This window comes from Nitrosospira sp. Nsp14, from assembly GCF_900113575.1.
Taxonomy (GTDB): Bacteria; Pseudomonadota; Gammaproteobacteria; order Burkholderiales; family Nitrosomonadaceae; genus Nitrosospira.
On sequence record NZ_FOPV01000015.1, the window covers coordinates 1 to 101,757 of the forward strand.

The 101,757-nt window shown below is 54.8% G+C and carries 93 protein-coding genes, 2 tRNA genes and 2 pseudogenes; 51 read left to right on the top strand and 46 right to left on the bottom strand.

The window, feature by feature from the left end:
• The first annotated feature begins 795 nt into the window (after window positions 1-795).
• From ttcA to lpdA, 7 genes are all read left to right on the top strand, one after another.
• Window positions 796-1,686, top strand: a complete 891-nt coding sequence (ttcA, locus tag BM022_RS10555; RefSeq protein ID WP_091139263.1) for a tRNA 2-thiocytidine(32) synthetase TtcA — start codon at window positions 796-798, stop codon at window positions 1,684-1,686.
• A 79-nt stretch (window positions 1,687-1,765) separates the two neighbouring features.
• The gene (locus BM022_RS10560) at window positions 1,766-3,133 is read left to right on the top strand and encodes a DegQ family serine endoprotease (RefSeq protein WP_177191695.1); all 1,368 of its coding nucleotides are present in this window, start codon (window positions 1,766-1,768) and stop codon (window positions 3,131-3,133) included.
• 250 nt (window positions 3,134-3,383) lie between these two features.
• Window positions 3,384-5,984, top strand: coding sequence for a leucine--tRNA ligase (gene leuS / locus BM022_RS10565; RefSeq protein WP_091139145.1), 2,601 nt, complete (start codon window positions 3,384-3,386; stop codon window positions 5,982-5,984).
• A gap of 45 nt (window positions 5,985-6,029) precedes the next feature.
• A complete protein-coding gene (gene lptE, locus BM022_RS10570) occupies window positions 6,030-6,518 on the top strand; it encodes an LPS-assembly lipoprotein LptE (protein ID WP_091139266.1) in 489 nt (162 codons plus the stop codon).
• Between the two features lie 43 nt (window positions 6,519-6,561).
• Window positions 6,562-7,572, top strand: coding sequence for a DNA polymerase III subunit delta (gene holA, locus BM022_RS10575; RefSeq protein ID WP_091139146.1), 1,011 nt, complete (start codon window positions 6,562-6,564; stop codon window positions 7,570-7,572).
• 220 nt (window positions 7,573-7,792) lie between these two features.
• Window positions 7,793-9,058 carry a glutamate-5-semialdehyde dehydrogenase gene (locus tag BM022_RS10580; RefSeq protein ID WP_091139148.1) on the top strand — a complete coding sequence of 422 codons (1,266 nt, stop codon included), beginning with the start codon at window positions 7,793-7,795 and terminating at the stop codon, window positions 9,056-9,058.
• Window positions 9,059-9,120: 62 nt separating this feature from the next.
• The gene (gene lpdA, locus BM022_RS10585) at window positions 9,121-10,884 is read left to right on the top strand and encodes a dihydrolipoyl dehydrogenase (RefSeq protein ID WP_091139149.1); all 1,764 of its coding nucleotides are present in this window, start codon (window positions 9,121-9,123) and stop codon (window positions 10,882-10,884) included.
• Window positions 10,885-10,968: 84 nt separating this feature from the next.
• Here lpdA and BM022_RS10590 read toward each other — a convergent pair whose 3' ends face one another.
• The 5 genes from BM022_RS10590 to BM022_RS10610 all read right to left on the bottom strand — a co-directional run bounded on the left by BM022_RS10590 (window position 10,969) and on the right by BM022_RS10610 (window position 17,954).
• Window positions 10,969-11,577, bottom strand: a complete 609-nt coding sequence (locus BM022_RS10590) for a lytic transglycosylase domain-containing protein (RefSeq protein WP_177191699.1) — start codon at window positions 11,575-11,577, stop codon at window positions 10,969-10,971.
• A 393-nt stretch (window positions 11,578-11,970) separates the two neighbouring features.
• Window positions 11,971-12,744 carry a 16S rRNA (adenine(1518)-N(6)/adenine(1519)-N(6))-dimethyltransferase RsmA gene (rsmA, locus tag BM022_RS10595; RefSeq protein WP_091139153.1) on the bottom strand — a complete coding sequence of 258 codons (774 nt, stop codon included), beginning with the start codon at window positions 12,742-12,744 and terminating at the stop codon, window positions 11,971-11,973.
• Between the two features lie 50 nt (window positions 12,745-12,794).
• A complete protein-coding gene (pdxA, locus tag BM022_RS10600; RefSeq protein WP_091139154.1) occupies window positions 12,795-13,814 on the bottom strand; it encodes a 4-hydroxythreonine-4-phosphate dehydrogenase PdxA in 1,020 nt (339 codons plus the stop codon).
• 22 nt (window positions 13,815-13,836) lie between these two features.
• Complete coding sequence (locus BM022_RS10605; protein ID WP_091139156.1) at window positions 13,837-15,156, bottom strand: peptidylprolyl isomerase; 1,320 nt, start codon at window positions 15,154-15,156, stop codon at window positions 13,837-13,839.
• A 44-nt stretch (window positions 15,157-15,200) separates the two neighbouring features.
• Window positions 15,201-17,954, bottom strand: a complete 2,754-nt coding sequence (locus tag BM022_RS10610) for an LPS-assembly protein LptD (protein ID WP_091139157.1) — start codon at window positions 17,952-17,954, stop codon at window positions 15,201-15,203.
• 302 nt (window positions 17,955-18,256) lie between these two features.
• On the opposite strand from BM022_RS10610, the gene mpl reads away from it, so the two are divergent.
• Window positions 18,257-19,633, top strand: a complete 1,377-nt coding sequence (mpl, locus tag BM022_RS10615; RefSeq protein ID WP_091139159.1) for a UDP-N-acetylmuramate:L-alanyl-gamma-D-glutamyl-meso-diaminopimelate ligase — start codon at window positions 18,257-18,259, stop codon at window positions 19,631-19,633.
• Window positions 19,634-19,760: 127 nt separating this feature from the next.
• Here mpl and BM022_RS10620 read toward each other — a convergent pair whose 3' ends face one another.
• On the bottom strand, window positions 19,761-20,285 hold the full coding sequence (locus tag BM022_RS10620; protein WP_091139161.1) for a DUF3617 domain-containing protein: 525 nt from the start codon (window positions 20,283-20,285) through the stop codon (window positions 19,761-19,763).
• A gap of 325 nt (window positions 20,286-20,610) precedes the next feature.
• Between BM022_RS10620 and BM022_RS10625 the strand changes: the two genes are divergently transcribed.
• Window positions 20,611-21,270, top strand: coding sequence for an ankyrin repeat domain-containing protein (locus tag BM022_RS10625; protein WP_091139162.1), 660 nt, complete (start codon window positions 20,611-20,613; stop codon window positions 21,268-21,270).
• An 82-nt stretch (window positions 21,271-21,352) separates the two neighbouring features.
• Here BM022_RS10625 and BM022_RS10630 read toward each other — a convergent pair whose 3' ends face one another.
• On the bottom strand, window positions 21,353-22,630 hold the full coding sequence (locus BM022_RS10630) for a cytochrome P450 (protein WP_091139164.1): 1,278 nt from the start codon (window positions 22,628-22,630) through the stop codon (window positions 21,353-21,355).
• A gap of 57 nt (window positions 22,631-22,687) precedes the next feature.
• Window positions 22,688-24,910, bottom strand: coding sequence for a di-heme-cytochrome C peroxidase (locus tag BM022_RS10635; RefSeq protein WP_256209123.1), 2,223 nt, complete (start codon window positions 24,908-24,910; stop codon window positions 22,688-22,690).
• A gap of 666 nt (window positions 24,911-25,576) precedes the next feature.
• On the opposite strand from BM022_RS10635, the gene BM022_RS10640 reads away from it, so the two are divergent.
• The 5 genes from BM022_RS10640 (at window position 25,577) to mgtE (ending at window position 31,941) form a co-directional block, all read left to right on the top strand.
• The gene (locus BM022_RS10640) at window positions 25,577-27,430 is read left to right on the top strand and encodes a ribonuclease catalytic domain-containing protein (RefSeq protein ID WP_091139166.1); all 1,854 of its coding nucleotides are present in this window, start codon (window positions 25,577-25,579) and stop codon (window positions 27,428-27,430) included.
• A 138-nt stretch (window positions 27,431-27,568) separates the two neighbouring features.
• Window positions 27,569-28,426: an energy transducer TonB gene (locus tag BM022_RS10645; RefSeq protein WP_091139167.1), complete on the top strand. Its 858-nt coding sequence runs from the start codon at window positions 27,569-27,571 to the stop codon at window positions 28,424-28,426.
• Between the two features lie 140 nt (window positions 28,427-28,566).
• Entirely contained in the window at window positions 28,567-29,394 is an 828-nt protein-coding gene (gene aroE / locus BM022_RS10650; RefSeq protein ID WP_256209124.1) for a shikimate dehydrogenase, read from the top strand.
• Between the two features lie 8 nt (window positions 29,395-29,402).
• A complete protein-coding gene (gene mtgA / locus BM022_RS10655; protein ID WP_091139171.1) occupies window positions 29,403-30,098 on the top strand; it encodes a monofunctional biosynthetic peptidoglycan transglycosylase in 696 nt (231 codons plus the stop codon).
• Window positions 30,099-30,498: 400 nt separating this feature from the next.
• Entirely contained in the window at window positions 30,499-31,941 is a 1,443-nt protein-coding gene (mgtE, locus tag BM022_RS10660; RefSeq protein WP_091139172.1) for a magnesium transporter, read from the top strand.
• Window positions 31,942-32,067: 126 nt separating this feature from the next.
• Here the strand turns inward: mgtE and lysA are convergent, their stop codons facing one another.
• From lysA to BM022_RS10700, 9 genes are all read right to left on the bottom strand, one after another.
• Window positions 32,068-33,339 (bottom strand): diaminopimelate decarboxylase, encoded by a 1,272-nt coding sequence (lysA, locus tag BM022_RS10665; RefSeq protein WP_091139174.1) that lies wholly within the window; start codon window positions 33,337-33,339, stop codon window positions 32,068-32,070.
• Window positions 33,336-33,470: an LPS translocon maturation chaperone LptM gene (locus BM022_RS16455; RefSeq protein ID WP_371264325.1), complete on the bottom strand. Its 135-nt coding sequence runs from the start codon at window positions 33,468-33,470 to the stop codon at window positions 33,336-33,338. The genes lysA and BM022_RS16455 overlap by 4 nt, the downstream gene beginning before the upstream one ends.
• A 340-nt stretch (window positions 33,471-33,810) precedes the next feature.
• Window positions 33,811-34,566: a M48 family metallopeptidase gene (locus BM022_RS10670; protein ID WP_177191696.1), complete on the bottom strand. Its 756-nt coding sequence runs from the start codon at window positions 34,564-34,566 to the stop codon at window positions 33,811-33,813.
• A gap of 35 nt (window positions 34,567-34,601) precedes the next feature.
• Window positions 34,602-35,327: a lysophospholipid acyltransferase family protein gene (locus BM022_RS10675; RefSeq protein ID WP_177191697.1), complete on the bottom strand. Its 726-nt coding sequence runs from the start codon at window positions 35,325-35,327 to the stop codon at window positions 34,602-34,604.
• Complete coding sequence (gene gmhB / locus BM022_RS10680) at window positions 35,324-35,857, bottom strand: D-glycero-beta-D-manno-heptose 1,7-bisphosphate 7-phosphatase (RefSeq protein WP_091139176.1); 534 nt, start codon at window positions 35,855-35,857, stop codon at window positions 35,324-35,326. Before gmhB ends, BM022_RS10675 begins: the two co-directional genes overlap by 4 nt.
• The gene (gene glyS / locus BM022_RS10685; protein ID WP_091139178.1) at window positions 35,854-38,031 is read right to left on the bottom strand and encodes a glycine--tRNA ligase subunit beta; all 2,178 of its coding nucleotides are present in this window, start codon (window positions 38,029-38,031) and stop codon (window positions 35,854-35,856) included. The genes gmhB and glyS overlap by 4 nt, the downstream gene beginning before the upstream one ends.
• A complete protein-coding gene (gene glyQ, locus BM022_RS10690) occupies window positions 38,028-38,933 on the bottom strand; it encodes a glycine--tRNA ligase subunit alpha (protein ID WP_091139179.1) in 906 nt (301 codons plus the stop codon). Before glyQ ends, glyS begins: the two co-directional genes overlap by 4 nt.
• A gap of 149 nt (window positions 38,934-39,082) precedes the next feature.
• Window positions 39,083-40,582, bottom strand: coding sequence for an apolipoprotein N-acyltransferase (lnt, locus tag BM022_RS10695; protein ID WP_091139181.1), 1,500 nt, complete (start codon window positions 40,580-40,582; stop codon window positions 39,083-39,085).
• 203 nt (window positions 40,583-40,785) lie between these two features.
• Window positions 40,786-41,958, bottom strand: a complete 1,173-nt coding sequence (locus BM022_RS10700) for a sensor histidine kinase (protein ID WP_091139183.1) — start codon at window positions 41,956-41,958, stop codon at window positions 40,786-40,788.
• Window positions 41,959-42,362: 404 nt separating this feature from the next.
• Here BM022_RS10700 and BM022_RS10705 point away from each other — a divergent pair, with 404 nt between their 5' ends.
• Together BM022_RS10705 and BM022_RS10710 are read left to right on the top strand one after the other, a co-directional pair.
• Window positions 42,363-43,679 carry a M23 family metallopeptidase gene (locus tag BM022_RS10705; protein ID WP_256209125.1) on the top strand — a complete coding sequence of 439 codons (1,317 nt, stop codon included), beginning with the start codon at window positions 42,363-42,365 and terminating at the stop codon, window positions 43,677-43,679.
• A gap of 37 nt (window positions 43,680-43,716) precedes the next feature.
• On the top strand, window positions 43,717-44,817 hold the full coding sequence (locus BM022_RS10710; protein WP_091139186.1) for an anhydro-N-acetylmuramic acid kinase: 1,101 nt from the start codon (window positions 43,717-43,719) through the stop codon (window positions 44,815-44,817).
• Between the two features lie 76 nt (window positions 44,818-44,893).
• Here BM022_RS10710 and erpA read toward each other — a convergent pair whose 3' ends face one another.
• The 6 genes from erpA to rplM form a co-directional block, all read right to left on the bottom strand.
• Window positions 44,894-45,262: an iron-sulfur cluster insertion protein ErpA gene (erpA, locus tag BM022_RS10715; protein WP_091139187.1), complete on the bottom strand. Its 369-nt coding sequence runs from the start codon at window positions 45,260-45,262 to the stop codon at window positions 44,894-44,896.
• 55 nt (window positions 45,263-45,317) lie between these two features.
• A complete protein-coding gene (locus tag BM022_RS10720; RefSeq protein WP_091139189.1) occupies window positions 45,318-45,728 on the bottom strand; it encodes a bactofilin family protein in 411 nt (136 codons plus the stop codon).
• A gap of 10 nt (window positions 45,729-45,738) precedes the next feature.
• The gene (locus BM022_RS10725; protein WP_256209126.1) at window positions 45,739-46,479 is read right to left on the bottom strand and encodes a DUF6776 family protein; all 741 of its coding nucleotides are present in this window, start codon (window positions 46,477-46,479) and stop codon (window positions 45,739-45,741) included.
• 243 nt (window positions 46,480-46,722) lie between these two features.
• Entirely contained in the window at window positions 46,723-47,751 is a 1,029-nt protein-coding gene (argC, locus tag BM022_RS10730) for an N-acetyl-gamma-glutamyl-phosphate reductase (RefSeq protein ID WP_091139190.1), read from the bottom strand.
• Window positions 47,752-47,839: 88 nt separating this feature from the next.
• Complete coding sequence (rpsI, locus tag BM022_RS10735; RefSeq protein ID WP_091139192.1) at window positions 47,840-48,232, bottom strand: 30S ribosomal protein S9; 393 nt, start codon at window positions 48,230-48,232, stop codon at window positions 47,840-47,842.
• Between the two features lie 5 nt (window positions 48,233-48,237).
• Window positions 48,238-48,672 carry a 50S ribosomal protein L13 gene (gene rplM / locus BM022_RS10740; protein ID WP_091139274.1) on the bottom strand — a complete coding sequence of 145 codons (435 nt, stop codon included), beginning with the start codon at window positions 48,670-48,672 and terminating at the stop codon, window positions 48,238-48,240.
• 364 nt (window positions 48,673-49,036) lie between these two features.
• Here rplM and BM022_RS10745 point away from each other — a divergent pair, with 364 nt between their 5' ends.
• Together BM022_RS10745 and BM022_RS10750 are read left to right on the top strand one after the other, a co-directional pair.
• Window positions 49,037-49,909, top strand: coding sequence for a phosphoribulokinase (locus BM022_RS10745; protein WP_091139193.1), 873 nt, complete (start codon window positions 49,037-49,039; stop codon window positions 49,907-49,909).
• A 245-nt stretch (window positions 49,910-50,154) separates the two neighbouring features.
• The gene (locus BM022_RS10750) at window positions 50,155-52,395 is read left to right on the top strand and encodes a UvrD-helicase domain-containing protein (RefSeq protein WP_091139195.1); all 2,241 of its coding nucleotides are present in this window, start codon (window positions 50,155-50,157) and stop codon (window positions 52,393-52,395) included.
• Between the two features lie 38 nt (window positions 52,396-52,433).
• Here the strand turns inward: BM022_RS10750 and BM022_RS10755 are convergent, their stop codons facing one another.
• The 4 genes from BM022_RS10755 to BM022_RS10770 form a co-directional block, all read right to left on the bottom strand.
• Window positions 52,434-53,156 (bottom strand): BPSS1780 family membrane protein, encoded by a 723-nt coding sequence (locus tag BM022_RS10755; RefSeq protein ID WP_091139197.1) that lies wholly within the window; start codon window positions 53,154-53,156, stop codon window positions 52,434-52,436.
• Window positions 53,157-53,213: 57 nt separating this feature from the next.
• Window positions 53,214-54,164 (bottom strand): homoserine kinase, encoded by a 951-nt coding sequence (locus tag BM022_RS10760; RefSeq protein WP_091139198.1) that lies wholly within the window; start codon window positions 54,162-54,164, stop codon window positions 53,214-53,216.
• 66 nt (window positions 54,165-54,230) lie between these two features.
• Entirely contained in the window at window positions 54,231-54,599 is a 369-nt protein-coding gene (locus BM022_RS10765) for a DUF2782 domain-containing protein (RefSeq protein ID WP_091139275.1), read from the bottom strand.
• Between the two features lie 60 nt (window positions 54,600-54,659).
• Entirely contained in the window at window positions 54,660-55,388 is a 729-nt protein-coding gene (locus BM022_RS10770) for an LOG family protein (protein WP_091139200.1), read from the bottom strand.
• A gap of 22 nt (window positions 55,389-55,410) precedes the next feature.
• Here BM022_RS10770 and polA point away from each other — a divergent pair, with 22 nt between their 5' ends.
• The 5 genes from polA to rplS all read left to right on the top strand — a co-directional run bounded on the left by polA (window position 55,411) and on the right by rplS (window position 60,361).
• Window positions 55,411-58,146: a DNA polymerase I gene (gene polA / locus BM022_RS10775; RefSeq protein WP_091139201.1), complete on the top strand. Its 2,736-nt coding sequence runs from the start codon at window positions 55,411-55,413 to the stop codon at window positions 58,144-58,146.
• A gap of 168 nt (window positions 58,147-58,314) precedes the next feature.
• Window positions 58,315-58,578 carry a 30S ribosomal protein S16 gene (gene rpsP, locus BM022_RS10780; protein WP_091139203.1) on the top strand — a complete coding sequence of 88 codons (264 nt, stop codon included), beginning with the start codon at window positions 58,315-58,317 and terminating at the stop codon, window positions 58,576-58,578.
• 31 nt (window positions 58,579-58,609) lie between these two features.
• A complete protein-coding gene (rimM, locus tag BM022_RS10785; RefSeq protein ID WP_091139277.1) occupies window positions 58,610-59,122 on the top strand; it encodes a ribosome maturation factor RimM in 513 nt (170 codons plus the stop codon).
• A gap of 2 nt (window positions 59,123-59,124) precedes the next feature.
• Window positions 59,125-59,904, top strand: coding sequence for a tRNA (guanosine(37)-N1)-methyltransferase TrmD (gene trmD / locus BM022_RS10790; protein WP_091139206.1), 780 nt, complete (start codon window positions 59,125-59,127; stop codon window positions 59,902-59,904).
• A gap of 49 nt (window positions 59,905-59,953) precedes the next feature.
• A complete protein-coding gene (gene rplS, locus BM022_RS10795; RefSeq protein WP_091139208.1) occupies window positions 59,954-60,361 on the top strand; it encodes a 50S ribosomal protein L19 in 408 nt (135 codons plus the stop codon).
• 79 nt (window positions 60,362-60,440) lie between these two features.
• Here the strand turns inward: rplS and BM022_RS10800 are convergent, their stop codons facing one another.
• The 3 genes from BM022_RS10800 to BM022_RS10810 all read right to left on the bottom strand — a co-directional run bounded on the left by BM022_RS10800 (window position 60,441) and on the right by BM022_RS10810 (window position 62,092).
• Window positions 60,441-61,031 (bottom strand): c-type cytochrome, encoded by a 591-nt coding sequence (locus BM022_RS10800; protein WP_091139209.1) that lies wholly within the window; start codon window positions 61,029-61,031, stop codon window positions 60,441-60,443.
• 108 nt (window positions 61,032-61,139) lie between these two features.
• Window positions 61,140-61,619 (bottom strand): DUF411 domain-containing protein, encoded by a 480-nt coding sequence (locus tag BM022_RS10805; protein ID WP_091139211.1) that lies wholly within the window; start codon window positions 61,617-61,619, stop codon window positions 61,140-61,142.
• Window positions 61,616-62,092, bottom strand: a complete 477-nt coding sequence (locus BM022_RS10810; RefSeq protein ID WP_091139212.1) for a cupredoxin domain-containing protein — start codon at window positions 62,090-62,092, stop codon at window positions 61,616-61,618. The genes BM022_RS10805 and BM022_RS10810 overlap by 4 nt, the downstream gene beginning before the upstream one ends.
• 451 nt (window positions 62,093-62,543) lie before the next feature.
• Here BM022_RS10810 and BM022_RS10815 point away from each other — a divergent pair, with 451 nt between their 5' ends.
• A complete protein-coding gene (locus BM022_RS10815) occupies window positions 62,544-63,731 on the top strand; it encodes an aldose epimerase family protein (protein ID WP_091139213.1) in 1,188 nt (395 codons plus the stop codon).
• Window positions 63,732-63,793: 62 nt separating this feature from the next.
• On the opposite strand, the gene BM022_RS10820 is transcribed toward BM022_RS10815, so the two are convergent.
• From BM022_RS10820 to BM022_RS10850, 7 genes are all read right to left on the bottom strand, one after another.
• Window positions 63,794-64,129, bottom strand: coding sequence for a DUF167 domain-containing protein (locus tag BM022_RS10820; protein WP_091139279.1), 336 nt, complete (start codon window positions 64,127-64,129; stop codon window positions 63,794-63,796).
• A 118-nt stretch (window positions 64,130-64,247) separates the two neighbouring features.
• Window positions 64,248-64,820: a YggT family protein gene (locus BM022_RS10825; protein WP_091139215.1), complete on the bottom strand. Its 573-nt coding sequence runs from the start codon at window positions 64,818-64,820 to the stop codon at window positions 64,248-64,250.
• Between the two features lie 33 nt (window positions 64,821-64,853).
• A complete protein-coding gene (proC, locus tag BM022_RS10830) occupies window positions 64,854-65,666 on the bottom strand; it encodes a pyrroline-5-carboxylate reductase (protein ID WP_091139216.1) in 813 nt (270 codons plus the stop codon).
• Between the two features lie 205 nt (window positions 65,667-65,871).
• Entirely contained in the window at window positions 65,872-66,693 is an 822-nt protein-coding gene (gene mutM / locus BM022_RS10835) for a bifunctional DNA-formamidopyrimidine glycosylase/DNA-(apurinic or apyrimidinic site) lyase (protein ID WP_091139280.1), read from the bottom strand.
• A 138-nt stretch (window positions 66,694-66,831) separates the two neighbouring features.
• Window positions 66,832-68,187, bottom strand: a complete 1,356-nt coding sequence (locus tag BM022_RS10840; RefSeq protein WP_091139218.1) for a GldG family protein — start codon at window positions 68,185-68,187, stop codon at window positions 66,832-66,834.
• Between the two features lie 15 nt (window positions 68,188-68,202).
• Window positions 68,203-68,946, bottom strand: a complete 744-nt coding sequence (locus BM022_RS10845; protein ID WP_091139220.1) for an ABC transporter permease — start codon at window positions 68,944-68,946, stop codon at window positions 68,203-68,205.
• A 3-nt stretch (window positions 68,947-68,949) separates the two neighbouring features.
• Complete coding sequence (locus BM022_RS10850) at window positions 68,950-69,699, bottom strand: ABC transporter ATP-binding protein (protein WP_091139221.1); 750 nt, start codon at window positions 69,697-69,699, stop codon at window positions 68,950-68,952.
• A gap of 246 nt (window positions 69,700-69,945) precedes the next feature.
• Between BM022_RS10850 and BM022_RS10855 the strand changes: the two genes are divergently transcribed.
• From BM022_RS10855 to ychF, 8 genes are all read left to right on the top strand, one after another.
• Window positions 69,946-71,664, top strand: a complete 1,719-nt coding sequence (locus BM022_RS10855) for a tetratricopeptide repeat protein (RefSeq protein WP_091139223.1) — start codon at window positions 69,946-69,948, stop codon at window positions 71,662-71,664.
• Between the two features lie 14 nt (window positions 71,665-71,678).
• A complete protein-coding gene (gene lolB / locus BM022_RS10860; RefSeq protein WP_091139225.1) occupies window positions 71,679-72,389 on the top strand; it encodes a lipoprotein insertase outer membrane protein LolB in 711 nt (236 codons plus the stop codon).
• Window positions 72,382-73,245: a 4-(cytidine 5'-diphospho)-2-C-methyl-D-erythritol kinase gene (gene ispE, locus BM022_RS10865; RefSeq protein WP_091139226.1), complete on the top strand. Its 864-nt coding sequence runs from the start codon at window positions 72,382-72,384 to the stop codon at window positions 73,243-73,245. The genes lolB and ispE overlap by 8 nt, the downstream gene beginning before the upstream one ends.
• 3 nt (window positions 73,246-73,248) lie before the next feature.
• Window positions 73,249-73,323 (top strand) — tRNA-Gln (locus BM022_RS10870).
• Between the two features lie 112 nt (window positions 73,324-73,435).
• Entirely contained in the window at window positions 73,436-74,386 is a 951-nt protein-coding gene (locus tag BM022_RS10875; protein ID WP_091139228.1) for a ribose-phosphate pyrophosphokinase, read from the top strand.
• A gap of 97 nt (window positions 74,387-74,483) precedes the next feature.
• Window positions 74,484-75,185, top strand: a complete 702-nt coding sequence (locus BM022_RS10880) for a 50S ribosomal protein L25/general stress protein Ctc (RefSeq protein ID WP_091139230.1) — start codon at window positions 74,484-74,486, stop codon at window positions 75,183-75,185.
• Between the two features lie 105 nt (window positions 75,186-75,290).
• Entirely contained in the window at window positions 75,291-75,872 is a 582-nt protein-coding gene (gene pth / locus BM022_RS10885; protein ID WP_091139232.1) for an aminoacyl-tRNA hydrolase, read from the top strand.
• 101 nt (window positions 75,873-75,973) lie between these two features.
• On the top strand, window positions 75,974-77,065 hold the full coding sequence (ychF, locus tag BM022_RS10890; protein WP_091139233.1) for a redox-regulated ATPase YchF: 1,092 nt from the start codon (window positions 75,974-75,976) through the stop codon (window positions 77,063-77,065).
• 350 nt (window positions 77,066-77,415) lie between these two features.
• On the opposite strand, the gene BM022_RS10895 is transcribed toward ychF, so the two are convergent.
• From BM022_RS10895 to BM022_RS10920, 5 genes are all read right to left on the bottom strand, one after another.
• Window positions 77,416-78,894, bottom strand: a complete 1,479-nt coding sequence (locus BM022_RS10895) for an ATPase domain-containing protein (protein WP_091139235.1) — start codon at window positions 78,892-78,894, stop codon at window positions 77,416-77,418.
• Window positions 78,891-79,310, bottom strand: a complete 420-nt coding sequence (locus BM022_RS10900) for a hypothetical protein (protein WP_091139236.1) — start codon at window positions 79,308-79,310, stop codon at window positions 78,891-78,893. The genes BM022_RS10895 and BM022_RS10900 overlap by 4 nt, the downstream gene beginning before the upstream one ends.
• Window positions 79,311-79,531: 221 nt before the next feature.
• Window positions 79,532-80,185 carry a response regulator transcription factor gene (locus BM022_RS10905; protein ID WP_256209127.1) on the bottom strand — a complete coding sequence of 218 codons (654 nt, stop codon included), beginning with the start codon at window positions 80,183-80,185 and terminating at the stop codon, window positions 79,532-79,534.
• A 2-nt stretch (window positions 80,186-80,187) separates the two neighbouring features.
• The gene (locus BM022_RS10910; RefSeq protein ID WP_256209128.1) at window positions 80,188-81,960 is read right to left on the bottom strand and encodes a sensor histidine kinase; all 1,773 of its coding nucleotides are present in this window, start codon (window positions 81,958-81,960) and stop codon (window positions 80,188-80,190) included.
• Between the two features lie 935 nt (window positions 81,961-82,895).
• Window positions 82,896-83,216, bottom strand: a complete 321-nt coding sequence (locus tag BM022_RS10920; RefSeq protein WP_091139241.1) for a hypothetical protein — start codon at window positions 83,214-83,216, stop codon at window positions 82,896-82,898.
• Between BM022_RS10920 and BM022_RS10925 the strand changes: the two are divergent.
• The 16 genes and pseudogenes from BM022_RS10925 to BM022_RS11000 all read left to right on the top strand — a co-directional run.
• A pseudogene (locus BM022_RS10925) lies at window positions 83,206-83,577 on the top strand (integrase core domain-containing protein); the annotation flags it as partial. The gene BM022_RS10920 and the pseudogene BM022_RS10925 sit on opposite strands and share 11 nt — an antisense overlap.
• Before the next feature lie 210 nt (window positions 83,578-83,787).
• The gene (locus BM022_RS10930) at window positions 83,788-84,078 is read left to right on the top strand and encodes a hypothetical protein (RefSeq protein ID WP_091139243.1); all 291 of its coding nucleotides are present in this window, start codon (window positions 83,788-83,790) and stop codon (window positions 84,076-84,078) included.
• A gap of 168 nt (window positions 84,079-84,246) precedes the next feature.
• A complete protein-coding gene (locus BM022_RS10935) occupies window positions 84,247-84,747 on the top strand; it encodes a response regulator (RefSeq protein ID WP_256209129.1) in 501 nt (166 codons plus the stop codon).
• A gap of 565 nt (window positions 84,748-85,312) precedes the next feature.
• Window positions 85,313-85,507, top strand: a complete 195-nt coding sequence (locus BM022_RS10940) for a hypothetical protein (protein ID WP_091139244.1) — start codon at window positions 85,313-85,315, stop codon at window positions 85,505-85,507.
• Window positions 85,508-85,756: 249 nt separating this feature from the next.
• On the top strand, window positions 85,757-86,065 hold the full coding sequence (locus BM022_RS10945; protein WP_091139246.1) for an FmdB family zinc ribbon protein: 309 nt from the start codon (window positions 85,757-85,759) through the stop codon (window positions 86,063-86,065).
• A 15-nt stretch (window positions 86,066-86,080) separates the two neighbouring features.
• A complete protein-coding gene (locus BM022_RS10950) occupies window positions 86,081-86,752 on the top strand; it encodes a DUF502 domain-containing protein (RefSeq protein ID WP_091139248.1) in 672 nt (223 codons plus the stop codon).
• Window positions 86,753-86,781: 29 nt separating this feature from the next.
• A complete protein-coding gene (gene aspS, locus BM022_RS10955; RefSeq protein WP_091139249.1) occupies window positions 86,782-88,551 on the top strand; it encodes an aspartate--tRNA ligase in 1,770 nt (589 codons plus the stop codon).
• Window positions 88,552-88,631: 80 nt separating this feature from the next.
• Window positions 88,632-89,084 (top strand): dihydroneopterin triphosphate diphosphatase, encoded by a 453-nt coding sequence (nudB, locus tag BM022_RS10960; RefSeq protein WP_091139284.1) that lies wholly within the window; start codon window positions 88,632-88,634, stop codon window positions 89,082-89,084.
• A 136-nt stretch (window positions 89,085-89,220) separates the two neighbouring features.
• Window positions 89,221-90,321, top strand: a complete 1,101-nt coding sequence (gene nadA / locus BM022_RS10965) for a quinolinate synthase NadA (protein ID WP_091139251.1) — start codon at window positions 89,221-89,223, stop codon at window positions 90,319-90,321.
• Between the two features lie 104 nt (window positions 90,322-90,425).
• Window positions 90,426-91,178 carry an endonuclease/exonuclease/phosphatase family protein gene (locus BM022_RS10970; protein ID WP_091139252.1) on the top strand — a complete coding sequence of 251 codons (753 nt, stop codon included), beginning with the start codon at window positions 90,426-90,428 and terminating at the stop codon, window positions 91,176-91,178.
• Window positions 91,175-92,236 carry an L-threonylcarbamoyladenylate synthase gene (locus BM022_RS10975; RefSeq protein ID WP_091139254.1) on the top strand — a complete coding sequence of 354 codons (1,062 nt, stop codon included), beginning with the start codon at window positions 91,175-91,177 and terminating at the stop codon, window positions 92,234-92,236. The genes BM022_RS10970 and BM022_RS10975 overlap by 4 nt, the downstream gene beginning before the upstream one ends.
• The gene (locus BM022_RS10980; protein ID WP_091139255.1) at window positions 92,233-93,018 is read left to right on the top strand and encodes an HAD family hydrolase; all 786 of its coding nucleotides are present in this window, start codon (window positions 92,233-92,235) and stop codon (window positions 93,016-93,018) included. Before BM022_RS10975 ends, BM022_RS10980 begins: the two co-directional genes overlap by 4 nt.
• A 221-nt stretch (window positions 93,019-93,239) precedes the next feature.
• A complete protein-coding gene (locus BM022_RS10985) occupies window positions 93,240-93,677 on the top strand; it encodes a phosphate-starvation-inducible protein PsiE (protein ID WP_091139286.1) in 438 nt (145 codons plus the stop codon).
• 25 nt (window positions 93,678-93,702) lie between these two features.
• Window positions 93,703-94,194, top strand: coding sequence for a 5-(carboxyamino)imidazole ribonucleotide mutase (purE, locus tag BM022_RS10990; RefSeq protein WP_091139257.1), 492 nt, complete (start codon window positions 93,703-93,705; stop codon window positions 94,192-94,194).
• The gene (locus tag BM022_RS10995) at window positions 94,191-95,387 is read left to right on the top strand and encodes a 5-(carboxyamino)imidazole ribonucleotide synthase (protein WP_091139258.1); all 1,197 of its coding nucleotides are present in this window, start codon (window positions 94,191-94,193) and stop codon (window positions 95,385-95,387) included. The genes purE and BM022_RS10995 overlap by 4 nt, the downstream gene beginning before the upstream one ends.
• Window positions 95,388-95,392: 5 nt before the next feature.
• Window positions 95,393-96,283, top strand: a complete 891-nt coding sequence (locus BM022_RS11000) for a phosphoribosylaminoimidazolesuccinocarboxamide synthase (protein ID WP_091139259.1) — start codon at window positions 95,393-95,395, stop codon at window positions 96,281-96,283.
• A gap of 57 nt (window positions 96,284-96,340) precedes the next feature.
• Here the strand turns inward: BM022_RS11000 and BM022_RS11005 are convergent, their stop codons facing one another.
• Both BM022_RS11005 and mltF read right to left on the bottom strand, forming a co-directional pair.
• Window positions 96,341-96,979: a peroxiredoxin gene (locus BM022_RS11005; RefSeq protein ID WP_091139261.1), complete on the bottom strand. Its 639-nt coding sequence runs from the start codon at window positions 96,977-96,979 to the stop codon at window positions 96,341-96,343.
• Window positions 96,980-97,116: 137 nt separating this feature from the next.
• On the bottom strand, window positions 97,117-98,607 hold the full coding sequence (gene mltF, locus BM022_RS11010; RefSeq protein WP_091139262.1) for a membrane-bound lytic murein transglycosylase MltF: 1,491 nt from the start codon (window positions 98,605-98,607) through the stop codon (window positions 97,117-97,119).
• Window positions 98,608-98,679: 72 nt separating this feature from the next.
• Here mltF and BM022_RS11015 point away from each other — a divergent pair.
• Together BM022_RS11015 and BM022_RS16460 are read left to right on the top strand one after the other, a co-directional pair.
• Window positions 98,680-98,772: transfer RNA gene (locus BM022_RS11015), tRNA-Ser, on the top strand.
• A 58-nt stretch (window positions 98,773-98,830) separates the two neighbouring features.
• Window positions 98,831-99,004, top strand: a pseudogene (locus BM022_RS16460) (DUF6538 domain-containing protein); the annotation flags it as partial.
• An 18-nt stretch (window positions 99,005-99,022) separates the two neighbouring features.
• On the opposite strand, the gene BM022_RS15555 reads toward BM022_RS16460, so the two are convergent.
• The gene (locus BM022_RS15555; RefSeq protein WP_177191698.1) at window positions 99,023-99,187 is read right to left on the bottom strand and encodes a hypothetical protein; all 165 of its coding nucleotides are present in this window, start codon (window positions 99,185-99,187) and stop codon (window positions 99,023-99,025) included.
• 27 nt (window positions 99,188-99,214) lie between these two features.
• Between BM022_RS15555 and BM022_RS15230 the strand changes: the two genes are divergently transcribed.
• Window positions 99,215-99,523: a hypothetical protein gene (locus BM022_RS15230; protein ID WP_143079571.1), complete on the top strand. Its 309-nt coding sequence runs from the start codon at window positions 99,215-99,217 to the stop codon at window positions 99,521-99,523.
• Between the two features lie 353 nt (window positions 99,524-99,876).
• Here BM022_RS15230 and BM022_RS11020 read toward each other — a convergent pair whose 3' ends face one another.
• Entirely contained in the window at window positions 99,877-101,502 is a 1,626-nt protein-coding gene (locus BM022_RS11020) for a c-type cytochrome (RefSeq protein WP_218146875.1), read from the bottom strand.
• Between the last annotated feature and the right edge of the window lie 255 nt (window positions 101,503-101,757).

The window sequence follows — 101,757 nt, forward strand, 5'->3', positions numbered from 1 at the left end:
CTACGCTCAATCCCTGGTCTTTCACCATGCGCACCACTTCCAATTTGAAGCCGGCGTCAAACTCCCTCCGTGCTCTGCGTGCAACCATCATAAACCCCTCCATAAGTGAATAATCCACTTATCAAGGTGTCCGTGCAAATTGAACCACTACAGGATTCTCGTTTTGGCACTCAAACTGAACCTTGCAGTTTTCGCACTAAGTCGGGTGGCCTGCTCAGGGGGTCCAGTGAGTTCTCCGCAGCTTGCCCCGCATTGCGCATTTTCAATGGCAAGCTGGTTCGCGCACAGCGCGAAACGATTGCCCGGTCTCGACGGTGTTACAGGGCTGAGTGGACCATTCGGGTTGGGCTTCGCGCCGCCAGACGGAGTTGCCCCGGGCGGGTTGCCATTACCGACGCGGTAGTTTGCGCGTAGATAAAGCGCCAGTCCGTATATTTTTTCAAAGGATAAACGCGAAGAAGGGAAGGGAAAAAGGACAAAAAATGGTAACGTATTGACTTTTGGTCATTACCATTTCTGGCGAACGCGGTGCTCCCGCAGAAGCAAAGGCGAAAGGACCTGCGGTTCAGCGGAATGCAGCTGTCTTAATAGTTTCCCGCGCAGTTTCCCACAGGGGGCGATGCCATCCCAAACGGGGTGGCGGCCTGCGGAGGCAGTCCTGGAACAAATGGTTGCTATCGGGGAGATTTTCCTTAAAATTTAGCCCCAAGCTGAACGGGTTATGGAGTGCTGGGCCTCGGGAGGTATGAGACCTGCCTTGCTCGGACAAACATGGCTCAGACAATAAGGCCAAATATGGAAAGTGTGTCGAGAAAAGAACAGCATAGCGCCAGGAAATTGCACAAGCGGCTGAGGCGGCTGGTAGGTACGGCTATTGCCGATTTCAAAATGATCGAGGATGGCGACCGGGTAATGGTGTGTCTCTCGGGCGGCAAGGATAGCTACGCCTTGCTTGATATTTTGCGTAACCTGCAAGCGCATGCGCAAACGCGGTTCGACCTCGTCGCGGTAAATCTGGATCAGAAGCAACCGGGTTTCCCGGAAGAGGTGCTGCCTCGATACCTCTCGGCAATCGACATGCCATTTCGCATCGTCGAGCAAGATACCTATAGTGTGGTGAAGCGTATCATCGCGGAAGGTAAAACGACCTGCAGTCTCTGCTCGCGCTTGCGCCGCGGCGTCCTCTACCGCGTTGCCGGAGAGCTGGGCGCGACGAAGATCGCACTCGGGCACCACCGCGACGATATCCTGGAGACGCTGTTTCTCAACCTGTTTTATGGTGGCAAGCTTAAGACCATGCCGCCCAAGCTCGTGAGCGACGACGGACGCAACATCGTCATCCGCCCATTGGCTTACTGCAAGGAAAAAGATTTGGCGGAGTATGCCGAGATAGAAAATTTCCCCATCATTCCTTGCAATCTGTGCGGATCGCAAAAAAATATGCAGCGCCAGGCGGTCAAGGAAATGCTGCAACAATGGGATAAAAAATTTCCCGGCCGACTGGAGACAATGTTTACCGCACTGCAAAATATCCAGCCTTCCCATCTGGCCGATCCGCGGCTTTACAATTTCGCGGGGCTCAAGGCGGGAAACAAACCTTTTCCGGATGGGGATCGGGCTTTCGACCCCGAGACGTTCGAGCCCGGAATGGAAGAAATGCTGAGCCTGGGGAAGGGGCTGGTCTGAATGCCGGATCTCTAACCGTCTTGCTTCATTTTGTTGTCGTCGTACGGCCGAGTTCGAGCGAGTTTCGCGGAGTAAATCCATGAGGAAATCTTTCCAGCTTGTTTTGCTATCCGCCAGCCTGGTTATTTTGCTGGGCGTGGTCTTTCCCGCGCACTCGGGCTTACCTTTCGCCGACAGCAAAAACGGCGTACCGACCCTCGCTCCGCTGCTGCAAGGGGTGACGCCTGCAGTGGTGAATATTTCGGTCCAGTCGCGTTCTGCCATTGAGGATAACCCTCTATTTCGCGATCCGTTTTTCCGCCGGTTTTTCAATATCCCTGATCAGGCTGTGCAGCAGGAGCGGAGTGCGGGGTCGGGGGTGATCGTGGACGCGGCCAGCGGCTATGTCGTAACCAACTATCATGTCATCAAGGATGCGCAGCAGGTAACAGTCACGCTCAAGGATATGCGCCAGTTTGTGGCAAAGCTGGTGGGGAGTGATCCCGGCACCGACATCGCACTGCTGAAAATCGAGGCAAAAAATTTGCAGGCGCTACGTCTCGGCGATTCGGACCTTCTTAACGTGGGCGACTTCGTGGTTGCTATCGGCAATCCGTTTGGACTCGGGCAGACAGTTACGTCGGGCATCGTCAGTGCACTGGGCAGGAGCGGGCTGGATCTTGAAGGTTATGAGGACTTCATACAAACCGATGCGTCCATCAACCCCGGCAACTCAGGCGGTGCGCTTATTAATCTCAAGGGTGAGCTGGTCGGTATTAACACGGCTATTATCGGTCCTTCAGGCGCCAACGTTGGTATTGGATTCGCGGTGCCCAGCGCCATGGTCAAGGCAGTGCTGGATCAGATCGAGCGTTTTGGTGAAGTGCGACGAGGGAGGTTGGGCGCGAGCAGCGAAGATATTACCCATGATTTGGCCCGCTCCCTGGGACTCCCTTCCACCGAAGGGGCGATCATCAGCACGGTCGAGTCCAAATCGCCAGCGGAACAGGCGGGTCTCAAGCCCGGCGACGTGATAACGGCAGTGAATGGGCGCCCGGTTAGACGTTCGATTGATTTGCGCAACAAGATCGGGATGATGCCGATCGGAGAAACGGTTAATCTCACCATCTTGCGGGATGGCAAGACCCGCACTACCAAGATCAAAATCGCGAAGCCGCTTGAGGTGCCGGGGACCGAGGCGGAGACGGTGCCCCAGCTTGCGGGCGCCACCGTGGCAAACCTCAAGGCCGGGGCGCGCGGGAAAATTGAAGGTGTGATCGTTACCCAGGTGGATGCGAACAGCCCAGCCTGGCTGCACGGCCTCAGGCCGGGTGACGTCATCTTCGGTGTCAATCGCAAAAAAGTACGCTCCGTACAGGAGTTTCTGGCGGCCCTACAGTCCAGCGAAGACCGTATCATCCTCAATCTGCTGCGCGGCGATTTCAGGCTAGCCCTTGTCATCCGGTAGGCGGATCGCCCGGAATACCCAAAACCGTACATCCAAACCGAGTTTCCCGGCCGTATTTACAGACTGAGTTCCGGCCGGGTTTCGTGGGCGTTCAGCCGATAAAGGCTGCAAGGCCAATCTCTGGTCGACCAATCACGCAGATCGATGATGTGTACCGCCCCCGGCGACTAATCATTAAACAAACGGACGGCGTCGGCTGTTTTCGTTCGCGGTATAATTCTCAGCTTTATGGCGGAAAAGCCGGGAATTTATGCGGGAAAAATATCATCCAGGGGAAATCGAATCAGAAGCGCAGCGGCATTGGCACACTACTGCCGCGTTTAAGGCCGACGAGGTTCCCGCCAAGCAGAAATATTATTGCCTGTCCATGTTTCCCTACCCCTCCGGCAAGCTGCACATGGGTCATGTGCGCAACTACACAATAGGCGATGTGCTATCGCGCTACTACCGCATGCAGGGTTACAACGTGTTGCAGCCGATGGGCTGGGATGCGTTCGGATTGCCTGCGGAGAATGCGGCGATGCAAAACGGCGTGCCACCCGCCCGCTGGACATACGACAACATCGCGTACATGCGCAAACAATTGCAGAGCCTGGGTCTCGCCATCGATTGGAGCTGCGAGCTGGCTACGTGCAGCCCGGATTACTACCGCTGGAATCAGTGGCTATTTTTGCGGATGCTGGAAACAGGATTGGCCTACCGGACCACGGGCACCGTCAATTGGGATCCGATAGACCAGACGGTACTGGCTAACGAGCAGGTAATAGACGGACGTGGCTGGCGCACGGGAGCGCTCATCGAGAAGCGCGAGATCCCCATGTATTACTTGCGAATAACTGCCTATGCGGACGAACTGCTGGCGTCATTGAACACGCTGCCGGGTTGGCCCGAGCGGGTAAAAACAATGCAAGCGAACTGGATCGGCAAGAGCTTGGGGGTGGATGTGATCTTCCCGGCCGACGCTGCATCCGGTATGCCGCAGGCATTGAAGGTTTTTACCACTCGCGCGGATACGCTGCTCGGGGTTACCTACGTCGCGGTGGCGGCGGAGCACCCGGTTGCGCTGCATGCGGCAAAAAACAATCCTGACCTGGCCGAGTTCATCAGTGCATGCCATCTTGGCGGCACCATGGAGGCGGAACTTGCGACACAGGAAAAAAGGGGCATGCAAACAGGACTGTTTGTCCTCCATCCCCTGACTGGGGAAAAACTTCCCGTCTGGGTGGCAAATTATGTGCTAATGGGATACGGCGAGGGTGCGGTAATGGCGGTGCCCGCGCACGATGAACGCGATTTCGAGTTTGCAGAAAAATACGGGCTGCCGGTCAAGCCCGTGATCAAGCCGACCGATTCCGATTTAAGCGTCCCGCTCACGCAGGCCTATGTTGAGCATGGCTTGACGTTTAATTCCGGCGAATTTTCGGACTTGGCATTTCAGCCCGCCGTCGACGCAATCGCCGCGGCGCTGGAAAAGAAAGGATTGGGTGAAAAGCGGATTCACTACCGCCTGCGCGACTGGGGCATTTCGCGTCAACGCTACTGGGGCTGCCCGATTCCCCTTATTTATTGCGACGCGTGCGGAATCGTGCCGGTGCCGGACGACCAGCTTCCTGTAGTGCTGCCTGAAGATCTTGTTCCTGACGGTTCGGGAAACCCGCTGGCGAAAACGCGATCGTTCTATGCTTGTTCGTGCCCCCGTTGCGGCCAGTCGGCACGGCGGGAGACGGATACGATGGATACTTTCTTGGATTCGTCGTGGTACTACATACGCTATGCCTGTGCCGATCAGAAGGAGCGAATGACCGATGCGCGCGTAGACTACTGGCTGCCGGTCGACCAGTATGTTGGTGGCATCGAACACGCGATCTTGCACCTTCTTTATTCCCGCTTCTGGAGCAAGGTGATGCGCGATCTTGGGCTGGTTAAGTTTGATGAGCCGTTTGCTAATCTCCTTACCCAGGGTATGGTGCTCAACGAGATCATGTTCCGCAAAACTGAAACCGGCCGCCTCATCTATTTCAATCCGGCGGACGTGGACGTTCAAACCGACGAGCAAGGCAGGGCCATCGGCGCGATGCTGCGCGAGGATGGCCAGCCAGTCGAATCGGGCGGGATTGGCACCATGTCCAAATCCAAGAACAACGGCGTCGATCCGCAGATGCTGGTTGAACAATATGGGGCGGATACCGCGAGATTATTCATGATGTTCGCCAGCCCGCCGGAACAAACGCTGGAGTGGGCGGATGCGGGAGTGGAGGGTTCGTTCCGCTTCCTCAAGCGCTTGTGGAAGCAGGTTTACGAACATGTGCAGGCTGGCGTGCCGCCCGCGGTGCCGGCAGCGGCTACGGAACTGGGTACCGAGTTCAAGTCTCTGCGTTTTCAGTTGCACCAGACGATTGCCAAGGTGGGCGATGATCTCGGCAGGCGTCACACGTTCAATACCGCCATTGCAGCAGTCATGGAACTCATGAATGCGCTCGGCAAATTGCAGGATTCCAGTCCAGCTGCGCGCGGCCTGATGCAGGAAGCGATGGAAAGTATCGTATTGCTTTTGTCGCCTGTCGTGCCTCACATCTGTCATGCGCTATGGCGCGAACTTAAGCCGGGAACGGAACTTCTCGACCAGCCATGGCCGCAAGCAGATAACGCTGCTCTGGTGCAGGATGAAATTGAATTGATCGTTCAGGTCAACGGTAAACTGCGCGGCAAGATCAGCGTCGCGAGAGATACGCGACCCGAAGTTATCGAGCGGCTCGCGCTGGAGAACGATCAGGCGCAAAAGTTCGTCGGGAACCAGCAGGTAAAAAAGGTTGTAATAGTTCCAGGCAGATTGGTAAATATCGTTGTCTAAAGGTATTAAACCCTGATGGTATTAAACCCTGATGAGGACTTTTTTATGAAAAGAACCATACCGGTCGTGTTCTGTTTATTCCTTGCTGCCTGTGGTTTTCAGTTACGCGGTACGGCCTCCCTGCCATTTGAAACGCTCTATATCTCATCCCCGGCGGGCAATCCAATTGGGACGGATCTGCGTCGCTTCATCAAGGCGGGCACCAACACCCGTATTGTGGATAACCCGAAAGATGCCGCAGCCACACTGGAGGTTATCAGTGCAGTAAACGAGAGGCAAATCATGTCGGTGTCCGGCGGCGGCCGGGTGCGGGAATTCGATTTGCGCTATCGGGTTTCCTTTCGTCTTATAGACGCTAAAGGGGTGGAGCTCATACCCGCTAATGAGATTGCCCTCCGCCGTATTCTTCCTTTTACCGACGCGCAAGTGGTGGCGAAGGAGGGGGAGGAGGCGATGCTCGTTAGAGAAATGCAGAGCGATGCCGCCGCTCAGATTCTTCGTCGGCTTGAGTCGGTTCATACAGCCGAAGGCTGAGAACCGACTTCTCAACTTCCAAGTTATATCGCGAGCCAATATCATGCGTATCACCCCGGAGCATCTTCGGCGGCACCTGCAGAAACCGCTTGCGCCTCTCTATATCGTGTCCGGAGACGAGTTGCTGCTCTGTATCGACGCCGCTGATGCAATCCGAACCAGAGCGCGCCGGGAAGGTTATAGTGAACGCGAGATTTTTCCGGTAGACCATCATTTCAACTGGTCTGAGCTGCGACAGCGCAGCAGCAGCCTGTCGCTGTTTGGCGAACGGCGTGTCATGGACATCCGCATTCCGTCAGGCAAGCCCGGCATCCAAGGAAGTGCTGTAATCGAGGAATATTGCCAGGCGCTCCCGCCCGATACGCTCACGCTCGTCACGTTGCCAAAGATCGACAGACAGGGCGCGGCGACAAAATGGTTCAAGGCCCTTGAGAGTGCGGGCATCACGATCCAGGTCGATGCGGTGGAGCGTCCCCGCTTGCCCGCCTGGATCGGCCAGCGCCTGGAGATGCAACAGCAAAGCGCCGACCAGGACACCCTGCAGTTCCTGGCCGACAAGGTAGAGGGCAACCTGGTTGCAGCCTATCAGGAACTGAAGAAACTCGCCCTGCTGTACCCCGCGGGCCCGATGTCGTTCGAACAGGTAAAAGATGCGGTGCTCGATGTGGCGCGTTATGATGTGTATAAACTACCCGCTGCCATGATTCGAGGCGAGACCGCGCGTTATAACCGGGTGCTGGAAGGATTGCGGGGCGAGGGCACCGCGTTGCCGCTGATTGTGTTCACGCTTGCGACCCAGATTCGAGCGTTGATCACGATTCGCAAGGGACTGGATGCGGGGAGGCCCGTAATGCAGTTGATGAACCAGATCAGAGCTCGGGTCGATCAGCATGAATTTCTGCAAAGCGCGGCCCGACGTCTCCGACTGGAACAGTTGATGCAGGCTTTGGTACATGTGTCGAAAATTGACCGCATCAGTAAGGGTGTGGCGAAGGGCGATGCCTGGGATGAATTGCTGCAGCTGGGGCTGCGTTTCGCGGTTACCGCTCGCTAAGTGCCGATAGTTCATCCGGTGGTTCAGGCCTGCTTGCTCGCAATGATGAGTTTTAGCCTGCTTGCGCTATCTTGAGCACTGTATGCCTAAGCGATCATGGGCCTCGCATCTGTCCCTGTACAGTTTGTGTCGCTGGTGCAGCTAATAACGCCGGATTTATTAGCTGCATCTGTGCTACCGGCAACATTGATTGATTCATCGTTTTAAATGGAACCGTGACATGGATATTATCGACGTCAAGACTTACATGCAGTCAATCGGGCGCGAAGCTCGGGCCGCGTCGCGTCTTGTTGCAAAGGCGGAGACCGCCGCAAAAAACCGGGCACTCACGCAAATGGCCGCCGCTATCCAGCGCGATGAGCAGATATTGCTGGCTGCAAATGCGATGGATGTCGAAAGTGCCAGGAAACGGGGTCTTGACCCGGCCGTGATCGACCGGCTGACGCTTTCATCCAAGAGCATCGCAGGCATGACCGAAGGTTTGCTGCAAATCGCGGCGCTGGCCGATCCCGTCGGGGAAATCAGTGACTTGAAATATCGCCCTTCTGGCATCCAGGTTGGCAGGATGCGCGTGCCACTCGGTGTTGTTGGCATCATTTATGAAGCGCGGCCCAACGTTACCGCCGATGCCGCCGGGCTGTGCCTCAAGGCGGGTAATGCCGCGATACTGCGCGGCGGATCCGAGGCCATCAATAGCAACCGGGCGATTGCTGCGTGCGTAAAGGAGGGGCTGAGAGCGGCAGGGCTGCCCGAAACTGCGATACAGGTGGTTGAAACGACTGACCGGCAAGCCGTTGGTGAACTCATCACAATGAACGAATTCGTCGATGTCATTGTGCCCCGGGGCGGCAAGGGGCTGATCGAACGCATCGCTGGTGAAGCACGGATTCCGGTCATCAAGCATCTCGACGGTGTATGCCATGTGTACATTGATGAACAGGCGGATCTGGACAAGGCGCTGCGCGTCGCCGACAACGCCAAGACCCAGCGCTATGGAACCTGCAACACCATGGAGACACTGCTCGTGCACACGGCCATTGCTGAGAAAGTGCTGCCTCCGCTATGCAAAATCTATCTCGACAAAGGGGTGGAGCTGCGTGGCGATGCCGCGTCTCGATCCATCATTCCGCAAATGAAGGAAGCCACGGAAGAGGATTGGCACACCGAATATCTGGCGCCGGTCCTCAGCGTGCGGGTGGTCACGGGCCTGGATCAGGCGATCGAGCATGTGACGTTGTATGGATCGCAACATACCGACTCGATCATTACCGAGGACTATGGCCGAGCCCGGCGTTTCCTCCGAGAAGTGGATTCCAGCTCGGTGATGGTGAACGCCTCGACGCGATTTGCCGACGGTTTCGAGTATGGGCTGGGCGCTGAAATCGGTATCTCGACCGACAAGCTTCACGCCCGTGGCCCGGTGGGATTGGAAGGATTGACCAGTCAGAAGTTTATCGTGCTGGGCGACGGACACATCAGGCAATAAATGTAACCGGGACCATAAGCATTTCAAAAAGGTCGGTTTTATCTTTTTCCATTTAGGTTGTCATGACTCAGGTTATCGAAATAAAAGTTCCCGATATCGGCGATTTCAAAGATGTGGCTGTGATCGAGCTATTGGTGAAGCCCGGCGATGCGGTAGAGAAGGAAACGTCGCTCGTCACGCTTGAAACCGACAAGGCGGCGATGGAGGTTCCCTCGCCGCAGGCGGGTGTGGTGAAGGATATTCGTGTCAAGGTCGGTGACACAGTCTCGGAAGGGTCGCTCCTGCTGACGCTCGAACTGGCAGCCGTACCGGGCGAAACAGATAAACGCGCTGGATCGTCTAAGGCCGAACCAAGTCCGCCTAAGCCAGAACCAGGTCCGCCTCCTCCCGCCCCGTCGGTTCCGCGAGGTGACATTCATGTGGACGTGGTCGTGTTGGGTGCCGGGCCGGGCGGTTACACGGCGGCGTTCCGGGCAGCGGATCTGGGCAAGACAACCGCATTGGTTGAGCGCTACCCGGCGCTTGGTGGGGTTTGCCTCAATGTGGGCTGTATTCCCTCCAAGGCGCTTTTGCACGTGGCCAAAGTCATGACGGATGCGGAAGAAACGGCGCAGCAGGGCGTCGTTTTCGGCAAGCCGAGCATCGAAATAGACAAGCTTCGTGCCTGGAAGGAGTCTGTCATCGGCAAGCTGACCAAGGGACTCGGCCAACTGGCGAAGCAGCGCAAGGTGGAGCGCGTGCATGGGACTGGCAAGTTTATCTCGCCGAACATGATCGAGGTTGAGACACCCGATGGTTTGAAATCCGTGTCGTTCGATCATTGCATTATTGCCGCCGGCTCGAGCGTGGCGCGCATACCTGGCTTTCCGTATGAAGATCCACGCATGATGGATTCGACCGGTGCATTGAAGCTGGAAGATATTCCCAAGCGCATGCTCATCATTGGAGGCGGCATCATCGGCCTGGAAATGGCAACCGTGTACGATGCCCTGGGCAGCAGGATCACAGTCGTGGAGCTAATGGATCAATTGATCCCGGGGGCCGATGCGGACTTAGTCAGACCACTGCACCGCCGCATACAAAGGCGCTACGAGGCGATTTATCTTAAAACCAAGGTGACCGCGATCGAGGCACTTCAAGAGGGACTCAAAGTCACCTTCGAAGGCGGACAAAACGGCAAGACGCCCGAACCGCAAATCTATGACCGTATCCTGATGGCGGTAGGACGTCGCCCCAATGGGCGCGATGTTGGAGCGGAACAAGCGGGTGTCAACGTGGATGAGCGCGGGTACATACCGGTGGATAGGCAATTGCGCACCAACGTGCCGCATATTTTCGCCATCGGCGATGTTGCGGGCGAGCCCATGCTGGCGCACAAAGCCTCGCACGAAGGCAAGCTGGCCGCCGAGATCATTGCCGGCCATAAAGCGGCGTTTGATGCGCGCACCATTCCCTCCGTGGCATATACGGATCCAGAGATCGCCTGGATGGGCTTGACTGAAACCGATGCGGCCAAACAGGGAATCGAGTTCGAAAAAGCAGTGTTTCCCTGGGCCGCGAGCGGCCGGGCAATAGCCATGGCGCGTGAGGAAGGCATGACCAAGCTGCTGCTGGACAAAAAGACGCGTCGCATTCTTGGCGCGGGCATCGTTGGCGTGAATGCTGGGGAACTGATCGCCGAGACCGTGCTGGGTCTGGAAATGGGCGCGGACATGAAAGACCTCGGCCTCACTATTCATCCACACCCGACATTATCGGAAACCACCTTTTTTGCCGCTGAAATCGCAGAAGGGTCGATTACGGACCTTTATATACCGAAGAAGTAATTGCGAAGCGATTTCGGCTCCATTTATAGCAATGGGCGCAGTTTAAAGGCAATTCAAGCAGACAGGGGTTGATCTGAAAGCTTTTCAGGTTCCGCGCCGCGGTGAGGCAACCTTGAGAGTTCCCTGATACTTGCGATAGAGCTCCAGAACCTTCGGCACGTAAGCCCGAGTTTCCTGGAATGGCGGAATTTGGTTTCCGTACTTGATGACGTTATTTTCGCCGGCGTTGTAGGCGGCCAGCGTAAGCCTCACATCACCGTTAAACATCTTCAACAAGTCGCTCAGGTATCTGGCGCCCCCATGAAGGTTCTGTACCGGGTCAAACCGGTCGGTCACGCCGTATCGCTGGGCAGTTTCAGGCATGAGTTGCATCAGGCCGCCTGCGCCTTTCCTGGAAACCGCCGTCACCCTGTAAGCTGATTCGACAGAGACGACGGCATGTATCAGTGCGCTTTCCAGCCCGTAAGTGCGAGCGACCTCTTCTATGACTCCAACATACTGAGCCTTGGTTAGCGATGCGGCTTGATTGTTACTCGAGCGCCCTACCGTTCTCTTTGCAACGGCATTCGGCGCCGAAAGTGGCACGTAGCGCTCATCCGTAGGCACATTGCTGAAATGCAGGACGCCATTCTCATCGGTGAACGAGTAAATTTCCGCGCTGGCCGGCAGTGGGGCGATACCGCATGCCAGCATAGCAGCCAATAGGCACGCACCTCGCGCAGACGCAGACGTATTCATTGCCAAACGTGGCGGACTACCTGTCTTCATCCTTTTGTTTTTTCGTATGTTTAAGTCGGGTTTAATGCAAACCCCGGACAGTGACTGAATGACGATCTGCGCATTTGTTTACTCAACGGAAAGACGGGTCGCAACTCGAGTGAACGCCGCTCGAGGCGAGTCGCGCGCGGACATATGTTCTCCCTCGATTTCGAGTCTAAAGCATAGCACGGTCTTACGGGCAAGCTATCCCATTTCCTGTGGCTGTTACCGCAAATTCTGATCGTTACATGGTTGCAACGCCAACACGCAGTTTTTTCTTTTTGAGTAATTCATGCGTCGTCCGGGCACGAGGTAATATCCGTACTCCTATTCTTTACTTAAATAGTCAGCGATTGCCGCGTACTGCAGGACAGTAAGATTTTCCGCGCGCAGGCTCGCATCGATTTCTAGCAGGGCATAATCTTCAGGTTTCAGATATTCAAGCAGGGTATTGCGCAGGGTCTTGCGGCGTTGCGAGAAAGCGGCGGCGACAATATCTGCGAATAGTTCTTCCCTGCAGCGATCGATCAGCGGCTGTTGCCGAGGGATCATGCGTACAACTGCCGATTCAACCTTGGGTACCGGGCGGAAAGAGGTCGGTGGAACGATGAAAAGTTGCTCCATTTCAAAACGATACTGCAGCATGACCGACAGTCGCCCGTAGGCGGGCGTCGAGGGCATCGCAACCATGCGCTCCACCACTTCCTTTTGCAGCATGAAGTGCATATCGAGGATGCCACCCGCATATCCGCTTAAATGAAACAGGAGCGGTGTGGAAATATTATAGGGTAGATTTCCTATCACCCTCAGATCTTCGCCAATGGCGGAGAAGTCGAATTTCAGCGCATCACCTGCGTGTATATCAAGTTGCTTCCCCGAGAATTCGCCGCGCAGATGGTCGATGATATCCCGGTCAATTTCCACCACATGCAGGTGACATACCACCTGCAACAGGGGCCGCGTTAGAGCGCCCATGCCCGGACCTATTTCGACCAGAAGGTCATCCTTGCTCGGATGGATGGCACTGACGATATCCGCGACAACCTGACGGTCGATCAGGAAATTTTGGCCAAAGCGTTTGCGGGGAATATGTTGCGTCACTTTCGTGGGAAGTAGGCAAGCGGGATGCGGCGAGTCCGCTGTAGGCGCAGTCAGTGCGCGATTTTTCGATTGCCGGCCAGCGTCGTCGCCATTTCGATCGCGGCGAGGAGACTGCCTGGATCGGCACGACCCGTTCCCGCCAGGTCGAGGGCAGTTCCATGATCTACAGAAGTACGAATGATCGGCAAGCCCAACGTCACGTTGACTGCATTGCCAAAACTCGCATGTTTCAATACCGGTAGCCCCTGGTCGTGGTACATGGCAAATACGCAGTCGAAGTTCTTCAGCTTTGGCGGATGGAACAGGGTATCGGCTGGAAGCGGGCCGACCAAATCCATCCCCTGCGCGCGCAAGCCTTCGAGCGCCGGAATGATGGTTTCGATTTCTTCCCTGCCGAGATGTCCCGATTCGCCGGCATGAGGGTTCAGCCCTGCCACGGCGATACGAGGCCGGGCAATGGCAAAACGATTGATCAAGTCGGTGTGGATGATGCGAAGTTTCCGCTCCAGCGTGTCTCGTGTGATCGCTGCGGGCACATCTTTTAATGGCAGGTGCGTGGTCGCGAGCGCTACCCGCATACCGCCGCCCACAAGCAACATGACTGCCTCGCTGTTCGTCAGTTGAGCCAGGTATTCGGTATGCCCGGTGAAGGCGATCCGGGCGTCGTTAATGACTCCTTTATGCACCGGCGCAGTCACCATTGCGCTGAACTCGCCTCTGCGGCATCCCTCAACGGCGCGCTCCAGCATGGTCAGCACATAGCGGGCATTGACCGGATCAAGCCGGCCGGCGATCGAGGATTCGACCAGGGGAACGTGCAGCACTTGCAACGAGCCTGCTTTATGCCCGGACTCATGCCCGCGTCCTGCGGCGGGGGCGTAAGCGGATATTTCCAGCGGGAGGTGCAGTAAGCGCGCGCGAGCGCGCAACAGTTCGCGGTCGCCAAGCACGACCGGGTTAAAAGGCAAATCAAGTTGCGCGATTTGTACGCACAGATCCACACCAATTCCAGCCGGCTCGCCCGTAGTGAGAGCGAACCTTTGGTCTTTGGCCGACTGGCTCCCCGACATGCTATTCAAGAGTCGCTCAATCCTAACCTTCCTCAAGCCGGTATTCGACATAGGCGCGGTCGCGTAGCCTTTGCAGCCATTCCTGAAAAGCTGCATCAGCTTTACGCGCGCGGATAGCCTGACGCGCCGCTTGCCGCTGCCGCTCCTGGCTTACATCCTGGGTTCGGCGCTCCACAACCTGTATCAAGTGCCAGCCGAATGGCGACTGGACAGGCTTACTGATTTCACCGGGTTGAAGCGCGCGCATGGCGTGATCAAATTCGGGCACTGTGTCGCCGGGAGAGAGCCAGCCCAGGTCGCCTCCGGTGGGCGCGCTCGCATCTTCGGAATGGGCCTTGGCCAATTCCTCGAACTTCGCGCCATTGTCCAGCCTTTCCTTCAACTCTGTTACACGGCGCTGGGCGTCTGTTTCCGAGGTAAGTTCGCTGATCTTGACAAGTATATGGCGCGCGTGGGTCTGATCCACCATCGTTACGGCTTCGTTCTGGCTGCGGCGGTCCACAAGCTTGAGAATATGGAAACCGCTCGCACTTTGAATGATTGGAGTCACTTCCCCCGCCTTCATTGGTGTCAGCACGTCGGCAAAAATCTTCGTCAACTGTGCCGCGGGCCGCCACTCAAGCAGGCCTCCCGCCATCGCATCCGGCGCGTCCGAGAATTCGGCCGCTACTTGCGCAAACTCGACCCCGTTATTCAGGCGCGCCAGTGCAGCTTCTGCCCGCTCCCGCCTCGTCTGCAATTGGGAAGAACTTGCCTGGTCTGGCACCATGACCAGAATGTGGGCGATGCGATATTCCTCATTCTGCGTGGGAGACGATTCCTGGGTGTGCAGAAAATTATCCACCTCTCCCTCCGTCACGCTAACCCGGTTGGTGACCTCCCGTTCCTTAAGCCGAACCAAAATTATCTCATCGCGTATTTCGCTCCGGAACTTGTTGAAACTGACCCCGTCATGCTCCAGTGCGTTGTGAAACTCATGCAGCGTCATCTTGTTTTCCTGAGCGATGCGGCGCAGGGTCTGGTCGAGCTCATCGTCGGCCACGGTCAATCCGGTTTCCTTGGCCAGCTGTAACTGGACCTGGTTCAAAATGATGCGCTCGAGCATCTGCTTCTCGAGTACTGCGGGCGGGGGCGGCTGGACCCCCTGTTTCTGCAACTGCTTTACCATGGCCCTGAGCATTTCGTCCAGCTCGTGGCGCGTGATCACACTCTCATTCACGACTGCTACGATATGGTCTATCGTCCTGACGCTGCCCGAATGAGCGGGCTGTTGCGCAAGCGCCATCCCCCAGGTCAGTATGACCAGCAGGACAGGAGGACTTAACCAGAATTTTTTGCCCATGTGAATAAGCGTTGAGCAGAGGAACGAGGAGATGGGATAAGTTTCTATGGACCTTCGAGCAGAGTGCTTCCCTGACTGCCGGTTCTGACATAGCCGGGAATACTGCGTTGCAACACATGCAGCGGGTTGGAGCCGATTTGCATCAAGCCGTTTAACTCGAGTTGCAAGAAAGCCGCGGTGGTCGTTCTCTGTGTGGCGGTCGTGAGATGCTGGAGCACAAACCGCAGCGACCAGCAACAGGCATTATACTCAAGTCCCGCCAGTCCTTCCAGAATTCTCTGATCCTGTAAGGAGTAATTGATGCGCGCGACTGTCTGCCATCTTTCCGACCATCGCCATTGGCTCGAGGCATCTACCTGATGCAGCACGTCACGGGTAAACCGGTAACCCACGTTGATGACCCGGCCAGGCTCCGGACGATAGCTCAAGCCAGAACGTACCACGTCAGCCATAAACCTGGTCTGATCGAATTGGACGCTTGCGTCGGTGCTGATTGTGGGCGTGAGAAACCCGGTCACTGCAGCAACGAAATCCGGTCTGCGGTTGATCGTTTCAGGTGCGTCCAGTGTTACGCGCCGATCAATAAAGCTTATTTGCTGGCCGACGGCAAGCCGCAGGCGTTCCCTGCCTGTGCCCGATTCGATCAGGCGCGAGGTAAGCGCGAAGGTGAGCTGATTCGCATCGTTGATACGGTCGTGGCCGCTGAATCGGTTTTCGTTCAGCATCTGCGCGAAGCTGAAGTCCGTTTTGGCCGAGTCAAAGTTAGGCAGATTAGTCTGGTCGTGGAATGGCACATATACGTAGAAAAGCCGCGGCTCAATTGTTTGCGTGAACCGTTCGCCGCCAAGGCCCATCTGGCGGTCAAACACGATACCACTGTCCAGGCTGACGATGGGCAAGGTACGATTGAGGTTCGAATCGGGCGCGCTGTCGTCCAGGATATATCGGGTATGGTGTATTCCCACCTTCGGCGTTACATAGCCAAATGCAGTGCGCATCGGGTAGCTGACGCTGGGATAGAGAACCACCCGTTGACCGCCTACCATAGTGGGATGGGAAAAATTTGACCAGTTGCCGATGAAATTCAGATCCATGCCTAAAACGTCGGATTTATTCGCGATCATCGCCACTTGCGGCAAGCGCTTGTAGGGAGGCACGATGGGGGCTAGCGGATCCTGGATAGTCTGGAAGCTTTGCACAAGGGAAGTAACGTTCAGCGTCCCATCTTCGCCGAGAGCGCGGTTATACGTAACCACACCCTGTTGCAACAGGTTGGTCCGTGAGGTGAGATTCAGGTTGTTGCCGAGATCGCGGAAATAGGCATCGTCGGAAACCCGGTTGTAGTCGAAGCGGCCGGCAAAGCCGGCACCAAAATTGTGATCATGTGCAACCGAGGTGCGCCAGCGGGTCGTTTGCGTCTCCCAGTCATTGGGCAGTATGTCGCCAAGAACCGCGCCGCTCCATTTTTCCCCCAGATAGCGGAATTCGTTATTGATCGAGATGCCGCGCTTCGACATCATGCGCGCAGAAATGGTGGCGTCATAGTTGGGTGCAATGTTCCAGTAGAACGGCACTGTCGCTTCGAGCCCGGTTCTCACGTTGGTGCCGTATACAGGGGCAAGCAAACCGGATTTACGCTCACCGCTGTACGAGAAATTCATCCAAGGTGTATATAAAATAGGCACGTCCTTGAACGTGAGTTTAACGTTTCGCGCAGTTCCCACTTTCTTATTATGGTCGAGTTGCAGGTCTGCGACGTTCAGGAGCCAGTCGTCGTCGCCTGCGGGGCACGTGGTGTAGGTGGTTTGCCGGAAACGGTAATGATTATCCCCTTCGAACATGAGCATATCGGCGTAGCCCCTGCTGCTCGCGTCCTTCAGTTGGTATCTTGGCTGGCTGAGTTCCCCGGTTTTGCTGGCCAGATTGAACTTGAGCCGGGAGCCCTCCAGTATGTCTCCACGCTGCTCCACACGGACCCCGCCTTCAGCTTCCGCATCTTCCGTGTCCTGACGGTATTTCAAGCGGTCAGCAGTGATGAACTGTTCGCCGTTGTTCAACTCAGCCCTGCCGATCGCCTCCACTTCCCTGTCGGAGTGGCCTTGCAGACGGTCGGCAGCCACGAACACGGGCCTGCTTTTCGGACTTACCTTTTCTGGGGCGGGCGCGGCCACTTTCAGGTCGGTACCCGGCTCGACTTCTCCCCCCAGGCGCAGCTTCATTTCGCCTGGCTGTTCAAGATGCCCGCGGATGTGCTCGGCTTCGGCAAATCCTGGTTTACCGCCGCCCTCAACCGCCATCTTGCTTCCATCCTTGACCGTGGGCAATGCAATACCCCCGGGTGAAGTCGCGCCCGGACGTAGCTGAGGTTCAAGTTCCTGCACGGCGTGTGGCCCTGCTATACCCTCGGTCCCGGTGAGCCCGGGCTGGTTTTCCTTGTTCCCGGATTCAACTTTAGAAGCTGCGGCAGGTCCACCCGTTTTTGCCGCCCCCGATGGTGTATAGTTCCGCCTGGGTTGGGAGTGCCCACCTCCATCCGGGGGGTGACCGGCTGAGTTAACCGGCGCGCCGCGTAATTCGGCTCCGCTCGGGACCTGGGCCTCATATTCATGATGGCCGCGAATGCGCTCGGTGTCGACGACGACCGGTTTATTCTCGTTACCCTGGGCCTGGGTCGGCGGGGTCGTCGCACGCTCCGATTTTTGCCGCGATGCGGATGATGTGTTGTCGGCGCGCGCATTGCATGCAAGGCAAAAAAGAAAAACAAACCAGCAAATCGGGCGGGAGAAACGCGATTTCATGTGAGGAGAGGTATCCGGAAAAGGGCGCCATCTCGGCCCGGGCGCATCGCCGTTTTCAGATTGGTAGGTCTCGCGTCACCGGTATGTAGGCATGGCGGCACGTAGCGCATCGGCTCCGGTTTTGCAGAAATCGAGGGTGCCTTTCATGGGGGCTTGTTGCCCAGCTTGGCCAAATGGTAGGCTGAGGCCGAACAAAGCCGTAAGTGTAACAAAAAACGGAAGCCAAACTATACGCACGGTTGTGTGCAGTTAAACTTAATTTTAACCGTAGAATGTTGCTAGCGCCCAGTAGGAGTTGAGGTTTGCATATTCATATACTTGGAATTTGCGGCACCTTCATGGGCGGTATCGCCGCCATCGCGCGTGAGGCCGGCCATAAAGTAACCGGCTGCGACACCGGGGTCTATCCGCCGATGAGTACCCAGCTGAGGTCTCAGGGGATTCAGTTGACGGAAGGGTTTTCGCCTGACCAAACCAAGCTCAACCCGGATCTGTTCGTGGTGGGCAATGTCGTGACCCGTGGCAATCCGCTCATGGAGCAGATCCTTAACCTTAACCTTCCCTATGTTTCAGGCCCACAGTGGCTTGCGGAGAACGTGCTACGCGACAAATGGGTGTTAGCGGTCGCCGGCACCCATGGAAAGACAACCACCACGTCCATGCTTGCGTGGATACTCGAATACGCACGGATGGCTCCGGGATTCCTGATCGGCGGCATTCCTGAGAACTTTGGGCTATCAGCCAGACTGGGCAGTTCCAGCTTTTTCGTCATTGAAGCCGACGAATACGACACTGCTTTCTTCGACAAACGCTCCAAGTTTGTACATTTCCGGCCCAGAACCGCGATTCTTAATAACCTGGAATTTGATCACGCCGACATCTTCGACAGTCTTGCAGCGATTGAACAGCAGTTCCACTATTTCGTGCGCATCATTCCCGGGGGCGGCCTGATCGTCGCCAATGGGCGCGAGGAAAGCTTACAGCGGGTATTGGCTCGGGGGTGCTGGACCCCGGTCGAACCGGTAGGGGTTGCAAACGGCTGGGAAGGAAAGGTTTTGCCCGATGCCGGGATCTCCATCCATTTCAAGGGCAATCCTCAGGGATTATTACGCTGGGATCTACTCGGGGAACACAATCTCATGAATGGGCTGGCGGCGCTGGCGGCTGCGCGTCACGCTGGCGTGCCGGTCAACGTCGGTATCGAGGCGCTGAGAGAGTTCAAGAACGTCAAGCGGCGCATGGAAGTCCGCGGCATCAGGAACGGCGTCACGGTATATGACGATTTTGCCCATCACCCGACAGCAATTCGAACCACTCTTGATGGCTTGCGAAGCAAAGTGAAGGGTGCGCGCATCATTGCCGTGCTGGAACCTCGCTCGAACACGATGAAAATGGGCGTTTGGAAAGACAGTCTGGCGGATAGCCTCGTGGCAGCGGACCAAGTGTTTTGCTATAACGCACATCTTGGTTGGGATGCGGGGGGAGCGCTAGGTCCCTTAGGCAAGAGAGCTCAAGTCTATGACAACCTGGATCAACTGACCGCAGCCATTACCACTACTGCCCAGCCCGGCGATCACGTGCTTGTCATGAGTAACGGCGCATTTGGAGGCCTCCATGACCGGTTGCTTGTGGCCATGGACAGGGTGGCGGCGGACGAGCATGACCCGGTGGGGCGGTGAGGCATCGGATGCGAATGAGTTCGCTGGGGTAGTGGTAAAGTATCGGCGAAGACTCGGGGCTTTCTCCTCAGTGGTGTTAAAAAGGCGCGGTGGATGAACAGCCCGTTATTTAGTAAGTTCGAATGCCTCAGTACGCGGCTTTGACGGGGCTACAGCTTGCGCTAACCCATCGGCCAGTTACGTCTGCGTGCTCGTCGAACGGGTTTCCCTGGAAGACACCGTTAAATTGGGTTTGTCCGGAGAAGCTCTCGGGGCTGGCAAATGTTCCCTCCGCTGTCCCGTTACCCTTGAACTGAGCGTTCGCACACACCAGTTCCGTTCGATATATGCTTCCGGTCCGGGTTGTGTTTTGAGCGCTACACCCTAATTGCGTCTGATGAAAGTAGGCGGGGATTTCCTGCTCGGTCATCTCCGGAGTGATGCAGACTTTAGACTTGGCTGCTCCATTCTGGACTTGAGGCATGTCGAAGCCGTGTTGCTTGGCCAGACTGGTCAGTTTTTGCATCGTATCGGCGGGGATCTGTGGTACCAGTGCCAACAAAAGTGATGTGGTTGTCAGCTCCCACAACCCGGGGCGTATTGTCCCACTTTCTGCTGAGCTTGCTGACGACGCTGCCAGTAACAACGATATCGAAAGAAGGATTTTACGCATTGAATCTCCTCAGAAGGGGTTGGTCAGATCGAGCGATCTTGGACGCAATATAATCGGCGGGTATTACGGTTTTCTCTGGCCTGATGTTCGGCTTGACACAGTCAGCCTGAGGTTTGAGCCCAGCAAATTCAGATGGTTCAGCGGGATTGTCCCCGACGTTTTTTTCGTGAACTGATGGGCCGCGTGCCCATGTTGCAGCAGCGAGACGGCGGACAGGGCCAACTGCGATCCAAGTTGCCGCGCTGAGCGGAAGCCGAGGCCGAGGCTGAGGCCAATCAGCAGGCGGACAAGAATAACAGGAAACTATCAAGTAAAGGAGACTGAAGTGACCAGACTACTGATACATACACGTGTTTTGAGTGCGCTGGTGGCGTTATTCCTTGCTTCCCCAAGCACCTGGGCGAATATGGGGGGCAGCGAGCTCATCGCTGCGGCGGGGAACGGCAACCTCGCGCGGGTCAAGGTGCTGCTTGCTACCAAGGTTGATGTAAATGCCAGGGGGGACGATGGCACCACCGCGTTAGTGGCGGGGTCGCAGAGTGGCTATGAAGAGGTGGTGCGGGCACTACTCGACGGCAAAGCTGATGTGAACGCCAAGACCAGCAACGGTACCACCGCCTTGATGCGGGCAGCGCAGAACGGCCACGTCGACGTGATAAAAGAGTTAATTGCCGCCAAGGCGGATGTGAATGCCAGACGAAACGATGGCATCACGGTCCTGATGCAAGCCTCGCAGGAAGGACAAGCGGCGGCCGTGCGGATGCTGCTTGCTGCGGGAGCCGATGTGGACGCGCGGCTGGAGAACGGCGCGACTGCGCTAATGCTGGCGTCGCAGATTGGACATGTGGGCGTCGCGCACGCGTTGATGGCAGGCAAGGCGGATGTAAATGCCAAGGCCGGTAACGGCGCGACCGCGCTGATGCTGGCATCCAAGTATCGTCACCAAAATCTCGTGCAGCTTCTTAAGGCGGCGGGTGCAAAATAAAAGAAATAGCCGGGTAAGCGTAGCGCATTCCCGGCCATGCCGATCGCCGGTCAAACCCCGCCGGATCAGGACCGATGCTGCTTTATTGCGTCGTCCAGGAAAGATCGTACTGTTCGGGGAAGGGGCCCGCCTTGTAATCGATCGGGGCCTTTGGCTTGATACCTTCCCTCACAAGGACTTGGCGCACCATTTCGGGGATCATTTCCCGGCCGACGTACCGGCCCAGGCATTCATGACTACCGAAACCGAAATGAAAGTAGTTATACCAGTTGCGCTGCGGCATGAATTCGTCGGGCTTGTCGAACGCGCGCTCATCGAACATGGCAGATAGCGTGACGGGCAGAACATGGCTACCGGTACGCAGCACTGTTTCATGATCGGTTCCTTTGGCCACCGCATAATCGCTCGCGGTGGTACGAAATAAGTACGGCGTGATAGGCACAAAACGCAGAGCTTCCCATACGTAGCCATCGAATTCTGCGGACGATTGCGCTTGTGCGGCAGTTTTTGCCTTGGCCACCCATTCCGGCCGATCCAGCAGATACTGCACGACCTGTGCAACCGCTTGCGCAGTGGTCTCGATAGCGCCGATCAATAGACCGCCCGCATTCAGTCCCAGGCGCTTTATATCGAAATCCATCTGTTTCGGAAAATCGGTCCGCAACATTCTGGTGACGATATCGTCATCGAGACGCACCAAGGTAGAGAAGGTAAGTTCCTCCGCCTTGACTTGCAGGGTGCGGCGGGCGATAAGCTCGACAATGAATTTACCCAGTTCTTTTGAAGTTTCGTTATGCTTGTCGATAATGTACTGCGACTTCTCGGGGGGTAGCAAATCGAAGGGCTGATTGTGAAAAGTGTCGACCTGATTCCAGTACGACCACTCGATCAAATCGCGGCGTTTCGCTCCGGTAAGTCCGAAATATTCCCGCACCAGCGTTGCCGGCACCATGCGGCAATAGCTGTTCACCAACTCGATATTGCCGCTGGCATTGTCAAGTATCTCCCTTGAGACATTCGCGACCATTTCTCGCACTTTTGGGAGATCGTCGCGATTCAGCATGGACTGCATGAGGGATTTCTCGCGTGTGTGCAGCGCGTCGTCGTCATGCATCATCAGGTAATCGGCCATCTTTGGAGCATATGGCTGCACCGTGAATACCTTGGGCATGCTCAGCACTTCCCTGACCTCGTCGAAACGCGTGACCAGGGTAAATTTCGGCGTCACGAGAATGGGACGTTTTTGGCGTAATTCCTTGAAAAATGGTAGAGGTTCGGTATCAATCCAGCGCCGCGCGAGATATGATTTTTCTGTATCGGCAGCGGCGTCGTACTGCTCCAGGTAACTGGCTGTGCTCATCGGTGGCTCCCTATTAACTTTGTTATGGTAGTCGAAACAGAATCAAATTAATCGGAATCATAGCGTTTTCAAATACTCGAGCAGATCCAGGCGCTCCTCCCTTGACATGGGGTACAGGCACTTGTCTTTAATGGATGCGTCCAAATCCTGATCCTTGATGGTTTCGTCGGCACACTGATCTTTGATTTTTTGATCCACCAGCCCATCAGCCTCATTGGCGAGGCGCCTCGCCCCGTATTCATGGCCGGCGTTGCTATTTCCTTTCGTATAGCCACCTTTATCGTCCTTGATCCCTTTGGTATTAAAGACAAAGCCGCCATAACCGCTACTCTTGAAGCCGACTTTCACGGGGTCGAATTCGCGCGAACCGACTTCAAACTCGTCAGGACGGTACTCTCCGCCTTCCGGGTCGCCCGGACGTTTCTTCGGTAGCAATAAATCATAGAGGGTTGGAACGGACCCGTTATGCAAATAGGGTGCCGTTGCCCAGATGCCATTCAGCGGCCGGGATTTATACGATTTGAGCGATGCGACGGGATTGGCGGTGGTATCCGGATCGTAATCACCGTGCTTGATGGAAGCCTTGATTTTATTGTCGCGATAACCGGTCGACAGATTGTAGGCCCACTCGATCCAACGCTGTAGAAACCACTTATCGGGTTCCGGGGTTGCGATGACACCCTGAGTAACCCGGGTCAGCAGCGCTGAAACCGGTGCCCGGCGGTCGATCAGGATATCGCCGACACTGACGTTTACATACTGGTTGCGCAAGATACCGGAGAAACCCTGGTAATTTACGCTGTTTTCAGCCATTTGGGCGTCCGTCCCCGTGTCGGTGGCTCGCGCCATGTGTGCCACGACACGTCGGTCCGGGTCGTCCCGCACAATTCGCGTGTGGCAGCTCACGCAATGTTTGTTGAACAGCGATCTGCCATTCGCGAGAAGAGTCTTGTCGACTGGTGGAAGTATATGCTCCGGCCAGACCGGCGATTGCAACTGCCACAGGCGTGATTCGATACGACGAAGATTAAGGACATTGACTGATGATTTATAGCTGATATGGTTTCCGTAGAAACCCGTTCCGGCGACGAGAGAGGATATCGAGAATCCCTTGCGTTCCGACCAGTCCAGCGTACCGAAAACGCCGATCGCTTCCCCGGCATTGCGTCCAATTGCTTTCAAACCCGAATTTTCAGTCAACCCGTTCCATTGGACGTAATCATGCTGAGGCGTGTCCCACAGGAAGGGGTAGCTGACCGGTGCATTGGGTGCGTTGAACAGCTTCTTTCTCAGGCGTCCGAGCGATTCCCACTCATTATTCTTGCCCAAAGTCTTCAAAAGGTTGGCCAGGATTTGATCGCGCTCGGCTCCAGTAAGGATGTTGTCGCCGTCAGGGCCCAATATCGTCTCCAATTCCTCCTGACTTATCGCCCCTGGCCTGACTATTCGTGGGTCGCGCAACAGCTCTCGCAGCTCTCTTGCCGTAATGATGTGCTCCAGCACCCGATTGTAAATGCGTCCGAAGGCGTCCAGCCGTGCGTATCCGTAGTGGGTCGTACTGTAGTTTATGGTGATGTAATTGGCTAGGCGGTCGGTATATTTCCTGAGGTCGGCGTTGACGTCGGCTTCAGTTTTGTATGCCCCCCGTGCCATTACATTTTTCACGAATCGCTCACGCGCACCGTCATTTTCCAGCGTTGCTTTCAAGGCGCGTACCATATCGGCCATGAAGGTTTCCATATCCGCGCCTGCCGGTCCCCCATCAATACGGATACCTTTTCCCTGATAATTTATCTGGGTGGTATGACAGGCAGCGCATGTCAGACCGATATAATCATTGCCTTTGTAGGTGTCTTTAACGAATCCGACTGGTAGTCCGTCCGGGTTGCTCGAAGTCGGTTTTTGCGGAAGATACCGGTAGCGATTCATGTTGTCGTTGGATCGAAACGGCTCGGAATCGCCTTTTTTCTCCAGTACCATGAAGAAATCGTAGGGCAGCATGTTCGATCCCTGCGTTACGGTATAGAACCATAAACTGTCCGCAGGCTTCCAGTTCTGTGGGAGATACTCCACTGTGCCAAAGTGATCGCCAAAGATATCCTGCTTCACCGTTGTTGCGCCCCGGTCCGGATCAGTGTCAAGCGATGCGCACGCGGGCAGGAGGGCGATGACAACAAATAATAAAGGAACAAGGAATACGCGCCGGTTTTCCGACGCGACGAAACACTGTTTCAAAGCGACCCCCTTCTGACCGAGATGATTAAAGATGAGCAAGAGCATGGTTCCTATTCCATTCATTATAGTGGATTCCCCGCCAAAACCAGGCAGCTAACGAAATTTACTGTTGAGATTCAAGCTGGACCTGACGTCTCGCTCGACTCGACTGGCCGGTAACAACCAGTGCTGAAAAGCCGCTACAAGGGGGCGATTTTGCATCAGCGGCGAGAGAAGTACCGAATGTTACGCGCAGATGCAACGAGCCTGTTTAACCTACGGTCGGGAAGGCACAAATCTGAAGCAGAGGGAAAACTTTTAACCGTCGTTACACTCCAACGAGGGGAAATTTCCTCCGCTCCGGCATTCGTATCGCCAGATGCAACCGACATGCGTGATGGGCATGGGCAAGCTTCCCGGTCTTGTACTAAAGCGTTTATCCGGTTCCAGGCTCGTCCTGCGGAGGACGGGTTCAGGCTATAATTTTAGGCGGCGGTAAACGGTCCCGCCAAAACCCGGATTCCTGGACCGAGCGGGTGTACGGTTTTACTGCCATGAATCACGAAGTTTCACCTGTAGCAAAAACTCATAGGAAGGGTTGCGGTCAGCTAGCGCAGTTCACAAGCGCGCTCGTATCCCGGCGCGCAGGGCCCGCACTTTGCGGTATGTGGTCATCTGTGTGCAACCGGCAGTTCCCGAAACTTGTTTCTTAATTCGTAGGCTCTCCTAACATTGAACGTTTTTTACGAAGAGGAAGGCACTTTTAAAGTAGGTTCGGTCCTCGCCGACAATACGACGTCGCTTCACGTAGAGGCGCCACACGGCAAGCGCGCAAAAATAAAAGCGGCTTCGGTGCTGCTGCGCTTTGACGCACCATCTCTGTCAGAGTTTATGGATGTTGCGCAAAAAACCGCGGAGAATCTGGACCCGAATTTTCTTTGGGAGTGCTGCGAGAGTGAAGCGGAGTTCGCCAGCGATACGCTGGCTGCGGATTATTTTGGTCACGCAGCGACGCCTGAGGAAGCAGCGGCGGTGTTGATCCGGCTACATAGTGCGCCCATGTATTTTTATAAGAAGGGACGCGGGAGATATAAGGCTGCACCACCCAAAGCACTTGAAGCAGCGCTTGCGAGTCAGGAAAAAAAACGCCGGCAGGCGGAACAGCAGGCGCGCTATATCGAGCTCCTGGAAAAATTTACGCTACCAGAAGAATTCAAGCCAGCGCTTTTCAATCTGCTTTACCGGCCCGACAAGAATACAGTCGAGTGGAAGGCGCTCGAAACAGCTTGCGCCTCAACCAAGCTGAGCGTTTCCCAACTGCTTGAGAAGTGTGGGGCAATACCTTCTACGCATGACTATCATCTCAACCGTTTTCTGCTTGAGCATTTTCCCGCAGGCACGGGCTTTGGAAGCGTCGATGCCGGCGAGTTGATCGATCCGGTCGATTTACCAGTTTCGGATGTGATGGCATTCAGCATAGATGATGTCACCACAACCGAGATTGACGATGCGTTTTCCGTCACGCCGCTGACTTTAGGCAGCTTCCGTATCGGTATTCATATTGCGATCCCGACATTGGGTATTCCCCCAGGCTCGCCGCTGGATGCAGCAGCGGCACAGCGTCTGTCCACAGTGTATCTCCCTGGCTACAAGATCACCATGCTGCCCGAAGCCGTGATACAGCATTATACGCTGTGCGAACAGAGGGTGTGTCCGGCGCTTTCGATGTATCTGGACGTGGCGGACGACTTTACGATCATCTCGACAAACAGCCGCATCGAACAGGTGAGAGTGGCCGCCAACCTGAGACACGACACTTTGGAGGAGCACTTCAACGAATCGAGTCTGGCAAGCGGTAACGTCGATCACCCTTTCGGCAAGGAATTGTTCACGTTATGGAAATTTGCGTGCAAGATGGAGGCCACACGCGGAAAGGCCAACGACAGCAATAACGAAAAGATCGATTACAATTTCAGTGTTACGAATGACCGTATTGCAATCGGCCAACGCCGGCGTGGGTCGCCGATGGATAAGGTGGTGTCGGAGCTGATGATTTATGTGAATTCCGAATGGGGCAGGGAACTCGCGAACCACAGCATCGTCGGCATCTATCGCAGCCAGGGTAACGGAAAGGTGAGGATGAGCACTTCTCCTGCGCCTCATCAGGGTCTGGGGGTTGCTCAATATGCCTGGATCAGCTCTCCCATGCGCCGTTACGTCGATTTCATCAATCAGCGCCAACTGGTTGCCCTTTTGCGTGGAGAACCGCCGCCTTACGCAAGAGATTGCGAAAGTTTGAAAACATCCATGCGCGATTTTGAGCTCGCATACGACATATATGGGGATTTTCAGCGCAGCATGGAACGCTATTGGTGCTTGCGCTGGCTATTGCAGGAAAACGTCGTGGCGATGAGCGGACAGGTATTGAAAGAAAATCTGGTCAGATTCGATCGGTTGCCGCTGGTTGCACGCGTATCCTCGCTCCCTGAGCTGCCTCCGGAAACGAATATTGAAATAGAGGTTTCCCAGATCGACTTGCTGGAACTCACCTTCCACGCCAAATTCCTGCGGAAATTGCAGTCATAAATGGGCGAGTTGCTGTGACGGGCGGGCGGTTATTGTTTACAATGACGGCACTTCTACCGCCTGATTCGCGTACTCCTTTCAGATTTGAGCGCTGTCCCCACCATCTCCGGCCCTGGTTCCCAGATACCCCCTGGCGGGATGTTCGGGACGTCGTCGCGCCTGAACGTGGCAATATTCCTGTCAGTTATTCTGCACGCCATAGTGTTGTTCGGTGTCAATTTCCAGTTTCCATCGACAAAGAATGAGCACGCCGCTCTCCCGCTGGAGGTGGTGCTGATAAACCGAAATTCGATCTCAAGACCTAATAAGGGCAACGCGCAGGCCAATCTGAATGGCAGGGTCAATCCTGATCGCAGCAGCGGTACCAAAATGCCTTTTCCGTCCGCTCCACAGCACAAACGCATGGTGGACGGGGAGTCAGCCTGGCAAGAAACGGAACAATTTGAACAGGAAGCGCAGCAACAGATTACTGCGCCCGATAGCGAAGAGAGGACGTACCCATCTGATCCCTTTGCGGTTCAGCCGGAACAGAACCAGAACATCGGCGATGCGACTGATCTGGTTCAGCGCAGCCTTGAGATCGCCCGGCTGGAAGCCCAGGCTTCCCGTGGCTATGACGCCTACCAAAAGCCGCCCAAACGCAAATTCATCGGGGCGCGCACCCAGGACTACCGCTTTGCGCGTTACGTTGAGGATTGGCGCCTCAAAGTGGAACGCATCGGGAATCTTAACTACCCTGAGGCAGCCAAACGAGAGAAGCTTTATGGAAGCCTGCAGCTGACCGTGGGTATAAAGTCTGATGGTGGCCTGGAATCGGTCGAGATCAACCGGCCGTCGGGAAAAAAGATGCTGGATGAAGCAGCGGTGCGGATTGTAAAACTGGCCGGGCAAAACGGATTCGCTCCGTTTCCGCCTGACATCAGCCGCGATATCGACGTTCTGCATATTACCCGCACCTGGGTATTTACCCGCGCCGATCAACTGGCGAGTGAATGACCGCCGTATCGCCGGGTCGGAGCGCGCAGAATGTCCTTGGCCCAGTCTGACGTTCCCGCAGGAAAACTGAATTCCGATGCTGGGCGATTATGCCCAGCAGGGCAAGCGCATCGACGACTTATTCAGAAGCTTCTTGTACGTTGAATAATGTTGACCTCTATGCCGTTATCGGCAACCCCGTGGCTCACAGCAAGTCGCCGCTGATCCATGCGGCATTCGCACGGCAAACCGGTCAGAGCATGCGTTACGAGGCGATACTTGCTCCGGAGCATGCCTTCTCAGCTACTGTTGCAAGTTTCGCGCAGCGTGGCGGAAAAGGCTTGAATGTGACCGTTCCATTCAAGCTGGAAGCCTGCAAGCTCGCCGATCGGCTGACCGAGCGAGCCGAGGCTGCGCAGGCGGTTAACACGCTTGCATTCGGTTATAACTTTATTCTGGGCGATAATACCGACGGCGCGGGGTTGGTACGCGACATCTCAGGCAACCTGCAATTTCCGCTCCGCGCGGCCCGGATTCTGCTCATGGGAGCGGGTGGAGCTGCTCGGGGAGTATTGCTGCCGTTGCTGCAACACCAGCCACGCATGCTCATGATCGTAAATCGTAGTCGGCCGAGAGGGAACGAGTTGCAGGAACGGTTTTCCCGCTACGGAGCGGTAATGTCGTGCGATTATGCCGATCTTCGAGGCCAGCAGTTTGATCTTGTCATCAACTCCACCTCCGCCAGCCTCAAGGGGCAATTGCCTGCTCTGCCGTCGGGTATCTTCGCCGAAGGCGCCCTGGCGTATGACATGATGTACGGGACCGGGCATACGCCGTTTCTGCAATTCGCGCAGGAGCAGGGCGCGGCGCGATTTGTTGATGGCCTGGGCATGCTGATTGAGCAAGCGGCCGAATCCTTTTTCATATGGCGGGGGATCAGGCCAAAAACGGCTCCGGTCATCGAGATGCTCAGATCTCAGCCGAGATAGTCTGAAGCGTGCGATTCCTCAAGCGTTGGTTTCTGCGTCTCTTTCTCCTTTTCCTGGCAGCGGTTCTGGCTTACCAGCTGTGGATATTTGGCCACGTGGTTTACTGGAACGCTTACAACCCTTCCAGCACCGCTTTTATGCGCGACCGGTTGGGTTCGCTACAACAGAAAAATCCCGCGGCGATGTTACGCGTGCGCTGGGTACCCTACGAGCAGATAGCGCAAAGCCTCAAGCGAGCGGTTATCGCGGCCGAGGATGGCAAGTTCCCGGACCACGAAGGTTTTGATTTCGATGCCATGCAAAAAGCCTACCAGAAAAACCTACAAAAAGGCCGCGTAGTTGCGGGTGGTTCAACCATCAGTCAGCAACTCGCCAAAAATCTGTTCCTTTCCGGAGAGAAGACCCCTGGGCGCAAACTCCAGGAGGCCGTTATCACCTTTATGCTGGAAAAAGTAATGTCCAAACGAAGAATACTAGAGATCTATCTGAACGTGATTGAATGGGGCAACGGCGTCTTTGGTGCGGAGGCGGCCACCCGCTATTATTACGGCGTTTCAGCATCTTCCCTCAGCGCGGAACAATCCGCTCGTCTTGCCGCCATGATTCCCAATCCCCGGTTTTATGACCTTAATCGCAACACGCCCTGGTTGTTGAAGAAAACCGGAATCATTCTTAGGCGAATGCCGTCGGCAACCGTTCCCTGACATTTCGGTTCGTCCACACTCCCCGAATACCCGCTTTGAGTTCGCTCCCCTCCCTGTCATAATACCTGCCCTCGTTTTCCGACAATCAGACAATCCTATCTCGTCCGGGGAAACGGGAACAAGCTCTAGCGGAGCGGCCTGCTGGTAAAATCCGACATGCTGGCCGATCACTCGCGAAGACCTAACTCGCCTTAATTATCTTAATAGCGGTATCAGGCGCGCAATACGGCGGTGAAGCCCTTTTTAATCGCACTCCGAGAGGAATAGCGGTTGCGGGGAGATAATCCGCTTCAGGCGTCTGCGAAGAAAAATGGTGTTGCGCGGCCAGCGCATACTCCATCATAGGGCTGCCGTTGCGTCCGCGCTCGGCTTGTGCAGAGGTTTCCAAAGGCTATCCGCCATGACAAAAGCAAACCACCTCAGGGAAACAGACAACGTGCAAGAGCATTTGCAACGGGTGCTCCATCTGTTGCACAAGCATAAGCTGGTGGAAGGCCTCGTGCATACGCAGCAAATGCCGCGTCATGATCTGGTGGAAGCGTTGGTGCATAAGCAGAACTTGGCGGAACTGCAAAAACTTCTCGACAAGCTGCATCCTGCCGACGTTGCTTACATCCTGGAGGCCATGCCGCTTGAAGATCGTCTCTTGATCTGGGATCTGGTCAAGGCTGAGCGAGACGGTGAAATTCTGTTGGAGGTTTCCGATGCGGTGCGCGAAACGCTGATCGCCACCATGAACAGCGGCGAAATGCTGGCCGCAGCCGAGCAGCTGGACGCGGATGAAATCGCCGATCTGGCGCCTGATCTTCCGCAGTATATTCTTGATGATGTGTTCCAGTCGCTTCCCATGGAGGAGCGAGAGAAGTTACGCGCCGCGATGTCCTACCCCGAAGATTCCGTGGGGGCGTTGATGGATTTTGACGTGGTTACTATCCGCGAGGACGTAACACTGGAAGTGGTGCTGCGCTATTTGCGCCGGCTGGATGAGTTGCCGGATCATACCGATCAACTGTTCGTAGTAGATCGCAACGAACATCTCAGAGGCGTGCTTCCGATCAACCGCTTGCTCGTGAGCGATCCAAACGGGCAAGTTGGCTCAGTGATGTCAAGGCAGATGGTGATGCTTTACCCGAATGAAAAGGCGCACGAAGCGGCCCAGGCGTTCGAGCGTTACGACCTTGTATCGGCCGCGGTGGTTGGCGCTGAGGATAAGCTGGTGGGACGCGTGACAGTGAATGCGGTGATGGATTTCATTCGCGAGGAGTCGGAAAGCGAAGCGCTGAGTCTCGCCGGCTTATTGCAAGAGGAGGATTTGTTCGCCCCCGTATGGAAGAGTTTTAAGAACCGCTGGACATGGCTTGCGATCAATCTGGTAACGGCATTCATTGCATCGCGCGTCATCGGCATATTCGAGGATTCGATCGAAAAACTGGTGGCGCTGGCTGCCTTGATGCCCATTATCGCCGGCATTGGCGGCAACTCCGGCAATCAGACCATCACCATGATTGTACGAGCGCTCGCGTTAGGACAAGTCAATGTCAGCAATGCGCGTACGCTATTCGCCAAGGAGTTGGCGGTGAGTGCGGTAAATGGCCTGGTGTGGGGAGGAGTGGTGGGTTTATTTGCCTATTTTATTTACCACAGCATGGCTCTCAGTCTTGTTATGACATTGGCAATGATGCTCAATTTGCTGCTGGCCGCACTACTGGGGGTGCTAATACCGCTAACCCTCTACAGATTGGGTCGCGATCCCGCCACGGGCTCCAGCGTGCTGATCACGGCTGTTACCGATAGCGGCGGCTTTTTCATTTTCCTGGGTCTTGCCACTCTTTTTCTGGTCTAGCAAATATGGGACTCCGTTGCTACGAGCGGTAGTGGTAATGGTAGTTGTGACATCATACATTATGAGGTGTTGGAATGCGCACGATGAAGACGGCTCGTTATCGCGTCTTCTCTGTGGTAAGCGGGTTTATCCGGGAATTCGCGCGGGAAGAATTCGTTCTTGTGCGGTCAGTTGTTCCAGTGATTCGCGTTCGCGGATCAGATGGCATTGATCGCCATCCACCATCACCTCAGCCGCGCGTGGGCGGGTATTATAATTCGAGCTCATGCTCATGCCGTAAGCGCCGGCCGACATGATAGCGAGTAAATCGCCCTCCGACAGCGCAAGATTGCGGTCGTGCCCGAGGAAATCGCCGGTCTCGCACACCGGACCAACAACCTGATACGGTATGGCATTGTCCGCGTTCGCGGCGATTACCGGAAGAATTTCATGATATGCATCATAGAGCGCAGGGCGCATCAGGTCGTTCATCGCCGCGTCCACAATGGCGAAATCCCGGTGCGGCGTATGTTTCAGATACTCGACCCGGGTGAGCAGTAAACCCGCATTTCCCACCATTGCGCGGCCGGGCTCGATGAGGATGCGCTGCTTGCGGCGGCCTACACAGCCGGACAACGCAGCCACGTACTCCCGCGCCAGAGGCGGTGTTTCACGGGAATAGGAAATCCCCAAACCGCCGCCTAGATCCAGATGACCAATTCGTAAGCCCCGGGCTTCAAGGCGGTCCAGTAGTCCAAGCATTTTGCCGCAGGCTGCAATAAAAGGATCGAGTTCAGTCAGTTGCGATCCTATATGGCAATCCAAGCCGGTAACGCGGATGTTGGTAAGGCTCTGCGCAGAGACATAAACCGTTTCGGCTTCTTCAAACGGAATCCCGAACTTGTTCTCCTTCAGCCCAGTCGAGATATAGGGGTGAGTTTTGGCATCGACATCGGGGTTGACCCGCAGGCTCACTGGCGCGATCTTATTCATGTCTCGCGCCACCTGATTCAAAACCTTCAATTCCGCTGCCGATTCCACATTGAAGCAGAGTATGGCTGCGGCCAGCGCCGCCCGCATTTCATCAGGGCGTTTTCCCACCCCAGAAAATACAACTTTTCCCGGATCGCCTCCCGCTTTCAATACCCGATGCAGCTCACCGCTGGACACGATATCGAAACCGCTGCCGAGTCCGGCAAATAGATTGAGGATGGCGAGATTTGAGTTGGCCTTGACTGCATAGCATACTAGATGGTCACGGCCGGCAAACGCGGTGTCAAATTCGGCGAATGCGGCAACAAGCGCCGCGCGCGAATAAACGTAACACGGCGTTCCGAATTCGCGGGCGATGAAGTCGAGTTGGGCCGATTCGCAATTCAGCTTGGCATTACGATAGTTGAAGGGTGCGGCGTGACTCACTTCCGCTTCTCTTCATCTTGGGATTGCTGAGGTTGCGGTGTTTTTGTTTCCTGGGGAAGATAGAGCGGAGCCTTCAGGCCGCACGCGTTGAGCAGCAAGAGTATCAGTACCGTAGTGCAGAAGGTGCGCATGGAGTATCGTTACTAAACGGGAATACAAAATACTACCATAAAGAAGTCGCCAGCCACATGGCCGTCACATACAGCGATGGGAAGGCCGCCATCGGGCTGCAGGAGCAGTGGCGCCGCGGAAGTCTAGGAGAGTATCAAGATGAGTATTGTCATGATCGAATTGGATCAGTGGCAACCGGGAAGACTTATCGAGCTCGGCAATCCCCAACACCACATGTTCAAACTGGACTTCGATTTGTTCCAGTAAAGCGGCCGCTCCGGCCATGCACAGCAGTATGGGAAATGGCAGGAAGTTATCATTCTTGGCGGCGATTGCTGGGTGACGACTCAAGAGGCATCATTAGCCAGCCGTTCGCAAGCGCTTCCTTGCGGCCTTATAGTCGGGATATACGCTTCCCACCATTTGCCAGAACGCGGGCGAGTGATTCATTTCGATGAGGTGGGACAATTCGTGGGCCACGACATAATCCACAAGATCGAGTGGCTTTTGGATCAAGCGCCAGTTAAGGCGGACTATCCCACTTGAGTGGCAACTTCCCCACAAGGTTCGGGCACGAGATAGCCGTAGCTGAGGCAGTGCAACGCCAAGCTTTTCTGCGTACAGCGTCATGCGCTTGCTAAAACATTCCTGCGCATGATCATGATACCAGTCCATCACGGCGCGCTCTATCTGTTGCGCGGTCAGCAGGGATGGAAGCGGTAAGTTAAGCTGCTTTTCCTCTTCCCCGGCACCTGTCTGCAGGGGGATCATGCGCACCATTCCGGCTGGCGTAACGGTCACTCGCCAAGGTTCTCCCAGCAATGGAAAAATGCTTCCCTCCTCCCATGCGGGCCCGCGAGGTTTCCTGTTTTTCCATTCATTCAGCTTTGTAACGATCCAATCTGCTCTGTTCTGCAGGACTGATTCAACCCACTGCATGGTTTCCCTGACCGGAATGCGAACCGTCAAACCGCTGCGATCTATCCTCATACCAATTGTTTGTCTTCTGCAGCGCATGAGGGTATATGTGACCTCGCGGCCGTTCAGGCGGATACGGCGAAGCTCCCCGGCGTTTAGCCCCTTTTCTTTTTGGGTTCTCGTTAAAGCTTTTTTCATGCTCACACTGTTTATGCGATGTTTGAATGGCGCGATCAGGCGGCCTCGCCGATGCGGATCACCTCCGCTTCGATCCAGGCTTCGACTCTGGTATTGAGATCGCCGGGTTCCATACCTGCAGGATCGATCGGTTCGCCGATGCTTACCGTGATTGTTCCGGGCAGCTTCAGGAAAGAATTCCTGCCCCAGAATTCGCCTGCATTATGTGCAACTGGCACCACCGGCGCCCCGGTGTGGGTTGCAAGCCACGCACCGCCAATGCCGTATTTGCCCTTTTTCCCCGGGGCAATGCGTGTCCCCTCCGGGAAAATTACTATCCAGAATCCTTGCTTAAGCCGGTCTTTTCCCTGTTCGACGATCTGTTTCAGTGCAGCTTTACGGGAGCTGCGATCGATGGCGATCGGGCTGGTCAAGGCGAGACCCCAGCCAAAAAATGGCACCCGCAACAGTTCTTTCTTGAGAACCCAGACCTGAGCGGGGAATATCTGCTGAAAGGCGAGTGTTTCCCAGGCGGATTGATGCTTAGATAAAATAATGCTTGGAACCGCGGGAATGTGCTCGACGCCTTTGATTCGGTAGCGAATACCGCAGATGAGGCGGAGCAGAAACAACATTATGTGAGCCCAGCCAGACGTAATGCGATAGCGGCGGATCGGTGGAAGAGGAAACGCAGCCAATATGATGAGAAAGTAAAGCGGGGTGATGATAATCTGCAACAAACTGTATAGCGTCGAGCGCAGCACCGTCAGAACCGAATTCATTGCGTTAAGGCATCAACGGCGGCGGCGAGGTTGGGAAATATTTTAGTGTTTTCCGGTAATCCGCCGGCCGCGGTCGTTTTGTTGCCTTTGCCGGTCAGTACCAGGAACGGTTCCGCCCCGACTGCGGCTGCGGCTTGCAAGTCACGCAGCGAGTCGCCGATCGCTGGCACCCCCTTCAGCTCCAGGCCGAACCGGTCCGAGATCTCTTTGAACATACCTGTGGCGGGCTTTCGGCAATTGCAATGGTCCGAGCTCGCGTGCGGGCAGAAAAACATTGCATCAATCCGCCCTCCTGTCTGGTTGACGGCCTTGCACATCTTGTCGTTAATGGCGTTGAGGGCCACCATATCCAGGAGCCCACGGCTGATACCGGACTGATTTGTTGCCACGACCACCCTGAAACCTGCCTGGGTCAGGCGGGCGATAGCTTCAAGGCTGCCAGGAATTGGTTTCCACTCGTCGGGGGTCTTTATAAAGGCGTCACTGTCATAATTGATAACGCCGTCACGATCGAGAATAACGAGTTTCATGCCAGCCTTGAAATATCTGCGACCCGGTTCATTGCCTGCTGCAGCTGGGCAAGTAACGCCAGTCGGTTGTGACGAAGCGACTCATCCTCGGTGTTGACCATGACGTGATCGAAAAAACCGTCCACTGGGCCCCTCAGTCCAGCGAGTATCTGCAAGGATGTACTGTAATCGCCGTCTCTGAATGTCTTCTCGGCCTCGGGCGCAATGCGGCTCAACGCGTGGTACAAGTCCTGTTCCGCAGGCGCTTGTAACAGCGCGGCGTCCACCTCGGCGTTTATACTTACATCTGCTTTTTTAAGGATATTTCCGACCCGCTTGTTGGTGGCAGCGAGGCTTTCTGCTTCCGGCAATGCCGCAAAAGCGCGGACGGCATACAAGCGTTTTTTGACATCGTGCAGCATTTGAGGGCGCAGGGCTAGCACAGCATCGATCTGCTGTGGAGAGAAAATACGGTCCGCAGGTTCCACGGAAACTCGCTTGCTCGATTCAAGCGCTTGTTCATCAAACGACTCGATGCTGAAGTAGTGGCGAAGCCGCTCGTAGATGAAACGGTTCAGCGTTTCCGAGGTATCGTTGATACGTCGGTTAAAGACATTTTCCGCTTCCCGCAGCAATGTATCCAGAGGCAGCGGCACTTCCTGTTCGATCAGTATGCGAATGACACCCAACGCATGCCGGCGCAGAGCGAACGGATCTTTATCTCCTGTCGGAATCTGGGCGATGCCGAACATGCCAACCAGCGTTTCCAGCTTATCCGCCAGCGCCACACTGATGCCTGTCAAATTGCGGGGCAGCTCATCTCCTGCAAAACGCGGCTTGTAATGATCTTCAATTGCATCTGCCACATCGTCGGACAAACCGTCGTGTTTGGCGTAATAGCGGCCCATTATGCCTTGCAACTCCGGAAACTCGCCCACCATATCCGTCAGCAGGTCGGCCTTGCACAGCATCGCGGCTTCACCGGCTTGTGCGGCCAGCTCGTTGCCGCCCAACTGTAATCCAATCGCCTGCGCTACAGCCCATATCCGCTCCACCCGCTCCGCCTGTGTACCAAGCTTATGGTGATACACGACGCGGCGCAATCCTTCCACACGCGATGCCAGCGTTTTCTTTCGATCCTGATCGAAGAAGAATTTAGCGTCTGCCAGACGCGACCGCAGCACCCGCTCGTTGCCAGTAATGATCTCGCCGGCATCAGGCGGACGAATGTTGGAAACGATCAGGAATTTATGGGAGAGCCTGCCATTTTCATCCAGGAGCGGGAAGTATTTCTGATTTGCTTTCATCGTGAGAATCAGGCATTCCTGCGGCACATCCAGGAATGTCCGGTCAAACGTCCCCACCAGCACGTTGGGTCTTTCAACCAGCGCAGTGACTTCGTCCAGCAGCGCTTCATCCTCGATCATATTCAGGCCTTCCTCGGCCGTGGCGGCCTTCAGCTGGCGTATGATTGCATCACGGCGTTTTACAAAGCTCGCGATAACGGCGCCTTCAGTCTCCAGTTGGTGTTCATAGCTGTCGGCATTCCTTAGTTCCACTGCCTTATCGTTCACCTCAAAGCGATGCCCTCTGGTTGCACGGCCTGCAGTTAGACCCAGCGCTTTGATGGGTACAATGTCTGTCCCATGCAGTGCGACAAGTGCGTGCGCGGGGCGCACAAACGTTTCATCCGTCCAGCCATCTGCGAGCTGATAGGTCATGGCCTTCGGGATGGGCAGGTTTCTAATTACGACAATCAGGCACAGGTTGAGAAGTTCACGTAGAGGCTCACCCCCGTTCGTTCCCTCAAGGTAGACATACTCAGTCGTGCCGTCAACGGATCGCACCAGGCTGAAGTTTCCGCGCTCGATGTCAATTTCACCGATCTCATCTTTTGCCAAACGCTTCCGAAGCGCTTGGCTCCAACTGCTGTCCGGATTGAATGCAATCGACGACGGCATCAGTTTCTTCTTTTCCACGCGCTCAGGCGTACCGGAGCGGACATCGGTAATGTGCACGCCGAGTCGGCGGGGGGACGCATAAGCTGTAGCGCGGCTCGTTTCCTCCAGCAAGCCTTGTGCCTTCAGCTGCCCGAATAGTTCGGTGGCGAAACTGTTCCCCAATTTCCAGAGGGACTTCGGGGGCATCTCTTCGACGAGTAGTTCCACCAGCAGGTTTCGGACGGCGTTACTCAAGCTATCTTCTCCAGCAACGGCTCCGCCCACGCGCGAGGCGCCATCGGAAAACCAAGGCGTTTACGGCTCTCGTAATAGGACAGGGCCACGCTGCGCGCCAAGTCTCGAATTCGCGCAATATATGCGGCCCGTTCGGTCACGGAGATTGCGCCACGCGCGTCCAGCAGGTTAAAAGTATGGGCGGTTTTCAATACCTGCTCATATGCCGGCAACGCCAGTTCCTGCTCCACCAGATATTTCGCCTGGCCTTCATGGGCGGCAAAGGCGTGCAGCAGAAAATCGACGTTACTATGCTCGAAGTTGTAGGCCGATTGCTCGACTTCATTCTGGTGGTATACGTCAAAATAGGAAAGGCCTTCGGTCCAGGTCAGATCGAAGACGTTTTCGACCCCCTGCAGATACATTGCGAGCCGCTCCAGGCCATAGGTAATTTCGCCTGTAATTGGCTTGCAACCCACGCCGCCTACCTGTTGAAAATACGTGAACTGGGTCACTTCCATCCCGTTCAGCCAGACTTCCCAGCCCAGGCCCCACGCGCCGAGAGTCGGGTTTTCCCAGTCATCCTCGACGAAGCGGATATCGTTCTGTTTCAGGTCCAGGCCGAGCTCTGTCAGCGAGCCGAGATAAAGTTCAAGAATGTCGGATGGTGCTGGCTTCAGCACGACCTGAAACTGATAGTAGTGCTGCAGCCGATTCGGATTTTCGCCGTAGCGGCCGTCTTTTGGCCGACGCGCAGGCTGCACGTATGCAGCCTTCCAGGGTTCCGGGCCAAGCGCTCGTAAAAACGTTGCAGTATGTGAGGTTCCCGCGCCCACTTCCATGTCGTAGGGTTGGAGGAGTGCACAACCCTGCTTATTCCAATACTGTTGGAGTGTAAGAATGGTTTCCTGAAATGTGGGCATCGAACGTAGAGATTTTTTATATTGGTTTTAACGATGCAATAGAAGGCTCGCGCATCGCCGGAAACGGGGTGAAAGGGCAAGGTATCTACCCGTAAGAGCGTAAACGATTTTGCTCGGCTTGCGCTGGAACCCTGCCACGATAGCGAATTTTACAGGTTTTTGCGCCTGCCGCGGGACGCCGGCAACAATGCAGCGAACAATATCATTCCCGCCAGTCCCAACACCAGGCTGTTGCCGAAGCGGACATATGGGGTCGCGCCAGCAAAGCCCTGTGCCATGCCGTGCAGCGCGGTTGTGGTAAAGACTTCTACTTGTTGCAGCACGACTCCACGTTCATTGATGATGGCTGTCACGCCCGTATTGGTGGCGCGAAGCATGTAGCGTCCGGTCTCCAAAGCGCGCATTTGCGAGATCTGCAGGTGCTGCCGTGGCCCGATTGACCGACCAAACCAGGCGTCGTTGCTGACGTTGGCGAGCAGTGTGGCTTGAGGCAGTTGGCGGATGATCTCTTCGCCGAACACGTCTTCATAACAGATATTCACTGCCACGCGCTGTCCGGCGATGTTCATGGGTTGCTGGTCGAGTCCGCCCCGCGAAAAGTCCGACAGAGGAATTTTCAGTACATTGATGACCCATCCGAACACCAGCTTTAGCGGGATGAATTCACCGAATGGAACGAGGTGATGTTTGCGATAACTCTGATCGGGGGAGGTGCCGAAGCTGAACATGGAATTGTAATATTCGTTGCGCCCGCTCGGCGCTTCAACCATGCCGACAAGAATATCCCCATCATTCTGTCTTGCATGGTTGGCAAGCTGGGCCAGGTAAGCGGGCGCCACCTCGTCGCGGAACAATGGCACTGAAATTTCCGGGGTAATGATCAGGCGGCTCCTGCTCTCTGCTGAAAGCCGGGCATAAGTGTCCATCGAGGTAACGATCTGATCGGCGCGCCACTTCATATCCTGGGAGATATTGCCTTGTAACAGGCTTACCGTTACCGGTTCGCCTAGGGGCTCAGTCCAGTGGACATGCTGCAAGCCGAAACCGGCGAGCCAGATTGCGAGCAGAGGTAAAAAATAGCGCCGGTCGCGGAGTTTCGCTTGAAAAAGCAGTGCGAGGAGCGCGGCACTGCATACAACTATGAGCGAGATACCATATGCGCCCACTACGGGAGCAAAACCCGCCAGCGGGCTCTGCGGTACTTGCGAGTAACCCAAGGTCAGCCATGGAAAGCCGGTAAACAGTACGCTTCGCAACCAATCAGATAATGCCCACAACGCGCCTGCCGCCAACGCCCAGATTATTGGAGACGCGACGCGCAGTTGCTTTAGCGCCCACCCTGTAGCCGCAGGGAACAATGCCAGATAAGCGCAAAGAAAGATAAGAGCAAGCACTGCGATTGGCGCGGGCATTGCGCCAAAGTCATGCAGGCTGACGTAAATCCATGTTACGCCCGCGCTGAACATACCCATGCCGAAAGAAAAGCCGAGCAAAGCCGAGTGAAATGATGTCGCGCTTTCGCGCCAAAGATGGCACAGTACCGCCAGCGTGAAAAGTGGGATCGGAAAAAGATAAAAAGGCGCGAATCCAAGCACCGTCAGCGCGCCGAGCAGGAGAGAGAGCGCGAGTTGCAGGCGGATTCTGGTCATCGCGCATTATCCCGGATGCGGCGTCTGGACGGCGAGGGAACGCCATTTAAGTGCAGGGCCCGGGCATCATGGAGCCGCGCGACGTGTCCGCGTCGGAACGTGCGGCCCCTGTTGGCCGTGAAGTGCAAGTATGAACGGGAACGCATCAATGCCGGCGGCCATCGAACCGATAACGAATAACAAACGAAAAGATTTAAACGGCCTCAGACAGGCGCCGGCGCGTAGCTGGGCAACACCAGTCGAAAGGTCGAGCCGACATTGAGTTTCGACTCGACCGCCAACTCGCCGCCCAGAAGCCGGGCAGCTTGCGCGGCGATCGTCAATCCCAGCCCGACACCCGGTTGGCCGTGTGTTTCACCGCGCTTGAAGGCATCGAACAGATTGCTCAAATTTTCCGGGGCGATACCCGGGCCCTCATCGCTAATACTGAGTACCCAGCCAGTGCTTTTGCCTTCCATTCCGTTCCGGGCCATGATTCTTATAGTGCCGCTTGAGCTGTACTTTACCGCGTTCCCCAGGAGATTCTGCAACACGAGTGTCAATAAGGCCTCATCGCTATTGGTCTGCGCGCCCTCCGGCACGTCCACATCCAATTTCAATCCTTTGGACTGCGCTTCGTGCTGCGACTGATTAGCTATCTCTGATAGCAAATGCTTCAGATCAACGCGCTGAACATTAACCTCGGCACACTCCTGCCGCAACTGCTCCGCCTGCAGCAACTGATCCATGCCCGAGGTCGTCTGCAGGATAGCCCGCTTGATAGACTCGATATCCTCTACGCTTTTAGCATATTCCGGCGCTTTGGCAAGCCTTGCCGCGAGAAGCTGCAAATGAAGCATGGCGTGATTGAGATGATTGCGAAGGTCATGCGACAGAAAGGAAAGGTATTTGGACTGGGTGTCAGTAGAGGCGCGAATCCTCTGCTGAAGATGTTCTGTGAACGCAATAACGCCAACCTGAAGGGCGGTGTCGATGGCCATATTCAAGGCGACATTGCTGCGGGCATCCATACCGCCATCAAGCGCCTCGGAAACATGTTCAATGACTATTCTTCGAACCAGCCTGTATTCGACGATCAATTCACGGATGTTATAGTTCTCATGAAACCGCGTTGCCCCGTGGCTTCTGCTGCCCTTGATCAGTTCTCGGGTGGCATGCGGTTTGCCCGACGCCAATGCCTCAGCCATCTCCTCCAGGATCGAAGGCAGCGAATTCCGCAGCTGTTGCAGAGTTAGCTCATCGGCGGTAGGAAGCGTGCTGCGCACTGCAATTTCCCACTCAGGGATGATGAAATCGGCGCGGGCGCGTATCGCGGCGGCGAGATGGGGAAAAGGGTGATGTGCAAGTAAATCAAGTGTCAGATCGTCTGTGGACATGAACTGTTCCCAAGATGGAGAGGTGAACCTGAAAAGAAGTCAAGATTTCGCCAAACCCATGCGGCGGGGGAAATAGTTGAAGCAAGCGGATTGCATGTTGAAAAGCGGCTTTATCCCAAAGTCTGCGGATGGGCGATGGTGAGTTTCCAAAATGTATTTTTAGCAAGCAGGAATGGCATTATACGATAGCTGACCCTGAGCGACGCAAGTGAACAACGTCCGTAAATAGCGCCTTTAATAGCGCCTTTTTTTTCGCTAGCCGCACCGAATATTTATGCTGGGGTGGTCACATGCGGGCCAAACCGGCAGGAAATCTCGATTCTTACCCATGTCAGCATATCAACTAAGCACTTACGCGTGATGGGTATTGTGTTAAACTTTGTAGATAGAGCATGAGGGAGAATATGCTGGTTCAAAAATTCAGGGCTTTGCCGAAAAAGCAACTGACCTTGACGAAAAGCAGGCTGCGCTGGTTGATTCTGTTATCGAGCATTCCCTTGTTCGGCATGGTGGCGGCGTTCGGTATCGCGCCGGGCACGTCGTTTGAAGAACTTCCCGTGGAGCAGGTTGTCCTCCGCCTCGAAGTTCCTGAGGTTTCTCCAGCCTCTGATCCCGACATGACATTCTGGCGGCAGGAACGAATCGAGCGGGGCGATACTCTCGCGGCCTTGCTGTCCCGTCTCGGCGTCAACAATCACGAAGCGGCAAGTTTTCTGCGAGACGTAAGGGATGTCAAGCCCATGCACCAGCTCATTTCCGGCAAGACTATCCACGTCCAGACCACTGCGACTGGCGAGCTCCTGGTGTTGCGGTACTTTCCAGGCGGCAGTGAGCAGCTGGTGATGGAGAAAAACGGGCATTCCTTCAGGATGAGCGAACAACCGGCAAAGCTGGAAACGCACATTCAGATGAAATCCGGCGTAATCAACAGTTCGCTGTTCGCGGCGATCGATAACGCGGGCGTGCCCGACAGCGTTGCCACCCAGATCGTGGATATTCTCGCCTCCGAGATTGATTTTCATCGCGATTTGCGCAAAGGCGATCGTTTTACCGTCGTTTACGACTCGCTTTATGGCAATGGCGAACCGGCAAGGCCCGGACGGGTGCTGGCGGTAGAGTTCATCAATCAGGGAACGCCGCATCGGGCGCTCTATTTCGCTGCTGAAAATGGGGAAAGCGGGTATTTTACCCCTGACGGCAAGAATCTCCGAAAAGCATTCCTGCGCTCGCCGCTGGAGTTCTCGCGCATCAGTTCAGGTTTTTCGAGCGCGCGTTTTCATCCCATCCTCAAAACCTGGCGGGCCCATAATGGCATCGACTACGCTGCGCCCACGGGAACCCGGGTAAAAGCGGCCGCCGATGGGACGGTGGCGTTTTCGGGCTGGCAGGGCGGCTATGGTAATGTCGTAATTTTGCAGCATAACGGGGGCTACTCTACCGTTTATGGGCATTTATCTGTTTTCGCCAAGGGTTTGAGCAAGGGTCAGCGAGTCAGCCAAGGTGACGTTATCGGTCAGGTTGGTGCGACGGGAATGGCAACCGGCCCGCATCTGCATTATGAGTTTCGCTTCAACGGTGTGCAGCGCGACCCCACCAAGGTAGCCATGCCTGCTGCGAATCCGGTTTCACCCAAGCATCTGCCGGCATTTTACGAATACACCAAATCGTCAATGGCGCGTCTCGACATGCTGCGCGGGACGAGCCTCGCCTTCCTCGACTAGGGTCCAGTCAGCGCCACAGGGGCATAGGCGGACAAATTTGAAAACCGCTTATTACATCGGCATCATGTCAGGCACTAGCCTCGATGGGATCGACGCTGTCCTCGCCGATTTCAGTTCTTCATCCCCCTCGGTGCTGCACGCCTGTTACCGGGCATATGATCCCGACCTTCGCAATCGACTGCTGGAATTGCATCTCCCCGGCCATGATGAACTGCATCGCGCTGCCATGGTCGGCAATGAACTCGCCCACCATTATGCACAGGCAGTGGCGCAGTTACTTCGTGAATGCAATGTAAAGACGGCGGAAGTGGCGGCGATCGGATGCCATGGCCAGACGGTGCGGCATTGCCCTCAGCCGGGGAGGGACTATACGATACAATTATACAATCCGGCGCTGCTGGTTGAGCTCGCCGGCATCACAGTGGTGGCGGACTTCAGGAGTCGCGATATCGCTGCGGGTGGGCAGGGGGCGCCGCTTGTCCCAGCATTTCATAAAGTGCTGTTCAGTCACCCCCAGGTTCATCGCGCCATAGTCAATATCGGTGGTATTTCCAATATTACTGACCTGCCGCCCAATGGCGAGGTTACCGGATTTGACTGTGGACCCGGCAACATTATGATGGACGCCTGGTGCTTGCGTCACACCGGCCACACGTATGACAACAACGGATCATGGGCAGCATCAGGCGGAGTAATACCGGCCCTGCTCGACAAACTGCTGGCGACGCCTTTTTTTTCCCTTCCACCGCCCAAGAGTGCTGGAAGGGAAATATTCAATCTCGCCTGGCTGGAGAGTTGCCTATCTGGCGATGAGCTTCCGGCTGACGTGGCAGCGACTGTGCTGCAGTTAACTGTTGCATCAATTGCTGGGTCGATATCCGATCATTTCCCGCACGTGACAGAAGTTTATCTATGCGGTGGCGGCGCGCGTAACGGGACGCTCGTCGCCCGAATGCGTACAGCCATGTCCGGAACAAAGGTGGAATTGACCGACAGCCTGGGCGTAGATGTTGACTGGCTGGAAGCGTTTGCATTTGCGTGGCTGGCGAAGCAGGTGATGCACGGGATACCGGCCAGTCTTCCTTCGGTAACCGGCGCAAGAGGCGCGAGACTTCTCGGGGCAATTTATCCTAATTGACCCTGCTCGAATTTAGCACTGACGGGGCAAAGAGGCCGTTCCCGGTTTTATGGTAAAAAACGCCCCTGATGGTAGGCTACATGGAAAAAGAAGATCCACACCCGCAGGTACTGGACGCCCCCGGGTTCTTGATAACGAATTGCGCCCCTTCAGCATTTTCCTGATAGTCGATTTCAGCGCCGGCCAGGTATTGAAAACTCATCGCGTCAATGAGCAGTTTCACCCCGTTCTTCTCCATCACCATATCATCTTCGCTGATTAGCTCATCAAAGGTAAAGCCGTACTTAAAACCAGAGCATCCTCCACCAGCGACGAAAACTCTCAGCTTGAGATCGTCGTTTCCTTCCTCCTCGATCAGCTGCCTGACTTTGTTTGCAGCACTGTCAGTAAAGATCAGTGGGGTTTGCATTTCTGCAACAAGGTTGGTCTCGGTTGGTGCGTTCATGTGCCTATTTGGATAAGTTAATGTGAAAAAATTTCTCGGCCCTGGCGAGACGGTGTTAATCCCCTTGGGATGCAGGAATCAATGGGACGACTTTATTGTCGGCTTGCACGTTATCCATATGATGCAGCATACCATCGACCGATGCGCCAAGCTGTATTTCCATGGCTTTGTAATGTATATCTCCAGAGACCTTGGCCTTGGGCTGTAGTTCCACGTATTCGCTCGCATGGATGGCGCCAGACACCGTGCCGTTTATAACAGCGTGCGAAACGACGATTTTTCCCTCGATGACTGCTTGATCACTCAGTACGAGAGTACTCGACTTTTCACCGAGCGCGACGATATTCCCCGTAACGCGGCCGTCCACCCGCAACCCCCCACTGAAGTTGATGTTGCCATCGATGTGGGTTCCTACCCCGATCAGCGAATCAATTTGACTCTGGGGTTTCTCTGTTTTTCCGAACATTCTTCCTCCTTTATAAGGACAAGTTCACTGTCTGCATAAGCCTCGCCTGCGACACGCCTTTTTCAAACACCTTCACCTGCATACTGTCCACAATGGCATCGGGCGGCAAGTGAAAGGTATTCTCTATTCTCTGGTAAAACCTGAAGTTGACATCCAACATCGGCGCCGAACTGTCGCTGGTTATGGGTATCATCATTTTTTCCCCATTTTGCTGGAAATGAACGGCGAATTCCAGGCTTCCCTGGAAATCCTTTGCACGCGGTCCGCTTTGGACCAGCAGGAGGCTATAACGGTATTCCCCGGGCAACTTACCCCGTTCCAGCTTCAACCGGCCAATCGAAACCTTTTGCTCTGATTTTCCTCCGACTGACCCCAGGTTCTGGAAAAATGCCAAGTCTTCTTTTAAGCGGATATTTTCGTTTTCCAGGATCTTGACCTGCTTTGCGATATCTTCCCGAGCGACAAGGTCCATTTGCAGCTGCCGGTCCAGCCCGGCCAATTTCATGCGGAGTTCTTCATTATCCCGCTCCAGCCGGGCATTCAACTGAGATAAACGGTTTAATTCATCGCTGGTTTCGGTCTTGTCAAAGCCAGCGAACTTTCGTCCCGCATCATACATGCCCCATGACAGCCCCAGCGCCAAGACAGCGAGAATCGCGATCACAAGCCATCGCACATACGCCGGCGTTTGGGGACGTATCGCTACTCTGGACGCCGATATGCCGTGCTTTTTTTTAAGCGATTTGATCATGACAGCAGAACCCTGAGAAATCATCCTCGGTAGAGCGATTTGCCGCCAAGCTGGAAATCGCGAGCAGAGGCAATGTGATGGTCTGACCCTGCAATTCAGGCTGAACAACCGCTTAAGCTACCCCATGAGCCGCTAATTTTACTGCAACTTGATCGCCGGTGCGCATGTAAGGCTATATCGGAACAAATACGGTTATTCCGCCGGCCAGCGATCCCGCTACACTCAGAAAAAGTGACAGGGCGCTCAGGGCAGCAATGGAGCGTGGCTGATGGCGAGCGCTTCAGGTAAACCGAACATCAGGTTCATGTTCTGTACCGCTTGTCCTGCAGCGCCTTTGACGAGGTTATCCGTTACCGACAGTATTACCGCAGTATTGCCTCCTTGCGGACGATGGACGGCGATGCGGCAGAGATTTGAGCCCCGTACCGAGCGTGTCTCTGGATGAGCGCCTGGAGGAAGCACATCAACGAATGGCTCATCGGCATAGCGGTTGGCGTACAGAGCCTGCAGATCGGCCTCGGCGGTCAGCTTGGCGTAGAGCGTAGCGTGGATACCGCGAATCATCGGAGTGAGATGAGGCACGAACGTCAGCCCGACCTCACGCTTTGCTACGGTCGACAGGCCTTGTCTAATCTCTGGCAAGTGACGGTGTCCTGGAACTCCATAAGCCTTGAAATTGTCTGCAGCTTCTGCATACAGCGTGTGCACCGCAGCGTTGCGTCCGGCGCCTGATACGCCGGACTTCGCGTCCGCCACCAGATTATCCAAGTCCGCGATACCCGCTTCAACCAGCGGCAGGAAGCCTAGCTGGACCGCCGTAGGATAGCAGCCGGGATTGGCTATGAGCCTCGCATTCCTGATTTTTTCCCGATTAATTTCAGGCAGTCCATAGACGGCCTCGGCTATCAGGTCAGGGCAGGCATGAGTCATGTCGTACCATTTCTCCCAAGCGGCCACATCCTTTATACGAAAATCGGCGGATAAGTCGATTATCCGTACGCCCGCATCCAGCAACGGCCGTGCCTGGTTCATGGCGATACCGTTCGGAGTGGCGAAAAACACCAGGTCACAGCGCTCCAGGGAAGCTTCGGCTGGTTCACAAAATTTCAGTGACACTCGCCCTCGCAAACTGGGAAATAATTCCGCTACTCCCATACCTGCTTCCTTACGCGACGTTATCGCCCGTATGCTCACTTCGGGGTGGTCGGATAAAATCCGCAGCAATTCCACCCCGGTATACCCTGTTCCTCCTACGATACCTACTTTAAGCATAGTGCTCCCCTGTTCTCCGGCACGATTATAAAGTAACCAATAAAAAAGCCGCCAGAAAAGGCGGCTTTTTGTGACCAGCTGTAAACAATTACCGCTTGGAAAATTGCTTCCGCCGGCGCGCTTTGCGTAAACCAACCTTCTTTCGTTCCACTTCGCGCGCGTCCCGCGTTACCAGCCCCGCGCTGCTCAATACAGGCTTGAGCGAGGCATCATAGTCGATCAGCGCCCGGGTGATGCCGTGCCGCACTGCTCCAGCCTGACCCGATTCGCCGCCGCCGTGGATATTAACCACGATATCAAAACTTGTCAGATTTCCGGTCAGTTCCAGTGGCTGACGAACCACCATACGCCCGGTTTCGCGTGAGAAAAACTCATCGACCGGTTTATCGTTAACCGTTATCAAACCCTTGCCGGGCTTGATAAAGACTCTCGCGACGGCACTTTTGCGGCGCCCCGTACCATAATTGTAGGTCGTGTTCATTAATATCAGGCCCTGACTTCGAGTTGTCGCGGCTGTTGGGCCGCGTGCGGATGCGACGCACCCGCGTAGATTTTAAGTTTTTTCAGCATGGCATACCCGAGCGGTCCCTTCGGCAACATGCCCTTCACGGCTTTTTCAAGCGGTCGACCGGGAAAGCGTGCGTGCATTTTGGCGAAACTGGTTTCATAAATGCCGCCAGGGTAGCCGGTGTGACGAAAATATGTCTTGCTCTCTGCCTTGTTGCCCGTAACGCGCAGCTTGTCGACGTTAATAACGACGATAAAATCACCAGTATCCACGTGAGGAGTATAGATAGGTTTGTGTTTGCCTCGCAGACGATGCGCGATTTCTGCGGCGAGACGCCCGAGCACCTTGTCGGCCGCATCGATTACAAACCAGTCGCGGCTTATTTCATGTGATTTGGCTGAAAAGGTTTTCACGATGCCCATCCCTGCTGATTCAGTAAAGCCCAGCATATTATGCCGGAGTGTTCCAAAAGTCAACCTTCCGCTAGCTTGAAACCTTCGAGCACTGCGGCTCGGCGGTCGTTGCTGATAAAGCGCACAGGCCGGTCTTGAATTCGGTCTCCACCTGGCGTTCAGTGGAGTAAGCGTATTGACCCTTTCCAGATGACCGCAGCCTCTCCCAAATTGACAAGGCTCAGAATGTACTTGCATCTTTTAACCCAAGGCAAGTTGAAAACGGGTATCATAAACGCCGCAAAAAATTTGCTGGAATTCAGCGGTATTTATTGACGAGAAAAACATAACATTCATTTATTTATTGTCCTGAGGAGAGCGTTGTATGTCACAAAAACACCCTATCATCGCCGTTACCGGTTCATCTGGCGCTGGTACGTCGACGGTCAAAAAAAGTTTCGAGCATATATTCTGGCGCGAGAAACTGACTGCCGCGGTGGTAGAGGGCGACAGCTTCCATCGCTACGATCGTGAAGAGATGAAGAAAGCGGTAGTCGAATCCGAGAAAAAGAACGGTCATCCGATCAGTCATTTTGGCCCTGAGGCCAATGAATTCGAAAAGTTAGAGGCGTTATTCAAGACTTACGGGGAGAGCGGAACAGGGGAGACCCGCCTGTATCTGCACAATGACGAAGAAGCTGCCCCATATGAGCAGCCTGCCGGCACCTTCACGCCATGGGCTCCCATCAAGTCGGGTTCGGATTTGCTGTTTTACGAAGGGTTGCATGGAGGAGCGAAGAGCGATACCGCCGATGTCGCAAAGTATGTCGATTTGCTGGTGGGCGTCGTACCCATCGTTAATCTTGAATGGATCCAGAAAATCCATCGTGACATGAACGCGCGCGGTTATTCGGCAGAGGCAGTCACGCACACCATTCTTCGCCGCATGCACGATTACGTCCACTACATTACGCCCCAGTTCTCACGCACGCATATAAATTTTCAGCGAGTGCCCACGGTCGATACGTCCAACCCATTCGTTGCACGCGACATTCCCACGCTGGATGAAAGTTTTGTCGTTATTCGCTTCCGCGATCCCCGAAAAGTGGACTTTCCATATCTGCTATCCATGATTCACAATTCGTTCATGTCTCGTCCGAATTCGATAGTCGTGCCGGGAGGGAAAATGGGATTCGCAATGGAGTTGATACTGACGCCGCTTATTCTGGACCTGGTTACTCAAAGCCGCAGCGGGTAATCAGCTGCTCGCGCTGGTCAATACGCCTCCGGAGCCGGCGTTGGGCGCATCTTTTTCGTGCATTGTCTTTTCTTACGTGGATCAGGCTCCGAATAAATTCCTCGTACCGGGATTTATTCGGGAGCGCATACAGTCGAATTCCTGCTGCTTGACTTTATCGGGAATCACTGTAAATCTCTATTTCAGCACTGCTTCCAAAACGTTTGATGATAAATCCGGCACTCACTGCCGGTTAGCTTGCCTGAATGTCTTCTCTACTTTCCGCACTTAATCCCGAACAGCTCGAGGCCGTTACCCTGCCGCACCAGTCGGCGCTGGTGCTGGCTGGCGCAGGCAGCGGCAAGACTCGTGTGCTGACGACTCGAATCGCATATCTTATTCAGGACGGGCAGGTCAGCCCCCACGGTATATTGGCGGTTACTTTTACCAACAAGGCGGCGAAGGAAATGCTCACCCGCATTTCCGCCATGTTGCCTATCAACACCGGCGGTATGTGGATCGGCACTTTTCACGGCCTCTGCAATCGCCTGCTTCGCGCCCATAACCGGGATGCGGGACTGCCACAGGCTTTCCAGATTCTCGACTCGGCGGATCAGTTGGCGATTATCAAGCGCATTCTGAAAGGTATGGGCGCAGATGACGAGAAGTTTCCGCCACGGCAGGTTCAGTGGTTCATCAACAACGCAAAAGAAGAGGGGGTTCGAGCATCCCAAGTTGAAGCTCATGATGATTTCACGCATAAGATGGCCGAGTTTTATCTAGCCTATGAGCAGCAATGCAACAAGGAAGGGGTGGTCGATTTTGCTGAGCTGCTATTGCGCAGTTACGAACTGTTGACCCGTAATGAAATCGTGCGTGGGCATTATCGCAGCCGCTTCCATCATATTCTGGTGGATGAATTCCAGGATACCAGTCGACTGCAATATAGATGGCTGAAGCTGCTTGCGGGTGAGCGTACTGCCGTATTTGTCGTTGGCGACGACGACCAGAGTATTTACGCCTTTCGTGGTGCCAACATGGGGAACATGAAGGAGTTTGAGCGAGACTTCCGTATCCCCAAAATCATCAAGCTTGAGCAGAACTATCGATCGCACGGCAATATACTGAACGCCGCCAATACACTGATCCGCAACAATGGGGGGCGGCTCGGCAAAAATCTGTGGACTGCGGAAGGTCAGGGCGAACCTATAAGGGTATATAACGCACCCACCGATATCGACGAGGCCTCATTCATACTGGACGAAGTGAAATCGTTGCGCGCGGAAGGAGTGGCGTTGTCGCAGATAGCCTTGCTATACCGTTCCAATGCGCAATCACGCGTGCTGGAGCATGCCTTGTTCAACGCCGCCTTACCTTACCGGGTCTACGGAGGTATGCGTTTTTTTGAACGGCAGGAAATCAAACACGCTCTGGCGTATCTTCGGCTGATAGCCAATCCAGACGACGATAACGCATTGCTCCGTGTCGTAAATTTTCCGACGCGGGGTATCGGTCTGCGCAGCCTGGAACAGCTCCAGGACGATGCTCTGCATCAAGGGGCGAGCATATGGGCTGCGATGTTGAAGAAATGCGGAGCCGGAGCCATCCCAGGGAAGGATTTGACGGACCCGGCAAGCGAGACGGTCAGGCGGATGACGGATTTCAGAAAGGCCGGCAAAGCCAGTAAGGGAGTGGAGAGCTTTGTTGCGCTGGTTGAATCCATGCGCCAGATTCGAGACCAGTTGTCGCTACCGGAAATTGTGGAACACATGCTTGAACATAGCGGGTTGCGGGCACACTATCGTAGCGAACGCGAGGGGGTCGAGCGGCTGGAAAATCTGGATGAGTTGATCAATGCCGCTACCAATTTCGTGCATGAAGCCGAGGATGACAGTCTACTTCTGTTTCTTAGCCATGCTTCCCTTGAAGCTGGCGAGCACCAGGCCGCCGGGGGTCAGGATGCGCTGCAGCTGATGACGGTGCACTCGGCCAAAGGGCTTGAATTTCATAGCGTGTTTTTGAGTGGGCTGGAGGAAGGTCTGTTTCCCCACGACAATAGCCGCAATGAAACAGGAGGCCTGGAAGAGGAGCGACGGTTAATGTACGTCGCCTTGACCCGGGCTCGGCGGCGGTTGTATTTGAGTTTCGCTCAAAGCCGCCTCTTGCACGGCCAGATCAGATATAACATTCCCTCGCGTTTCTTGCAGGAAATTCCCGACAGCCTGGTCAAGTGGTTGCAGCCGCTGCAGAAAGCTCCCGTTGGGAATTACCCATCAATTGCCAGCGGCCCTTCGCCTTGGCAGGGGATGAGAAACCAGGAACCCGTTGCACGCGATTCCGCTGCTTCGCGTTGGCGCGTAGGGCAAAACGTCGTTCATGCCAAGTTCGGCGCGGGCGTGATCATCAGTTGCGAGGGCAACGGCGCGGATGCGCGCGTCGAGGTGAAATTTGGCCGCGCTGGCACCAAGTGGCTATTGCTGGAATACGCAAAACTGGCTCCCGCGTAAAGCGGGCAAGATAGCCAATTCATGAAATAACCAGGATCTCATGCGGCGTCGGTCGTATCCACAAAGATGTCCCTGAAGCTGACGTAAATCGAGGTAAACAACGTCGGCACGAGTATAAACAACCCCAATCCGTACGGCATGGTCGCGATCACCGTCAGCACTACCAGTATTACCGCATAGATTTGGAATGCTATGATGTTCTTCAGGCACGCGACAAAGCTCAGCCGCATTGCTTCGAGTGGAGGCATGTCTTTAAAAATCACCAGCAGAGGCGCAAACCATGCGGCCATCATCAGCGGGATGGACAACGTCAGTGCTACCAGAGAGGCGGTCAACATGTCCCCTGACACGCTCTTCAGCTCATTCTCATCCACGCGTTTGCCTTCCAGCAGCAGACCCATCAGTACATCGCCTCCGACCAGCATGAACACGCCGAGGATCAGCACTTGCCCTACCAGGTAAATTCCGCCGATGGTAATCAGCGAAGCGGTGTTGCTGCGGAATCCCGCAAACAGATGGGAAAATTCGAGTCCTCCCCCCTGCTCCAGACTCCTGCATCCAATCATCAGTCCCGCTAAAAATACCGGCGATAGCAGTGTAAATACGAATTGTCCGGCCATAGGGATGAGCGACAGCGTGGCGGCGATGAGTAGCAAAGTGGTGCACAGGATAATCCACCCCAGCGGAACCCTGCGGAACAGGGCGAAGCCGTGGACAATCCATAACCATCCTTGTTTTGCATCGACTTGCGTGACTTGCATTTTTTTTATATCTCCGTGAGAGCACTGGCGCTGGAACACAGTGACCAGCCGGCTCGCTCAAACCCAAACGCCGAACAATCGGGACTGTGAAGCTGCATGGTTTTTCAGTATGCGCAGAAAATGTGCTGGGTCCTTGACATGCGTGAGCTCTCCCGCCCGAGGCAAATGGAAGTCCTGCAACCGTGATAGCCAGAAACGCAAAGCCGCCGCGCGTAACATTACCGGCCAGGCGTTGTGCTCAACTTCCGTGAGCGGCCGCGTGGCATGGTATGCCGCGAGCAGGGATAGCGTAGCAGCGTCGTCCAGCTCCCGGTCTTCGTTCAGGCACCAGTCATTAGCGGTGATAGCCAAGTCGTACAGAAGGACATCATTGCAGGCAAAATAGAAGTCTATGACGCCCCCCATGGCGCCGTCATTGAACAGCACGTTATCCCGGAACAGGTCAGCGTGGATCACCCCCCGTGGCAGATTTTCGAAGCGGTAAGATGATTGGAAACGCAACTCTTCCTTGAGAACTACGGCCTCTTCCGCGCCGAGAAATGGCATGACGTCCGTTGCTGCGGTTTTCCACCACCTTGGTCCACGCGCGTTCTCCATTTTTTCCGGATAGGCGATACCGGACAAATGCATATTCGCCAACAGCTCCCCTACCTCCGCGCAGTGCGCCGCAGTAGGGTGTTCCTGCGATTTTCCTGGCAAACAGGTGACAATGCTCGCCGGCTTGCCGTTAAGTTCGCCGAGAAATTTATTGTCGAGGTCCGCCACGGGGCTTGGGCAGGGGATCCCACGGCGCGACAGATATGCCATCAGATTCAGATAGTAAGGCAACTCGGCCGAACTCAGTTTTTCAAATAAAGTGAGAACGTATTTGCCGTGGCTGGTAGTGACGAAATAATTGGTGTTTTCGATGCCCGAAGAGATACCTTCCAGATTGATGAGTGTACCGAGGGAGTAGTTTCTTAGCCAGGCAGAAAGCTGAGGTGGGGTGACAGTAGTGAAAACAGACATGAGCGAGAAAAATGGGAGGGCAGAAGCGTCTACGCAGTATGAAAGCCCGCTGCCCTCTATGAAAATTCAAAACTGGTGTATTACCCACATTGGAGGGCGGATGTTCTGATCAAGGCCGCCGCTGTTATGGGTGGAAAACGTGCCATCGCCCTGATTGTCGATCAGGTAATACGGCAACCCTACTCGGGGCGTCACCTTGATCATGTAGAGGCGGCCGTTTATCCGGTATTCCTCGACCTTGTCTTCACCGCGCTGGGTAATGGTGACCTGCGGCTCAAGTGAAGGGTCATCCTCGTCCCCCACCCCTGGCGCTGGCAACGCCAACGCCGGCGGTTCCGGAACTTCGGGCAGCGGCCGCAGATCCTTGGGCTGGTTGGACTGTGCTGCTGCAGGCAATGCAGCGCTCAATAACAATGCAAGAACGATGCGACGCATGGCGCCTCCCAGCAGGGTAAGGGTCATCAATATCCCATTCTATCTGAAATGTCACCTCTATTATAGATTGAGTTGGACCTCTCGCTCCGCCGCAGAGGGCTCAAACCCGCGGGTTTCATAATAATTGAATATCGCATCCACGACCTGGGCAGGCTCATCGATCACCTGTATCAAGTCCATGTCCTCGGGAGCGATCATGCCTTCAGTAATAAGCACCTGCTGGAGCCAATCGAGCATTCCGCGCCAAAAATTCGAACCAACCAGAATAATGGGCATTCTCCGCGTCTTGCCGGTCTGTACCAGCGTGAGCGCTTCCATCAGTTCATCCAGCGTGCCGAATCCGCCGGGCAGGACGACGTATGCGGTGGCTAATTTGACGAACATGTACTTGCGGGCGAAAAAATGGCGGAAAGTCTGGCTGACGTCCTGATAGGCGTTTCGGCGCTGTTCGTGCGGGAGCTGGATGTTCAGACCAATGCTGGGCGCATCGCCGAAATACGCCCCTTTGTTGGCCGCCTCCATGATACCCGGGCCGCCGCCGGAAATGACGGCAAAACCGGCATCCGATAATTGACGCGCGATCTGCTCGGCCAATTTATAGGTCGGATGATCCGGAAGTGTTCGCGCGCTGCCGAAAATGCTGACCGCGGGTTTAATCGAAGTGAGGCGTTCCGTTGCCTCGACAAATTCTGCCATAATCCCGAACACACGCCATGACTCCCTCGCCGACCATGTTTTTTCCCTGAAATCGGTTGTCATTGTATGGGCTAACTTATCTTCCGCGCTCATTGGAAACCTTTGGACGTTTTAAATGGAAACATTACTGCTTGTCGACGGTTCATCTTACCTGTACCGCGCTTTTCATGCTCTGCCCGATTTTCGCAACCGCAACAACGAACCGACTGGGGCCGTTTATGGTGTGCTCAACATGCTGCGCCGTTTGCATAAGGATTACCAGGCCGATTATAGCGCCTGCGTATTCGACGCAAAAGGCAAGACCTTCCGCGATGACCTCTATGCGCAGTATAAATCGCATCGTCCGCCCATGCCTGATGATCTTGCGGCACAAATCGATCCCCTGAACGAGTGTATAAAAGCAATGGGATGGCCGATGCTGATTGTGGAAGGGGTGGAGGCGGATGATGTAATCGGTACGCTGGTGAAACAAGCTGAACGCGAGAACATGCGTTGCATCATTTCGACCGGCGACAAGGATATCGCGCAACTGGTCACTCCACAGGTCACGCTGGTCAATACCATGACAAACGAGAGGCTCGACGAAGCCGCCGTGCGCACCAAGTTTGGCGTTACGCCCGCGCGCATGCTCGACTATCTGGCGCTGGTGGGCGACGCGACCGATAACATCCCGGGAGTGGACAAGGTGGGGCCAAAAACAGCCGTAAAATGGCTCACCCAGTACGGCAATCTGGACAACCTTGTCCTGCATGCCAACGAAATCGGTGGCGCGGTAGGGGAAAATCTGCGCAAGGCGCTGGATTGGCTAAGCGTATCGCGCGGATTGTTGGCGATAAAATGCGACGTGCCGCTGCCCGTGAGCTTGCACGATCTTGCGCTGCAACCGCAGGATACCGCGAAGCTGGCCGAGCTGTACGAGCGCCTGGAGTTCAAAACCTGGTTGCGCGAACTGACGCAGGAAGCCGATGCAAAAGGGGGGCGCGGAAGCATCGTATCCGCGCCCGGCGCCCAGGAGCCAGGCGCGGATCGGGGGTATCAGGATGTGACGCGTGATTATCACGTTATCCTCACCCCGGCCCAACTCGATGATTGGATCGAGCGGCTACACGCCGCGTCGGTGGTTTCGCTGGATACGGAAACGACGGGGCTCGATCCAATGCAGGCGCAACTCGTCGGCATCGCGTTTTCCATTAAGGCTCATCAGGGTGCCTACCTGCCGCTTGCACACTGCTATGCCGGCGCACCACTGCAGTTGCCGGTGGCCATGGTGCTGGATAAGCTCAAACCCTGGCTCACCGATGCGTCCAGGCTCAAGCTGGGGCAGAATCTAAAATACGATAAGCACATCTTCGCCAATCATGGCATCGAATTGAACGGCATCGCTCATGACACCCTGTTGCAGTCTTACGTGCTTGAATCCCATCGCGCGCATGATATGGATAGCCTTGCGTTACGGCATCTGGGGGTCAGAGCCATAAGCTATGACGAGGTCACCGGCAAGGGAGCAAGCCGGATATGTTTCGATCAGGTAGACGTCGGACGGGCATCGCAATACGCGGCAGAGGATGCGGACATTACCTTGCAGCTGCACCGCTGCCTTTATCCGGAAATTGCCGAGGATAAAAAGCTTGATTACGTTTACCGTGAGCTCGAAATGCCAGTGATGGAAATATTGTTTGAAATCGAGCGCAAGGGTGTACTTCTGGACCTGCAGCTACTGGCGGTTCAAAGCCGGGAGTTGGGTGAAAAGATGTTGGCATTGGAAGATCGGGCGTGCACGATCGCGGGACAGCCATTCAATTTGAATTCCACCAAACAGATTCAGGAGGTGCTGTTCGAGCGGCTCAAGCTGCCCGTGCTGAAAAAGACCCCGGGTGGAGTCCCGTCCACTGATGAAGACGTACTGCAACGGCTCGCGCTGGATTACCCCTTGGCAAAAATTCTGCTGGACTACCGCGGGCTTGCCAAGCTTAAATCGACGTATACTGACAAGCTCCCCCGCATGGTGGACGCTGCTACCGGGCGCGTGCATACCAATTACGCACAGGCGGTGGCGGTAACCGGGCGGCTGGCCAGCAACGAACCCAATCTGCAGAATATTCCGGTGCGAACGGCGGAGGGTCGCCGTATACGCGAGGCATTTATAGCCTCTCCCGGCAACTGTCTCGTTTCAGCTGATTATTCGCAGATCGAACTGCGCATCATGGCGCATATCTCACAGGACGCAGGCTTGCTCCAAGCCTTCGCCGCCGGCGAGGACATTCATCGCGCTACCGCCTCGGAAGTGTTCGGGGTTTCGCTCGAAATGGTAAGCGGCGAACAGCGCCGCTACGCCAAGATCATTAACTTTGGCCTGATCTATGGGATGTCGGAGTTCGGATTGGCCTCCCAGCTCGGTATTGACCGCGCCGCTGCAAGGGCCTACATGGATCGTTATTTCGCACGCTACCCGGGCGTCGCCAGTTATATGAAGAATACCAGGGAGGCCGCCAGGGAAACCGGCCGGGTCGAAACAGTCTTCGGACGCAGGCTGTGGCTGCCGGAAATCAATAGTTCAAATGGCATGCGCCGACAAGCGGCCGAACGAGCCGCGATCAATGCACCGATGCAAGGCACCGCGGCCGACATCATCAAGCTCGCGATGATAGCGGTTCATGGCTGGCTGGCGCACGGAAACCTCCGCACCAAACTCATCATGCAGGTTCACGACGAGTTGGTACTGGAAGTGCCGGACGACGAACTCGAGATGGTCAAATACCGTCTACCCAAGCTTATGGGCGACGTCGCCAAACTCGACGTCCCATTACTCGTAGAGGTTGGCGTGGGGCCCAATTGGGAACAGGCGCACTAACCTTGCCGTCCAGCTGCTGAAACTTTCGCCTTTTGCCGTGTACCCGCCTGCTCCAGGGCTCCTCGCTTCGGCTGGAGTGTACTGGAAGGTATTTATGACTTGCTAATGACCTAAAATTTACCGTAAAATCACACCCTTTTCGGTTTTGGAGCCTCATAGGGCATATATATGGTTACTATTCGACTGGCGCGCGGTGGCGCCAAGAAACGTCCGTTTTTCAATCTGGTGGTAGCCGATTCGCGCAATGCCCGTGATGGCAAGTTTATCGAGCGCATCGGTTTTTATAACCCCAGGGCGGCTGAAGGGGAAGAAGCTTTGCGCGTTCAGCTGGATCGCGTTACATATTGGCAATCGCAGGGTGCGCAACTGTCCGACACTGTGACGAGGCTCGTCAAAGATTTTGGCGCGAAGCAAAAAGCCGCAGCAAGCTGAACCCGACGCACCAGCCGAGCCAGCCGAACCTATAGTGGTAATGGGCCATGTTGTCGGGCCATTCGGAGTATCAGGCTGGATCAAGATTTTTCCATACACTGAAAATGTAGATGGGCTGCTGGGCTACCCCGTTTGGTGGCTGGGAACGGGCAGCGGCGACTGGCGTAGGCATAGAGTCGCCGCGAGCGAGGTCCATGGAAGTATAGTGGTTGCTTTGCTCGAGCAATACGACGATCGTACAGCGGCAATGCGGTTGAAGGGTTTGCAGGTTGGCGTTCCTCGCAGTCAATTGCCCGTCTTACCCGAAAATGGTGAGTATGGCTACTATTGGTCCGACCTGATCGGCCTTGAAGTGGTCAATCTGCTGGGTGAAGAACTGGGGGTCGTGGCAGGCTTACTCGAGACAGGCGCCAATGACGTGCTTCAAGTGCAGAATTCGAAAGAAGGCGGCAGCGAAAGGTTGGTTCCCTTCATTTCCGAGATAATTGTCAAGGTAGATTTGAAGGCAAGGCGGATGACGGTGGACTGGGGCATGGACTACTAGTCATGACGTTCGAGTTCGACGTGGTCACGCTCTTCCCTCAGATGTTCGACGCGATTACGAAATATGGCGTCACCGGAAGGGCCAGTGCAAACGGCATTTATCATTTGCATACTTGGAACCCGCGCGAGTTTACCGAAGATAATCACCGTACCGTGGATGATCGGCCCTACGGTGGGGGACCGGGAATGGTGATGCTCGCGCAACCTCTGGAAAGGGCCGTTACGGCCGCAAGGAGCCGGCAAATCGCCAGCGGTCGTGGTGGTGCGGGGGGGCCGAAAGTTATCTACCTTTCCCCGCAAGGGCGCCCGCTAGACCATCGCGTGGTATTGGAGCTATGCGAACTGCCGGCCCTAGTGCTGCTCGCCGGACGCTACGAAGGCGTGGATGAGCGCCTGATAGAGCGGCAGGTGGACCTCGAAATTTCCATCGGGGACTATGTGCTCTCCGGCGGCGAACTGGCCGCCATGGTTTTGATTGATTGTATGGTACGGCAAATGCCGGGCGTGCTCGGAGACCCTGAATCGGCTAGCCTGGAATCCTTTACCAATGGGCTGCTTGATTTTCCCCAGTACACGCGGCCCGAGGTTTATCGCGGCAATGTCGTACCTGATGTTTTAATGTCTGGGGATCACGCGAGAATAAAACGCTGGCGCTTGCAACAGTCGCTGGGTAGGACATGGCTGAGACGCCCCGATTTGCTGGCGTTGAAAGTCGAGAGCGGGCTGACAGTCGAGGAAAAAAGATTGCTGGAGGAATTCCAGCAATCCTACGAAGCCAATTGAAAGCAGCAGTAATCGAGGAATATAAAGCAAAAAGCTAAGGAGTAGAAAAATGAACCTGATCGAACAACTTGAAAGCGAAGAAATTAGCCGTCTGGGCAAAACAATTCCCGATTTCGCCACCGGCGACACCGTTGTGGTTAACGTCAAGGTGGTGGAAGGCGACCGCAAGCGCATTCAAGCCTATGAGGGCATCGTCATCGGGAAACGTAATCGCGGGCTTAACTCGGCCTTCACGGTGCGGAAAGTGTCCAGCGGAGAGGGCGTGGAGCGGACCTTCCAGACTTATTCGCCGCTGATTGCCAGTATCGAGATCAAGCGGCGCGGCGACGTCCGCCGCGCCAAGCTTTATTACCTGCGGGACCGTTCGGGCAAATCTGCGCGTATTCGCGAAAAACTGCCAGCCCGGGCTACGGTGAAGAAAGGCGAGAAGGAAGCGCGTAAAGCCGAGCCGGCCTGAGCGTTGTAAAACCTGAAACAGGTTTTACACTGTGCCGGAGACGTGTTGCGGCGACCTCCGGCGTTGCCCAGCCGTAGCATCAATTTTGTTTCGGTTGCGGCTTTTGTTCGATTTCCTTAAACCAGATATCGTACACATCGTCTGGCCACAGGGACTTGATCCACACGATCACATCATCGATCTGCTGATTCGTCAATTTGCCATCCCAAGGCGGCATGCCCCCCGGGCCAGGGCTGCCTTCCCGAATCATTTTTTCCAGCGTCTCAGTTGAGTGGTGCCATGCGTGCGCGCTGCCGTCCAACGGAGGAGGGGGATATCTGCCGTCGGGGCCGGGGGTCCGCCACCCTGAGGTCGCCTCCCCATTGGGTCCGTGACAACTCGCGCAGTTAGCGCGATAAACGGCCTCACCACGCTTGATCTTTTCCGGATCCAGCTTGCGCGCAGCCAGGTTTTTCGGCTGCTCCACCTGGGCGGCAGCAGGTGGAGATTCCTTAGCAGGCGGTGCCGACTCGGCAGTGGAAGGGGGTGTGGCGGGTGATACCGGTGCGGCTGGTGCGGTAGGGGCTGATGCGCCTACAGACGGCGAAGGCGGCGCAGAAGGTGACTTGGATTCGCCGCAACCGGCGATCAATCCGGCCATGCCAACCAGCAGGAAAAAACGGATGTTCATGAGGGGGACCTTTGCTGGTGGCCAGCCGGCGGGATGCAACCGAACGCGGCGGGCCAGGTTTTCTTTTTTATTCTGAATTACGAGAGCGGGGAGGAAACTGCATACTCCTCACTTCAGTCTCATCATGGATTCTTTCGGGTCAGAAGGAAGGTGTCGGCTGTATACGCTCGTATCGCCCTGTTTATTGATCAACAGTACGTCATAAGGGTCGCTGCGCGCGCCTTCCATTCCAGGAGAGCCATGTGGCATACCGGGAGCAGTCAGGCCTATTGCGCGCGGACGCTCTTTCAGGAACCGTTTGATATCGGCCGCGGGCACGTGACCTTCAATCGCATAACCGTCAACCAGGGCGGTGTGGCAAGAACCCAGCGTGGTGGAAATACCCGCGCGTTCACGCACCTCCTTGTTACCTACATCATGGGTATTCACAGTGAAACCATGCGCGCGCATATGGTCGACCCATTTGGCGCAGCATTTGCATGTGGCGCTCTTATAAACCTCAACCGTTGTCGAGGTAGCCTGCGTAATTGCCGGCACACCGCCAATGAGAATCGATCCGGCTAATAATAACTGTTTTGCTATTTTCATTTTGCTTCCACGTTGATGGTTCCTTTCATACCCGGAAAATTCATGCCCTTGAAGTGGCCTGGCAGCGGGCAGGCGTAGTAGACCGTGCCAGCATCAGCGAAATGCCAGATCAGCTCGCGCGTATCGCCGGAATTAACACTAATCATGTTGGGCTCGTCGTGATGTTCCGCGTCGGGATGTTTTTTCATCATCCTGCCATGCTCATCGATTGCCTCGGGCGTGCCAATCATTATCTCATGCTTCTTTTTGCCAGCATTCTTGAGCACAAATTTTATCGTTTCCCCCTGTTTCACATTTATTTCAGAAGGTTTGAAACGGTTTTCCACCATCGTAATCTCAATGGTACGGGAGGCTTTCGCTGGATCGCCGGGGCTGCCTACGCCTTCTCCTGCGCCTCCCTCATCCGCAACGGCTCCCGTCCAGTTCCCGGTCAGGATGAAGGCGGATGCGATCGAGATCAAAATCTTTTTCATGTGATCCTCCTCTCTGGATCCGGCTATCTCCGCTGCATACTGCAGATATAGCGCAAATATAGCAAAAAAATGCCCATCCGCCCAATTTAGTGCAAAATGTCGGGTTTGAATCGGGCCCTTAACGAAGGAAGCGCGCCACGGTGTAATAATCGAGCTCACAGGCCGGGCCTTGGGTCCGATGCAGTGATTAATATCGTGCGCGGCAACAAGTAACGTAAAAAAGTAAGAAGGTAACTACAGGTCACGGTCATCTTGTGGTTGTAGACCAGAAAGATGACACCTAGTTCCGCCTTGCTCACCAAGCGGATTTGATACCTAGCACAGCCCAAATATTGCGCAGGCACTGCTCATTCATGTTATGCGGCAAGCGATGTTTGGTGTTTCCGGCGCGCACTGTTTCACCGGGCACCGTTTCGTTTGATAGCCTAAAGCGAATTTAGAAAGAGGGTACATGCCTTTATTATATACGCTGCTTTATTTGAGCTCCGCGGTGGTATTGTCTGGATGTTTATCCCCGATCGCACTCAACCGGGCAGTCTCAGTCTATGACGACGCCATTACCAGCGCCGCATCCAAACAGCTGCTGATGAATGTTGCTCGCGCCCATCATCACCAGCCGATACATTTTACTGGCGTATCCAATGTAGCTGCGACCTTCGATTTCCGCTTCAATGCCGGGGCCACCCCCGCGGCGGGGGGGCTTGCAGGAGCCGTACTGATGCCGATATTCGGCGCTGCGGTGGCCGAAAACCCCACCATCAGCATTGTCCCGATTGAAGGAGAAGAGTTCACTAAACGACTTCTGGACCCGTTTCAGCAAGCCAAGCTGACGCTGCTGCTGCGCCAGCGCTATGATATCGACCTGCTGCTGAGGCTCATGGCGCAGGAGGTACGCATTCAACACCCGACCTCGCAGACTGCCTATCGCAATCGGCCGTCCGATCCGCAAGGCTACGAGATGTTCCGCCGTGTGGTGCTACATCTATCGGCCATCCAGGACCAGAACCAGCTTCATGCCGAACCCTTGACCCTGGAGCGTACCTGGACCATTCCCGCTGGCTCGATTACCGCGGAGGGCTTTCAGGTCCTGGAGAAAGAGTTTTTTGTCCTCTATAACAAACAGGACAATACCTACACGCTTAGCAAGAGCGTGCCGGGACCGATCCTCATCACAAATTACGATCCAAATTCCTTGTCTCCCGAGGAACGCATACGGTTGAGCAGCGAGGCAGGAAACTCGGACACCAACGATGTCGCCTTCGATATCCGCCCCAATGGTCCAGGAGGGGAATGGCCCATCCGGGGAACTTTCCGGCTCAGAAGCTTCCATGCAATTCTCGGTTTCCTTGGTCGCTCACTTGGCGACGAGCCGGAGTATCACGTCGATAAAGACCCGCGTACACCACCCATTGCCAAAGGTGAGAATCCCGCGGCCACCATGGAAGTCCTAGTATCCGACTCCGCTTCCCCGGAGGCGGATCTCTCGATCCATACCCATAACCGCTATTACGCCGTGAACACTACCGGGCCGCTCGCCCGATGGAATCGCGACGCGTTCCAGATGTTGTACCTGCTGTTTCAGATGACCATTACCGACTTGCCTCGCACGGGCGTGCCGAGCATCACCATTGCCAAATAATTCGATCTATTGCAGGGGTTGACGGGCGGACAATGCCCAACGCATGAGATGGATCGCGGTAACTAATTCGCGCCAGAAGCGGTGATTTGCGTGAACAGGACTTCGGGTCCGCGCGCAGCCTGGATGATCTCTATTACTTTGCGCCGTGATCTGTTTCCTCGTTTGAGCACCACTTGACGTTGCGGGACGCCAAATACTTCGGCCAGAAACGCCACCAGCACAGCATTAGCCGCTCCTTCCACCGGTGCCGCGGCGAGCCTGATTTTCAGCGCATTGTCATGCACACCGATCACTTCCGTACGCTTGGCGCCGGGCTGCACGTGCAGAATGAGGGTAAGGCGGCCACCGCCGTCTCCGTCATCGCTGTGGCACCAGGCGTAATGAGAAGAAGACACCATAAATTTCAAATATCGTGGGCCGCGCTGTTCGCATGGCATTAAATCCTCTCGCCTCGCCGGGTAGGTAGCCATAGCATCCAGCATCCGCGTCCTCAGCTGCGATTTCTTCCAAGGCGCGTCAGAACAGTCTGGAGATTTCTCTCTCCATACCCGTGACGACAAACAGCAGCAGTTGAATAATAATCAAAACAAACAAGGGAGACAGATCGACGTTACCAATTGGCGGGATGCGCGCGCGGATCCCGCGCAGAAACGGGCGGGTGAAACTGTCGAGTACCGGCGCCATCGGGCTGTACGGATTTATCCAGGAAAGCAGCGCCTGCACGATCACGGCTACCATGATGATATAAAGGGCCATCTTGACAATCTCTACCGCCGCCAGGAGCGCAAGCCCTCCGAGGGCGATTCCGATAGATGAGCTGAAGTCGTAGCCCCGAAGCGTTTGCACCCCCGTCAGCAAAAGCAATTGGGTAAGCCACGCCAGCAGCAAAGTAGCGAGATCCATCCCCTGGAAGCTGGGGATGATCCGGCGCGCAGGCCGCACCAGAAAATCGGTCAGTGCGATAAGGAATGGCGAAAGCGGGTTACGGTAGGGCGCGCGCAGCAACTGCATAAGGAAGCGCAGCAGCAGCGCCAGGGAAAATAATCCCAGCAAGGTATCGAGGAGAAATACAAGCATCTGGTTCAGCATACGGAATCCTGAAAAACAACGGTAACGGGACTTTTATGCGCTGCCGAATTCATCGGCCAGTTCCTTTGAACGCTGACTTGCCGCTTGAATCGCGCGCGTAATTGCGCTTTTGACTCCGTCGTGTTCCAAACTTGCTACCGCGCGCTCAGTCGTGCCTCCAGGCGAGGTAACGCGAGCGCGCAGAACCGCGGCATCTTCACTGCTCGCGCCGGCAAGCCGGGCCGCGCCCAGAACGGTGTCGATGCTCATCTGTCGCGCCTGAGCCGGGGTTAAGCCTAATTCGCGCGCTGCGCTCTGCATTGCCTCGATAAAATAGAATACATATGCCGGACCACTGCCGGAGATAGCAGTCACCGCGTCCAGCAATTCCTCCCTCTCGACCCAGAGCACCGAGCCTACCGCGCCAAGTACAGCCTCCGCGTTGTGTTTCTCCTCCGAGGTAACGCCGGGCATGGCATAGAGTCCGGTGACGGCAGCGCGAATCAATGCCGGGGTATTGGGCATGGCTCGCACGATGCGGCTGTGTCCCCCCAGCCAGCGGCATATATCTGTGGCGCGGATACCGGCGGCGATGGAAATTACCAGATGGTTTTCGAGCAGCGGCGCAAGCTCTCGCGCCAGCGCGGACAATTGCTGGGGTTTTACCGCGAGGACTATGACTTCGCCATGCGCTGCGCCCCGGGCAAGATCCGCCACCGTTTGCACGCTAAAAGCATGCTGGAGTTTTTCTCGCCCCTCGGGGCTGATTTCGACCACACAGAGCTGTCCGGGGGAAAAGTCCTGCTGCAATAGTCCACCGATCAGGGCCGAAGCCATGTTGCCCCCGCCGATAAAAGTAATGTTCACGGTAATCCTTTTTTGTTAAACGCTTTGAGGACGATGATATACCTGGTTTATACCCTGGTTGCTGCATACCTCAACAACTCAAAACGATACAACGACTAACAGGCATAAGATACGGGTATCATGATACAGAACAACAGGGAAGATGAGGCATATCCATGACGAAACGATAAAAACGCCGAGCACCCCTAGCACGCGCCTGACTCATTTATTTTTGACAATGCGGGCAATAGAAACTTGAACGTTGCCCTTGCCTTATTTGCGAGATGGCAGTCTTGCAGCTGCGGCAGGGCTTGCCCGCACGGCCGTACACCCAATACTGTTGCTGAAAATAGCCGGGATTGCCGCTACTATCGACAAAATCGCGCAAGCTACTGCCGCCGGCTTCAATCGCCAGATCGAGTGTGACCTTTATCGCCTGCACCAATTTTTCGCATCGGCCTGCCCCGAGTCGACCGGCGGGAGTCATGGGAGCAATGCCGGCGCGAAAAAGCGCTTCGCTGGAGTAAATATTTCCTACCCCTACGACAATGCGGCTGTTCATCAGTACCTCCTTGATGCTCGCGCGCCGCCCCCTCGTCCGCCTGTACAGCAATAATCCGGTGAAAGCCTCCGTGAGTGGTTCGGGTCCGAGTTGCGCGAACAGCGCATGCTGCATCACATCGGCCTGAGCCCAGAGCATCGCGCCAAAACGTCGCGGATCACGCAGGCGCAAAACCACACCGTTATCCAGAACCAGATCGACATGGTCATGCTTTCCTGGCGGGGTTATCGCCGCGGCCGGCAGCAACCTCAGGCTTCCGGACATTCCGAGATGCAGGATTAATGTTCCCTTGCCGCAATCGAGCAAGATATATTTTCCGCGGCGCGTTACCTGTCCAATTTCCGCTCCGCGCAATATTTGGTCCAGGTCAGGCGCCACCGGCCAGCGCAGATTTGGATTTCGTATCTGCGCCGCGGCAATGCGCCGACCTTCAAGGTGGGATACGATCCCGCGGCGGATGACTTCGACTTCAGGCAGTTCAGGCAAGTGAAAGAGTCCAATAAATATCAACTGGGCTGCGGGGGCAGCCTCTCATCCGAGGGAGAGAACTGCTGCTCCGCCACCGATTAGTGGGCCACATACTGTCTTTCGCTCATGCTGAAACAGATATTGCGCAGTGGGGGGTCATTTCCTGCGTCGATTCCACCAGATGAAAGCGCCGCTTGCCAGGAAAAACAGCGGCAGAACGATCAGGAAGCTCCAGGCCATCACTGTCAGGGCTGGTTCTGAAAGGCTCAGATTGCTGTCGTGTGTGGTACGTGGCTGAATAGCGATAAGATCATCATCACCCGCGAGCCAATTGACCACATTAATGCCAAAATCCAGATTCTTCCCATAGCCGAGATAGGCATTGGCAAGAAAATGGCCGCTCCCGATAACGACAATACGCTGCTCATGGTCCTGGACGGTACGGCTCAACGTAGCGGCAATCGGGACAGGACCCGATACATCATACATCGGATCGAAGGCGACCCCCCCATCCAGCTTACCCGTCTCCACCCACCCGCTTTGCGCCGTTTCCACCAGGGAAACGCCGCGCCAGTCCTCGCTCTCATTCAGCGTGATCTGACGCGCAAAGGGAAAAACGGTAGGGTAATCGAAATCATGGGTGACCGGATGCTGTGCATAGGCCGCGCCCAGCGCAAATGTGACAGGTGTTCTCAATTTCTCGGCTTGAGGGTCAACGACGACGCCAGGTGTCAGCGTCAGAGCCAGTTTTTCCGCCAACGGCTGCAACCCGTGCAGCGGTTCCTGGTCCACAAGCCACAAGAGATTTCCGCCTCGTTCGACATACGCAAGCACCTTCTCCACCGTTCCCTCTGACAGGTCGACCTGGGGAGAAGCGATAATCAGCACATTTGTATCCCGAGGCACATCCCCCACAATAGCGAGGTTCACCGCGCCGACGTTTAAGCCCTTGGCAATTAATTGCTTACCGAATTCCCCGAGGTCGCGGCTGGCGATGCCATCTAGCCTGCGCTCGCCGTGTCCGGTCAACGCGATTATCCGTTTCCCGCCAGCGCGCGCCAGGCGCATCAGTACGTTGGTCAGCGCCTGTTCGTTGAATGTTGCCAGACGTTCCTGCCTGCCATTGAACTCCACTACCATTTCTCCGTTGAGCTGGACGCCAGCTGCTTGCGCGCGTTGCGGGTTCTCATCCGGATCAACGAAGGTAATGGCGAGATCCGGTTTGGCGCGCTGATAAAGAGCCAGGAACTCACCAATTATTTTAGAGATGCTTCCAAGTTGCGCGTCTTGCTGTGTCGCATAAACAGTAACGGCAATAGGACCATTCATTTTATTCAGTACGTCGATACTGGTCTGGGTCAGACTGTTGCGCGCGTTCTGGCTGACATCCCACTGAATACGTTTTTCCCATGCCAGATAACCAAGCAAGCCCGCGAACACGACCACCAGCATCACGAATAAACCGCTCTGCATCAGTTGGGGCAAACGCCGCTTCTGGTTCACCGTCAACATGACTCAACCACGGTCTCAACCATGCAAGCGTTCACTATCCAGTCTGCGGATGGACAGTAGCAGAAAGATCACAATGAAAATTGCAAAGTATGCGAGATCAAAACTATCGATCACACCACGATTGAAGTTTGCATAATGCGCGAGCAGCGAGAGGTGGCGGACGATCCCGTCCGTACTCTCTGCAGTAACATTATCCATGGCCCACAGGCCCAGCAGGATGCCAAGTGTTCCCGCTCCCGCTGTGGCGGGTTGAGAGCTTAGGCAGGAAATGTACAGGCCGAGGGCAGCGAAGCTGGCGGCTATCAAGCTTAGGCCGGCGATGTTGCTCAGTAACAGGCCAAAATCAAGCGTGCCGCCAATCAGCAAGGACACGGACAACGCGACAACCAGAGCAATGATGGCGCAGAAGAAGATCATCAGCCCCAGGAATTTACCCAACACGATATCACTTATGGAAACCGGGGCGGAGATCAGGAAAGTCAGGGTCTGATTACGGCGCTCCTCGGCGATAAGACGTGCGGTGAGGAGGGGCGTTGCGGTCAACAGCACAATGGCGGCCACGACAAATAGCGGTGCGACGATGCTTTCGGTCACCCCGGGCGGATTGGCGATCTTCCCCAGCTGCGGCTGAATCTCGAGGAAAGTATCGAGATACGCCAGAAACATCCAGGCGAATACTACTTGCGCCAGCGCCAATACTACCCAGGCCAGCGGCGAGCAAAACAATATTTTTAATTCCTTCTGAGCGACGGCGAACATCGATCAAATATCCGCCTGGCTTTCCGAATTCATGGTCGAACGCACAAACACTTCCTCCACGCTGATGCCCTGTTGTTTCAGCATCGCGATGTGACCGGTAAATACCGTGCGACCCTCGTTAATAATTTGCACGCGGTCGCATACGCTTTCCACCTCTGGCAGGATATGAGTGGAAACAATGACGCTGCGTTCGCTGCCGAGTTCACGTATGAGGGTGCGGATCTCGCGTACTTGGTTGGGATCGAGTCCCGCCGTCGGTTCATCGAGAATGATTACCGCTGGATCGTGAATGATCGCCTGCGCGATCCCGACGCGCTGCCGATAGCCCTTGGACAGCGAGCCGATCAAGCGATTGCCGTTATCGTCAAGTCCGCAACGCTGAGTGGCCCGATCGAGGGCGAAAGGAATTTTTGAGCTATCCACCCGATGCAGCCTTGCTGCAAAGCGCAAATACTCGGTCACCGTCAATTCCCGGTAGAGGGGCGCCATCTCGGGGAGATATCCAAGGCGGTTCTTGGCTTCCTCCGGTTTGGCGATCAAGTCGATGCCGCCTATTTCAATAGTGCCCGCGCTTGGGGCGAGGTTCCCGGTCAGCATGCGCATGACGGTCGACTTTCCCGCGCCGTTTGGGCCAAGAAACCCGAGTACTTCGCCATGGCCGAGCTCCAGATCGATATCCTTGACCGCTATCCGCGGACCGAAGTGGCGGCAGAGGCCGCGAGCAACAATGGCGAGTGTGGTATCTCTGATCATGGCGGCGGCAGCCCAGGCCCGCAATTACCGGATATGGTGTTCATTTATTCGCGACCTGTAAGTATTGCGGCATTCAATACGAGAGCGAACCTGGAACTTTGAATTTATGGGACTGCCTATAAACTGATAGGGTGATCTGATCAGGTGTCACTTGTGATAAGCGTAAAATATACCTAATATGTGCCCTGTGCTGAAGGACCATCCCGCCATTTTCAGCCCTTTTCGAACCTTAGTCTGGATTTTTCCATGAGTCTTAGAATTCCTGGCGCATTCGCGCTGCTTTTTCTTGCTGCCTGTGCGCAGATTCCGGGCAAGACCGATATCAAGGCGGACAAGGGGGCGGAAAAGCTGCGAGCTGGCCAGCCAAAACTGCCCCTTCAGGACTTGACTTCACCCATGCTGTTCGATTTTTTGCTGGCCGAAACAGCAGCTCAGCGTGGCGACCAGGAAATCGCTGTCCGCACCTATCTCAAGCTGGCGAAAACGACGCGGGACCCGCGAGTGGCACAGCGCGCAACTGAAATCGCGCTTCAGTCGCGCCAGGCCGTGCCGGCGCTTGAGGCAGCCCAAATATGGGTAGACGTCAGCCCCGATTCGGTCAATGCGCGCCAGACCCTGGCCGCGTTGCTTGTAAGTGCCGACAGGTTGAATGAAGCCCGGCCCCATCTGGAAAAATTTCTCGCGTCGGCAGGAAATAATATCGATGACGCTTTCATGCAACTGAACAGCCTGCTGGTACGCAGCCCGAACAAGAATGCGGCATTTGAACTCGTCAAGCAACTTGCGGAGCCTTATCCAAAGTTGCCTGAAGCCCATTTTGCCGTGTCCCAGGCCGCATGGTTCGCCAATGACTTCGACGTTGCGCTGACCGAAATGAAACAGGCGTTGGCGCTGCGGCCGGAGTGGGAGATGGCCGCGATTTATCAGGGACGAATACTGGCGCGTACTTCAAATGCCAGCGCGCTGCAATTTTACGAAGAGTATCTCAAGAATTATCCCAAAGCCAACGATACACGCGTAACTTACGCCCGATTGCTGTTGGCGGAAAAAAATTACAGCAAGGCGAGAGACCAGTTTCAGCGCTTGCTGGCGGAGAATCCGGACAACGCCGACGTAGCGGTGGCTGTAGGGTTGCTCTCCATGGAGCTGCGCGATTACGACGTAGCAGAGTCCAATTTCAAGCGGGCCCTGGAGCTGGAATACCGCGACCCCGGGGTGGTGCGCTTTTATCTTGGAAGCCTGTACGAAAGAAATCAGCAAATGGATCAGGCAATGGAGTGGTACCGCTCGGTGAAAGACGGTAATCAATTCGTTCCAGCACAGATCAAGTATGCCCTCCTGCTGGGCAAAAAGGGCAAGACAAACGAGGCGCTCCAGCACCTGAAGCAATTGCCGGCCGACAATGATCAGCAACGGGCCCAACTTATTATTGCTGAAGCGCAATTGCTGCGGGAATCGGGCGCTTATCAGAAAGCGTTTCAGTTACTGAGCAAGGGCCTGGAGAAACTTCCCGACTACCCCGACCTGCTTTACGACCGTGCCCTGGCAGCGGAAAAAATCGGAAAGCACGACATCATGGAGCAGGATTTGCGTAAGCTGATCCAGCTGCGGCCGGATCACGCCCATGCTTACAATGCTCTTGGCTACAGTCTTGCAGAGCATACCGATCGGCTACCGGAGGCGCTGGAGCTCATAGAAAAAGCGATTGCGCTTTCACCCAATGATCCGTACATCATGGATAGTCTCGGCTGGGTGCACTATCGCATGGGCAACATCAATCAGGGGCTCAGTTACCTGCAGCAGGCATTCGGGCTCAACCCCGACCCGGAGATCGCCGCCCATTTGGGCGAGGTGCTGTGGGTGCAGGGAACGAAGGACGAAGCGGAGAAAATCTGGCGTACCGCCCTCAAGAACCATCCTGGCAATGAAGCCTTGCTCAGCACCATGAAGAAATTCATGAAGTAGTGCGGCACGGCGCAATGATGGATTATGCAGAACGCTTGGAGCCGTTTCGATCTGTGAGCCAGGCTTGTCTCCCATCAAAATACCGTTTTATCGCCGTCTGCTGGAGTTGCGTCCTGGTCCTGCCGAACTTTATTGCCGGGTGCGCCACCCTTGCTCCTCCTACCCTGGAAGAAACGGTCGTCAGTACTATCATTGCCGAGCCTGTGGCGGACATCGCTCATGCACGGTCGGCGGATTTTGCGCTGGTGGGGAGGGCGTCGGTAAAAGGCGGCAAGGAAAATTTTTCCGGTGGCGTGCAATGGCAACATTCCGGGAACCGCGATGAAATCCTGCTGCTGAATCCCCTGGGTCAGACTCTGGCGCAGATTCGGCGCATGCCGGAAGGTGTTCATCTGGCGACCTACGAGCAGGAAAATTATTATGCCAGCGATGTGGAAAGCCTGACGGAACAGGTGCTCGGCTGGCGGTTACCGCTGATGGGATTGCAATACTGGGTACAGGGCCTGCATTCGCCCGTCACCGTGGCTGAAATAGACAAAAATCCGGACGGGCGTGTGCTGGCTATTAGACAGGACGGATGGGAGATCGGTTACGCAAGTTATTTTCCCGCATCACCAGCGCAAGACTTGCAGGGACAGGGTGTCCGCCCGAAGCTGTTGATGCTCAGCCGCAGGGGCCTGCAGATAAAACTCGTAATTGATGCCTGGGGTCCTCGTGATGACTGATGGGAAGACGCTGAGGCTCGACTGCCCGGCTCCCGCAAAACTCAACCTGTTCCTGCATGTGGTGGGACGCCGGACAGATGGCTATCACCTTTTGCAAACTGTTTTCCGCCTGGTCGATTTCTCCGATCAGCTGAGTTATATCCTTCGGCAAGACGGTGTGGTGAAGTTGCAATCTCCCATTCCCGGCGTGCCCGAAGACAAGGATTTATGCGTGCGCGCGGCGCGATTGCTGCAACAGGAGAGCGGCATTTCCAGCGGCGTCGATATTTGCCTGGAAAAGCGCATACCGATGGGTGGTGGCCTCGGCGGGGGCAGTTCGGACGCGGCCACGACCTTGCTGGCGCTCAATCGCCTATGGGGTCTGAACTGGACACGGAATCGACTGATGGAACTTGGGCTCAAGCTGGGAGCGGATGTGCCTGTGTTCGTTTTCGGCGATAATGCGTTTGCTGAAGGCATTGGTGAAAAACTTTCAGCCATCGTCCTGCCACCGGCTTGGTATCTGGTCCTGACGCCCCCCGCGCAGGTGCCGACGGTGCAGGTTTTTGGCAGTAAGGAATTGACACGAAACACGATTCCAATCAAAATACCGCCCTTTTCAGTCGAGCACGGGCATAACGATCTTGAGCCGGTGGTTTGCCGCCTTTATCCCGAGGTGGCGCGTCATCTGGATTGGCTCAAACAGCTCGATAGTCCGCGGATGGCGGCAATGACGGGCTCCGGGGCGTGCGTTTTTGCCGAGTTTGCCACTGAGCTGGCAGCAAGCGCGGCATTGGCGCAGCTCCCATCCGATATGAGCGGTTTCGTGGCGCGAGGGTTGGATCGTCATCCCTTGCGCAATTTTGTCGAGCAATAATACTGGGGAGTCGCCAAGTGGTAAGGCACCGGATTTTGATTCCGGCATTCGTAGGTTCGATCCCTACCTCCCCAGCCAGTTTTAAGTCTTGAAATCCAGGGGACAGTCGATCACTGGCGTGCATTACATGTCTTTCGCGCGCAAGCCTCGGTTCCCGCTTTAGAGCTTTTTAACCTATAGATTCCAGGTCATGGCTTACGATAGCTTGATGGTTTTCACCGGGAACGCCAACCCCAAGCTGGCGCATGATGTGGTGCGGCATCTGAACATCCGCATAGGGCGTGCGACCGTCGGGCGTTTCAGCGATGGGGAAGTGATGGTGGAAATCCTGGAAAATGTCCGGGGTAAGGATGTATTCGTGCTGCAATCCACCTGTATGCCGACCAACGATACACTGGTGGAATTGCTGGTGCTGGTGGATGCCCTCAAGCGGGCATCAGCGGGGCGTATCACGGCGGCAATGCCTTACTTCGGCTACGCCCGCCAGGACAGAAGGCCGCGTTCGGTGCGGGTGCCCATTACGGCAAAGGTCGTGGCGAATATGCTGACCACCGTCGGGATTGACCGATTGTTGACCATGGATCTTCACTCGGATCAGATTCAGGGCTTTTTCGATATTCCGGTAGATAATATCTATAGCATGCCGATTCTGTTGGGCGACTTGTGGAAAAGCGATTACCAGAATCTGGTGGTGGTTTCTCCCGATGTCGGTGGAGTCGTACGCGCGCGGCAGATGGCGAAACGCCTGGAATGTGATCTGGCTATCATAGACAAGCGGCGCCCCAAGGCCAACGTCGCCAAGGTAATGAATATCATCGGCGACGTACAGGGGCGGACATGTGTCATCATGGACGATATGGTGGACACAGCGAATACGTTATGTGAAGCAGCGCGAGCCCTGAAGGAGCATGGAGCGGAACGGGTGCTGGCTTATTGCACGCACCCCGTTTTATCCGGCAACGCGGTAGAGCGGATTGCGAGTTCCGCCCTGGATAAGCTGGTGGTAACGGATACCATCCCCCTGCGGGAGGATGCTCAAGCCTGTGCGCGCATTCAGCAGTTGAGCGTGGCGAGTCTGCTGGCGGAAACAATGTTGAGGATCAGCAATGAGGATTCAGTAAGTTCGCTGTTCATGGAGTAGAAGAACCCCTCGTCTGCTGTTACAAATGTAGATAAGTTTTACAAATTTTATAACCGGAATCATCTGGTCGCGGGTGATTCACATTTTGGAGAAAACGATGCATATCGAAATCAGCGCCAATAAGCGCGTATTGCAGGGCACAGGTGCGAGCCGCCGCCTGCGTGGTTCGGGCAAGGTGCCTGGAATCATTTATGGCGGAGAAAATCCTGCACAGCCCATCGAGCTGGACCATAACAACCTCTTTCACCAGCTCAAACTGGAAGCCTTCCATGCTTCCATCCTGTCGATGGAGATTGAGGGGCAGAAAGAACCGGTGCTGTTGCGCGATATCCAGATGCACCCCTTCAAGTCTCTAGTTCTGCATATCGATTTCCAGCGCGTCGATCCCAACAAAAAAATTCATATGAAAGTGCCCTTGCACTTCATCAACGCGGATATTGCGCCAGGGGTGAAACTCTCCAGCGGCCTCGTCAGCCACGTGCTTACCGAGCTGGATGTTTCCTGTCTGCCCAAGGATCTCCCCGAGTTTATTCAGGTCGATTTGGCTGATCTCGCTGCGGGCAACACCTTGCACTTGAGCGACCTGACGCTGCCCGAGGGCGTGGAAATTCCATCCCTTATAAAGGGGGACAACCTGCCGGTTGCCACCATCGTCATTCCCCGCGCCGTTGCCGCCGAGGAAGCGGCTACCGCAGTGGCTGCGACCGAGGTCCCGACCACTGTGCAAAAGAAAGAGGGTATTGCCAAGGAAGGCGAAAAAAAGGACGCTGGAAAGAAAGAGGCTGCAAAGAAGAAATAGAACCTGCGGTTTCTCTGCCGTTTTTTCATGTGGGCCCGCTGGACTTAAAACGGTTCCGGCGGGTTTTCTTTTTAATACCCGGCATTTTCTCACTCCTCACGTTCGATGAAACTCATTGTCGGTCTTGGCAATCCGGGCAGGGAATACACCGCCACTCGCCATAATGCCGGCACTTGGTGGATATCGCGGCTGGCGGATCAATTAAACATTACGTTAAAAGCGGAGCCCCGATTTCATGGCTTGTGCGCGCGCATCGGACAAGGCGAGTCCGAGCTGTGGCTGCTCAATCCGCAGACCTATATGAACGCCAGCGGACGGGCTGTCGCCGCGTTGTGCCGCTTTTATAAGATCGAGCCCCAACAGATGCTCGTGGTCCACGACGAACTCGACTTGCCGCCGGGCACTTCGAGGCTAAAGCTGGACGGCGGGTTGGGAGGACACAACGGGCTGAAGGATATTGCTGCGCATCTTGCAACGCGGGATTTCTGGCGCTTGCGCATCGGCATCGGTCATCCAGGCGACAAGAACGCGGTGGTGAATTATGTGTTGCAACCTCCGCGCAGAGAAGAGTCCGTCCTCATAGACGAGGCTATCGAGCGCAGCCTGGAGGTTTGGCCGCTTATCGCCCAAGGCAATTGCCAGGCGGCAATGATGAAGTTGCATACCAGGGATAAAGAGGAAAAATAAGCCGTGCGGAACGGGGTCAACTCGCTTCTCTTCCGGCTTCAAGGCCTGCTCCTCGCTCTGTCAGATTAATCCAAAGGCAGTCGTCCACAACAGATAAACTTATGAGTCTGAAATGCGGTATCGTTGGGTTGCCCAACGTCGGGAAATCCACACTCTTCAACGCGTTGACCAAGGCGGGCATCGCTGCCGAAAATTATCCATTCTGTACCATCGAGCCCAATGTGGGCATCGTTGAAGTGCCGGACCAGCGTTTGAACGCGCTGGCTGAAATCGTAAAGCCGCAAAAGGTACAGCCCGCGATCGTCGAGTTCGTGGACATCGCCGGTCTGGTCGCCGGCGCCTCCAAGGGAGAGGGGCTGGGCAACAAGTTCCTTGCGACCATTCGGGAAACCGATGGCATCATCAACATGGTGCGATGCTTCGCCAATGACAACGTCGTGCATGTCGCCGGCAATGTGGATCCGATTTCGGATATCGAAACCATACAGACAGAATTAGCGCTGGCCGATTTAGCCACGGTGGAAAAAGCGGTGCAACGCGAAGGCAAACTTGCCAAATCAGGCGCCAAGGAAGCAATAAAGTTTGTGGCGCTGCTGGAAACGGTGCGGGCCCACCTTGACCAGGGCAAACCCGTGAGAAGTCTGGATTTGGACAAGGAACAACAGTATCTGTTGAAGCCATTGTGCCTGTTGACGGCCAAGCCGGCGATTTATGTCGCCAATGTGGACGAAAAGGGTTTCACCGACAATCCCCTGCTGGAACGGGTCCAGGAGTATGCGGCAGGCGAGGGCGCACCGGTTGTCGCCATATGCGCCGCGCTTGAAGCAGAAATTGCGGAGATGCCGGACGAGGATAAGCAGATCTTTCTCGCGGATATAAATCTTGACGAGCCGGGACTAAATCGCCTGATCCGCGCCGCCTACCAGTTGCTCGGGTTGCAAACGTATTTCACCGCCGGTGTGAAAGAAGTACGCGCCTGGACCATCTCAAAGGGCGACACCGCTCCGCAGGCCGCTGCCGTGATTCATACCGATTTCGAGAAAGGCTTCATTCGTGCCGAAGTCATCGGCTACGACGATTTCATCGCTTGTAACGGCGAGCAGGGCGCTAAGGAGGCGGGCAAGATGAGGCTGGAAGGCAAGGAGTACGTCGTCAAGGACGGTGACGTGATGCATTTCAGGTTTAACGTCTAGTCGAACAGATTGTCTTGTGATGTCCAACGCCGTACAGGAATAATAAAAAGCCCAGTAAAAACTGGGCATTGTTGTTTTATGGAGTCCAGTGGCGTATATTTCCGTCTTGGAAATAAGTGGGTATAAAAGCGGGGATTTATTGCCTGTTACATTGTTTTTGCTGACCCACTCCGGTTTGCTTTGCTCCCCATGGCCCACCCTAAGGATAATCTGATGGGCGGTTACTAAGCCCCCCCACAGGGATGACCCGGAGACTTGCCCGAGTTCCCGCTACATAATCGGCTGGCGGCAATTTTTGTTGGTTCTGTTCGGTAAACCCTTTATTCAGTATTATTCATTATGACCTTCAATTATCCATTCCTTTCAGTCAGGGGCAAACGGTGGGCCCGGCCCGACATGATACCGTCATACTCCGACAAGGTCCCGCCAATCACGATGCCTGCTTCTGTAATGTCAAACAGCCGAATGTCCTTGCTGTGCTCGCTGCCCCGGACTTTAACGACCGAGAAAACGCGTTTGAGCTGACCCCCGATTTCGGTATAGCGCTGCACGATAATTGCGTCAGCGAGAAAGGCGCTCCCGAATGGACTAAAGCGCAGATCAGTAAAACGGTCTTCCAGTTCTGAGGTCATTAATATGGTCACGCCCATGCCGGTGAGCTTTGCTACCATCCGATACAGGGAGCCGCGAAAATCTTCGCTAAACTCGGGTGCCAGTGCTAACTCGAAGCCGGACAAAGAGTCGATCACGAGGCGCTTTGCCTGCATGCGAGCAATCATGCCGATCAAATCATGCAAGGTTTCATCAACCGACAAATCCAGGGAGCGCGTGTCGATGACCCCAACTTTTCCGGTCTGCACCAGCGAAGACAGCTTGGTGCTCAGCAGTTGGCTGGGACTTTTCTCAAACGCCGCAATGACACCTGGTTCGTCCTTGCGCACGCCTTCGGCAAGAAATTCCGTTGCCAGGATAGTTTTTCCGGAACCAGATGGCCCGACGACGAGGAGCGAATATCCCACTGGCAAACCGCCTCCCAGCATGTGATCCAGGCCAGGCGTTCCCATGGAAACGCGCTCCTCGTTTGTGGAGAGCTTCTCTGCCGACTCAACCGCTTCACGTTGTTCCATAATCACGCGTGGGAATACCTCGATTCCGTGATCACTGATACGAAACGTATGCAGACCTGGTGCCTGGGCCTGGCCACGTATTTTGACCACCTGCATCTTGCGTACCATGGAATTGTGATGCAAATTTTGCGAAAGCGACAGGATGCCGTCCGCTACCGTAAATACGGGGCTTGACTCCGATTCCGGCGACAAGTATTCACCGATCAGGAATGTTGTGGCCTGCCAGCTCGTCATTTGCATGGCTAATCGCTGGACGAACCGCTGGAGGTCCAACACGCCCTGCTCCCCCCGTTTCGCTGACCTCACGACGGATCGAAACGAATCAACAAACACAAGGCTGGGAGCATAGTCTTTCACTTCTTCCTCGATGCGCGCCTTTACGCGGTCGAAACTGCCATCCACCAAATCCGCAGACAGGTTGACGAAGCGGATCGACTCATTGATTTTGTTGATGTCGAAAAACGAAAATTGCTGTTGATAACGGAGCATCTTCAACGCCGGCTCGCCAAGTACCGTGAAGAACAGTGCCCGATTGTCGGCATTTGCCAGCGAGAACATGATCTGATGAGCAAGCGTCGTTTTTCCGGATCCTGGCGCGCCTGCAATCACGTTAAACGAGAACTCCGGCAGGCCGCCGCCGAGCAGGTTGTCCAGACCGGGAACGCCGGTTGCCAGACAACGTATGTTTAGGTTTTCGTTCATTCCTGAAACTCCTTGTCGGGGCTATTCCCAGTGTTGATACCCCAAGCCAACTGTAAGATATGGGAGGTTAACTGGGTCCCAATCAACGAGGCCAAGATCTCAATGAATGTAATCAGCAGCAGACTGTTTGCTTCGCTGGCTTGCGCAGGTGCTTGTGCTTCAAGGCTCGTTTTGAGTTCGGCAAACCGGTGGACAGCGTTTGGCGTCAGTGAACTGGTCGAGAGCCAGGGAAATTTTGCCTGGCTCAGGAATAGACTTCTCGCGTAAAGGGAATTAAAAACTTCTTCACCCACAATCGTAACAATCGGACTAGCCATTTGTTCCCACACGTGAATCGCAGCATCGGCGGCTTTCTCGGGAGGCTGTGCCATGAGAATTTTAATTATCTGGTGCCGCGGCAGATCACTGGTAGCCATACTATGCTATGTCCTCAGTCTTTATGTCCTCGGTGGTATTGCTCTCGTACGGCTTTGCATTGATAGGGGTCATAGATAAAGCAAGGCCAGTCCACATCATCTGACTGTTCCGTCGAATAAACATCCCGAGAAAAACCTAAGTTGTTCAATACTGCCCCCGCTGGAATACGTTTTCCAATAAGGCATTTATGCTGGTTTGGCCGTTTTCTTTCCGCCGATTCCTAGTGTTCTTCCGTAATCCAGCGGGTGGCGTACCGTATTAAATCGGCTGCGTCTTTCAAATTCAGCTTGGTACGAACGTTGTAGCGATGCGTTTCGATTGTTTTAATACTGCGGTTAAGCAAATCGGCGATCTGCCGGCTACTGTGTCCGGTTCCAATTAGATGCAGTACTTCGAACTCGCTAGGAGACAGTTTACTGATTAATTCGGATTCCGAATTTCCAGTCACAACCCGATTCAACAGTCTCGCCTGTATATTGTTGCTCAGAGAGAAATTTCCCTTTAGAACTTTGCGGATAGCCCCCACCAGCACCCTGCCCGGCTCCAGCTTCATCACATAGCCCCGTGCGCCTGCCCGCAAAGCCCGCTCTGCATATATCCCCTCGTCAAACATGGACACAACCAGCACGGGCAATGCAGGGATCAAACTGTGCATGCTCTTTATTACCTCAAATCCGGAGACGGTTTTGAGCGACAGATCCATCAAAACAACATCGGGATGAGGTCCGGCCTTGAGTGTAGCCAGCGCTTCTTCCCCATCACCGGCCTCGGCAGACACCTCCATATCGGACTCGAGATTGATGAGCATCGCCATGCCATGCCGCATCAAGGGGTGGTCATCCACCAGCATCACTTGTGCTTTCGAGGCTCGCACAGTTACCCTTCCTGAATCATTGGCATTTCTAACCGCACTTCGGTGCCCCCTTCGGAACGAGGCAGCAATTTCAGCTTTGCACCAACCTGGCGGGCACGGTAATGCATGATTTTAATTCCCATCCCGGCGGCGGTACCGCGCTCCGTATCAACACCCGAAAAACCCGTGCCATCGTCGCATATCGACAGGCGGAGTATTTCGCCTTCAACGGCCAGCGAAATTACGAGATGCTGCGCATTACCGTGACGTATCGCATTGTTGACAGCCTCTTGGGCAATCCGGTAAAGATTAAGCGCCACATTGTTATCGATAATAAAAAATTCATTCTCGCGCACGAAATCACAGCTAATCCTATAGGTGGCCGCGATCCGCGACGCTAATGCCTGCAACGCGGGCATCAGGCCGTGGGTTTCCAGTTCAAACGGAAGCAGGCCCTGCGCGATCTGCTTGCATTGCGTGGCTGCGGCTTGCGCTTGTTTAGCGATGGACGCAGCGACTGCTGCTTCCTCTTTAATGCCTGCAGCGGATATTCTTATCTCTAAAGCCTCGGCCTGGTAGCCAATCGCCGCGATCTGCTGCCCAAGATTATCGTGTAATTCCTGCCCGACCGAACGCTGGTGTTCCTCCGCCAAGGAAACCAGTGTCTGCTCCAAACGCTTGCCCTCAAGCCATTTCTGCACGTCGCCTGCGACCGCATCGATGAGTCTCTGCTCTTCCGGTAGCAGGAAAGGCGTCTCTTCGGGGTAGAACACCCATAACTGCCCGCGAAGCGTACTATTTACTGTAATCTTCGATTGCAGCTCGTGTGTAAGGGAATGGCCATGTTTCTCGGAGAAGAATCGCCTGCCGTCGAGTTCGATCATCGCGGTCGCACTTTCGGGGAATTGCATTGCCGGTATCAGGTGCTCAAAAATGTGTTGGCAGGCATGTTCCAGCGATAATTCCAGCCCCAAGCCGCGGCGAATCTCATAGAGACAGGTGACTTCCTTCAACCGCTCTTGCAATGTTTCATCGATGTGTTTGCGCTCGAGCCATCTCTCCAGATCACTCGCTACGGCATCGATAAGTCTTTGTTCTTCCGGCATCAGGAAGGGCCTGTCTACTGGATAAAATAAGCGCAGCTGCCCGCACGATTTGTTGTCCACACTAATCTTCGAGTGTAGCTCGTGCGTAAGACCCTGTTCCTGTTCGCTGGTAGCGAATCGCCTGCCGTCGAGTTCGATCACCGCGGTAGCACTTTCGGGGAATTGCAACGCTGGGATCAGGTGTTCAAAAATGCGCTTGCAGACGCTATCGACCGATAATTCCAGCCCTATGCCCCGTCGAATCTCGTAAAGGCAAGTGATTTCCTTAAGCCATCTCTCAAGATCCCTCGCAATTACATCGATGAGTCTCTGCTCTTCCGGCATCCGGAACGGCGTGTCTTCAGGATAGAACACGCGCAATCGCCCGCATAGCCCATTATTCTTCACTGTAATAATCGATTGCAGCTCGTGCTTAGAGCCCTGGCTATGATTCGCGGTGGTGAAGCGCCTGCCGTCGAGTTCGATCATCGCGCTCGCAATTTGCGGAAATTGCATTGCGGGTATCAAATGCTCAAAAATCTGCTGGCAGACATCTTCCACAGGTAATTCCGGACCCATGCGACGATGGATTTCGTAGAGACAGGTGATTTCCTTCAGCCGCTCCCGTAGTGCCTGTGCCGTACTTTCATGCTCTTCGGTCGGGGAAGTGGCTGGAGCATCTGCGAAGATTCTATCGTTGTTGAGTACCAAGCGACTCTCCTCGTTCAGCTAAATCTGATGTTTGGCGCTCCGTGGCAGACATCGTCCGATGCTCTTAATTTGATCATTCCTTTAAAGGGACTTTTTTGTGATCGGTAGCACGGCAACTGGTGTGTTGTGCCTTTAGAACCATGGGGTGACCAAATCTCTTTATAGCCGAAGAATAAAAAATTGTTTCAATAATTCCGATAAGTAAGCCTGTATGCTACTTAACATGGCTAGTTAAAGGTGAAAAATTAGTAGTGCTAAAGGACTGCTAGTACTATGCCGATGTTCGGAGCTGTGGGAAAGCCTTCCTCCATTCACGGCCGTCGTATCACTCATCAGCCATGGCCGGGTATCTTTAACAATATGCCACCCAGTGGATTTACGTTGCCAACCGGAATAGCTCTGGGACATGGATTGCAAATAAGTTACCTCGGTGAGTTCGCTTGACCAAAGTACCGAGCGCCAGCGCGCTGGAATTGAGCTGGATAGCCTGCTTACTTGGGGTCTCCCGGGGGTCACTTTAACTTTTGTTGAGTGCTGTCTCACTCTTTACAGTGCATCGCGGGAGCGGGATAATCGCCTTTAGCACCTTCTGATGCCATGCCATTTCCTTGGCCGTATTTTCAGATCGTTTTACGATACTATCGTAGTCGACAAAAGCGCTGGTACTTTGAGCAGCCCCGTTCGTATTATCGTTCTGTCTTTCGGGAGCAGCGGGTTGGGCGCAGGAAGCCAGTAGGCCCAGCGTGGATACAACCGCTACAAATCTCCGTATTTTGGTTTTCATGTAATGACTCCTAATGGGATTGAATGAGCTTCATCCTAACGCAGTCAATACCATCGGAATATTGGGGTAACTCTGGTTTTGTATGTGGGGTAACTCTGGTTTCATACTAGGTCAAACCCTGAGCAACGCATGGATAAAGGTCCGCGAAATCCTAGAAGGCCCTGTTTTTTCGCTGCTCATTATCGTATTGTGGTTCATCCCGATATTGATGGGTTATCTGATCCGGGGCCGCATACTCGACGAACAAAAGAACCCTCTTAACCGCTTCTTGATCGCCGCTATTGCCGCTTGCTGGAACGCGTACTGCATTTCCTGCGTGTAACATTTTTATAGCCGCGGTGATTGCTGCCATGACGACATGACCCATGAGCCGACTGGGTGGAGAATTCATGCCGCCGCTGGATAAGGGAGATTTGCTCTTTATACGAATGGGCGGGGTGTATCTGTAGACTTCATTAAAGTCATTGCGCATGGCAGTTCAGCAGCGCAAGCCTGTACCTGGATTGCTATTACATTCTGATCGAGGCAGTCAATATGCCAGCCTGGAATACCAGAGCTTACTGGATCAGCACGGTATCCGCTGCAGCATGAGCCGCAAGCGCAATTGTTGGGATAATGCCGTAATGGAGCGCTTCTTTCTGAAATTGAAAATGGAGCGCGTCTGGCAACAAGATTATGCCAACCAAGGTGAGGCTCAACGCGATATTGCCGATTACATAGTCCGTTTTTATAACGGAATCCGGCTTCACTCGAAACTGGGCTACCTGTCGCCCGCCGCCTATGAACGGAAAATGGCAGCAATACCACCTATCCCGGTGTCTGAAATGATTTGACCACCACAAATCCGGTAGCCCAAGCTTAAGGTGGGATATGTCCTTCTTGCTTGGTGTGGAGATTGGGCATGGATGACATAAGTACGTTTGGGGCACGCTTACCCATGCGTTGCTCAGGGTTTTACTTAGTATAAAACCAGAGTTTCCCCAATATATGGATAGTATCGGCTGGATTAGGATGAAGCTAATTTCATTCTTTTGAAGATTATCATGAACACAGAAATACTATCGGTACCTGCAAAAGTTCTGGCGTTTTGTGCAACCGTACTTGTATTTTCCGTCTTTACTTCGAGAGCGCCCGTTTGGTTGCAAGAAAATCTGGCACAGCGATATGAGAATGCGGACAAGGAAATGTCGGTAAAGGTAGAGGAACAAAAGAAACGACCTCAGCATTACGATGACGAAAGCCACCTCTATGGCAGAGAAGGACGGGATTTCCAATCGCATACCCGGGCTTTACCTCGGAAATACGAGCGGACGGCAGAGGAAACTACCATCTAGGCTTTTCAACACCGCAGGGCGTTGGGGCTTGGGAAGCGCGATTATGCCGCTCCTGCGAAAACACCGCGCCAGGTAAGCCGATAAAACTAAGGCGAGAATCGGACCAGATTCTGCAACCCATGCAAGAACCAGCAATGCACTGTAAGGGCTAGATGATTTCCCAGAACCATGAATATGCCAGCCTCGAAAGCGAAAGTTATGTTGGTGGACGACCATGCCGTGCTGCGCTATGGCATGGCGATGCTCATCAATCTTGAGCCCGATATGGAGGTTTTTGCCGAGGCTGGTGATCGCGACGAGGCGCTGGCCACACTCAAAGCCGGACATCATCCCGATATCGTTTTGATGGATGTGTCCCTCAAAACTGACTCGGGATTCGGCGTAATAAAGAGCATGCACCGCAGGATTCCCGCATTGCCTGTGCTCGTTGTGTCCTTGCATGACGAAGCGGTGTATGCCGAGCGAGCTTTGCGGGCGGGCGCACGGGGTTATGTGATGAAGCAGGAGTCGGGCAAGATACTGGTAATCGCTATCCGAGAATTATTGAAAGGCCATTACTATCTGAGCAAGCCAATGCAGGCGAGATTGTTGAATCGGGTTGTGACTGAAAATTCGCAAAACGAGCCGTTGATTAGCCTGACCCCCAGCGAGTTGAAGTATTGCATTTAATTAAGGTCGGCCATAGCAGCGCAGATTTAATGCGATATGCCACTCAGTGGGTTCCTGAAGAGCACTAGGATCGCTGACAGCGAGCATCTAAAACTGTCATCGGATTCCTTCCATGGGAAGCATTCATAGCTATATGGTAACTGGGCAGAATTCGAGCTGCATGAGGTGGAGATTTGTGAATTCCCACAGCACGTGCGGCTAAGATTCAACTAAAGCAGCGTTGAAGTTGGACTCGAACCGCTCACCTTGAGATAAGCGGGTATAAACTAAACGTGTTTGCACGATGAGATAGAGCTGGCGCGGCCTTCAGAGTACAAATACGGTTTAAGACTAGCAGTAACTCAACCCTCGGCATTTCATCTTTCGAGGGCTGCTAGTAGATCATTCTCCTACGGCTTTCAACTCGTCGATCGAGAGCAACAATGTTTACAGCGCCTATCGTAACTGCTCAGCCCCTCCGCTGTTCGTTTAGAGGACACGGGGCCTGCAAAGAAGCTCGGTCCATACTATCCTTTTAAAGGCGAGTAAAAGATGAGATGACCGAAACATGAAACGGAGGGATAGTATGAAGTACAAGGTTCTTATTAGCCCGGTGGAGCCGTCAATAGATACTCACCCCAATTTCAGTGGCGTGCTGGCGGATTTTGAAGTTGAAGCCAATTCGGAAGCCGAAGCGGTTGATATTGCGTTTGACCGTTTCTGCCAGGAGAACCCCTTCCGCTCTCATCGCCGTGATGATTTCATCATAAATGTGAGTTAAGCCGGGTTCTTAGCCGGTCTTTACCCGATCCCCGATCAATCTGCACAATTTCCCGTGTCCCGCGAAGGCGCGATGCTGGTCAGTACATTTTCTACCCTTTCTACTTGTAACCACGTTCACGGCCCATATTTTGCGGTTAGCCCTAAGGGGTAAGGAACCTTTGCTGAACGAGTCCTCAGCGGAGAATTTATTCATGGGTTCCTTAAGGTATAATCATTTCTTTTGATTCCGCTTTTGCTGGAGGATGTCATGCCGATATATGAATACCGTTGCGGGTCCTGCGGGTTTGAAAAAGAGTACCTGCAAAAGGTGAACGACGCGCCGATCGCGGCTTGCCCGGCCTGCGGCAGCGACGCTTATGCCAAGCTCATTTCCGCCGCCGGTTTTCAGTTGAAGGGCAGCGGCTGGTACGCTACCGATTTCAAGAATGGCGGAAAGCCTAAATCCAAACCCGATGCCGAAACATGCGCTGCCGCGAAGAGCGACACCCCTGCGGCGAAGAGCGACACCCCTGCCGCCGCAGCACCAGCAGCCTGTCCAGCCTGTGTTGACGACTAATCCCCCGCGATAAACATGAAACGTTATTTCATCACCGGGCTCCTGATCTGGGTACCTCTTGGTATTACTGCCTGGGCGTTGAAATTTCTGATCAGCACCATGGATCAGTCGCTGCTGCTCCTGCCGAACAGCCTGCATCCTGAAACGCTGGTGGGCGTCTACATTCCAGGCATGGGGGCGGTGCTGACCTTGCTGGTAGTATTCCTGACCGGTCTGGCCACGACCAACATTATCGGGCAACGCCTGGTGGTCTTCTGGGAAGGCGTGCTGTGGCGCATCCCGGTGGTGAAGTCCATCTATTATGGCGTCAAACAGGTCAGCGATACCCTATTTTCCAGCCAGGGCGAGGCCTTTCGCAAGGCGCTGCTCGTGCAATATCCACGTCAGGGTTCCTGGACAATCGCGTTCATGACCGGTTCGCCGGGCGGCGATGTGGTCAATCATCTCAAGGGCGAATATGTGAGCGTGTATGTGCCTACCACGCCCAACCCTACTTCGGGGTTTTTCCTGATGATGCCAAGAAGCGACGTAATTGAACTCGACATGAGCGTGGACGCCGCGCTGAAGTACATCATCTCCATGGGCGTCGTGGCGCCAGGGAATGGAAAAAAACATCCTAACCCATCGCAGGCGGTGCTGCTGCATGGCGCCAACACCGCCAGTTCGACCCCGAGCGAAAAAACCTGATTCCCTTACTTTCCGATGATTGACTCGCCATGCGAACTGACTACTGCGGCCTTATTGACACCAAATATCTGAATCGAACGGTTACGCTTTACGGCTGGGTGCATCGCCGCCGCGATCATGGCGGTGTTATTTTTGTTGATTTGCGCGATCGCGAAGGCCTGGTGCAGGTGGTATGCGATCCCGATAATGCGGATACTTTTGGAATCGCAGAAAAAATTCGCAACGAGTTTGTACTCAAAGTTGAAGGCCGCGTCCGCCATCGACCCGAGGGTACCGTGAACCCCAATCTGGTCAGCGGCGAGATCGAGGTGCTGGTTCAATCCATCGAAATTCTCAATACGTCGTTGACCCCACCATTTCTGATGGACGACGAAAACCTGAGCGAAAGCGTGCGGCTGGAGCATCGCTATCTGGATTTGCGACGTCCTCAAATGCAGGCGAACCTCCGGTTGCGGTATAAGGTCGCGATGGCGATCCGCGTGTTCCTCGATCAGCGCGGCTTTCTGGATGTGGAAACACCAGTGCTGACCAAATCGACCCCGGAGGGCGCGCGTGACTATCTGGTGCCGTCGCGGGTTAATACCGGCCATTTTTTCGCCCTTCCGCAGTCGCCGCAGCTATTCAAGCAATTGCTGATGGTCGCGGGTTTCGACCGCTACTACCAGATCACCAAATGTTTTCGGGACGAGGATCTGCGCGCCGACCGGCAGCCCGAATTCACACAGATCGATATAGAGACGTCTTTTCTGAATGAAGCCCAGATCATGGCGCTGATGGAAGAGATGATTTGCGACGTATTCAAAAGCGCCATGAATATCGATCTGCCGAACCCTTTTCCACAATTGCCGTATGCGGAAGCCATGTCGTGCTACGGTTCGGACAAACCCGATTTGCGTGTGCCGCTGGTTCTGACCGAGCTCACCGATGTGATGCGGGAAGTGGAATTCAAGGTCTTCCGCGAGGCGGCGCAAAAGCCGACCGGGCGGGTAGCGGCCCTTCTGCTGCCAGGCGGGGGCGAGTTATCGCGCAAGGAGATAGACGACTATACCAGTTTCGTGGCGATATACGGGGCGAAAGGGCTTGCGTATATCAAGGTCAACGCGCTTGAGAAAGGCGCGGAGGGCTTGCAATCGCCGATACTGAAATTTCTGCCAGAAAATGTCATAAATATAATTCTGGAGCGGACCGGCGCGCAAAACGGGGATCTCATATTCTTCGGCGCGGACAAGGCTCACGTCGTGAATGAAGCGCTGGGTGCGCTCCGCGCAAAGGCTGGCCACGACCGCGGCCTCGCAGAACCTGGCTGGAAGCCTTTATGGGTGATTGATTTTCCCATGTTCGAACGTGATGAAGAAGAAAATCGCTGGAAAGCGTTGCATCACCCGTTTACCGCACCTGCGGATGGGCACGAGGATCTGCTGGAGAGCGATCCGGAGAAGGCCTTATCCAAGGCTTACGATATGGTGCTGAACGGGTCGGAAATCGGAGGCGGTTCTGTACGTATCCATCGTCAGGAAGTTCAGTCGAAGGTGTTTCAGGCTTTGAATATCGGTGCGGATGAGGCACAAGAAAAGTTTGGCTTTTTGTTGGAAGCCCTGCAATATGGCGCGCCGCCTCATGGCGGCATTGCTTTCGGGCTCGATCGTGTCGTGGCCATGATGGCGGGCACCGAATCCATCCGCGATGTTATCGCCTTCCCCAAGACTCAACGGGCCCAGTGTCTCCTAACCCATGCGCCCAGTACGGTTGGTGAGAAGCAGTTGCGTGAATTGCACATCAAGCTGCGCCACATGCAGTAGATTAAGGCGTGGACGGAGCAGCGTGCCTGAAGGCCGAAGGACTTCGTAATACGATCTTTCGCGGTATCTCAGCGGTGAAAATGTACAAGATCCCGGTTTCCGTCCTGGTAATCATCCATACCCTTGATATGCGTATTCTGTTGCTCGAGCGGGCCGATCATCCCGGTTATTGGCAATCTGTAACCGGCAGCCAGAGTCCGGACGAATCGCTCCGGCAAACGGCAGTGCGCGAAGTGGCTGAAGAAACTGGCCTGGATGCCGGCCGTTATGAGCTCGCTGAGTGGGGAATCCAGAACGAATACGAGATTTACGAGGAATGGCGATGGCGCTATGCCCCGGAAGTGACCCTCAATACCGAGCACGTTTTTGGTCTGCGGGTGCCTGAAGCCGTTCCCGTCACTGTGTCCCCTAGAGAGCATCTCGGTTTTGTCTGGCTGCCTTGGCAGGAGGCGGCGGAAAAGGTTTTTTCCCCCAGCAACGCGGAGGCAATACGAACGCTGGCTGCAGTTGAGGGCGGCGACAGACCATCCTGACAACCGCGGCGCATGCCAGGTCAGGCAGCTTGGTGCACTCGGCTTACTGGGGTTCCGCTAAACGCGCGAACTGATATTCAGCATTTTTGTCTCATACTGTATTTTACTGTGTTAATAGACGAAAACAGGAGTAGCCATGCCAGCGGAAGCCATAGCGTTTGAACGTTTCGACAACCTGAACGATGATGACTGCGAGCAGCGCATCGAGGCGGCCAAGTCAGCGCTCGGCAGGCGCGCGGTGATACTCGCTCACCATTATCAGCGCGCGGATGTTTACAAGCACGCCGATTTGACCGGGGATTCCCTAAAGCTCTCGCGTCTGGCGGCCGAAACGGATGCCGATTACCTGGTATTTTGCGGCGTGCATTTCATGGCCGAGGTGGCCGACATCCTGTCAAAGCCAGAACAGATCGCGATATTGCCGGATCTTTCCGCCGGCTGCTCGATGGCTGATATGGCGAGTCTTGCCAAGGTGGAACGGGCTTGGAGGGAGTTAGCTGACGTGCTCGAGCCCGACGAGATGGTCACGCCCGTCACGTACATTAATTCGGCCGCCGACCTGAAAGCCTTCTGTGGCGAACACGGCGGTATCGTTTGCACCTCGAGCAATGCCGTAAAGATATTGCAATGGTCGTTTTCGCGTCGGGAAAAGGTGTTGTTTTTCCCCGATCAGCATCTGGGGCGCTGGAGTGGTCACAAACTGGGCATTCCACAGGATGAGATGCTGGTGTGGGATTTCGATGAACCCATGGGGGGACTTACACCCGAGCAGATCAAGAAAGCCAGGATTCTTTTGTGGAAGGGCCATTGCTCTGTGCACCAGATGTTTCAACCGCAGCACATACTGCGCTTTCGCAACCAATATCCGGATGGAAAAGTTATCTCCCATCCAGAATGCAGTTTTGAGGTGTGCAAAAATTCCGACTATGTGGGCTCGACGGAGTACATCATCAAGACCATTCGTGATGCAGAGCAAGGAACGCGCTGGCTGGTGGGCACCGAGTTGAATTTGGTCAGCCGCATCGCCGAGGAGCTCAAGCCTGAAGGGAAGATTGTGCAATTCATGGCATCCACAATATGCATGTGCTCGACCATGGCCCGCATCGATCCCCAACACCTGGCATGGGCGCTTGAGAACCTGGTGGCGGGCAAGGTAGTGAATCAGATCAGAGTTCCGGCAGCCGAGGCGGAGCTGGCAAAGCTGGCCTTGGAGCGGATGCTTGAGGTGTCACTGTGAAGAGACCGTGGAGCATTTTCCCTCTGGTAGTAGGGCGCAGATGTAGGGGCGGGGTACCGATCAATTTCTGCTCCGGGTTTGTCGGTTAAGCCGATTCCTTATCCATGGTCAATAAGCTGCATATCGCCACCTATAATATTCACAAGGGCTTTTCCCATTTCAATCGTCGGGTGATGGTTCATCAACTGCGCGATAGCTTGCGCACGCTTAATGCCGACATTATATTTCTGCAGGAAGTGCTGGGTGAGCACAAGGGGCATTCAGAGCGGTTCCACAACTGGCCCTGCGACCCTCAATATGAGTTCCTGGCCGATTCGGTATGGCCGGAATTCGCGTATGGAAAAAATTCGGTCTACGATGAGGGGCACCATGGTAATGCGGTTCTCAGCCGTTATCCCATCGTTCGCTGGGACAATCGCGATGTTTCCGCGCATCGCTTCGAAAGCCGTGGCATGCTGCATTGCGAAATTGGTATTCCCGAATGGACCGAGAACCTGCATTGCATATGCGTCCACCTCGGATTATTCAGGCGCGGGCAATCGCAGCAATTGCAGATACTGGAACAGCATATCGAACGCCTGGTGCCGCCACACGCGCCCCTGGTTATCGCGGGAGACTTCAACGATTGGCGCGAACTTGCAAGCCGTATACTGGTTGAGCGGCTTGAATTGTCGGAAGCCTTCGAACTCACAGAGGGGAGAGTGGCGCGAAGTTTTCCATCCGCGTTACCGTTGTTCAGGCTTGATCGCATCTATGTGCGCGGCTTCCACGTGGAAGAAGCACAGGTGCATCAGGGCCGGCCCTGGTCGAAGATTTCAGATCACGCCGTGCTTACAGCAAGGATGGTTCGCCGATGATCGTTGCCGAAGCATGTAGCGGGCAGGATCAAATCATTGCCGCTGCAACTCTGCTGAGAAAGGGGGGCGTGGTCGCATTCCCGACGGAAACGGTCTATGGTCTGGGCGCTGAGATTTCGCAACCTTCAGCGGTGCGGCGCGTATTCGACATCAAAAAACGGCCTGCGGATCTTCCGCTTATTGTCCATATGGCTGATGTATCCGGCCTTGAGCATTGGGCGCGAGAGGCGCCGGACCAGGCTTGGCGGCTGGCTGAACGCTTCTGGCCCGGACCGCTGACATTGATATTGCGGCGTAGCGGCCGTGTGCCGGAAAATGTGACCGGGGGCCAGGATACGGTTGGGTTGAGAGTGCCGGATCATCCAGTTGCACGTGCTTTGCTAACGGAACTGGGGCCCGAGCGTGCGGTTGCTGCACCGTCCGCAAACCGGTTTGGTCGTATTAGCCCCACAACGGCTGCTCATGTAAAGGAGGAGCTTGGGGAAGCCGTTGATATGATTCTCGATGGCGGCCCGTGCAGGGTTGGACTGGAAAGCACGATAGTCGGATTTAACGGGAAAACCTCTGTTATTCTGCGGCCGGGTGGCATCCCAATGGAAGAGTTGGCGGAAATCCTGGGGGAAAATCTCGCCGGGGCGTCTTCTATCATGCGGCCAGTACGCGTATCGGGCTCGCTGGCATCGCATTACGCACCTGCCACGCCCTTGGAATTGTTTTGCGCCGAGTTGCTATGGCAGCGGGCGCGTGAACTGGAAGCGGTCGGAGCGCGGGTGGGCGTGGTGACATGGTCCTCGCAGGACTTGAGTCAGCGCCGGGGCCGGGAAAATAAAAACCAGGAAAATAAAAACCTGATTCATTTTTCCATGCCCGCCGAGCCGGTCAGCTACGGGCGCCTGCTGTATGCGAGCTTGCGGCAGTGGGATCATGAAGGCTTCGACCACCTGCTGGTGGAGCTCCCCCCCGACGACTCGGCCTGGGCGGCGATTGCAGACCGCCTGCGGCGTGCCAGCAGCAATGCTCAAGTTTATGGAAATATCGAAAATGAGACCACAACATGAAAGCTGAAGATAGCGCGGTCCGCGCGGTATTGTTCGACGTTGACGGCACACTTGCCGATACCGAGCGGGATGGGCATCGTCCCGCTTTTAATGCTGCGTTTGCGGAACTCGGTCTCGATTGGGAGTGGGATGTAGAACTTTATGGCGAGTTGCTCGCGATTACGGGCGGCAAAGAACGCATCCGCCATTTCATTGAAAATCACGTCCCCGCGGAATTGGCAAGGAGCGGGCTCGACGATTGGATTGCGCGGCTCCACAAGGTTAAAACACGGCATTACGTAGAAGCGCTGGAACGCGGCGGAATCCCATTGCGCCCAGGAGTCGCGCGCCTGATACGGCAATTGCGCGAGGCGAACATAAAAATAGCGATTGCGACCACTACGACGCCGGAAAATGTCACAGGGCTGTTGAAGTCCACCTTAGGGGAAGACTCTCCCGGCTGGTTCGATGTTATCGGGGCGGGCGATATTGTTCCTGGAAAGAAGCCGGAACCGGATATTTATCATTGGGTACTTGACCAGCTGGGATTGGCGCCTGAACAATGTATTGCGATAGAAGATTCGGAAAACGGGTTGCGTTCGGCGCTCGCTGCCGGACTCGACACCGTGGTCACCGTGAGCGATTACACCCGTTTGCAGGATTTTACCGGAGCGCGCGCGGTTTTATCGGATCTGGGTGAGCCAGCGCAACCATTTACGGTGCTGAAGGGGAATCTGAAGGATCGCGCCTGGGTGGACGTCGAATTTCTTTGCGAAATGAAGATTGAACAGCAGTCGCGCTGAGTTCGCGCCTGATTCCGGGTTCCCGGGTTCCTTCACCGCCTTTTTTTTCCTGACGCGTTGCCAGACACTTGATCATAGCCCGCCAGAGATTTTAATCGTCATAAGGAAGAGGTAGTATTAGCGTCGTGCGTCTGGATTAGGGCTCGTGCGCGGTCGTAATGTTTAACGGCCTGCGCCGACCACAATTTCTGAATACTCCTCATAACCTCATAAGCAAACTGATGCTGCATCCCCGCGCCGCCAATTATTCACGTCGAGCCTTATATTACTTTGAAAGTGCCGGGCTCATTGTTATCGCGGTAGCAACAATATATGCGGGCTATCAGGAAACGCTGCTGATGGTTAGTAATGCGCGAGTTACCCTGGCGGATTTGCTGCTGATGTTCCTCTACCTGGAGATTCTGACGATGGTGGGGCTGTATTTCGAGTCCGGAAAGCTGCCGGTACGGTTCCCGCTTTATATCGCGATGGTGGCAATGGCGCGCTATGTTATCGTGGATATCAAGGAAATGGACAATATCCGGTTATTGGGTGTTTCTGGCTCGATCGTGCTTATAGCCCTGGCTGTGCTCGTCATACGCTATGGACATGTGCGTTACCCCTATCTGGAAGACCTGGAGGATCTGGAGGCCTCCAAGGACGTCAAACACCGCGACTGAAACAACTGAGACGAAAAGAGAAAAGATGAGTAATCCGCTGGTAGGCGTCGTGATGGGCAGCAGTAGCGACTGGGAGGTGATGAAGCACGCAGTCGGCATTCTGAGGGATTTCGATGTGACCTACGAGGCCGAGGTGGTTTCCGCCCACCGGACCCCCGATCGCATGTTCGAATACGCGGAAACCGCAGTCAAGCGGGGGCTTAAATGCATTATCGCGGGGGCGGGCGGTGCAGCGCATCTGCCGGGCATGATTGCCGCAAAAACCACGCTGCCTGTATTGGGCGTGCCAGTAACCTCCAGGCAGCTCCAGGGTCTCGACTCCCTCCTTTCCATTGTGCAAATGCCGAAAGGTATTCCCGTCGCGACTTTTGCCATCGGAGAGGCGGGCGCGGCAAACGCGGCTCTGTTCGCCGTCGCGTTGCTGGCGGTGGAAGATACAAGGCTTTCTGCGCTTCTTGCCGGGTTTCGTGAAACTCAAAAGGCAATCGTTGCGGAAATGACGCTGCCCCCCCTATGAGCATCAGACCCGGAGCAATGCTGGGGCTCCTCGGCGGGGGACAGCTCGGCCGTATGTTCACCATGGCGGCGCAAAGCATGGGCTACCGCGTCACCGTACTGGACCCGGCCCATAACGGCCCCGCGAGCAGCGTAGCTGAGCGGCATTTGCGGGCGGATTACCTCGACCGTCATGCTTTACGCGAACTGGGATCCAGTTGCGCCGCGGTCACCACTGAATTCGAGAACGTACCTGCCGAATCTCTAAAGATATTAGCTCAGCACTGTGTGGTGAGCCCCGGCGCCAACAGCGTTGCGATTGCTCAGAATCGTATTCTGGAAAAAAACTTTCTGGTTACGAATGGCTTCGCGGTCGCGCCGTATGCGGTCATAGAGGATTTGAAAGGTACCGCGGCTTCGCCCGTCTCTGTTGGGAGGTCGGGGCACGCGAATCCCGAACGGTTGGAGGATTTGTTTCCGGGCCTTCTGAAAGTGAGCCGTCTGGGATATGACGGCAAAGGTCAGATAAGGGTAAACAGCGTATCCGAGCTCGATGCCGCGTTTGTCTCCCTGGACAGGGAACCATGCGTGCTGGAGCGCCTATTGCCGTTGGAATGCGAAGTGTCCGTTATCGTGGCACGTGGATTCGACAGTATCGCCGTCACATTTCCGGTCTCGGAGAATCGCCATCATAACGGGATACTCGATGTGAGCATTGTTCCTGCCCGGTTGTCGCCTGTACTTATTCGGCAGGCGCGCGACACGGCAATCAGCATTGCGAGGAAGCTCGATTATCATGGCGTGGTGTGCGTCGAGTTTTTTGTGCTCTCGGGTGATCACCTTGTGGTGAACGAAATTGCCCCACGCCCGCATAACAGCGGTCACTACACCATCGATGGATGCGTCACTTCCCAGTTTGAACAGCAGGTGCGGGTACTTGCCGGTCTGCCGCTCGGCAGCACCGCCCCGCATGGGGCGGCGGTGATGGTAAACCTGTTGGGTGATCTATGGCGGGGAGGTGAGCCGGAGTGGGAACAGGTGCTAAGGTATCCCAATGTCAAACTGCACCTGTACGGGAAGTTTGAAGCACGGCCCGGCCGAAAGATGGGGCACTACACTGTTCTGGCCGAAACCGCTGAAGCTGCGCTACAGCTTGCGTTGGAAATCAAGCAATCGCTCGATGAACACCCTCGGATGAGCATGGGTAAAAGATAAAAATCATGAATGACCAGACCGGCTTGTTTGAAACAAACATACAGAGCCTGCCGCTCTTGCACCGAGGCAAGGTGCGGGACATTTATGCGGTGGACGAGAACAAGCTCCTGATCATCCAGACGGATCGACTTTCCGCATTCGACGTGGTCCTGCCGACACCGGTGCCCGGGAAGGGCAGGCTGCTAACCGCTGTATCCGGTTTCTGGTTTGCAAAACTTGCGCATATCATTCCCCACCATCTCACCGGTATCCCGCCAGAATCCATAGTGGCGAACGGCGAGCGGGGGCAGGTGGCAGAACGCGCGTTTGTGGCCATGCGGCTGAAGCCTTTGCCAATAGAAGCAATCGTTCGCGGCTATGTCGCGGGTTCTGGTTGGAAGGATTACACGGCGACCGGCATGGTCTGCGGGATTCCCCTTCCATCCGGGTTGCAGGAAGCCGCGAAAATACCCGGCGGCGCGATTTTCACCCCATCAACCAAGGCTGGGCACGGCGCGCACGATGAAAATATTCCCTTCGCGCAGGCCGAGAAATTGCTGGGCAGGGAACTCGCTGTGCAGGTGCGTGAAAAAGCAATTGCCCTCTATACGGAGGCGGCAGATTACGCGCTGACAAAGGGTATTATCATCGCGGATACCAAGTTCGAATTCGGTCAGGACGAAGCGGGAAGGCTTTATCTCATAGATGAGGCGCTTACCCCCGACTCATCGCGCTTTTGGCCTGCCGACCAGTATAGGCCGGGGAGCAATCCACCGAGCTATGATAAGCAGTTCGTGCGCGACTGGCTGGAAACACGGGACTGGAACAAAAAAGCGCCCGCCCCGGCATTGCCGCCCGATGTGCTCGCAAAGACCGCGGAAAAATACGAGGAAGCGCTGCGCCGCCTCCTATCGTAGGGCATAAAAAAAGCGCCCAAACCGGGCGCTTGGCGGGTCCAGGTTACGTACCCTGTTTTATTTATTCGGCTGCGGCGTGATGCGCAGATAGGGGCGGGGCGCCTTGTAACCCTTCGGGAATTTTTGCTTGATCACTGCTTCGTCCTGGATGGTGAGGGGGATTATGACGTCATCGCCATCTTTCCAGTTGGCCGGGGTTGCGACCGTGCAGTTGTCGGTCAATTGTAGCGCATCGATGACCCGCAGAACCTCGTCGAAATTGCGACCGGTACTCATGGGATAGGTGATGATGAGGCGGACTTTCTTTTTCGGGTCGATGATGAAGAGCGAACGCACTGTCATCGTTTCCGACTGGTTAGGATGAATCATGTCGTAGAGGGCGGCGACTTTTTTATCCACATCCGCAATAATCGGAAAAGCCACGCTGCACCCTTGCGTTTCCTCGATATCCTTAATCCATCCCGCATGCTTTTCCACCGGATCAACCGATAATCCGATCGCTTTAACATTACGTTTATCGAATTCGGATTTGAGCTTGGCAGTCATCCCCAGTTCAGTGGTGCAGACAGGCGTGTAGTCGGCGGGATGCGAAAACAACACCGCCCATGAGTCGCCGATCCATTCATGAAATTTAATCTTGCCGATTGAAGAATCCTGCTCGAAATCAGGTGCAGTATCGCCTAAGCGTAAAGTCATCGCATCCTCCCGAATTAATCAGTGTAATGGGTGAAAAGTGGTGGGGGTTAAGGTTTAACCACCTCAATATAGCCCTACTGCGGCAATGACTCAACTATTATTACGTGCATTCAGAACAAGGGACGCGAGTGCCGAGTTCACTGTGCCGGCTGAGGCGCCGTTTCAGGGGATATGAAATCCAGTATTGTTGCAATCGGGCTCTCTGTCTTGCTTGGACCCCGCTCATCATCAGCCAGCAAACCCCATGTATGCGGGCGTTCGTATTTCTGCAGGATCTCATAGTAGGTGCGCACGGATTCCGTCAAAATCACCGCTTCGCCGCCGCGGGCGAACCCATGCTTCAGCGTGGGGAAATGCTTGCTGCGGCTCAATAATGGCAGGGTTTTTTTGAGATCCAGCCAAGAGTCAGGGTTCAAGTTAAGGCGCTGTGCGAGAATACGCGCGTCCTCCAGATGGCCGGAGCCCTGATTATAGGCCGCGAGCGCCATCCACGTGCGGTCTGGCTCGGTGATGCGCGGCGGCAGTCGATCTTTCAGCATCCGAAGGTAACGCGCGCCGGCGAGTATATTTTGCCGTACATCCAGGCGGTCGGTAACGTTCATCCGGTCGGCGGTTGTTTCCGTCAACATCATGATGCCGCGCACATTAGCGGGAGAGACCGCCATCGGGTTCCAGTGCGATTCCTGATAGGCTAGTGCAGCAATCAGACGCCAGTCGATTCCGGTTAATTCCTCGGCATCGTGAAAATAGCTGCGTAAATCGGGCAGCGCAGTACGGCGTTTCTTCAAAATGCCGCTCACGTCGGTTTGTTCCAGACGCTGAACATGGCCATAGTATCGGTCGAGCAGGCGCATCAAAGTGCCGTCGCGCTCGATCCGATCAAAAAACTCGCGCGCCTTGTCCAGTAGAGCAGGGTCTGCATAGGACGAAAAGGCCCATGCCCTGCCGGTGGATTCGCCAAGATCAAATGCTACTTCCAGGTTGGGATAAAAATTCTTGGCCAAGTTGATCTGAGTGGAATCCGCCACCACGTAGTCTATTTTTCCCTCGGCCAGTTTGGCCAGCAGATCTTCGGGAGCAACGTCCGCTTCGTTCCATTTAAGCCGGGGTACCTGGAGTTTGATTCTATTCAACGCTTCCGCATGGCTCGTCCCGCTTGCGATCTCTATCGTTCTATCCGCTAAATGCTGAATACTTTTTGGCCGCCGGAAGTCCGTGTTGTAGACCAACTGGGGCTGTATCGTTTGATAGGCTGGCCCAAAGCGTACGCGCAGCGAGTCCTTCGCACTGATGCTCAAACCGGCAGCAAAGTGGGCCCGTTGCTTTTCCAGAGCCAAAATAGTTTGGTCCAGCTTGGGTACCAACTTAAACCTTGCCTTCACCCCCAGTTCGCGTGCAAATTCTGACGCGAGGTCGAATTCGAGCCCGGCATAATTGCCTTCGGCATTTTCATAATAGGTGTCGGGGCTGTTAACGGTGAGAACTATAAGCTCATCAGTCTGGCCCAACGGCAACACCGGTTTTTCGAACGAATCGCAGGCGGTGAGCAAGAGGCCGCAGCCGATAACGGTAGTAAGCAGCCGGAGAAACATACGCATGGGAGAGAGACAAGCATAATCGGAAAACATTCTGACAGCTGTCTCGTACGAGCGCGAGAAAAAGCGAGGATAAACTGGTAAAATTGCGGTCAAAGACGCAACGGAGAGGTACCGAAGTGGCCATAACGGCGCTGACTCGAAATCAGATGGTCAGGGTAACCTGGCACGTGGGTTCGAATCCCACCCTCTCCGCCAGCAGTTCGAAGCTGGTGAAATAATAATAACAGATTGATTATCCGTAGGTTTTTATGACTTGCTACATAAGAGTGCTACAAAGTGCTCGCCCTACGGATCATGTCAATACCTATCTCCCTATCTTGAGGGGCGAGGGGATACATTCTCCTTTCGCATCGCAATTCCCTCTGAGCTTCGGCATCTCCTCGGCAAGCGGGAATTTATCAAATCTCTTCGAATAACAGATAAGCGGGTTGCTGTCGTAAAGGCGTTAATGCTTGCGGCGACCGCAAAGCAATCGGTAGATGACGCTCAGTTGCGGCAACGAAGCGACGATTACTCGGAACGTCAGCAAGACCGTCAACGCAACGAGGAACGCGACAAACGCGTCGAGCGTATAGAACGGGACTATGATTATCGTGATCGTTCCGAACATTATTAATCAATGAGGGGGCTTTTCAAAATGAAAAGAATTGCGCTTTTAGCAATAGCTTTATCCGTTTTAAGTGGCTGTGCTGCTAGGACTGGTCCTATTAGGGAGACTTTGGTGACATCGGAAAGTGGCGTTAAAACTTATCTTTTAACAAAGGAAGTTGCTTCTCTCTTGGGAGAAGCACACACGGTGAAGGGATTGAATGAGCGGTCTAAGGAATTATGTCCTAATGGTTACACTGTAATGAATCAGGAAACCCACGATGAAAAAAATTGGGCAGGAAATCCTGTTGGCAGGGAAGAAGTTACGAGAAAAATCATGTGCCACAGTCCTGAATAGGCAAGCTAGCCACCTCTACTCTTATACTTTGCCTAATGCCATCACATGATACATTTCTCACGTTTAAATATTTCAATGCTTATACTTCCCTCCCTTCATCGGAACTGAACGCTAACCTAAGCTATAGCTGTAACTTAACAGTAATAGCCCTTGAAACGCGTCTATAGCCCTAAGCTAATGGCACCCTCTAAAACGAGTGCCGTTAGCCTGGACGCCTACTCAAAAAAAGGTCATGTCCTGCAGTGGTAGAAAGGTCTTTATTGGTATACCCACCGTGGCTACCTGAATCTGAAGGGCAGGAGTAGCCTCCGGCACCCCATTTACACTTAGGTATGCAAAGCAATACCACAGTATCAACGCGTCTTCAGGAATTCCTTCAGCGCATATTTTTCTTCCTCGGAAAGCTCCGCCCCGAAGTAGTGTCCCTGGTTTTCAATCAAATCCGGGCAGAGATTGACACCGCTGTTGGGGTCGATATTGGCAAACTCGGCAACAGGGGTCCCCGCCGGAAGTGTAAGGACACCGGATGGCGTTGGTAATTGTACAGGTTGGCTGGTACGCTGAATCGAGGTTGATTCGTCTCGTTTTTCAGGATTCAGCAGTAGATCCATCGCGTTCTCATAGGCTGCAATTCGTCCGGCGACTGATGGGTCGCCTACAGCGCGGCCCAGCCTGTTATTGTGGAAGAACGGGGCGGTAGCCCATATGCCGACGAGAGGCATGTTGCGGTAGAAACCGGGGCCTTCGCCAGGTCGCCCCTTGTATTGGTCTGAGGAAAATGCCGCCCAGATGTGTCCGGCCATCCAGTTAGTAGTGCGTGCACGACAACTGTTCGTGCCTATATCCAAGAAAGGGAGAATCAAATCGTCGGAGAGAACGTCGTGCCTTCGCGAGCGGTCTCCGTCTGAATGGCATGACGCGCAAGCGTGAGAGAAGATCTCCCTGCCCTTTGAAACGGCCTTCCGGTCAACAAAGTGAGCGCCGTTCGGAGCATTCACCAGTCGGGGGGGACGGGGGGTCTGGAGGAAAGCGCAGAGTTTCCCCACGGATTCCTCTGCCTGCTGGAACTCGGGACAAGTATTCCTGCATTCTGCTAGATCAATGGGTGTTTGGCTCCCATTGGGGCCGTTGGCAAGGTGTTCCACCATGCACTCCCTGGCGCACATGCCGATGTTAAAATAGACACGGAGTGCGGCCAGTTCGCAGCCTGCATCATCCTCGCCCCCCTGCCCGTTACGGTGGACACGAGCAGCCTCGCCATTGACGGTCACATTGAAGAATGGACGATCTGGAACTGCCCAGATTGGTGTAATCATCCCCGGATTGTTGATGTGATCGTTTTCCAGTACCGTGGTGTCTACCGTGCCTTGAGCCCAACTGGAAAAAACCTGGTAGCGAGGGTCGTGCGGTGAGAGGTGTCTCCTGAAAATCTTTCCAATCTGCAAATACTGATTTCCTACAGTGGGGTGGATGTTTCTATCCTGCGGATCATTCGGGTTTGAAGGGGGATGAATAGGATCAAACCCAGCGTGACAGGCGGCACAGGTAACCCCAATGAGTGGAGGCCCTCCTGAAGGGTTAGGGAATTTGCGGATTCCAATGACACCCGCTGATTGGGGGTCGGCACACCGGTCGAAGAACCCGGTCGTGGCATCACCCGGAGTACAGTCCGGATCATTAATAACACCAAACTCGTCGAAACGGGATTTGCGCGGCGAGGTTAGCATTTGATCTAAACCGAGCGGGAGATTGAAGGGAGGACCAGGCAAAATAAGGCTGAAAAAACGCTCCCCACCAAAGGTGCTCTTGAACCAGATGTTGCGTCCTTCCTCCACACCTTGCCCACGCCCTTCCTTTACATCCTGCTCTTGCTCTTCGTCCATATCTTGGTTGTTTTCTGCGGAACCTGCCCCCGCCGAAATAAGTAGGACAGCAATATATAGCACGGCGAAATACATGCCTGTCTTTACTCGAGCCATAATAACCTCCTCTCGACGCCCCGCCTTGAAAACCAGACAAACAGTGAGCAGATTTATACTTGCCTCGCTATTCGATGGTTCCGTCAGTAGCCGGTTTTTTTACCGATACACCTCCGAACCTACCAACTGATCAATCAAAAATATCTGCCACAACAATAAATGTCAACGCCGGTTTAAAACTGACCCACTTTTTAGTTATTTGGCCGGAATAAAACTGACCCACCCGGACATTTAATTTTACTAAGCCTTGACCTT

Coding starts and splice junctions, on each gene's coding strand:
- ttcA (WP_091139263.1), top strand. CDS start 796: ATGGAAAGTGTGTCGAGAAAAGAACAGCATAGCGCCAGGAAATTGCAC.
- BM022_RS10560 (WP_177191695.1), top strand. CDS start 1,766: ATGAGGAAATCTTTCCAGCTTGTTTTGCTATCCGCCAGCCTGGTTATT.
- leuS (WP_091139145.1), top strand. CDS start 3,384: ATGCGGGAAAAATATCATCCAGGGGAAATCGAATCAGAAGCGCAGCGG.
- lptE (WP_091139266.1), top strand. CDS start 6,030: ATGAAAAGAACCATACCGGTCGTGTTCTGTTTATTCCTTGCTGCCTGT.
- holA (WP_091139146.1), top strand. CDS start 6,562: ATGCGTATCACCCCGGAGCATCTTCGGCGGCACCTGCAGAAACCGCTT.
- BM022_RS10580 (WP_091139148.1), top strand. CDS start 7,793: ATGGATATTATCGACGTCAAGACTTACATGCAGTCAATCGGGCGCGAA.
- lpdA (WP_091139149.1), top strand. CDS start 9,121: ATGACTCAGGTTATCGAAATAAAAGTTCCCGATATCGGCGATTTCAAA.
- BM022_RS10590 (WP_177191699.1), bottom strand. CDS start 11,577: ATGCTGGCATGCGGTATCGCCCCACTGCCGGCCAGCGCGGAAATTTAC.
- pdxA (WP_091139154.1), bottom strand. CDS start 13,814: ATGTCGGGGAGCCAGTCGGCCAAAGACCAAAGGTTCGCTCTCACTACG.
- BM022_RS10605 (WP_091139156.1), bottom strand. CDS start 15,156: ATGGGCAAAAAATTCTGGTTAAGTCCTCCTGTCCTGCTGGTCATACTG.
- BM022_RS10610 (WP_091139157.1), bottom strand. CDS start 17,954: ATGAAATCGCGTTTCTCCCGCCCGATTTGCTGGTTTGTTTTTCTTTTT.
- BM022_RS10620 (WP_091139161.1), bottom strand. CDS start 20,285: ATGCGTAAAATCCTTCTTTCGATATCGTTGTTACTGGCAGCGTCGTCA.
- BM022_RS10630 (WP_091139164.1), bottom strand. CDS start 22,630: ATGAGCACAGCCAGTTACCTGGAGCAGTACGACGCCGCTGCCGATACA.
- BM022_RS10635 (WP_256209123.1), bottom strand. CDS start 24,910: ATGCTCTTGCTCATCTTTAATCATCTCGGTCAGAAGGGGGTCGCTTTG.
- BM022_RS10645 (WP_091139167.1), top strand. CDS start 27,569: ATGTTCGGGACGTCGTCGCGCCTGAACGTGGCAATATTCCTGTCAGTT.
- mgtE (WP_091139172.1), top strand. CDS start 30,499: ATGACAAAAGCAAACCACCTCAGGGAAACAGACAACGTGCAAGAGCAT.
- BM022_RS16455 (WP_371264325.1), bottom strand. CDS start 33,470: ATGCGCACCTTCTGCACTACGGTACTGATACTCTTGCTGCTCAACGCG.
- BM022_RS10670 (WP_177191696.1), bottom strand. CDS start 34,566: ATGAAAAAAGCTTTAACGAGAACCCAAAAAGAAAAGGGGCTAAACGCC.
- BM022_RS10675 (WP_177191697.1), bottom strand. CDS start 35,327: ATGAATTCGGTTCTGACGGTGCTGCGCTCGACGCTATACAGTTTGTTG.
- gmhB (WP_091139176.1), bottom strand. CDS start 35,857: ATGAAACTCGTTATTCTCGATCGTGACGGCGTTATCAATTATGACAGT.
- glyQ (WP_091139179.1), bottom strand. CDS start 38,933: ATGCCCACATTTCAGGAAACCATTCTTACACTCCAACAGTATTGGAAT.
- lnt (WP_091139181.1), bottom strand. CDS start 40,582: ATGACCAGAATCCGCCTGCAACTCGCGCTCTCTCTCCTGCTCGGCGCG.
- BM022_RS10700 (WP_091139183.1), bottom strand. CDS start 41,958: ATGTCCACAGACGATCTGACACTTGATTTACTTGCACATCACCCTTTT.
- BM022_RS10705 (WP_256209125.1), top strand. CDS start 42,363: ATGCTGGTTCAAAAATTCAGGGCTTTGCCGAAAAAGCAACTGACCTTG.
- erpA (WP_091139187.1), bottom strand. CDS start 45,262: ATGAACGCACCAACCGAGACCAACCTTGTTGCAGAAATGCAAACCCCA.
- BM022_RS10720 (WP_091139189.1), bottom strand. CDS start 45,728: ATGTTCGGAAAAACAGAGAAACCCCAGAGTCAAATTGATTCGCTGATC.
- BM022_RS10725 (WP_256209126.1), bottom strand. CDS start 46,479: ATGATCAAATCGCTTAAAAAAAAGCACGGCATATCGGCGTCCAGAGTA.
- argC (WP_091139190.1), bottom strand. CDS start 47,751: ATGCTTAAAGTAGGTATCGTAGGAGGAACAGGGTATACCGGGGTGGAA.
- rpsI (WP_091139192.1), bottom strand. CDS start 48,232: ATGAACACGACCTACAATTATGGTACGGGGCGCCGCAAAAGTGCCGTC.
- BM022_RS10745 (WP_091139193.1), top strand. CDS start 49,037: ATGTCACAAAAACACCCTATCATCGCCGTTACCGGTTCATCTGGCGCT.
- BM022_RS10750 (WP_091139195.1), top strand. CDS start 50,155: ATGTCTTCTCTACTTTCCGCACTTAATCCCGAACAGCTCGAGGCCGTT.
- BM022_RS10755 (WP_091139197.1), bottom strand. CDS start 53,156: ATGCAAGTCACGCAAGTCGATGCAAAACAAGGATGGTTATGGATTGTC.
- BM022_RS10760 (WP_091139198.1), bottom strand. CDS start 54,164: ATGTCTGTTTTCACTACTGTCACCCCACCTCAGCTTTCTGCCTGGCTA.
- BM022_RS10765 (WP_091139275.1), bottom strand. CDS start 54,599: ATGCGTCGCATCGTTCTTGCATTGTTATTGAGCGCTGCATTGCCTGCA.
- BM022_RS10770 (WP_091139200.1), bottom strand. CDS start 55,388: ATGAGCGCGGAAGATAAGTTAGCCCATACAATGACAACCGATTTCAGG.
- polA (WP_091139201.1), top strand. CDS start 55,411: ATGGAAACATTACTGCTTGTCGACGGTTCATCTTACCTGTACCGCGCT.
- rpsP (WP_091139203.1), top strand. CDS start 58,315: ATGGTTACTATTCGACTGGCGCGCGGTGGCGCCAAGAAACGTCCGTTT.
- trmD (WP_091139206.1), top strand. CDS start 59,125: ATGACGTTCGAGTTCGACGTGGTCACGCTCTTCCCTCAGATGTTCGAC.
- rplS (WP_091139208.1), top strand. CDS start 59,954: ATGAACCTGATCGAACAACTTGAAAGCGAAGAAATTAGCCGTCTGGGC.
- BM022_RS10800 (WP_091139209.1), bottom strand. CDS start 61,031: ATGAACATCCGTTTTTTCCTGCTGGTTGGCATGGCCGGATTGATCGCC.
- BM022_RS10805 (WP_091139211.1), bottom strand. CDS start 61,619: ATGAAAATAGCAAAACAGTTATTATTAGCCGGATCGATTCTCATTGGC.
- BM022_RS10810 (WP_091139212.1), bottom strand. CDS start 62,092: ATGAAAAAGATTTTGATCTCGATCGCATCCGCCTTCATCCTGACCGGG.
- BM022_RS10815 (WP_091139213.1), top strand. CDS start 62,544: ATGCCTTTATTATATACGCTGCTTTATTTGAGCTCCGCGGTGGTATTG.
- BM022_RS10820 (WP_091139279.1), bottom strand. CDS start 64,129: ATGGTGTCTTCTTCTCATTACGCCTGGTGCCACAGCGATGACGGAGAC.
- BM022_RS10825 (WP_091139215.1), bottom strand. CDS start 64,820: ATGCTGAACCAGATGCTTGTATTTCTCCTCGATACCTTGCTGGGATTA.
- BM022_RS10840 (WP_091139218.1), bottom strand. CDS start 68,187: ATGTTGACGGTGAACCAGAAGCGGCGTTTGCCCCAACTGATGCAGAGC.
- BM022_RS10845 (WP_091139220.1), bottom strand. CDS start 68,946: ATGTTCGCCGTCGCTCAGAAGGAATTAAAAATATTGTTTTGCTCGCCG.
- BM022_RS10850 (WP_091139221.1), bottom strand. CDS start 69,699: ATGATCAGAGATACCACACTCGCCATTGTTGCTCGCGGCCTCTGCCGC.
- BM022_RS10855 (WP_091139223.1), top strand. CDS start 69,946: ATGAGTCTTAGAATTCCTGGCGCATTCGCGCTGCTTTTTCTTGCTGCC.
- lolB (WP_091139225.1), top strand. CDS start 71,679: ATGATGGATTATGCAGAACGCTTGGAGCCGTTTCGATCTGTGAGCCAG.
- ispE (WP_091139226.1), top strand. CDS start 72,382: ATGACTGATGGGAAGACGCTGAGGCTCGACTGCCCGGCTCCCGCAAAA.
- BM022_RS10875 (WP_091139228.1), top strand. CDS start 73,436: ATGGCTTACGATAGCTTGATGGTTTTCACCGGGAACGCCAACCCCAAG.
- BM022_RS10880 (WP_091139230.1), top strand. CDS start 74,484: ATGCATATCGAAATCAGCGCCAATAAGCGCGTATTGCAGGGCACAGGT.
- pth (WP_091139232.1), top strand. CDS start 75,291: ATGAAACTCATTGTCGGTCTTGGCAATCCGGGCAGGGAATACACCGCC.
- ychF (WP_091139233.1), top strand. CDS start 75,974: ATGAGTCTGAAATGCGGTATCGTTGGGTTGCCCAACGTCGGGAAATCC.
- BM022_RS10895 (WP_091139235.1), bottom strand. CDS start 78,894: ATGAACGAAAACCTAAACATACGTTGTCTGGCAACCGGCGTTCCCGGT.
- BM022_RS10900 (WP_091139236.1), bottom strand. CDS start 79,310: ATGGCTACCAGTGATCTGCCGCGGCACCAGATAATTAAAATTCTCATG.
- BM022_RS10920 (WP_091139241.1), bottom strand. CDS start 83,216: ATGCGCAATGACTTTAATGAAGTCTACAGATACACCCCGCCCATTCGT.
- BM022_RS10930 (WP_091139243.1), top strand. CDS start 83,788: ATGAACACAGAAATACTATCGGTACCTGCAAAAGTTCTGGCGTTTTGT.
- BM022_RS10935 (WP_256209129.1), top strand. CDS start 84,247: ATGAATATGCCAGCCTCGAAAGCGAAAGTTATGTTGGTGGACGACCAT.
- BM022_RS10940 (WP_091139244.1), top strand. CDS start 85,313: ATGAAGTACAAGGTTCTTATTAGCCCGGTGGAGCCGTCAATAGATACT.
- BM022_RS10945 (WP_091139246.1), top strand. CDS start 85,757: ATGCCGATATATGAATACCGTTGCGGGTCCTGCGGGTTTGAAAAAGAG.
- BM022_RS10950 (WP_091139248.1), top strand. CDS start 86,081: ATGAAACGTTATTTCATCACCGGGCTCCTGATCTGGGTACCTCTTGGT.
- aspS (WP_091139249.1), top strand. CDS start 86,782: ATGCGAACTGACTACTGCGGCCTTATTGACACCAAATATCTGAATCGA.
- nudB (WP_091139284.1), top strand. CDS start 88,632: ATGTACAAGATCCCGGTTTCCGTCCTGGTAATCATCCATACCCTTGAT.
- nadA (WP_091139251.1), top strand. CDS start 89,221: ATGCCAGCGGAAGCCATAGCGTTTGAACGTTTCGACAACCTGAACGAT.
- BM022_RS10970 (WP_091139252.1), top strand. CDS start 90,426: ATGGTCAATAAGCTGCATATCGCCACCTATAATATTCACAAGGGCTTT.
- BM022_RS10975 (WP_091139254.1), top strand. CDS start 91,175: ATGATCGTTGCCGAAGCATGTAGCGGGCAGGATCAAATCATTGCCGCT.
- BM022_RS10980 (WP_091139255.1), top strand. CDS start 92,233: ATGAAAGCTGAAGATAGCGCGGTCCGCGCGGTATTGTTCGACGTTGAC.
- BM022_RS10985 (WP_091139286.1), top strand. CDS start 93,240: ATGCTGCATCCCCGCGCCGCCAATTATTCACGTCGAGCCTTATATTAC.
- purE (WP_091139257.1), top strand. CDS start 93,703: ATGAGTAATCCGCTGGTAGGCGTCGTGATGGGCAGCAGTAGCGACTGG.
- BM022_RS10995 (WP_091139258.1), top strand. CDS start 94,191: ATGAGCATCAGACCCGGAGCAATGCTGGGGCTCCTCGGCGGGGGACAG.
- BM022_RS11000 (WP_091139259.1), top strand. CDS start 95,393: ATGAATGACCAGACCGGCTTGTTTGAAACAAACATACAGAGCCTGCCG.
- BM022_RS11005 (WP_091139261.1), bottom strand. CDS start 96,979: ATGACTTTACGCTTAGGCGATACTGCACCTGATTTCGAGCAGGATTCT.
- mltF (WP_091139262.1), bottom strand. CDS start 98,607: ATGTTTTCCGATTATGCTTGTCTCTCTCCCATGCGTATGTTTCTCCGG.
- BM022_RS15555 (WP_177191698.1), bottom strand. CDS start 99,187: ATGTTCGGAACGATCACGATAATCATAGTCCCGTTCTATACGCTCGAC.
- BM022_RS15230 (WP_143079571.1), top strand. CDS start 99,215: ATGAAAAGAATTGCGCTTTTAGCAATAGCTTTATCCGTTTTAAGTGGC.
- BM022_RS11020 (WP_218146875.1), bottom strand. CDS start 101,502: ATGGCTCGAGTAAAGACAGGCATGTATTTCGCCGTGCTATATATTGCT.